Source organism: Paraburkholderia sp. J67, assembly GCF_905220265.1.
Taxonomy (GTDB): domain Bacteria; phylum Pseudomonadota; class Gammaproteobacteria; order Burkholderiales; family Burkholderiaceae; genus Paraburkholderia.
This window is the reverse complement of record NZ_CAJMZK010000012.1, coordinates 113,340-198,807: the sequence shown is the minus strand read 5'-3', so window position 1 is coordinate 198,807 and position 85,468 is coordinate 113,340. Positions and strand designations below refer to the sequence as shown.

Genomic DNA, 85,468 nt, shown 5'->3' with positions numbered 1-85,468 from the left:
CAGGCGACGCGCGGCGGCGCCGGTGGCGGGATTGAAGATGGCCTGGGTGCGGTCGCCGGTACCGCGCTCGGCCTTACCGCCAATGAAGTGGACTACATCTACGGTATCGGTATACGCCTGCATTTCATCTCCTCGCCAGATTGGTTGATGAAAGTCAGTGTAAGAAGACATTCGTCCTCTGCAAAGACTCCATCGTTGAATTGATTGTTTTCTATTGAAAACAATCAGAAGCCGATATCGTGAAATATTCAGTGAACACGGTGCTATCATCCCCACACATTCAGGACTGGCCGACTGGAACGGATTTCCTGTTTGAACAACCGGTGTGCATCTCTCTGGATGCCTATACTTTGGGTGAGTTTGATGATGGCGCGCATTAGTGAAGCTGACGCCGCGAGGCGCGTCGGGATGAACAGGACGGCTAGGCATCATCTCTGGAGTGGTCAAGGTTTCGATCGCACGCCATGCAGTTGTGTCGTGCGGTCATTACGTGTTGCCGGTATCGCAAGAAGTGCGCCACCGAGCGGCGAGATTTTCCTCATTCCGTAGAACATGACTGGATATTCTAGGAGTCCTATGCGAGTTCCCAAACTTGGAGTCGTCCAGCATTCCATAACGATTCCACTGGCGCTCGATGTTTGTGTTTTCGGCACCAGGGCGAACACGAGGCGGTGCTTGAGGCAATGCAATGGAGACTGGATCGCCAGCTTGACGCCATGACGATACGGCGCCGGACAGTCGAGCAAGTGTTGGGATAGAAGGGCTCAACCGACTTCCAGACCCGCGATTTGAGCCACGTCGCGGCCGAAATGAGTTTGCACGTGCTGACAGACAGCCTCAAGCGAGTCATCGGGATCCTCGGACTCAAAATGTGGGTCCGTTCCACTGCTGACCATAGCCGCCTCATTCAAGCCACTTCGCCAGCCTCCGTTTCAGCCATCCTCGCTCACAAACTTTGGCCCCTCCCATCCTTGCGTCAGGGGGCGCGTCATCCCGGACAGCGAACGCTTGCGCCTCCCGACGGTCCGCCCGTTGCGCCGTGTCCGCGGTATGCCCTTTCCACCCGAATTCCGCCGAACGTCAGTGCGGTCACCCGATGGGTGAAGTCGCCATTTGCAATAAATCCGCTTATCGAGTTCATCAGAGAACACCAATGTCGAATCATCGTCGCGGGCGGCGGCGGTGCCGGTCTCCTCAAGAACTGAACGCAATATTCGGTATACATCCTGTTTAACGATGCCGCATGAGTAGCGACATAACTTGCACCTTTCCGCTGTCGTTCTCCTTACATTTCAGCGCAGTCAAAGCTCGGATTCAGTGGCCAGCGAATCATCGTTTCCATACATCGGAAAATCCGACCTTTCCGCTCGACTATCCTAGGTACTAGATTGCAAATCCATGCTTAATGAATCGTTTTCGTTAAGCACGGGTAAACACCTATAAAGCAGATCAATCCCTTGTCACACAAGGCGGTCACGCCCTTCACGTCCGCCGTGATGCGTCACGTCGATTAAGTGCATATTGCATTTAACAATCGTCAAATTTACCGTACCGTCTTGCCTCACAGTTCGGAGTACATTATCTGCATCCGGTAGGTATATCGTCATGCCCAATGCTGGATACGATACGTCTCATCCTAGACGTCGATGTATCCACAGGAATACAAGGAGCGAAGAGGATGCCTTACGGTTTAGAGTTTGAAGAGGTGCGATTCGAGACAGACCACGAGGGGAAGCGGCTGAAGGCGACAATTCCCTATCCGATGTATTCGGCGCTCGTCGAATTCTGGATTGGCGTGCGTCGGGCTCACGCCGCGAAGCTCGAAAAACAGGTGAAGCCAGGACAAATCAAAGGCTCGATGCAGTCTGCTTTTATAGCATCAGACAATTCGCATTCCATTGGCGAAACGCCCGGGAAGTCTTTCATTTCCTCACCGCACTTCCCGAACGATCCGCAGTGGCAAAGCCTGCTCGCGCAGATGCCTGTCGCAGACGCGGCCGACACAAGTGAGCTGGGCGACTCGCACGAAAGGAACGGCCCGCGGGCACCCAGCAATACACAGCCTGGCGCCCTAGACGAACGCCCTACGAACACGGCGTCCAGCGCTAAGGGTGCGCTCTTCTATCGCGAGTTCATGGCGAAGCCACCAGGCGATGTCGCAAAAATGATCAAGGAAGGCGTCTACTTCCTGCGCGCGTGGCGCGAGTATCGCCAGCTCACGCTTGAGGATGCGGCTGAACTGTTCGGCCGCACGGCCGCGACAATCTACACGCACGAGTCCGGCCGCTGGCCACCATCCCAGGCGACGCTCGAGAAATTTGCTCACGCCTACGACGTCCCCATCCTCCAGCTCGTGCCGCTGCCCGGAAGTGATACCTCGCCATTCGCAGCGAAGAGCAACCGCGCCGCAGAAGCAAATTCGAAACACGAGGTCGAATCTCCCAGCTTGCCGGCGCCGAATGCCACCAGAAAGTCGACATCGGAAACCAAATGCGGCACCGGTACAACCTCGAAATTCTGGAAAGAGCCGGTTTCCCCAGCCGATACCGCATACCCCGATGCAGTCCTCGCTCATCTGAAGGCAGGCAAATCGCCTGTACTTGCATGGCGCCTTTATCGCGGCCTGTCGCTGTCGGCGCTCGCCGAGCAGTACGGCGGCCAGGTTTCCAACCTGAAAGCAATGGAGGCTGCAATCTATCTGCGGCCACCAACGATTGCAAAGCTGTGTCCGATCTTCCATTGCAAGCCTGCGCAGCTCCTCCGCCCTGTCGGCCTGAACGACGAAGCTTCAGTCGCGCTCGTGGTCGAGCAGCCGCCCTCCGCCACGCCGTTAGCTGCCTCAACAGTCGTTGAAGATTCAACGATACCGCTCTCGCCGATGGAAGCTGCATTCGTGCGGGCAGGATCTGCCGACCCACATACCCGAGATCGGTCGCGTGTGACATCGACCGAGCGGCTCGCACGGATGCAGCGCGAGCTATCCCGCCTATAGGGCATTCCCCAGGCGATCCGTAAGTATGTGATGCGGTGGATTTTTACGGATGCTATGCCCCAGATTACCGATGCAATCTAGCTAATGGGTGTACACGGTCATGATCAAATTTGATACAACTACGGCGCGGGGCTGCTATGGTGCAGACTCGTCTATAACCCGAGGTTTCCATGGCCCAGAAGAAAAGTGTCGAAAGTTCAGATTTGAACGCGCCGCCGCTCGACATCGACGAGGACGATGCGCACCGCGTCAAGATCAGCATTACCGTGCCCCCGCAGATGCTCGAGCGTATGGACAAATATCGCAAGCGCCGGGGCGGTCTGACGCGCTCGACCCTCTTCGCCATGGCTACCGACTGGTTCATGGACGAGCACCCGATCAAGAACGGCTGACCGCCGGGCAATCCGCTCAACCGCAGCAAACTTTCAATGATGGGTTCGCGGCTTCGCCGTGGGCCGGCGCTCGCCCTTTGTCGCGTGTCGATAAGGGAGACGCATGATGTGCACGAGAAAAAGAAAGAAACCTGTCCCTGCCGAAAAATTCGATATTCATTTGCCTCCTGGACTTGCCGCGCGCGTCCAGCGCTTCGCTGACGAGCGCGGCGTCGATCCGCAAGCAGTCCTTGTCGAAAGCTTGCGACTCTATATTGAGGCGCCTGCGGGTTCATCCGTCGATTTGAATGCGATCGAGGCCAGCCTGCGAAAGTATCGGCACTGATGGCGGCGAGCATGAGCAAACCGACATTCAAGGAACTGAAAGCCCAGCTCGACGCGCTCAATCAGCGCATCGAAACGCAGCGCGCACGCGAACTCGCCGAAGCGATCGTGACCTGCAAAGAGATCATCGAGCTGTTTGGGCTCACGGCGTTCGACCTCGGTCTGATCCGCACACAACAGATCCCGGCACGACGCGCGGCTCCTCCAACATTTCGTGCGCATGTTCCGGCCTCGCCCTCACCAGCCAGATTTCGCAATCCGGCAACCGGCGAAACATGGAGCGGCCGGGGTCGCGCTCCGGACTGGATCGCCGTCGCTGAGGATCGCGACGACTACCTGATCGCGTAACACTTCGCACAACCAAGGAGAACATCATGAGCAACTTCGTTCGTCCGGAAGTCACTACCGATCTGCGCGGCACCATGAACGGTGTCGGCGACATGCTTGGCTCGGTGTTCGAAGGTCGTGGTTTCGCGTTGCTCGTGTTCGACTTCGGCCCCGACCGCATGATGAATTACATATCGAATGCGAAACGCGCGGACATGCTGACCGCCATGCGCGAATTCATCGCGTCACATGAAGGCCGCGTGCATGAAGCGCCGAAGGACCTGCAGTGACTTCGCCGTTCGGGCGCAGCGCCGATGCCATTGCGCAAGACCGCGCAGTGATCCGAGCGTGCGAACGTTCGGCATCCATGATTGCCCGGTTCTGCCCTGTCGATGCCGTGGAGCGCTATGTTGCGGCCTGCACGCGCGCGGAGTGCATGGTGCGAATGAGCGAAATGTTCGTCAACTTCATCAGTGCATTCGCGGCGCCGTCGATTGTGCTGGGGTTTTGCACGGCAATCGGCGCGATCCCGGCTTCAATGTTCATTGTGTTATGGGCATGGTTCGGGTTTGACCAGTGCATGACACATATCGTCGCGGTACACGCTACGCTCGTGAGTATTGCGTGCAAGGAGCTGGCCGATACGGCGAGCGTCGAAGTCGAATTCATCCCATCACGCGAGGGTGACTTAACGTGAAACTCGCCTACCCGACGCGATGCCTCCTGCGAGCTGATGGAACTACGCTCGATCTAGGCTCGCCGAAATCGCACGATGAGATCCGTACGCTCATCGGTTGCGATTGTGAGCTCACCGATTCGGTGATGCTTTCTGACCGTGTGCACGTCATGATCATCGACGATCACGGCCAGCAAAAAGAGTTGCCGGTGAATGTGGCGGCAACGAATCTGTATTTATCACGCTGCGCGCCGGGCACGCGCTGGGTGATCCGGGGGAATGCAGTGATTGTTCCTGATGCAGATTTCGCGCCGCCCGCGCTCAAACGCTTCTATGAGGAATTTGACGATGGCAACCAGCACCGCACGTCTTGAACGTGCACTCGAAAGTGCAATGCAGATTGTGACGGATCTCACGCGCCTGATCGCCGAAGCGCGCGATGCAGACAAGCCAGCCACAACGAAACCGACGTCGGAAGTAGCAATCGAAGTGCCGCAAAAGCGCGCGCGTTTGACGGGATCGACCGCACTGGAAATTGGTGCGCTCGTGGTCGAAGGCAAGCTGAAAAACCTGCCGAAAGATCGTGGTGGCATTCTCAAGCGCGCGACGACGGAAGGATGGCCTTTTGAGTTGCGCAGTGGGCGCGGCGGCCAGACCAAGGTATTCAGGATTCCAGCTAAATACGTTGTTTGATCGGGCAAGGAGAACAGCGTGACGAAAGAGCCAGATGATCGGGCCAAGGAAAAAATCGAAGCGCGGATCCTCGTCGCGAAGATGACGATGCGCATGATCGAGGTGGCGAAGGATCGGGGCGAACTGGAAGGCAGACGTGATGCCTACCGTGACGTCAATACGATGCTAGGCAGCGCGCTTGCGAGTGCTGAGGACGAACTTGCGCGCGCGCCGACGAGTGATCTGGTGATGGGCGAAATCATGGCGCTGAAGCGTGTGGCCGCGCACTTCGAGGCAGCGCCCGTATTCTACGAGCATCGGCTCGATGAACAGCGTGCCACCGAAACCGCGCTGATCGACCACACGCTCGCCCATTTACGCGAACTGGTTGCTGCCAATCTCGCGTCTGCGGACACCGAACAGGATTCAGCGACGTGAGTTTATTGCGACGGCGCTCTCCCCGATCCGCCGCCGTGTGTTTGAGGCCCGCTCCGTGCGGGCCTTTTTTTGCCCCGCAACTGACGATCGAACCTGCGATCCCTGGTCGCGACTTCTGTGCTGCGAATTGAGCGAACATGGTTCTGACGGCAGAAAGACCTGCCGAACGAACGAAGCGAGGTACGCATGAAAGAGTACGAAATTACCGTCTTTGTCCCGGGCGGCTCCGACTATTTCCGCACAGTCTGGATGGCTGACCGCGAAAAGGCCGAAGGCATCGCCAGCGAGCTAGGTGAGCTTTATGGAACAGAGGCGATCGAGCTGGTCGAGCGCACCCTCACCCGCACCGGCTACACCTACGAAACGTTGATCAAGGCAGAGGTCTGGCATGAGTAACGACGCGACGATAAATGACGACCTTGAACCGCGTGCAGAACTCCAGGCTTTCGAGCTCTGGACACGCGCCGGGACGTTTTTTATGACGGCCTGGTTTGAGAGCGAAGCCGATGCGCAACTGATGGCCGACACGCTGGACATGATGCTCGAACCGGGACCGGTCGGCATTGTACGCCCCGAATGAATTACCCCCATAAAGAGGACTAAACCATGAACACAAACACGATTGAATGGATCGCCGACGAATCCGGCTTCATTTTTGAGCCGACACGCGCCAAGCGAGAAACCGAAGCCCGCGAGCTGCTGGGAGAATATGTCGAAGCAATCAGCGCCGGGCTTGAAGAACAGCGCGAAGCACAACGCGAGCGCATCGTGCGCCTGCTAATTTCCCGGCAACGTTTCGAGACAGGTGCACAGGAAGAAGCGAGCGCGGCGCACCAGTATGGGTTCCTCGACAAGCTGACCGAGAGCGTCCGCGCTTATATCGGCCAACCCGCCGAAGGCGAGCGCACCGCCCTGATCAGGCAGTACCGCAGCTTTGTGCGACGTCTTGTGCTGCCGCATCACTACAGCGGTGTCGCGCGGCAGCGCTCCATATCAACGGTCGTCACCGAGTAACGGGCCAATACGGTCCTTCTCGCGTTGCAGGCGACGGCGTATGCGTCCTATCGCCATGCACGCCTCTTCCATCGAGCGCGGCTCCTTGTGCAGATAGAAGTGGACTTCGGACGTTAGCGCCAGAAGCTCATAGATGGCATGTCGCCCGCACTGCACCTCGAGCGCGAGGCGCCGCGTGGTCTCATCCCGGTTCTCTTTCCACATACGCCGCAGCTCCGCGTAGCTTGGCGTAAAGAACGGCGGCAGGCCGTACCGGCTGATCTCCTCCCGCCTGCGCCGCTCCTTTGTCCAATCGACATCTGCCGCTGGCGCATCCATGATCGGATCGGCGCCGCGATTGCGGTCGCGCTTTGTATGCTCGATCGCGTAAGAGCGCGGATCGGTGTAATAGAACCAGTCCGAGCGCGCCTCAGATTCCGTCATCCACGCCGGCGTCTGGTCAAAGCGGTTCGCTTTGTCGTCCCAGAACGCCCACTTGTACTCCCAGACCGACTCCATCCCCTTTCCCCCACGCAACTGTATATTTATACAGTATCAGAAAACTTGTTGCGCTGTAAGATAACTTCATCCACCGCGGCGCAAAGCATCTGGGGGCTCTGGTGACTATGAAAATTGTCAGCTAACGTTTGATTCGCAGACTTAGAGAAAAAATGGATCCAAAAAATCTTGTCCGGGGAGCGCTTGCCTACAATCGCATGAGCAGTCGACCAGACGCATCGAGCGATCTTTGGCAAAGGGATTTTTATGTTCATCAGCAGCTGAACAAGGCTCTCGTACTGGCCCGCAGGGCTTACAACCCACGTCAGTTCTTCGAGTTCAAACGATGGCTTGATCGTTTGTTGGCGCTTCAAGCACCTCACTTTCGCAAGTTGGGAACGGGACTGACGTCACTCGGAGTTGTGCCGAAAGAGATCGAGGCGCAACGCCTTGAAGTAGAGCTTCAGCTCGCTGTAGAGCAACTCACGAATAACAAATCTCGCCTTGAGGATTTTGTGCGTGACGCAGCGAAGATCTATACTGCAATAAGCACTAGGGACTTCGCCGAAGCTTCGAAAGCGTTAGCTGTTACGGTCAAACGGGAAGGCTACTCGTATTGGTCGATAGAAACCGAGTTGGCATTGACACAATTGCAAAGTGGCGTGGAGCCACTTAAGGCACGAATTGCAGAACTAGCGGTAGAAGCGCCTGCATGGAATCGGTTCTTCTTCTACATGTTTGGGCTGCGTAACGAGCCTGCTCAAGCGTCGAGCAGATTCAAAGCAATTGTACGAAAAAAACTCGACGACTCATCAATGTCCGAGAGTCTAAAGCCATATGCACGCTTCAGACTCTTCGGCCTTCTCGAGCTAGAGGAGATCCATCTCGCATCGATTCTGAGCTGCGAAGGAATGTCGACTCTGATCGACCTGCTTTTTACGATAGCTAGAGTTGTGCGTCTTATCGCCGACAACAGCCACGCTTTCGCTGATGCAACGTCGGAGGCGGCGCGCTTGGCTTGGGCTGAGGTCTCTCCTCTACTCGAATTGATTGCGGCTGGCAAGGACGATTTCAGCTCCCCTCGCGAATCGTTGCTCGAAACAGGCGCTAGCCAGTTGCTGGAAAATGCGAAAGCTTCCATTGAAAAAGCACTCGAAGCGACCAGTGACAAAAAACGGGACCATCTTCAAGAGTTGACCATCGACGGGGTCGCATCGCTTTTGTCCACTCGCTCCGACGGACAGAAAGCCGAGGAGCTGATAAAAGCCAGCTTGAACCTCAGTTGGCTTCCCGATTTTGTCATGGCTGGGGATATCGCGGATGTTCCAGCGCTCCCGCGTCTCGTCGCGGCGGAGGACACCAGTGGTGAACTACCGATATTCTCAATAAAGAGTGCGCTTCGCGAAGTAGTCTGTGGCGACCATAGCGAGACTCTGAAGCAGGTGTTCGCCGCGCTCTCGGCCCTCCGCCTTGGAGATCCTACACCAGTGAAGAATGCGCTAGCCGTGCAGGCACAATCTCAAAGCTTCTGTCCTTCTGCACTCGACCTTTTCAGCGTACGGCTTGCCCAGCAGCAACTAGAGAACGGCGATCTAGATGAATTCCTACAAACTTGCGCACGTGCTGGGATGGAGAACGACCGACTGATTAATCTCCTTCCCTTGGGAGATATCTTTCAAGGCGTCAAATGGAGTCGATTGAAACCGCTGAGCAAATCTCTGAATCTTTCGATTTGCCTAAATCTCTATCTCCGATCTGTTGACGACAGAAAGATTAGAACCTACAAGCGATATGCCGTGGAGGAGCTTGCCAAGACGCTGAACCTTCACACGGTTACTTCTATTCCTACGACGTTAGTCCGAGCCGGGGAAGCCGTCGGTGACGTCGAATACTTCGGTTACAACGTGTGCGACATCGCCACCTTAGAGTTGCTCCCAGGAATGGGAGACTCACGCCGAGTGCTACGTACCAGAAGCGACCTCCTCCGCGAACTAGCGAAACTGCACTCAACGATGGAGCTTAATTATCGACTCGAGGCTAACGAAATTGACCAAGGATTGCAGGTTAATGACGGTCTAACAGTCCTTGAGGACAGCAAAGTCTACGTCGACGAGCAGGCGATCCTCAATCACGTAAACCTCGAACTTGAAGCTGACTTTCAACGCTACAAGAAGCTCGTTGAGAGCGGTGTTGGAGTATCTGAGTCTATCGAGGATCTGCTCGAAAGCTTCAATTCGCCAACCGCGAAGACGTTTAGAATACCCAAGAATGATGCAGACGATCTTCTAGCAGAATTGGTAGGTTCTATTCTTCAACGATTTCTTTTCGATCCTGCATCGGGACTCGATATTATTATCGGCCGACGCATTCGTCATGGCACGATCGCCGGGGAACTCCGCGGCGCCCTCGAGGGAGCCGAACTTATCGGTCAGCGCTCAAGGCCTGGCGCTGCCTACGACCCGTCATCGTTCGTTGAAAAAAGTTTGCAAAGACTAGACGGAAAGAGAAGAAAAATCGGAATTGCCGCATTTTCGCGATTCTCTGAGTCCATCGATCAGCTCGTGTCGCTGCTTCGAGATGAGTACTTCCACGTCAGTTCCAAGAGCAAAACGAAAGGAATATTTTATGTCAATGTGACTCCAGTCATGTTGGCATTAGCGCGATCGTTGGCTCAGACATGTACCTCGATACAAGAGTTCTCAAAGGAATGTGTTCAAATCTTCTGGTATCTCCTTTCCGTGCGGCTGGATGCCCTACGTCCGAAGATAGAAGGTGAGACCAAGAAGACACTTCAATCGATCTTCGCAAAGCTAGCCGAGGAAGTGCGCGCACTGGGACTGGATAATTCGCTATCCATACGAGTCCAACAGGCATCCGAGGAATTGCAGCATCGCGCATCCACGATTGCGACGTGGATCCGCGTACCCAAGTCGTCTACGGAATCTGCGCAATACCCGATGTCTCAGGTAGTCGATGTCGCAGCAGCGGTAGTCTGCGGTCAAAGGCCTGGTTTCCGACCAAAAGTTACTTCCGATGTTCCTCCTAACTATGAGCTAAACGCTCATGGATTTTCGTTAGTTGCTGATGCACTGTATATTGCAATCGATAACGTTGGACAGCACTCTGGAAAGAAAGTAGACAATCAAATAAAAATTCAAATTCAGGCAAAACCTGATGATGGACTGCTTTCATTCGATATAGTGAGCGAAGTATCCCCATCCGCTAGAACAGCCGAAAAAGAAGCCCGATTATCAAAAATTCGTGGTGAGATTCAGAAAAAACGATATGCAGAGAATGCGCGGCGCGACCGGAACTCCGGTCTATCAAAGCTCGCGGCCGTCGTTATGCAATCTGAAAAAACCAGTTCGAGCCTAGTTTTTGGCTTCGAGGGCGACAATCTATTCAGCTTGAAGTTCGACCTCGTTCTCATCACGATCCGGGAAAGCTCCAATTCGAAGACAGACAATCTGAGCACTTTGCCTTCGCTCGAACTCACTGGAGAAAGTTGATCATGAGTTTGACAATACTCATAGTAGAGGATAGTGAAGCAAAACTCAGCAGCATACAAGCGCTCCTTGAACGTGAGATTCCCGGCGTCAGCATTCGTACGGCATGCTCAGTACGATCGGCGATTGACGATCTCGTAAATTTCACGCCGGATGTAATTATTGCTGACATGTCACTTCCAACGTTCGATATTGAGGTTGGCGAACGCGGCGGGACGCCCCGACCTTTTGGAGGCATTGAGGTATTCGAGACACTAGAGCGGAACGAAGTGGTGATACCCGTAATCGTAGTTACTTCCTATCCGCTCATTACGGACGGACACGAAAGCCTAGGTCTCAAAGACCTTTCGAAACGCTTGGCCTCAGATTTCCCCGAGACATTCGAGGGAACAGTCTATTTTGATTCAGCATATTCGGACTGGGAGACTGAGATAACACAACTTATAAATAAAGTAAGGACGAAATTTCATGGCGCTTAACGTACTGCTTCTTGAGGATGATCCAGCCAAGAAAACAAGGTTGCTCACACTCTTGCGCAAACGAAAAGACCTATTCGACCAAGTGGATACCGCTATCTGCACGTCAGAAGCCCGACGGCGCATGGCAGATCGTTCCTATGATCTATTTATCGTCGATATAGTCGTACCGGAAGAGCTTGGAGAAGAAAAAAGCGAGAAACATAGCATAGCCCTTCTCGAAGAGCTGGATGACGAACATGGAGACTTAAATCGTCCTCTTTTCGTCTTGCCGATGAGCGCATCGGGTGAGCTCACAAACGAAGCCCATGCATTCTTTGTCGGTCGACCGTGGGGAATTCTCCCATACACTGAGACGACCGACGAATGTCTGTCTACGGTGGAACGAGTGGCGCAGTTCGTTCTTAAAGAAAAAGCGCACAATGCCGACATCGGAGATGTTGACGTTTTTTTGATCACAGCTCTAGACGAGCCGGAGTTCTCGGCCGTAGAAAGCGTCGACTTTAAGTGGGAACCGCTTGAGCCTCTAGACCGATCGCAATTAATACGATATGGGAAAATTTCTTCTGGTGGTGAACAGTTTCGAATAGCAGCTGCCTTTTGTTCAAGAATGGGGCCTGTTGCCGCCTCGATCCTGACAACGAAGGCATTACTCATGCTCCGGCCAAAACTTATCGTCATGGCTGGAATCTGCGCCGGAATTCCTGGGAAAGCAGATATCGGAGATGTCGTTGCCACCGACATATCGTGGGACTGGCAAAGCGGCAAATATATTGATAAGCACGGTACGGAGGCCTTTCAGATCGCGCCGCACCAAATTGGTATCGACGACGTCTGCCAGAACGCACTGATCAAACTCAAGCGAGACCAAGAGTTCTGGGCATCGCTTGCGCCGCTCACTGCAGGTGTCAAGCGAACTAACGCACCAAAACTCGTTATTGGACCAATGGCGACAGGATCGTCAGTGCTCGCTGACGCGCGAGTCGCAGACCGCATCAAGCAGAATCAACATAAGAACGTGGTCGGCCTAGACATGGAGACTTACGCCGTCTATGCGGCCGCCCGCGCCAGCGATAGTGAAACAAAGGTCGTTTCTTTGAAGGCCGTTTGCGACAAAGGAGATAAGAAGAAAAACGATGAATATCAACCCTATGCTGCACAGGTTTCAGCCCGGACTGTAGCTAGGTTTTTGGAGCAAAACCTAGCGGTTCTAATCCGCAAACGATGAGAAAATTGGAGCCGATTACTTTAACCAATGGCTAAGGAGAACGGCTCCTCCAAATATGGCCCCACCACAACCGAAAGTGACATAAACAAGGTTGAAACAATTCGAATAACTAAGATCGCCAGACACGAACTTCATCAGCCCAGTCCGTCGCTGACGGAGGGCATCATCCCGAGCGAACATGTCAAGCGGATGCGGAGCACCATTCACAACAGGTAACGCGTGAAAATGGTCGAGAAATTTCAGCGCTCCCTCTGCATTTTTTATAAGAGTCCGAATCCGACAATCGAGTTTCCAGAACACATAACTCATCAATGTAATAACTGCACCAATTGCCTCGAGGCCGATTCTTCCAAAATCCTCCTTTGCAAGAACGATTGCCCCACCTACAAGGGCGGTGATCAATGTTACGTAGAACTGGAACGTCTGCATTCTTTGCCCCGCATGCAATGCAAAGTATGACCATGCTTGAGCACGAAAGGTCTTTTCTTGTTCTTCTGTGAGATCCGAGAAATCCGGCATGGAAAATCCAACGTGAATATATTACTAAAGAGCGCTCTAATCATCCGAGGCGCCACTCGACACGTGTTGCTCTGTCTCAAGCAATCGATTATATAGGAGAGCAAGTCTGCCCGAGTTGTGTCTTTCGACACGCGGTAGGCGTCATGCATTCTCAAACCAAGCCACGCGTATAAGTCGTGCGGCCATCGCCGAAATGCGCAGTCAACACCTCGCGCTTGCCGTGGTCGAGATCCTTTGCGGGGATGGCGTAGTGCACCCAGGTCCCCTCGTAGATGAGTTGATCGAACGGAATCGACGAAGCGCGCGAGATCACGTTGCAGATCTGGAGCGGCGTGCCACTCGCCGGGCTGATGAAATCAGCGGCGAGACCGAGCGCGTGCGCGCTGTTTGCCACGCCGCCGACGGCCTTGTTGAGCGCCGCGGATCGGAATGCGGACGAGATCAGGATTGGCTTGCCGCCAAGCAAAGCGCGCACGTTCTCGAGCGCTGCTGCGAGACGCCGCAGGTTTGCGAGTTCGGTTGCGTCAGGCGTATTCGCCAGCCCGAGACGGGAGGCCGTTTGCGACGCGGTGAATTCTTCCAATGAAAAATGCGCAGATAGCATTTCCATGATCACACCTTCGGGGGAGTGGGGATTGTGGGAGTCGGCGTGCGGCTCGCGATGGACTGATCGACGAACCAGAATGTGATCGCACCGGAGAAGATCGCGATATCGTCGGGCGTCCACATCACGCCCGCCACATCGTCGAGCGTGGCGTGCTGCGTGACCGCGGCCCAGACGGTCAGCACCTTGTAGAGCGTGTAGAGCGCGAGCAACCAGAGCGTGACGAGTGGGCGCACGAGCAGGTTCGCGCCGTCCACGAAAGGGATGCCGGAGAGCTTTGCCTGCGCCTGCTGTGCAATCACCGCCGCCTTGCTTTGCGCGATGGCGGCGACTGCCTGTGCCTGGGCCTCGGTGAACTGCGAGCGCGTCTGCGCGATATCGAGCTGGTTTTGCAGTTCGGCCTTGCGCTTTTCGAGCTCGATCTTTGCGAGTTCAAGCTCATTCGATGGATCGTTCCGATGCTTCCACGCTTCGATCAGCTCGGGCAGGATGCGCGCTGCCGCGCCACCCAGCCCTCCCAGCAAAGCCATGATGGTCGCGAGCATATTGCCTCCCTGCTAGTCACCTGACGTGTCGGGTCGTTCAGGCCAGACCACGTTGAATGGAAACCCCTCCTGCTGCGTCACGTCGCGCAGCGCCTGCCGGTAGGTACGCCACGCATCAACGTTCTTCGTGAGCGTGGCGGGCGCATCGGGCGGCGACGTTGTGCGATGGTCGGTGTTGCTCAGCGCCTCGTTACGCAGGCCGCGAATATAGGCAGCGCGCAGCGCCGCCTCATTCGCCCGGAAACGGGCATGAACCTCGTCATCGGTTGGCTGTGCATGGGCTTTGGATTTCCACGCAAGAATGAATGGATCGCCTTTCTGCGCACCGGTCTCTTCGTCAATCATGTGTGCCACGACAAAGTCCACGCCATGGACAAGTCCCGGATACATATCCTTGACCGTGAGTGCCATCAGATCGTGCGTGTATCCTGCAATGTCGATCTCCATCGCCACTCCTAGCTGTTCCGCAGGTACACGCCCCGCGGCCAGATGCGATTGATATCCGAGGACGTCGTGACGCGCAGGCCGATCATGACCCAGGGATTGCCGAAGTCCGAGGCTGGATTCCCCGTTTCGACATTGGCGATTTCTGCGAGGCCCGAGTTGTAGTTGCAGTTCGCGCCATTCGGCGCACGATTATTCGCGTTGTTGTTGGCGTTGTTGATGTGATCCCATACCCAGCCACGCCCGCCCGAGTGGATGTTTCCATCACTCGCGAAATAAGTCGGTTGCCCTCCATTGCTCAGGAACAGCAGGTAGTCGGCGTTGACATCGTATTGAATACGCCAGCGATAATCCTGGTCCCGGGCGCGCGCAAAATCGACGTAGCCGCCCCCATCCCAGCGCGCGAGCTTGACATAGCCTTGCCCGACTCGCGCGCTGTAGCCGTTGTAGTCGCTATCCCAGAACTCGACTTCGTTTCGTATGCGCCCGTTGAATCGCAGTGAGCCGTCATCCTCAATTCTCATGACGATGGAGTTGTACGCGTTATTGACGAACTCAATGCCGGTTGCGTTGGTGTCTGGCCCGCGGATGTACATCGCGGTACCGTCACCGTAGCGCTTGATCGCGATCTCGCCGCGCCCGGCCTCACCATCGGTTCCCATCGTCAGGCGGCCAGTCATCGTGTCGCCTGCCTTCGCGACCTTCGTGTTAGCAAGTTCGTTTGCGGCCGATACCTGCTGTTTCACGTCACCGAGAAAATCATCGAGCGGCCCGATGGTGATCCAGCCATCGTTGGCATTCGTGCGGCGCCTGAGCGTGTTGCTCGTCGTGTCGCCCCACATCATGCCGGGATAGGTTTCGGTCGGCTCCGTGGGGCCGGCGTTGTCGCCGATCAGTGCGAGGATGATCGCGTTGATCTGCGTGCGCATCTCCAGCCCGGACGGATGCGCGGGGACCTGATAGCTGTCGACCTGTGTCATCGCTATTTCCTCGGTGAGTGATCGACCGCCGCGCGTTGCGCGGTGAGTTGCGGCACGGCGCGCATCATCTGCGCGTAACCGACGCCGCTCAATGCCTCGTGTTCGTATCCATAGCCGCGTGCAATCCAGTCGCAGGTTTTCGCGATGGGATTGCCGGCGGCGTCGTGGAAATCAATATGAAACCCGTGTGCGCCCTGATCCGAGATCGACCACATATCGCCGCTCGACAGTCCTTGCGCGATGATGTTGATGGCGGGCGTCTCCTTGAACGGCACAATGAATTCGATATCGACGCCGCCCAGCTCCACTGGCACGTTGTTCATCGACTCGATGCGGTCAGGCACGTCGACGGACACCGACAGCTCATAGATGCCAATGCCCCAGGTGTTGTCCGGCACATGGATCGTCATGGCGAAGCGCGCGGCGCGGAATGTGAGGTCGGCGACTACGAGCCGTGTCCAGGGCGACCAGTCATCATCGTTCGCCGTTGCCGGATCGACGTTCGTCATCTGCACGAGCACCTGACCACCGCCTTCATCGACCTTTTCGCCGTCCACATCGAGCCGCGCATCCCAGTCTGGCCAGCGATCAACCGAATCAAAGAGCCCGTACACGGCGCCTTCGATCGTGGACTGACAGCGCACCGTATAAACCTTGCCCATGTCGATTGCCGGCTCGGGCGCGAAGTAATACGCGGCCTCTGTGGCCACCGCAAAACCATCCTCATCCTGCGAGACGTACAGAACACCGGTGCGCACGTCCATGTTGATCTTCAGACCCTCGAAGTCAGGATGCTGGAGCAGATGCGCGACCACGTTGTAATCGCGAAGCGGCCCGGTCGTGCTGATGATGTAGGCGGCGTTATCCGAGAAGCGCCCAGAGGAATTGACGAACTTCGCGAGATAGGCGCCCTTCATGAGCGGCGAGAATCCATTCGACTGGGCGCCCGCGAATCGCATGATCTCGCTGCATTCTTCCCACGTCACAAGCGTGGTCATGCGCGACGAGTACCGCACGATGACCTGACCGCCGACAATCACGTCGAGATTTTCCGCGGGGCGCCAGCGCAGGTTGGCCGCATCGTTGTACACGTCGAGCTGGAACTCCTGCACGTCCTCCGGCGGCCTGTTCAGCGCAACGATCTCGACGGTGATTGATGCAACCGGCGAACGATAACCCAGCGAGTTGATCGCCCAGACATTGAAATGCCAGGTTCCCTCTCGCGTCGGCTGGATGTCGATGCTCGACATGAAGCTTTCGGTGTAGAGGGGCGAATCCTGCTCGTAGGTGTACGAGATATCAAAGCGCACGGCACCGATCGGCGCGAGCCATGAGAACGTCGCGCGCGCGCCCACGACCACGGGCGAAATCTGGTAAAGGCTTTCCGTGACGCGCAGCTCGGTGCAGGCAGCGATCGAGAACGGATCGAGGACGCCGGTCTGGATCGGTTCGAGTTTCAGGCCGTATTCGATCGCGTCGAACTTGTCCTTGCGATAGGCGACGCCCTGGATCTCATAGTGCCCTTCTTCGTCCTCAACCACGCCCAGACACCGCCACTGCTCATTCTCCGCGTTTGACGCCGAAATCGACCAGATGCACAGGCGGTTCGGCGCCATACGCAGCGCCCCGGTCAGAAACACCGTGTCACTCGTCGTGCCGGGATTCGTGATGCCGACACGCTGGAGCGAGCCGTCAGGGAGCATCACGCCCACCGTGTAGGTCACACCCGGTGAAAACGTGAAGGGCTCATCCAGCTGCAGCCAGTTCGGTGTCCCGTCGAGCACGCGCCCGCCAGTGCGATAGCCGGCACGAATCGGATCTGCGGTCGTGAAGATATCGCCGGGCCGCGTGAAGGCGGCGTTGATGCCCGTCCTGAAGTTGACCGTCTCGGAGAGCATCTGCTCGGTGAGCAACATCCAGCGGCCGATACGATGCGCCTGGCCACGCGACGTGCAGCCGATCGCCTGCACCTGCGTTTCGCGCACGCCGAACAGATCAATCGAGTCGCGATCTTCGACATACTCGATTTCCTGCTCGTAGCGGTTCTTCGGGTTGTTCCATGTCACGAGCGCAACGGTGTGGCGCTGGTTGAGCGGCGTGCCGACATAGTTGAACTTGCCATCGATCACGTTCGCCGGTGTGTACGCCATCACCGGATCGGCCGGCATGTCGGCGGCAATTGTGAGTTGCCCGCCCGACCAAAACAGCAGCCCGTTGAAGATCGCTGCGATGTTCTGCATCAGCGTGATCGCATCTTCACGCGTCTGGATGTACACGTTGCAGGTATAGCGCGGCTCATAGGCGCCGAACCCATCGGGCACGAGGCCATCGCAATACTGCGCGATCGTGTACAGCGTCCACTTGTCGACCATCTCCGGCGTGACGTAGTCGCCCAACCCAAAGCGCGCCGTCGTGGCAAGGTCATACAGCACCCACGCAGGATTGTCGGACCATGAAATCTTGAAGGTGCCGTCCCAGACGCCCACGTACGCCCGCGTGTCGGGGTCGTAGTTCACCGGTACCGCGATGCGCCGCATACGCACGTCGAACGCAAGCTTTGGGATCTGCTTGAACGTGCTGGCATCGACCTGTACACCCACGACCGCGGAATACGGGTACATGAGATTCGAGTCGATGACCTCCGTGTAGGTCTCCCACTGGAAGGTATCGACGAGGTACACCGTGGATGAATCTGGCGTGAGCCGGCGCACGCGGATATCGTAGGTGCCGCCCGTGGCGCCAAAGCGCGCGAGGTTGATCAGGTACGAGCGCTGGTAACGGCTCGTCGTCTTGCCCGTCACCGTATCGACGATCAGTTCCTGAAACCCGCCGTTATCACGCTGGATATCGATCGCGAGCTGGACGCTCGTGCCGGTCACGTCTCCCGTTGACACATCGGTTGACGAAAGCGACGGAAAGCCCAGGGTGACGCGGATCGCGTTGATATTCGGGTTCGTGACGCTGCGCACGACCGGGCCGCCTTGCGTCACCGTCACGCCGACGGTGGTTTCCGCCTCGGTTGCCGAGAAGCCCGAAATCGGTGCCTGATACGCGGCGCCGTTGCGCCACTCGATGACCGCGCCGACGAAATTCCAGGTACCGTCGGCATTCTGGAGCGGCGTGTCGTCGACGTAGATGCCTTGAGCATCACCGACGATGCCATCGATCTCGCCTTCGCAGACCAGGTTGATGACGCGAGCATACTGCGTTGAGCGCAGGGAGTCGGCTTCCTCCTGCGGCGAGCGCGAGGTCGAGCCACCGCCGCCTTTGCCGCCGCTCCCACCCGCACCCGTGATCGCTGCAGCAGTCGTAACCAACGAACGGCGCACCGGCACGAGATCGCGCGAACCCATGTCAGTTCACCACGATCTCGTTGTTCGTCGAAAAGCCCACGCTGATCACCGACGAACCGACGATCATGCGGCCATAGCCCAGCGGCACCGGCCCACCCTGGCCCAGCGTGTTCACGGCACCGTCGAACGCGAGCGACGGCTCGTTATCCGCCTGCTCGGGCGTCGCGGTCGCAGCCGGCCGCGGCGAGAGCAGTTCTGCCAGGCCCGAGAGCGCGATGCTCGCGCCGATAGCCATGATCGCGGTACTGGCGAACGGCGCAAAGAAGCCCACGACCGCGATGGCGATGCCCGCGAGGATCTTGCCGATCGCACCCGCGCCCTGCACCAACGGCACAACCTTCAGCACGCCGCGCGACTGCGGATAGTGCCAGTCATCGAGGTCGTAGTCCTGGTGATCACCGCGCACACGGAACGCGCGCGTGGCGTGGTCGCGGAAATACGCGCGCAGGCCGGGCAACTGCGTCATGAGCGCGTGCAGGGCTTCGCGCGGCGAGCGCACATCCAGACTCCACTCGACACCGAAGCGGCGGCGCAATTCGCCGTAGAACCGGATGGTCAGCATCAGGAGCCCTCCTGCTGAATCAAGGTGCGGTGGCGGAGAATCGCGGTCGCGCGGCGCTGGTAGTGCTCCTGCAGCGCTTCCCGGCGCGATAGCTGGTCGATGAGGTGATGCAGGATCACGCCGTTGCCCACGTGCACGGCCATGTGGTTGTCCCGGCGCGCGCCCATGCGCATCAGCACCAGGTCGTGCGGCTGAAGCAGCGCGAGCGCCGCGGCGGTGAGCATCCCGCGGTGGATCTCGACGAAACCTTCGCGGCCAAAGTTCTCGCGGTAGAGATCGGGGCCATCAGCGCACTCCCACCAGCCGAAACGCCGCGGGTAATCGTTGAGTGCGATGCCGAGTTCCTGCGCGTAGTAGTCGCGCACGAGGCCATAGCAGTCGTGCACGCCGTGGACGAACGCGCGGCCGACGAGCGGCGCAGTGAACGGCTGTGGCTCAGTGACGGTGTAAGAGCCGACCGGCGTGTTGACGATGATCCACGGCAGGCCGTGCTTCGCGATGCCGGCGCGGTCAGCATCGGTCGGCTGCGGCGACCGATAGACGTGCGAATGCGCATAGGCGACGATCTCGCCGCTGTCCTCGGCACGCGCGGCGTCGGCGGGATCCATCACGAACTGGTCAACGTCGTGCGCGAGGTTGCGGCACGGCTCATAGCGCAAGGCCCCATCGGCGGCGCGCACGATTACGCCGCAGCACTCGCGCGGCGCTTCTGCGTCCGCGTGCAACTGGATCATCGGCAGGACCGTGGTGAGGTCGACTGGCACGTTCATGGCGCCCCTTCAACGGTACGCCGACGCGCCGGGGAAGGCGCCGAACGGCAGCCAGCCCGCCGAGCCGAAACGCAGCTTGCAGGATTCGAGACGTTTGCCGCACACGTCCGCGCTCGCGTCGCCTGTGGGGTTGTCGTTGGCATCGGCCACCGGCCCGCCTGCGTAGCCGCACCCGTCGCCGCGATAGCGCCACGGGCATGAATTGCGGATCACCTGACGACGGGGCAGTTGCACGCCCTCCACGTCGAACGCGACGGCCAGCTCCAGCTCGACGAACTCGCCGTCCTCCCGGGTTTTCTGGTTAACGAAATAGATGTCGTCGGGAAAGTATTCGTTGGGGTCGGCAGTCGGATTGCCGGCGGGGAAATTCACTGCGTCGAGATAGCGCGCAAGCGTGCGCTTACGGATCACACGCGCGCCGACCATGTCGGAATACAGACGGCACATCGCGCTGATGACGCCCGTCACATTCGAGACGGAGAGTTGCGGGCGCGGGAGCGTGCCCGAGCCTTTCCATTCAAAGCCCGTCGCCTTCACGGGATAGCGCTGGTACATCTGCGCCTGCCACGTGAGGTCGGTATCGAGCCGGTTGGTGCCGGCGTGGAAATAGACGACCGGCGCGTTAAAGCGCGAGAGATCCAGCACGTAAAGCTCAATCACCGCACCCGGCGAGAGTTCCTGAGCCGCGCCCCGGATATTCATGCGTGCACCTCCTGGAAGGTGGCACGCACGTCGATCAGACGCGAGCCGTCGGCCAGCATTTCGCCGTAGGACCACGACCACTCGGGGCAGATGACGTTGAGGGTTCTGCCTGTGCGCGGCGGCGACCAGTTGAAAACATCCACGCCGTTGCGCTCAGTGAGGAAATCGAGCACCTCGTCCGCGACCGGTTGCAACCGGTTGTAGAGGTTGATATCCCACACCTGATCCTGCGTGTTGATGCCGTCCGCGCGGCGCTGGGCGTAGCCGTCGCCAAACTGCGCGACCACAACGCGTGGCTCGACGCTCGCCTCCGCGGTGGAAACGCACCAATAAAAAATCGCGCCCGAGGCGCGATTGTTTGACTGTGCGATGCGCTCCCGCCACACCACGGCGGGCACGTCCCTCATGGAATGGCTCATGATCAGGTTCCCGCGAGCAGGCCGCCGGTGCGCTTCTCGGTGGCGATCACCTGACGGGCGATCATTGCCATGCGCTTCGCAAGCTCAATTGCATTGGCTGTATCGCCCGTGCCATCGACTTCGCCCGAGGCGGTGTTGACGGTGATATAGACGTTCATTGGCCGGTCGCTGCTCCCGTCGCCGCTGTCGCGCACGACCTGACCTGCCACGTTCGGCCGGAAATATTCAGCGGCGAGCGGCGTTTCGTTGACGCGATAGAGACGACCGGGCAGCACGGGGCCGCCGGCCATGCGCTGGCCGCTATAGCCAAGCGTTGAGGTCGCGGTAGCACTCGCCGCGCTGAAGCCGAGCAGCCCCGACCAGCCGCCCCCGCCGATGCCCTTGAACAGCGGTTCGATGAAGTTCTTGTAGACCAGCATCTTGGCGATATCGCGCAGGATCGACGCCGTCATCTCGCCGAAGGACTTGGACGAGTTATCCGCGCCCGAGATGAAATCGACGAACGAATCGGTGGCGGACTTGCCAAAGCCGAGCATGGCGTCCTTGAGCGACTCGAGTTGCTGCTTGTACGGGTCGGCACGATCCAGCGTTTCCTGCAGCTTCTGCGTGTAGTACGCCTGCGCCTGCGCAAGCTGCTGGGTCGAAAGAAAGCCGGCGTCGGTGGCTTCGACAAGCTGCTCCATCGTGCGCGCGTACTCGCGCGTCGGATCAAGCGCATCGAGCGTCGTATCCGCCAGGGAGCGCAGGCTCTCGATCCGGTCAATATGCGCCTGGTCGGCAAGCCGTTCCGTCTCCGCGCGCCGCGCTTCGGCCGCGGCCAGCTCCTCGTTGGCGGTCTTGACCTCGATTAACTGCTCCTTGTACTGGAGCAGCGCCACCTGCTGTTCATTGGTGAAGCTGAGGAATTTCGGATCGGTCAGCAGGTCGAGCAGTTCGTTGCCGTTGTTCTGCGCGCGGCGCAACTCTTCCTGCAGGGACTGGAGATAGCGCTGATATTCATCGACACCGGTCTTGGCGGCCTTCGCGCTCTTCGCGGTTTTCTCTGCGGCGTCGTTGAAGTTGAGTGTGCCCTTAGCTGCGCCGCCCGCCGCGCTTTCGACGCGCGACAGCCCGTCGATCAGTTCGTTATAGCGACTTCGCGCGTTGGCCTTCATCTTCTCGATACCGGCGTCAAGCTCCGCGAGGCTCTCTTTAGGCTTGCTGACGATATCGGACGCGTACTGTGAGAAATCCTTGAAATTCAGGGTGCCGAGCGCCTTCGCCGCACGTGCCCAGTCCTTGAACACCTCGATCTGGATCCTGAGCCGGCCTGTCAGACTCATGATGTCGGCGGCCGTGAGAATGGCCTGCTCGGCAATGAACGCGAACACCGAGCTCAGTCCCTTGCCTTCGCGGATGCCGTTCAGGAACTCACCGACGAGCGCTTCAAGCGCTGGCAGCAGCGCGATGGCGAGCTGGTTACGCACGCCCTGGCCGATTGTCTGGATGCGCGTCATCTGATCGTTGAAATCCGACATCGCCTGCGTGACGTTGCCCGAGATCACGACACCAAAATCCTCGGCCTCCTTCGTCGCCTGCGCGATGCCGTCCGCGCCCTGATTCAAAAGCGGAATCAGCGTCTGCATGTTGCGACCGAAGAGCGCCGAAACGACGGCCCCCTTGTCGGCCCCGTTCTCGAATCCCGAAATCGCCTGCGCGATATCCTTGAACGCGTCGGCCGGGTCCTTCGATTTGAGATCCGTGACGTTCAGCCCGATCGCCCGGATCGCCTGCGCGGCCGTCGAGGCGGGGTTGGCTGCATCGATCAGCGCCTTGTTGAGATTGCGAAAGCTCGTGGTTAGCTCGTCAGACGAGACGTTATTGAGGCTCGCCGCGTACTGCAGACCCGAGAGCGCTTCGGATGTGGTGCCGATACGCTCGGCGAGCTTGCCGAGCGCATCGCCCTGGTCGATGGCGGACTGGATCGACGACGCGAAACTGCGCGCGAGGTTCGTGGCCATCGCCGCGCCGATCGTCAGGCCGATCGCACCCGCGGCTTTCTTCACGGAATTAAGCGACGACGTGATCACGTCGTTCGCCTTCTTCATGTCCGCGCGCAGGTGCGCCACGTCCGCCGCGAGTTCGAATATCAGCGAGCCAGCGGATGCCATCGCTACACTCCCCACGCGGCGATTTCATCCTCGACGGTCAGCAGCTCAGCGTCGTCACCCGGCGCGTCGCCCCAACCGAACAGGAGGTTCTGCCACATATAGAACTCGGCGGTATCCATGCGCGCTTCGACCTCACCGGCCGTCATGTGCAGATGCGAGGCCACTGCAAAAACGGCGCGCGTTACCGGCTCGGTCAGGCTTTTTTTGCATCGCGAGGGCGATAACCACTCAGCAGCACCGCGGCATCCACGAGTGCATGAAGATCGGGCAGCGCGTGGGACGGTAGGCCGTGAATCGCAGACAGGGTGAAGCGCTCACCATTCGGGCCGTGCGCCATCTCGCACACGAGCTCATAGCCAAACTTCTCGGGGTCGTTCTGCTCAATCGACGCCGTGAGTTCACGCCAGCGGCGAACGTTGACGGCACGCAGGGTGACTTCGCCGAAGGAATCGGACCGGATGACCGACTCCTTCGGCTTCACCACGAAAATGGGTTCACGCGAAATGGGCTCACGCGGCGCGTTGCCCGCCGGGACTCGATCATTCACTTTTGCACCTCCGTGAACGTCAGGTCTGCCGTGGCGGTGATCGTGTCGTCACTGTCGAGCGTGGCTGTCACCGTGACCGTTTCGGCCGTGTCGTCGGTGACATTGCTCGCGAGGCCTTCGGTGCCCGTGTTGCCTGAGGCCACGCCAAACGTCGCCGATCCGGTCGTCGTGAGCGTGACGGCGGCATTGACGGCATCGTCCGCGGCGTTCTTTGCCGTCACCGTGATCCTGTCGGCCGTCACGCCATCGGCGGGCGCGTTGTCGGTGTCGACGGAGATCGACAGCGTGGCAGGCGTGCTGTCGGCAGGGGGTTCGCCAAACGTGACGTCGACAGTCGTCCCGATTTCGTCGTCCGAGTCCAGCGTCGCCGTAAGCGTCACCGTTTCGGCCACGGTGTTCCTGATCGTGACCGGCACACCTTCGCCGCCCGCATCGCCGCGAACCGGCGTCACGACTGCCGTTTCCGAACTGGCCGCAATCGTGATGGGGGCACTCTGCGCGGCGGCGCCCGAATGCGTCAGTGCCTTGAACGTGACGGAATTTTCGGAAACGCCATCGGCGACGGCATCATCGGCCACGACTGCCGACGTAATGCCCGTGATCGCATCGGTCACGACGACTTCGCTGGCGCTTACCGGGTCTTCGGCCACACCGTCAATCGTCGGCGTGAGCACCGGCGTGAACGAGCCGCCTTTCTCGTACTCGTGCGCAGCCGGCGACACCGTGACACGATCGGCGGGCGTGCCGTCGCCCCAATCGACATCAATGTAATCGGCGGGACCATTCGTCTCCGTATAGGCGAGCGACACCTCGAGCGGTGCGTCGCCAGTGCCCGGCGTCACGTTCGCCGTCACCGAATACACGAGGCGCTGCACGGTAACGATGTTCTGACATCTGAACGGCGCGGTCTCGGCGCCTTCGATCGTCGCGACGATCGTGGGCTGATACTGGCCCGCTTTCTCATAGGTGTGGCTGACCTGCTTCGAGCTGGTTTCGGTTAGCTCCGTGTCGTCTTTCCAGTCGATCACGAACTTCGAGGCCGTCCCGCCCGCTTCGTTGAGCGTCAGCAGCACCTCGAGCGGCACGTCGCCGATGGACGGCGTGGCGGTCGGGATCAGCACGTAGTTCGGCGTCACCTCACCGGGCGGCTGCGTGAGAATCGGCGCGCCTGCAATCTTGAGCGTGGCCGAGCCCTGCACCGCCTGATCGACGCCGCCGCTCTCGTTGATCGACTGTACGACCACGGGCAGCGTGCGCACCGCCTTATTGCGGTAGATGATCTCGAACCAGCGGACTTCCTTATCCTTGTCGGCAGCGAGCAGCGCGTGATAATCCGCGTCGGTCGGATCAATAAAGAAGTCGAAGGTCAGCGTGCCCGGATCGCTGAAGCCCGCAAGTGACGTCTTCTCGTCGTCGCACAGCGTGGTCGTGTCGATCTCGGCGGCGGTGTTCTCGTTGATCTGGTAAGAAACGACACACATATCCGCGTAGGCGTGGAGAATCCACGCCGCGCCCGCAGCGCTGAAATCGCCTGACTCAGCGGACGTGTCCGAATTCGCCAGTTCGGCAGATTTCGTGTTCACGTCGATGTTCTGGATCACCCACGATGCACCGTCAATCGACGCGAAGCCGGTGCCGATGAACAGGACCGCCGCGCCGCTGCGCAGCTTCGAGACATCATCGAACACGGCGACGGCTGGCTGGGACTTGGACAGACTCGTGAGAAGGCCATTCGCAGCCGCCGCCGCGGTCAGGTCCTCCAGATACATGCGCGTTTTCTGCGCACTGATGGCCTTCTTCATGGTCGATGCTCCTGCGCCGGTTGAAGGGAAAGCAAAAAACCCGCATGCCGTTTCGGGCAATGCGGGTTCGCGGGGTGCAAACAAATCGCTACGTGGTCTGCTCTTCGCCGGGTTGATACCACGTCGATAGCACGAGGCTCACGCGGTGAATGCGCGTGTCCTGCTCATACAAATCCTGCCGGTTCTCGATCATGGGGTCGCCGTCGCACCCGTCAACGAGCGCCGCAATGCGGTTCATGATCTCGACCGCGTCGCGTCGCACACGCGTGTACACGTCGATGCGATAGTTCATCTGCGACGCCTTTGCGTCACCCCGAAGCGTAAGGCTCGGTGTGCCGGAAATCAGCGAATAGACGACATACGGCTCGCGCCTTTCCATCGGCGCAAGCATCAGGAATACCGAGCCGGGCAGCGCCTGGTTGATCAGCGCGAAGAGCTCGTTTTCTGTCATGACGTGCTCCCGCTTGCCCGATACGTCACTCCGTTCTGCGCGCACCATTTGCTCATGCGCTGCATGAGCGTCTTGTTGAAGCGGTCGATCGACTCGTGCCGCCGCGTATTCGCCGCTGGCAGTAGAAACGGCTGGGCGGCCATCTTCGACGTACCGAACTCGAGGAACCGTCCATAGAACGCGTCGTCGCCGTAGGGCTTCGTGACATTGCCCTTGATCGTCTTGCCTCTCGTGCGCGCCCGGCGCAGCTTCACGTCGACGCGCGCTGCATACCGCGTGCGACGCGTGCGGCCGCGGGCAATCGCTTTTTCGAGCGTCCCCGTATAGCGAACGGAGGCACCGAACAGCTGGCGCACATTGGCCTTCGCCTGATCACTGATCGGCTTCGCACCCGCCATGAGCGCGTCGTACAGCATCTTCGTCGCGACCTGATCGGGCAGCGTCTTCAGGAAGGCTTCGATCTGCTTCCAGCCCTGCACCTCGATATCAATCATGGCGGCCCCGGTTTCTCACTTGCTCATGCAAAGGCCATCAACACTTGGCGGCGCACCTCATTGGCCGCCGGCAGCGAATAGCAGCGGCGCACGTGCGCCGCGAGCGCCTCGCCGGTTTCCCTGACGAAGACGCGATCCCGCGCACAGCGCTCCATATGCGATCGCATCTCCGCTGCGCTCCCGGCGTACAGCACATAGTCGCGATCCCGCGTGTTCAGATACGGATGCACGCGCGAGGTGATGATCGGCATGCCCTTGCACCCCGCTTCTAGCGTCTTGATGTTCGACTTGCAGCGATTGAACGCCGTATCAACGAGCGGTGCGAGCGCGACGGCGTGACCGTCGTAGACGCCCATGTAATCCGTCGCTGGACGCTCCTGCGTGACCGGCACGCGGGGCATCAACTTGAGGATCCGTGCCCATTCAGGATGCGTGCGGTTCACACCGGCGAGCGTCACGCCGCCGGCTTCGAACACGGCGCGATAAGCCACGATGTCGTCGTGATGGCTGGCGCCTGCCGCGTAGACGAATGGTGTGCGCGCGTTGGCAGCCGCTGCGCTCGCACTCCCTGCATTTCGTGTGAACTGGCCCGAATCGAACGGCAGCGCATTCGGCACAATGACGATCTCGCGGTTGATCATGCGCACCTCGTCGGCCAGCGCCTCGTTCGTCACCATCACCACGTCAGCAAGCGCGAGGCTCGCCACGGTGCGCCGCGTGATGCCGTCGCGCGCGTAATGGCCCGAAAGGTAATGCGTGCGCTCCAGCATCCAGAGATCATCCACATCAGCGACGATCCGCACGCCCTGCTCACGCAGCCGGATAAGACCGGAGATGCCGCAGACGGGATGGCGGTTGAACACGAACACCGGCACACGCGGCGTCACATCGAGCATCGAGAATGGCAGCACGAGCCGGTGATAGGCGCACGAGGTCCCGTCTGCACCATCGATCACGAGCGAACGCGTCGCGGCCCCTGGCTTACGCGAAGGGGTAATAGATTCGTCCGCCCTGGTGCTCTTCAGCGGCGACGGGACCATTTCGTTCGATGCCTTCCCGCTTTTCAGCGGGCGTGTAGTTGGGAATGGGATTGCGGCCATACACGTCCTCACTGAAGAAGAACGACGGCGCGCGCAGCAGCGACGGAAAGCCTGGGCCCGCGCCCGCGAGGCCCGAGCGCTTGGCGCGATCCTTGTAGGCGGCGTCTTCCCAGCCATAACCGGCGTAGGACGCGTTGAAGTAACCGACCGTATCGACGAACCGCCGGGTGAAAAAGTGGAAAGCGCCAATGCACGCATCCCAGTAGACGATCTCGCCCTCGATCGCGAGCGGCCGGCTCTTGAATGACTCGGGCAAGCCGAGCGTGTCGAGGCCAGCTTGCGCGACATGCTCGGCGAAGTAATCTTCGAAGCCGCCGAACAGCACGCGCACATCGTCATCGAGCAGAAAGAAGAACTCGCATCCCGCGTCATAGAGATGGCGGATGCAGCGATTGCGCGACCACGCCGGGCCGCGCCGCTCGCGATCGTTGTGCACATAGATCAGTGTGTCGGGCGCGCAGAAGCGCAGCCCATCGTCGATCGCGCGCGTGGGCGTGGTGCAAACCGCAAGGCCGGTTCTCATCGAAGGTGGTCGATACTGTTGACGGGGTCAATTTCGCCCCATCGGTATAGGTGGAACAGATAGAGGCCGTGGGCGACACCGAGCCGCCCACCGCTCTCACGTACGCGGGCACAGAAGCGCTTGTCGAAGTAGATCGTGTACGGCTCGAAGGGCACGCGCTCCCAGACGGTGCGATGGAAGATCAGGCACATGCCCGCCAGCGGCCCCGGCACTTCGGCGACCGAGGTGCCGTGATCGCGCCAGCGCTGCCGAGCGATTTCACGGTGATAGCCGATATCGCCGTTCTCGCTCAGCTCGCCACCGTGGAGCTGGAGCGGCGAGCGGATACGGTTGGTCATGGCACCGATCACATCGAAGCGTCCGGCATTGCACGCGATAATCTGGCCGATCTGCGCGCCCCAGTCAGGTGTCAGAAAGAGCGTGTCGCCATCGCGCACACACACCCAGGCATCGGCGGGCAGCAGCGCGACCGACTCATTGATGCCGCCACCGATATCGCCGGTCTTCCACGGCGTCAGGTAAAACACGCTCATGGCTGGCCGCCATCGGTGATCACGCCGCTGCCGCACATGAGCTGCAGTTCGGCACGGCCCGCGTAACCGGGCAACACGGCATCGATCGCATAGGTGGTCCGGCCGTGCAGCACGCGCATCGCGGCGGTCACGTCGTCCCGCCAGCGAATGCGGATGCGCGTGGTGAGGCCAGAACGGAATTCAAGCGACGCAAGATATTCGCGGCCCGATAGCGGTTCGATCGATGCCCACACCTTTGCCACGTCTTTCCAGCGCTCGACGACTGCCTCGCCGTCTTCGTGCGAGACGTGCATGATGGGCGATTGCAGGCGCACGCGATGGCGCAGCGGCCCCGCGCGCATCCCTCTCGTGGTGGTGGCCATTATTCAAGCGCCGGATCGCGAAGTGGATAGAGGATGTTCACCACGGGGCGCGGAATGTATCCATGCTCCCATTGCGATGACTCGACGCCATCGGGGTCGCGAATCATGATCCCGACATACAACAGCGTGGCGAGCCGCACATTCTCAGGCACCTCGCCTTCTGGATATGGATCGCGCTTCAGGTAATCCATGATCGAAGCGGACGCACCCGCGATCGCCAGTTTGAGATCCATTTCGAGATCAGCCGTATCGGCGCGAAGCCAGTTCCTGGCCTCCTCGATCGTCACAAGCATCAGCGGAGCGCTCACGCCGCTTCTCCTTCGCGCACGCGCGCATCCTTGCCGTCCCGGCCGCGCTTGGCGATCAGCGTCCAGACCCCGCCGCCAGCGTCTGGCTTTTCGGACGTCGGCGCGTTGCAGTGCCAGAGCGAGCCGGCCCACGTCACCGTATCGCCTGGTTCATAGAGCCGTTCAGGCACGTAGATGCCGCGATAGATCAGCACCGGGAACGCAAAGCCCGCGCGCTCGACCGCGCCACCCGAGCGTGTTACTGCGACAACGAAGCCACGCTCGCCGTCGCGCTCGATGGCAAGCGCCGCAATGCCTTCGACGATGCAGGACCAGCCATGCCGGTCGTCGGTGTTGGCGTGCGCGCGCCAGAGGCCGCCAAGATGACTGGCGAAGGTGCCGCGGGGGTAGCTGCGTGCGAAGTCGATGCCGGGCAGAACCTCGATATCGGCAGCATCACGACCGTCAACGCCGTCCCGCCCATCGCGCCCAGCAGCGCCGTCACGGCCATCAAGCCCGCGGTCACCATCCTTTCCATTGAAGCCGTCCTTCCCGTCGCGGCCATCCTTGCCATCAACACCATCTCGACCCGGTAAGCCATCGTTGCCGTCGTGACCGTCTTTACCATCCCTTCCCGGCGCGCCATCTGCACCCGGCAACCCATCGGCACCGTCCGCACCTCGCGCGCCATCGACGCCGTTTCTTCCCGACGCGCCGTCGGCACCACGTTCGCCATCGCGACCGTCGCGGCCAGCCTGGCCATCTTTGCCGGCCGGCCCGTCGACTCCACGTTCTCCGTCTTTGCCATCCCGACCTGGTGAACCGTCGCGCCCGTCATTGCCATCCTTGCCGTTGAGACCGTCCGCGCCGCGCTCGCCGTCCTTCCCATCCCGCCCCGGCACGCCATCTGCACCGGGCGCGCCATCACGACCGTCGACTCCATCCTTGCCGTTCACGCCATCCGCGCCGCGCTCGCCGTCTTTCCCGTCCCGCCCCGGCGCGCCATCTGCACCGGGCGCGCCATCACGGCCGTCGACGCCATCCTTTCCGTTGAGGCCATCTGCGCCGCGCTCACCGTCCTCGCCGTCGCGCCCCGGTGCCCCATCGGCACCGGGCAAGCCGTCACGACCATCGACGCCATCCTTACCGTTAAGGCCATCCGCGCCGCGTTCGCCGTCTCTCCCATCTCGCCCTGGCACGCCATCGGCCCCAAGCGCACCATCCCGCCCGTCAACGCCGTCTTTGCCATTCACGCCATCTGCGCCGCGCACACCATCCTTGCCATCGCGCCCGGGTTCTCCGTCAGCACCCGGTGCGCCGTCCTGGCCATCGACACCATCCTTGCCATTTACACCGTCCGCGCCGCGCTCACCATCTTTCCCGTCGCGCCCCGGTGACCCGTCTCTGCCATCTGCGCCGTCCTTGCCGTTGAGGCCATCCGCACCGCGCTCGCCGTCCTTACCGTCCCGCCCCGGCGCCCCATCGGCACCGGGCGCGCCGTCGCGCCCATCGACGCCATCCTTGCCATTCAGACCATCCGCGCCACGTTCGCCGTCGTTACCGTCCTGCCCTGGCGCACCATCGGCACCCGGTGCCCCATCGCGTCCGTCACGACCGTCGACTCCATTCCTGCCGTCCACAGGCCGGTGCGCCTCAAGCGCGTCGAGCCGGACAACGAACGGCGCAGTGGCCAGCGCAACGTGCTCCCTGATCAACCTTGCGACCGTACGCATCAGCGCTGCGATTTCGCGCCGGTCTAGCATGGCGATTACGCGCCTTCGAGCGCGGCCATCGCCGCGTCGCCGAATTCGTCAAACGCGTTCTGGATCTCATCGGCCGGCACAGAATCTGGATCGGAGGCGGCAGGTGCTGGCGCGGGTGTGGGATCGGCAGGCGTAAACGGCTGGTTGCGGTCACGCTCGTCGAGCGCAGCGAGCGAATAGTTCTGCTGTTGCAGGTATGGTGTCTGGCCACCTTTCACCGGCTTCGCATTGAGGCGTCTGCGCGCCTCATTCGGCGAGTAGATGCCACCGCCGACGCCTTCGGCCAGCGTCTTGATCATCGTGGCCGAATCCATCCGCAGCAGATTGTCGAGATCAAGCTCGGTGCGGTAGTGTCCGGGTAGCGAGAGCCCCTGGTCGAGACACGTCTCCAGCGATTCGATCAGCGACTGCAGGCAGTTCGAGTAATAGAACTGCGTAAGCGCTTCGACGTTCTGGTAGGTCGGCGGCGAACCGAGGCCGATCATGTACGGCGGCACGTGAAAGACGGAGCACACAATCTCGGCGTTGAGCTTGGCCTGCTCGATCAGTTGCGAATCGGCAGCGGTCATCGCGAGGGCTTCGTACTTCAGGCCATCACCCAGCACCGCCAGCCGCCCGCGATTGGGGCCGCTGAAGTTTTCCTCCCATTTGTCCTTCAGGCGCTGCGCAGTCGCGTCGCTGATGGCACCCGGCGCAATCAGAATCCCACCAGGCTGCGCGCCATTCTCGAAGAAACCCGCCGAGTTGTTCTCAATCGCGAGGCCCTGCCGCGCGGCCAGAGCGCAGGCAAAGAGCGGCGACGTGCCGACCAGCGGATGAAACAGGCAGTTCATGCGATCGTGAATGATCTCGCTCGCCGGCACGACGATCTGGTCGCCGTCCGGAATTCCCGCGAGGTTGTCACAATCGAGCTGGTAATACACACCGCCGTCGTCGGAGACAAGCGGCCGGCATCGCAGCGGATCGAGTACATATAGCGCCACCACGACGCCGCGCTCGTCGCGCTCCTTGAGTACATAGGTATTGCCGCGTGTGAGCTTCGACATGATCCAGTTTTCGACGAACTGGATATGCGTCTGGTAGCGGTTCGGTTTGCGCAGCACAGGAGAAAACGCAGCAGACTGCGTTTGCGTCCAGATTTCCTCGTCGTCCTCACGCATGAGGCGCACGCCAAGCTTGCCGATATCGGCGCTGATGAGCGTGATGCACGCGTAGACGGCGTGATACGCGAGGATCGTTTCCGGTGCCAGTTCCCGGTTCTTTTGCCAGGCGCCGCTGAATGGCTCGCGAATCCACAGCGGAATCCAGCCGCCACCGCCCGGCGTGTTGACGGGCGAAAGATTCTGCGCCGTCGAGCGGCGCGGTGCCGCGCGCGTGATCTGGAGCCCGAGAAGCCGCATTTCAGTCACCGTCAGCGCGCATGTCGCGACGGCGATAACGGCCCCGTCGCGCTGTGCCCGCGCCGGTCGCCCGCGCCGTATTTTCGTCAGCGCGAATGGCACGCGCTGGCGCGATATCGACTTTCTTCGACGCGATGAAAAGACGAACGTGCTTCTCAGGCATGTCGAGCTCGGCACCGACCGGATAGGTCTTGCCGCCATAGCGAAAGGCGTGCGTCGTGATCACTCTCATCTTGCGCTCCTACGAAAAAGGGCGGACCGCGTAAAGGTCCGCCCTTGTGGCGCCGTGACTGCTTATGTGCGATCAGGTCGTGCTGCCAGCGTCGGCATCGTCCGCGTAGTTCGCGCCCGTGATGTAGGCCACAGCCTCTGGGCGGCGACGACGCCAGTTGATGAAGCGCTCGGCGCGCAGCGCGATCATGTTCTGTTGCCAGAGCGAGACGAGCGACGTGCCGTCGCCACTCGGCGCGCTGTCGAGCTGAAGCGACGCTTCGCGCGACGCATCCAGCGTCACGGTGCCATCGTCGGCAAGCAGGATTTCGGACGCCTTCGCCAGAATGATCAGCTTGCCGTCGCCGCCGGCCGGGATGTTCGTGGACGTGATGACCGGCAGGCCAAAGAATGTGCCGCCGTTCATGTCGAGTCCCGGGAATTCCGGCTGGCCTAGCGCGTTCTGCATCATGCCGATCGAGAGTGCGCTGACCGGGTCCATGATCCAGACGGCCCCCGCCAGCGAGAGATTGACCGCGGTGAAGAGCGCGAACAGCGTGCGAATGTCAGCCTTGAGCGCTGACGAGCTCGTACCCGACGCCTGGATCACCGTGGCTCCATTCGTGATCGATGCAGGCGAGACGCCCGGCACTTCATCCTTGTCCGGGTCCACGAAGTCGTGATCGAGAAATTGCGCAATGGTCTCGATCAGGTCGCGCCGCACGATATCTTCGGCGGACGGATTGGAGAAGCGCACGAGTTCTTCGGTCAGCACGACGATGCCCGCAGCCTTCGCAAAGCCGAGCGTGATGGCTTCGAAGCCCAGCGCGCTCACCGGCTTGGGCTGGCCTTCTCCGACCCATTGCGCGGTGCTGGCCGTAGTCTGCGCCGGCATCTTGACGTTGAACGGCACGCGGCGAAAACCGGGAATGCGCCCGATGATCGTGGCCGGCCGCAGCAGCTCGATGAATTCGCCGGTCAGATTCTGGTAGTCCACCAGCGGCGCGGCCCACGTCGGGTCAGTCGTCGTGCCGGCCGCGACGGCTTCACGCAGCACCGCCTCGACCTCCGGCGTGCTGTCGCTCCAGCCCCGCGCAATCTCGACGGCCTGGAGGAGATTGCCCTTCGCGCGCGCCAGCGCGATGGCGTAGCGCACGAACGCCGTGCCCTTTGGCAAATTGCGCTGCACGCTGATCACGCGACCGGCGCCCACGGCGCGCGCACTGCTGGCCGCGCGCGGATCCGTACCCACCACGGGTGCGGCGGCGCGAACCTGATGCGCTTCGACGGTCTGAAGGCGGCGGATATGCGCGTCGATCGCGGCGATGTCCTGCTCGATCGTGTCGAATTCCTCCTGCTGTGCAGCGTCGAGTGTCGAGCCATCTTCGGCGGAAAGCTCGATGATCTCGTTCATGCGCGCGGCGGCCGTGGCGCGGCGCTGCTCGTAGGCCGAAATCTGTTCTGCAATAGTCGGCTTCATCGTGAAACCTCACGTTTGATATCGCGAATCACAAAGGGAGTTGCGCGAGCGCGCGCGGGAGGATCCAGCCGGACGACATGGCCGCCGCCAATGCCGAGCGCGGCGCGGGCGGATGTGTCGAAACTGCGGATGGTAGTGATCGTTGCGTCGGAGTTCGCGGGGATCGTGACGAGCGACAGCTCCAGCCATTCCCACGCGAGGTAACGGATGCCACCGTTGTCCATCCACGAATACTCAAGCGGACGGAAGCCGATCGAGACGGCGCGCACCAGGCGCGCCTTCACGCTTTGCCACGCCTCATCGAGCCGCTCCTTCAGCGAACCCGGTTCGTCGATGTTCGCTAGCTGCGCGCGGAACGGAATGCCCTCTTCGGTGAGCTCGGCGAATTCAACTGTCCCAACCGGCGAATCGTGTCGGTGCTGCCAGAGCAGCGGCATGGGAATGGCGAACTTCGCGCCAAGTGGCTCGACGATATCGTCGTAACGGTCGGGCGTCGGCGTGGAGGCCATGCCCTCAATCACGCGGGCGTCATCGTCCGCGCTGCGGATCGTCAGCAGCGAGTAGGCACGTTCCATGATCAGCGTTCCTAGAAGAAAAACATCTGGTATTCAGGTTCGCGCTCTTCCACGTCGCTCAGGGCCAGGCCCACGGCCATGGTGAGTGCCACCAGCCCGTCGATGCGTCCGGTGGCCTTGCGCTTGTTGAATACCCGGTTGTTCTTGGGGTCGGTCTCGGTGACCGCGCTCGATACGTTCCAGCGCAGGCACGGATTGAATGCGACGCGCAGCTTGCCGTCGAAGATCAGCTGCTCGACGAGTTCGATGGAGCGGCACATCCAGAGCCCCGACTCGCTCGCACGGTGGAACCCCTGGCCGTGTGGCACGAGGCGCACTTCAAGGCCTGCCGCTTCGAGATCCCGCTCGAAGTACTTGATCCGGTACGGGTCGAACGCGAGCCCATCGATCGTCATCGCCGCGTTGATCTGCGCGAGGCGGTCAACGACCGCGCCGTAATCGACGGCCCGGCCGGGCGGCGCGTGCACAAACTGCGCGCCGGCCCAGGCCAGATATGGCACACGGTCGATGCGGGCGCGATCGGCCATCGTGTCGCCGGGCGTCCAGAATTCGACAAAGGCGTCCACCGAATCGTCATCGTTGCGCACTGCCACAGCGAGCGCGGTCAGGTCACGCGTGCCCGATAGATCGAGGCCGCCGAAGGCGCGCTTGCCCTCCATGGACGCAATGAGCGCTGCGCGTGCCTCAGTGGCCCTGCGCTCAAGCGCGCTCGCGTTTGCATCTTCTAGTTCAATGTCACCCGATTCGACCGGTCGCCCCACCTCGCAACCGCGCCAGAGCACGCCATCAATCCACGGATCCTCGGCGTCGACCCACTGGCAGAAATTCAGACGGCGCACCGTCGATTCGAGCGACGGCATTCCGCGCGCCTGGTGTACCTGCTCGCGCAGGTAGTCAGGTTTGATCGTGGATCCGATCGACGGATTGGCCTTGACCCAGCAGTCTTCGCTCTTGAACGGATCATCGTCCTCGTCGAGCGAGCAGATGAAGGCGAAGTAGGCGTCGTCGGCAATCGCGCCGCCCGCGACACGCACGCCATATTCGTGCTGCTCGTAGCAGACCGACGTGCGGTCGAAACCTGAGTTCGTGATCATGAAAATCAGCGGCTGGCGACGCCCCTTCTTGCCGGCGCGCATGATGTTGATGACTGTGCCGTTCTTGTGCTCGTGCACCTCGTCGATGAGGCCACAGTGCGGGCGGGGCCCGCTCTGCCCGCTTTCGTCGCTGGCAATCGGACGGAAAAACGAACCAGTCCGGCGAAAGCCGAGATTCCACACTCGGTCCTCGCGGCCCTGCATGCTCACCGCGCGCACGAGCGCAGGCGACTGCTGCACCATCGCCACCGCGTCGCGAAACAACACCATCGCCTGCTCCCGGCGCGTCGCTGCGGCGTAGACCTCAGCGCGCGACTCGCCATCCGCAACCAGCATGTACAGACCGACGCCCGCCGCGAGCGGCGACTTCCCGCAGCCCTTGCCGCCTTCGACGTACGCCTCGCGGAAGCGGCGCGTGCCATCGGCGCGCAGCCAGCCAAAAAGCGAACCGACAATGAACTGCTGCCAGTCGAGAAGCTGGAATGCCTCCCCTTCGAACTCGCCGCCGTTCAGGCGCAGCACATCGGGAAAGAAATCGATCGCGCGCATGGCGGCGTCGAGACTCCACACAAGGTCGCGCGCGGCAGCCGTCAAAAGATCATTGAGGTGTCGCTTGCAGGCGTTGCGCACATCAGGCCCCGCCACCACCGTTCCGGCCACGACCGCGCGCGCGTACTGCGTGACCGGATCAGAAGTACTTCCGCGCGCGGCTTTCGTCGTCGTCCTGCGAACCATTCGGGCCAGCCTCGATGCGCGCACGCGCAGCGGGTGTCATGCCGAACTCGGAAGCAAACTTGACCACATCGAGCATCGCCCGGTTCGCGGTGCCCACGAGCGGATTCTGGATGGCGTTGCCGTTCGTGGTCTTGATCATCAGGCCGCTAGACAGAAGGTCGCGCTCCGCCATCTTCGACAGCGCCTGCTCGGCTTGCACCCATCGCTCGTACGCCTTGCAATAGGCCGCGAGCGCCGCGCGGTCGATGCGGGTGAGCAGGCCGAGCGCGAACAGCTCGTCAGCCATGCGTCGCCACTCGGTCTTTGCGATTTCGCCGAGATGCGCGGGCGCCGTTGGCCTTGCCCGCTGCGGCCGGGCTTCCCGCCGGTTTGCCTCGCGTGCCCGGTACGTCCCCTGAACCAGTTTCAGCTCCGTCGGCAGTCGTTTGCGTCCCATTGCTTACCTCGATGCCAGCGGCCTCAGCGGCCTGCGCGAATGTCAGCCCGTCGCGCTCGCGGACGGCGTTCTGCCGCGTCGCGGTCTGCCAGCGCAGGACCGCCACGTCGCAGTAGCCAGGATTCAGTTCAATGGCGTGGCACGCGCGCCCCACCGACTCGGCGGCAATGATCGTCGTGCCGGAACCCGAGAACGGTTCATAGACGGCCTGCCCCGGCGACGTGTGGTTCTCGATCGGCCGGCGCATTGCCTCGACGGGTTTCTGCGTCGAGTGGCCAGATTCGCTCCGGCGATGGTCGATCTGCCAAAGCGTCGACTGCGACCGATCACCGGTCCAGCTGGCCGTCTTGCCCTCGCGCACGGCGTACCAGCACGGCTCGTGCTGCCAGTGGTAATGACCACGCGAGATAACAAATGTCTGCTTCGCCCAGATGATCTGGGCGCGAATGTCGAAGCGGCAGGCGTGCAGGGATTCGGCGACGACATCGGCATAGATGCCCGCGTGCCACACGTAGGCGACGTCGCCCGGGAAATGCGCCCAGGCCTCGCGCCAGTCCGCTTTCGTGTCGTTCAGCACCCGGCCGGTGGCACGCGAGCCATGCTGGCCCCGCGACTCGCCCTCAACCATGACGACCCGGTTGCGCCAGTCCGCGTCGTAATCGACGCCATACGGCGGATCGGTGATCATCAGGGACGGCCGCACCCCGCCTAGCGCAGTCGCCGCAATCCCTGCGTCCGTCGAATCGCCGCAGACCAGCCGGTGGGCGCCCAGCACCCAGACGTCGCCGGGCGCGGTGACGGCCTGCGCCGGCACGGGTGGGACCTCGTCTTCGTCATCCCGCCCGCGGCTACCCTTGAGCAGCCGGTCCATGTCTGATTCGGAAAAGCCGGCAAGCCCGATCGCAAAACCGTCGAGCGTCAGCGCTTCGAGCTCGCTCACGAGCAGCGCGTCGTCCCAGCCTGCGTTCTCGGCGAGCTTGTTGTCGGCCAGAACATACGCGCGGATCTCCTGCGCCGACCAGCCGCGTGCGACGATCACCGGCACCCGCTCGTAACCCAGCCGCCTTGCGGCTTCGACGCGGCCGTGACCGGCGATTATCGTGTCGTCCTCTGCCACGAGAACCGGGATTGTGAACCCCCACTTCCGCATCGAATCCTGCAACTGCACCAGCTGCGCCTCGCTGTGCGTGCGCGCGTTGCGCGCGTACGCGGTCAGCGCCGCGACCGGTCGCTGCTCAATCGCGTCAGCCCACATGCGACCTCCGGTGATGCGGCGTGGACGCCCGCCGCGCGTAGATTGACGGCGGACGCCCCCCGCTTCGGATTTCCGCTTTTAGCGAAAAAAGGTTTGGCCGGGGTGACCGCTCGATCGAGAAAATTTGTTCGCACGCCCCCCGGGGGCCCCTCCCTCCCGTCCCGCGGGCGTGGCGCCGCGTCAACGTGCCCACGGATGCCCTGGATCGGTCGGCATCCCGTTCACGTCGCAGCCGCGTGGCCGCGCGCCGTTCTCGGCGGCGGTCTTGCGCGCGTGGCAGTCGTGGCAAAGGGCTTGCAGGTTCGCCGGAGCGTCAGTGCCGCCGTCCTCGAGCCGCGTAATGTGATCGACCTCGACCGCCTCGGTGACAAATCCCTGCCGCATGCACTCGGCGCACAGGGGGTGCAACCGAAGCTGACGCGCACGGATCCGCCGCCACTTCCTGCCTGTGGCGCGGGGTGTCGGTGCGGTCGTCATAGGATGGGCGCATCAATCGAAGTGCCCGGCGTGCGGGCAAAACAAAAGGCCCGGTCAGTTTCCTGAGCGGGCCTTACGTTTTCGCTGGACGCAACTACGCCAGCGCTTCGATTTAACACCAAAATGAACCAAGGAGCAAGATCAAGGATGCTGGCGCGCAATCGCTTGTTCTATGCCTACCTGGATGGCGTGTAAAACGAGTCTGTAAAATTCCGGTTTGCTAGTTACCATGGCAGGTTGTGCGGCCTTGACGGCGGCGTCCCACTCGGGGCTGGATTTCAGGTCGATCAGATTCGGTCGATTGATCAGTATCCACGTCTGAAAAACTCGACACTCGACAGGGAAATTACCGTTAAACGCTGCGAGCGCACGAACGCCATCCAACAGCAACATGACGGTCATCTCCGGGTTGAAAGTGTGAAACCCAAAGGGATCGCGATCAGCATGCTTGATGAAATTTTCAGTTTCATTGAGCATCTCGATAAAGTCTTGCCGATAGTTCGCCTTGACCCGCGCTATAACCTCATCCCGGATCATTTTGTGCCCGGTCTTGTGTTTCTCATGCAGTTTCCACAGCACTTTGAATGCTGCGGCAGCCAAGCCATGAATCGGCACTGGATCAAAATCATGAAACCATAGCCAGATAGCGGTCTTAAGCTGCCTCTCTGCGGCGTCGACTTTTGAGATCACGAAGCCGCCCTCTACGGGGCCTCGATACATTTTTTCGTGTTTCATGACTCACCTGATCGTTCGGCTTAATACAACATTGTTCTGGATACGGATAAATCTCGCCTTCTGAGGCAAACGATTTTCGACGACATTGCGCCTTACGAGTGCCGAGAAAGCGCTGCCTCCTGGCCATCCCAATTCGCTATGCTCACGAAGTCATACTAACGATTGTCGGCCTCGCTTCTAAAGCTCGCAAAGTAACTTTACTAGTCGGCGTAGCTCCGGGCGTTCCGCCTTCATACGTGGAATGAAGGCACAGTAGGGATAACCTAGGCGAATCGAATGCGTTGATACAGAAATGAGACGACCTGCTTCGAGATCGCCTCGCGCAAGAAGCCTCTGCCCCAACGCAATACCGAATCCGGAACGGGCCATCGCAACCGCCAGACTTGAAAGTCCGACACGCCTTCCCTTTGAAGGGTCAAGATGACGATCGCTTCCAGTTCCCATGAACCAGTCATTCCACGTTGGATGAGACGCGTAGGTTGGCCCCCAATTGGTGTGGATAAACATGCTTTCATGCAATTCAGATAGATTTAACGCTGCGTTCCCATGCCGATTCCAAAATTCGGGAGCGCAAATCGGAATCACTTCATCCTGTATCAATGGAATCTTGTGGATCGAAGGATAGTGATAGTCGCCATAGCTAACTCTCAGATCGACGCTTTGACGGAGAAGATCAACAGGATCTTCCTCAACTCGGATATCAATCGCGATTTGCGGATGGATTTGCAAAAGCTCGTTAACTTTCGGGACGAGCCAATACTCGGCGATCGATGACGGTACGCTGACTACTAACTGTGCCTGCAGTTCGCCTTCGAGTATTCGCTCAGTCATGCTGGCAATCTCCTGCAGCGCTCTGGATGTCTGAGGAAAAATTGCGCGCCCCGCGTCCGTCATGGATATGCGATTGCCGTTACGCACGAACAATTGCTTGCCAAAATAGGCTTCAAGGTTGCGAATCTGTTGGCTGACTGCGGCCGAAGACACACCCAGTTCATCGGCCGCTAACACAAAGCTTCCTGTTCTGGCTGCTACCTCGAACGCCTTTACCGCGTTAAGCGGCGGGAGTTCACGCACGACACCTCCTTCGATAGAATTTCTTAGCGACCAGCAAGATTTTGTCGCCTTGAAAGCAATTTTTTGTTTCGATAGGTTACGTCCAGCGAGACATTTTGCGCTAGCTCAATATTTTGGGCACCTCAGTCAACTCAAAGTCTGACTGGGATTAGCTCAAACAATTTAATCAGTCAAGTAGCGGGAGCCACAATGCACGTACAAATCAAACAGGCGAAATTGGCAGCACTGGCGCTGACCGCAGCCGTCGGTCTGTTCTCCAATCTTGCCTGTGCAAAAGACTGGAAAACGGCCACGATTGCACTCGAAGGGGGGTACGAACCGTGGAACATGACCCGGTCGGACGGCACGCTCTTCGGCTTTGAACCCGAACTCGCTGCGGATCTGTGTGCGCGCGCCCAGATCAAGTGCAAATTGATTGCCCAAGACTGGGACGGCATGATGGCAGCGCTCAAGGTCGGAAAATTCGACGTCATCATGGACGGGCTTGCGATCACTGATGACCGCAAAAGGGAAATTCTCTTCTCCGTACCCTACGCAAATACTCCTGCGGTCTTTGCAGCAACAAGAAGCGGCTCTCTCCATAACCTCCCGGGAACTGGCAGCTCGATCACCTTGACTGGCAATCCTGCTGCCGATAAAGCGCAGCTCGAACCTTTGCGTCGCGCACTGAAAGGGAAAGTAATCGGCATCGTCTCGGGCATTTCCTTCACCAAATTCATCTATAGCAATTTTGGTGATGTCGCCACGATCCGCGAGTACAAAACTGCCGCCGAACACGATCTCGATCTGGAGAATGGACGCATCGACGTCGTGTTCGATGATGCAACATACTTCTCTTCTGTATTCGCCAAATCTGAGAACAAGGATCTCACTTTCTCTGGACCGATGATGAAGGGCCAAGTTTTCGGGCCAGGCGAGGCACTGGGCTTCCGTCTGTCTGATCCCGATTTGAAGGCGAAATTCGATGGGGCGATCAAGTCCGCGCTCGCTGACGGAACGGTCAAACGCCTGAGCGAAAAGTGGTTCAAGACTAACGTCGCGCCGTGACGAAGTCCTGGCGGCATGCGGGCTTTCCCCAATCTCACAGTGAATGGATTTACTTGCACCGTGGCATGCCGTTACTGAAACGTTAAGTGATGGAACATTGAAAAATGGCGATGTTTAAGTTGTTGGGGTTTAGCTCCGAAGGTTGGGCAGGAGCGCTGCTAGCAGCGACGTTAATGACCGTCTTGGTCACGTTCGCCGCGCTTGCCATTGGAGCCTTCGTCGGCTCGACCGTTACCTGGGCGAAGCTTTCACGCAATCTGTTTGCGCGCGCGATCGGTGACGCTTATACGACTGTGTTCCGAGGCGTTCCCGAGTTACTCATCCTTTATCTTATTTACTTCGGTGGTTCGTCTGCCGCCACACAAATCGCAAGCTATCTCGGCGCCGACGAATTTTACGGAATGCCGCCGTTTCTCTCTGGCGCGATCGCCGTTGGGGTTATTTCAGCGTCGTATCAAACCGAAGTGTATCGCGGAGCCTACCTTGCTGTCGCGCGAGGAGAGATCGAGGCGGCAATGTCGCTGGGTATGTCGCGCATGCACCTCTTTTTCAGAATCGTCGCACCACAGATCCTGCGATTCGCACTCCCTGGGCTTGGAAACGTGTGGCAAATGACGCTCAAAGATTCTGCGTTGATCTCGATCACTGGTCTCGCTGAACTGATGCGAGCGAGCCAAATCGCTGCTGGCTCGACACACCAGTATTTCCTCTTCTTTATAACCGGCGGTGTCTTGTACCTCGCTTTAACCGGACTCTCGACTAGCGCTTTCACTCGGCTTGAGACCCATCTGGGACGAAGCGCCCGGCGACCTGCGTGAGGACATGACATGGACTTTGAATTTTTTTGCGATACCTTGTCTCAACTGTTGGGGGCGCTCCCTGTCACGATTGAACTATTTGTCGCATCGGTTTCGCTCGGAGCTGTATTGGCCCTGTGCTTGACATGGATGCGCCTTTCAGGGATATCCTATTTAGAAAAATTTTCCAAGGGATATGTGTTCGTTTTCCGTGGAACGCCGCTCCTTATTCAGCTATTTCTTATTTACTACGGGATTGGTCAATTCAGCGTCGTTCGTGAAAGTTTGCTTTGGCCGGTTCTCCGGGATCCCTTTGCATGCGCTGTATTGACTCTTGCGTTATGCACCGCAGGCTACTCTGCAGAGATCTTCCGTGGCGGCGTATTGGCTATTCCATCCAGCCAGATGGAAGCAGCTCGTGCACTTGGAATGTCGAGATGGCTTCTGTTTCGTCGTGTAATTCTGCCGGTCGCATTAAGACAATTATTGCCGGCATACTCGACGGAAATCATCCTCATGATGAAATCTACCTCGCTTGCGAGCCTCGTTACCGTTATGGAGATGACTGGGGTGGCTCAGCGGATCATTGCCAGCACCTACCGAACGACAGAAGTTTTCCTTTGCGCCGCTGCGATTTATCTGGTTCTTAATTTTTTCATCGTGCGCGCGCTATCTGCTTTCGAATATTGTCTTACACCGTATCGCCGTCCGATGCGTCAGAGAACTTCTCCCAAAGAGTCCGCCGTATGAATATAAATGACATCCCCGCAAATATGAAAACCACGTCGGAAATCGAGATTAGAAATCTCTACAAACGATATGGCAGCAACGAAGTGTTGAAGGGGGTCTCGATTGCGGCCCGTGAGGGAGAAGTAATATCGATCCTCGGATCGAGCGGGTCGGGCAAGAGCACTCTGCTGCGCTGCATCAACCTGCTTGAAATGCCAGACGAGGGTGACGTCTACATTTCTGGAGAGAAGTTGAGCCTTCGTACGAACGTACGTGGTCAGCGAGAAGCGAGTGATAGAGGGCAAGTACAGCGTATCCGCTCTCAGCTTGGCATGGTATTTCAAAGCTTCAATCTCTTCTCACACTTGACGATTCTCGAGAATCTGATTGAGGGGCCAGTTCGCGTCCAGAAACGCGATCGCAGAGAATGCGTCGACGAAGCCATGGCTCTTCTCGAAAAGGTAGGCATCGCAGATAAGGCCAAGCACTATCCTGCGCATCTTTCCGGGGGACAGCAACAGCGCGCGGCAATCGCGCGAGCGCTCGCGATGAAGCCGCGCGCGATGCTGTTTGATGAGCCCACGTCAGCACTCGATCCTGAGCGTGTTGGCGAGGTGTTGAAGGTAATGCGTCAGATAGCCGAAGACGGATGCACGATGTTGATCGTTACACACGAAATGAATTTCGCCAGTAGCGTCTCAAATCGCGTCGTCTTTATGCATCAAGGTGTTATCGAAAGCGAAGGATCGCCGGACGAACTGTTCCGGCAAAAAAAATCTGAACGTTTTTCGAAATTCATCTCGAATCACGTCACAGCATAGATCGCATGTGTATCAGGGTTCAAATTATGTCGACCAGTATCGCTGTGAACGAGAACGATAATGTAGTAATTTCTGATGTACCTTTGACGTGGCACTCTATTGTGGATGTGGCGAACGGAGCCTTTCTGTCGCTCGAAGAAAAGGCTTGGGACCGAGTGCGCAACGCGCGCAAAATTATCGAACAGATCGTTCATCGTAAGGAGCGTGCATATGGAATCACAACGGGGCTAGGTGCACTGTGCGACACACTTTTAACGCCATCCGAACTCACCACTCTGTCGACAAACGCATTGAAAAGCCATGCGTGCGGTGTTGGCGCGCCTCTTGCCCCGGAGTTGGTGCGCGCGATACTCGTCGCTCAGATAAACAATTTCGCTCATGGACATTCTGGGGTATCGCCTGAAGTAGTTAGCCGTCTCATCGAGTTCCTCAATTCGCGGATCACGCCAGTGATGCCAGCCGATGGGTCAGTTGGATATCTGACCCACATGGCTCATGCGGCATTGCCGGTGATCGGTCTAGGCGATGTTATGTTCGAAGGCGTTCGCATTTCTGGAGAAGAATTGCAGGCTCGATTCGGACTCGATCCCGTTTGCCTTGCCGCCAAGGACGGACTCTCACTCATCAACGGAACACCCTGTAGCGTCGGCATGATGTGTGTCGCACTCGAGCGAGCAGAGCGCCTTCTGAAGTGGGCAGACATCATAGCCGCAATGAGTTTTGAAGCGCTGCGAGGGCAATTGGATGCGTTTTCGCCAGAGGCGCTCGCCGCGAAGCCGTTTCCTGGAATCCAGAAAGTCGGGCAAAACCTACGACGAATGCTTCAGGATAGCGTGAACCTGTCTAACAGCAAAGGAGTTCGGACGCAAGACGCGTTGAGTATCCGTTCAATTCCGCAGATTCACGGCGCAAGCCGCGATCAGTTTGCTCACGTCGAATACCAGGTCAACCTTGAACTCGCGTCCGCCACAGATAATCCACTCGTATTTGGGCATGCAAACGACTACCGCGTGATTTCACAGGCGAACCCTCACGGGCAAAACATGGCCATGGCGGCCGACACGCTGTCAGTTGCGGTAGCAGAACTGGCCGGCGTGGCAGAGCGTCGTGTGGATCGTCTTGTCAATCCCCTTACCAGTGGCTTACCGCCTTTCCTGCTTAAGCAGAGCGGAGTCAACTCCGGCTTGATGATCGTTCAGTATGTTGCCGCATCGCTTGTTTCGGAGAACAAGGTGCTAGCAATCCCGCGAGTGATAGACAACTACGTGACCTCCGGTCTTCAGGAGGACCATCTGAGCATGTCCACTCCGGCGGCGCTTCGAGTGGGCAAAATCCTAGACAACGCGGAAACTGTTCTTGCGATTGAATATCTCGTCGCATCGCAAGCGCTATCGTTCTTCAGTCCAGCGGAGATTGGCACAGGGTCTCGTATCGCGCTTGAAATTTTGCGTGAAGATATACGCCCATATACTGAAGATAGGGTGGTATCGATCGACATAGAAAAGACACTCGCGATTATTCGCAAGCCAGCAAACCTTACACAGATCGAAACGACATTGAGACAAACGCTCTAAAGCATACTTTCTTGCCGGAAATTTTCTATTGAGATTTACTAAGCACTACGAAGACAACAATATACTTTAACAAAGTATTTCTTTCGGAGTCTAAAGAAAAATCCTTGTTGAAGAAGAAAATCTTTGCAAATAACATGATCATCGACTGTCGATCCAGTGGCAATAATCGTCAAGCCACGATTCGCGTCAGTAGCCTTGTCGACGTTATGTAGCTCTATTCCGCAATACGTCAAAGGGGGCGTCGACTCGATACCACCTTGTCAACCTAAACTACTAAGACCATGGAAAATATCATCGATTTGAACCGTTATCCCCTGAATCGCGAGGGAAGTAAGGAGTGGGATGCGCTCGTCGCGTGGGCATCCGATGAGCTCAAGCGAGATGGCATGTTCAATCTCGAAGGGTTTATTCGTCCTGAAGCATTGAAGCAGGCGGTCAACGAGATTTTGCCGGTTGTAAAGGATAATTCTCACACTCATAAACGCGTACATAATATTTACTTCCGCCCGGAAATCCCGGAGCTTCCGCGAGATCATCCGGCACTTCGCACGGTTGAAACCATCAATCACACGGTGTGTGCGGACCAGATTGCCGAGAGTTTGATCACTTCCGTTTACGAATACGAACCGCTTGTGACATTCATCGCCGCCACGATGCATAAGCAAAAGCTCTACGTGATGGAGGACCCTCTCGCGAAGATTAACATTCTTGCTTATCGCGAGGGCGAAGCGCTCAACTGGCACTTTGATCGTTCCGAGTTCACAACCACGTTACTCCTGCAAGAGCCAAAGCAAGGCGGCGAGTTCGAGTATCGCAACAATCTTCGATCCGACTCTGACCCGAACTATGACGGTGTTGCAGCTTTGCTCGAAGGCCGCGATGCCAACGTGCAAAAGATGAGCCTCAAATCGGGAACGCTCAACGTCTTTCGCGGAAAGAACACCGCGCATCGTGTGTCGCGGGTCGTTGGCGAAAAGGACCGCATGGTCGCTGTCTTCTCATACTACGAGCGACCGGGCGTGGTGTTCCGCGAGGAAGAGCGTGTGGGCTTCTATGGTCGAGCGCATTGATCGCTTCAGATGGTGCATAAGGACCTGAAGGTCATCTAGCAGCACTCCCGCTGAAATTTTCGAGCACTGAATTTAAGACGTTCGGTGGGTAGTGCTGCGCGTGAAGGAAACAATCTCGTCGTCGAATTTACCGAAAAATAACGTTTTCCATTGTGGAGATTAAAATGAAAAAGATAATTATGACGGGGCTGGGTCTTGCTCTTTGTGCATCAGCGGCACACGCAGAAAATTCTGTAACGTTATATGGAATTGTCGACGAAGGGATTGATTTCACAACAAACACCAACGGTCAACAGAACTACGAGATGCAGAGCGGGTATGCGTCCGGAAGTCGTTGGGGTATCAAAGGCCAAGAAGATCTCGGTAATGGTGTGGCTGCAATCTTCAACTTGGAAAACGGATTTGACGTCAACTCTGGCGCTTCAACAATCGGTGGGCGCATGTTTGGTCGTCAAGCTTTCGTTGGGCTGCAAAGCGACAAATTTGGTAGCGTAACGTTCGGGCGGCAGTATGATTCCGTAGTCGACTACCTCGCGCCACTCACAGCCAACGGATGGTATTCGGGATACCTTTTTTCTCACCCATACGATAACGATAATACGGACAACACATTTCGCGTAAACAATGCAATCAAATACGCTAGCCCGTCGATAGCTGGACTGACTTTCGGTGGCGTATATGGATTCAGCAATGTCGCTGGCGGATTCGCGAATAATCGACTTTTAAGTATCGGTGCAGCGTTTTCGAGTGGAGCATTTTCTGCCGCCGCCGCGTACATGGATATCAATAACGTAGGCGCGAATACCGGAGGCGCCGTCGCTACGAATGATGCAAGTTTCTATGCGGACCACCAGCGCGTTTATGGGGCGGGGCTCTCCTACGTACTAGGCTCGACGACGTTTGGGTTCGTCTACACCGATAGCTTGTTGGAGAACCCGTCAGGAAATGCGTATGTCGGGGGCACCTTCAATGTCGCAGGGAATAGCTCGCTTCGATTCGACAATTTTGAAGTCAATGTCAAGCACGACTTTTCCCCCTCATTTTTTGTGCAAGCTATGTACACCTATACGCTAGGACGGTATTCGACCGGCACTGGCACGTCGCATCCAAAGTGGCACCAAGCTGGAGTGACCTTTGACTACCTCTTATCCAAACGGACGGACGTCTACCTTCAAGGTACGTTCCAGCAAGTTGCGGACGGTGAGACTGGAACGTTCCTTGACGATGCGTTCATCACCGGAGCTGACGGGTCATCTTCAAGTAGTCGCCAGATCGTCGTTCGAGCGGCAATCCGACATAGCTTTTGAAATAGAAGAAATCGCACATTCGGGGAATATTTTCTCGTCGTAGCGAGTGCGCCTCGCGCTGAGCCCTCGAACCGAACTGTAACGAGTTGCTTATTTTCATAGAGATGTGACCGTTCCCCACATCCTTTGCTACCGCTATTTCTATTGTCAATTGAGGTTGTATCGTGAATATTCCGAAGCATGTTGATCCCCGCCTCGATCCCTCCCGCACGATCCGCGCTCCGCGCGGCAGTGAGAAGGCCTGCAAGACCTGGCTGGCGGAAGCCGCGTACCGCATGCTCCAGAACAATCTGGATCCGGAAGTGGCCGAGCATCCGCACGCGCTGGTCGTCTACGGCGGCATCGGCCGCGCCGCGCGCAACTGGGAATGCTTCGACCAGATTCTGGCGTCGCTGAAGGATCTGAACGAGGATGAAACGCTGCTGATCCAGTCGGGCAAGCCGGTGGGCGTGTTCCGCACGCATGCCGACGCGCCGCGCGTGCTGCTGGCGAATTCGAATCTCGTGCCGCACTGGGCGACGTGGGAACACTTCCACGAACTCGACCGCAAGGGCCTCATGATGTACGGCCAGATGACGGCGGGCAGCTGGATCTACATCGGCTCGCAAGGCATTGTTCAGGGCACCTACGAAACGTTCTTCTCGGTCGCCAACCAGCATTTCAACGGCGACCCCAATGGCCGCTGGATTCTCACGGGCGGCCTGGGCGGGATGGGCGGCGCACAGCCGCTGGCCGCGACGATGGCGGGCTTCTCGATGATCGCGGTGGAATGCGACGAGACGCGTATCGACTTCCGTCTGAAGACGCGCTACGTCGATCGCAAGGCGAAGACGCTGGATGAAGCGCTGGCCATCGTCGAAGAAGCGAAGCAGACGGGCAAGCCGGTGTCGGTGGGTCTGCGTGGCAACGCGGCGGACGTGTTCGCCGAGTGCGTGGCGCGTGGCATCACGCCGGACTGCGTGACCGACCAGACCAGCGCGCACGATCCGATCAACGGCTATCTGCCGCAAGGCTGGAGCGTCGAACAATGGCGCGAAGCGCAGAAGGTGGCGCCTGAGAGCATCGTCAAGGTCGCGAAGCAGTCGATGGCGCATCAGGTCAAGGCGATGCTGACGCTGCAGGAACGCGGCGCGGCAACGCTCGATTACGGCAACAACATCCGCCAGATGGCGCTGGAAATGGGCGTGGAAAACGCCTTCGATTTCCCGGGCTTCGTGCCGGCGTATATCCGCCCGCTGTTCTGCGAAGGCAAGGGTCCGTTCCGTTGGGTGGCGCTCTCGGGCGATCCGGAAGACATCTACAAGACCGACGCCAAGGTCAAGGAACTGATTCCCGACGATCCGCATCTGCATAACTGGCTCGACATGGCGCGCGAACGCATCGCGTTCCAGGGCCTGCCCGCACGGATTTGCTGGGTCGGTGTGAAGGATCGCTATCGTCTGGGCCAGGCGTTCAACGAAATGGTCAAGAACGGCGAACTCAAGGCGCCGATCGTGATCGGCCGCGACCACCTGGACACGGGTTCCGTCGCCAGCCCGAACCGCGAAACGGAATCGATGAAGGACGGCTCGGACGCCGTCAGCGACTGGCCGCTGCTCAACGCACTGCTGAACACGGCGGGCGGCGCATCGTGGGTCTCGCTGCACCACGGCGGTGGCGTGGGCATGGGCTTCTCGCAGCACTCGGGCGTCGTGATCGTCGCCGATGGCACGCAGGCCGCGCATGAGCGTCTGGGCCGCGTGCTCCACAACGATCCGGCCACGGGTGTGATGCGTCACGCCGATGCAGGCTACGAACTCGCGCAGCAGACCGCGCGTGAAGCGGGCCTCAAGCTGCCGATGCTGGGCCGATGAGCGAGGCGCGCACGACGTATCGGCCGCGGCTGCGCGGCGCGGATTTGGTGGCGCCGCTGGGGAAGTACGGCGGCGACGCTACGCGCGAGATCACGACGGAATCCGCGCATGTGTCGGCCATCCGCTGTTCGCGTCGTGAGTGCCAGCCAAACCATTTTCGAACGCGATCAACGCGCATGAATATCTTAAATTCCGACTTTTGTCAGCGCGCTCTGTTCGCCACGCATGCATGGCTGCCGGATGGCTGGCCCTTCCCGTTGGCAGCCGAGCTGACTGGATCGTGCTCGACACGATGCACGTGAGTCTCAACGGACAAGACCCATGGACATGGTTGTCCGGCATCGTGTGCTGCGAGCACGGTGGTACACCGGTTCGCGACGTCTATGTAGGGGGGGCCGCGTCGTGCAAGCTCGACGACATCGCGACGAATTTTCACTATACGCGTCCTACCGCGTTGCCCGCGCGCAACTTCGAGTGCTAGACCGGGATAGCTAGCTTGGCCTCCTCGTCGCGCCGAGATGCTTTCGTAGTGCTATGCGCTCCCCCACCGATCATCCTCTTCTACAAAGGAGCTTCACCATGAGCAAGGCAATTCATCCATCCCTTAAACATCCTATCCAACGCGGCACATATGGCTTCAACGGCGGCACGTTGCGTTGTCTTTGCGATAGCGATCCCGTCGAGATTCGGATCGGCGCACAGGTCTCATTCAATCACGCGTGCGGATGCACGAAATGCTGGAAACCCGACGGAGCACTGTTCGCGGTCGTCGGTGTCGTGCCCCGTGATAAGGTGAGTGTAGCGGCGCGCTCTGAGAAGCTGAAAGTGGTGGACGACAGCGCTCTGATCCAACGCCATGCGTGTAAGGTTTGCGGCACTCATATGTACGGGCGTATCGAAAACTCGTCCCATGCATTCTATGGATTGGACTTCATTCACACCGAACTATCGAATGAATCTGGTTGGGACGGTCCGGGATTCGCGGCATTTGTTTCGTCGATCATTGAAAGCGGCACCTCACCCTCCGAAATGGATGCAATCCGCGATAGCCTCCGAGAGAAAGGACTCGAACCATACGACTGCCTGAGTCCTGCGCTGATGGACCTGCTTGCAACTCACGCCGCAAAGGCCAAAGGTACGTACAGCGAGGCCTGAACAGTATGGACCGCGTCGAACAGCATGCTATCCACGATGGGAATCAGGAAGTTTGGAAGCACCTATCATCCACGCTTGGTTGCGAGATGAAATTCGGGATATTTCTACCGAAATCTGCCCTAGCTGGAAAGAAGTGTCCCGTGCTTTACTGGTTGTCGGGACTCACATGCAACGAGCAAAACTTTATTACCAAGGCTGGCGCGCAGCGTTACGCTGCGGAGCATAGTGTAATTCTCGTCGCGCCGGACACAAGCCCTCGCGGTGGTAACGTTGCAGACGATGAAGCTTATGACCTCGGTAAGGGGGCAGGCTTCTACGTAAACGCGACTCAACAACCTTGGGCGAACCACTATCGTATGTATGACTACGTCGTCGATGAGCTACCGAGGCTGGTCGAGGACGGCTTTCCAGCTAGCGATGCGAGGTCAATCAGCGGACATTCGATGGGCGGCCACGGTGCGCTGATGATTGCTCTCCGCAATCCAGGTCGATATCGGAGTGTTTCGGCGTTTTCGCCGATCGTCGCGCCAAGCGAGGCGCAATGGGGTGAGAAAGCCTTCTCGACTTACATCGGTGACAACCGAGAACTGTGGAAGCAATACGACACGGTCGAGCTTGTGAAACTGGGTGCCGAGCGGATACCTCTCTTGATCGATCAAGGAGAAGCTGACGAATATCTCTTAACCCAGTTGAAGCCTCAATTGTTGAAAGTCGCCTGCGCATCGTCTGGGCATCCCCTCCAACTGCACATGCGTGCCGGATACGACCACAGCTATTATTTCGTCGCAAGCTTCATCGGCGAACATATAGCGTACCACGCTAGAAATTTGCAGTAGTACGTCTGCGTAGTTACCGGTGCAAATATGCAATAGGTTCACTTCGCTACACTCAGCAAGTTTCCAAAGTTAGCGTAGCTCCCGTCGTCGAATTCAACAGGGCATATAGCCCTTGCGAATTCGACGAGCTTCTGTTGATTTTAGCTCTGTTCATCAAGGTGGCCTCCAAGACACCTGGCCTTTGTAATGGCGTTGCCGGACCGAGAATTTATCACTGGAAGGGTGACTCGGCCGCGACATGAATTCGAAAAACAGTATTAGCGAAATGTGAACCGGTGCCTGCCTGGAGTTGTAGGTAAATCTAGATATGCTTTGTCAGAAGCGACCTGTCTGACTCGAAAGATCCCAGACCTGCCCAGTCAATCCGTGTCGATGGAAGATTTCGATCGCATCATCAATCGACCATTTTTGCCAATCCGTATCGGCGTGACGTGAATACCATTCACGTGCGAAGTTCCAGATCTGCTCAATCGGCCGCACGTCGCCTTTCGGAATGCCTCTAGTGCTGCACCAAACGTCTACCTGCGCTTCGTCGCGGAACAATAGCTGAACCGAGCACGTGTAGACGACATTGTCCCAAGCATTCTTCATTGGTATCGGAAAATGGACGACGTAGTCCGTATCCAGCAATTTCCCGTCTTCAATGCGAATGACGACATTGTCTTCGATCGCTCCCAAACGCGTCTCGATAGTGGCGGAGCCTCCAGCTAGTTGAACCAAGCCCAAGGAACACCAGGCGCAGTTTCCCCACCACTTTTTATTTCCAGACTTCACAACGCAGGTTGTCGGCGCTGCGGAAAACGGATGGGCAATCCATACTTCATCGGAATCGGGGTGAAGCACCACGCCATGATAGTCAGCCAGTTCGCGCAAGGCACGTTTCGCTTGTGCATCATCACATCCGAAACGTTCGGCAATCTGATTGACTGTTGGTGGGCGCTGATCGTGGATAAAGCACGAGATGATCGCTTCGTGCAAAGAAGAGTTTTCCATGATATTACATTCGCTAAACTGAGAAGAGGCATTCGAAGATAGTCATCTTCGCTGATTGTCATTGCTCGACCGGACAACCTATTACGGGTGCATCCGCGTGCCCTTGGTGATCTTGTCAACGATCTTCTTTTCTTCGCGCAGCGCAATCCCAACAACTTTTGCACTGTCCGGGCCGTGTTCGGCAAACACGGCGCGATTTTCAGCATCGTGACCAGTCGAAAACATTTCTTCGATGTAGAGGCCATGAGGAACGCTGCGTTCCAGTGCGCGGCGATGGACTGCCTTCAGCGTTTCCTGGTCACCAGAGAGGACGATAACTGGCTGAATGCACAGACGGTGATAGGTGTTGTCGGCCGCGTCGCGATAGGCTTCGCCCATAATCTCCGGCGATGCTCCAGTAACGCCGCTCATCAGAAACGCTGTGACGTTGAGCTTTTGCCATGTGGCCAAGTCGTCACGCACAACAATCGCAATCTTCGTGTCAAACATCAATACCTCTGTTTTGCCGAAATACCGTTTCGTATGAGTCTGCATGGCATGCGGCCAAACTAGCCGCCACTGCGGCGAGCTTCTCGTTCCAGTCTGAACTCTTCACCAATCGTGACCGTTGCGTCCTTCGGACCAAATGGCTCGTCGCATGCCGGACAGACCAGCTTCAGTCCGGTCTCGTGTCCACACTGCCGATGCGTGATGACCAATGCAGGCTCATCTTCCGACTCGAAGTTTCCCCATTTCTCTCCCCATGATTTGAGGCTTAAAAGCAGGGGGTAAAAATCCAGGCCCTTGGTGGTCAACCGATATTCAAATCGTGGAGGGCGTTCGCTATATGCGCGACGGGCTATAACTCCGTCCGACTCAAGCCGCTTTAGCCGAGTCGAAAGCAGATGCGACGACATGCCTGTCTGCGTCTGGAATTCCTCGAAGCGCTTCACGCCGAGAAATAGTTCTCGAAGAATTAGAAGTGTCCAGCGGTCCCCAACCACAGCCAGCGACCGCGCTATGGGACATATGGTGTCGCCGACGTCTGACCAAGCCATATTGACTCACTTCAAAATTTAAACCTACTATACAGCACGGCATAGAAAACACCAAGGAGACAGACATGACATCGACTATTGAGAGCAACCCACTAGAAGCCCCTCGCTATCTCGACGACTTCAAAATTGGGGATCAGATCGAAACTGAGGAGTTCCCAGTCACTCGGGACATGATTGTGACTTTTGCGCAGCAATATGATCCTCAGCCTATGCATCTTGATGAGGCCGCTGCCCGCAGCACAGTGTTTGGGGAACTGGTCGGCAGTGGTTGGCAGACGCTAGCAGTGACCATGCGGCTGCTTGTAGACGCACAGCTACTTGGTGGCACGCCTATCGTGGGAACCGAATTCAAGGAGATGCGATTTCATGCGCCCATGCGACCCGGCGACGTTTTGCGGGCGCACGCCGAAGTGGTCGACATTTGCCCGTCAAAGAGCAGGCCTGATCTCGGATTCTTGGATGTCCGGGTGACAACGAAGAACTCTGCCGACGCGACACTGATCACTCAAAGCTGGAGGTTGGTGTTGCCTCGTCAATGCAGTGTCTGATTGCGAGCGCCTGCCGACTGCGGCGGGGTGATCGTTCGCGTGCTCATCCCCCCGCCTCACGACTACTCGGAATCATGTAGCTTGAGTCGAGCAGGCCGCGCGCAATCATTATTGGAGCAAGAATTTTTTTCGCGCGCTCGTAGTCGGCGTTCTGCGTCAGTGGCCAGCGCGGATTTGTCCAAATATCAGCACCCGCATGGAAATTCCGAACGGCAGTGTTCACGGCAATCCGCAACCGTAAGTCGAGGCCTGCGACAAGTGGGTCAATCGCGCGCGAGTGGCCTTCGATGATCCACCGCTCGACTTCTTCGTTGATGTCGCCGAGGTCCATCCATTGCCGTGAGCTTCTATACGCCTGCCCGAACACAGAATCGGACGGATAGCCGCGCACGGGTTCGTAGCCGAGTTGCCACTCGTGCCAGTCCAGCAGGATCTCATCAATCCGGTCCATCGAAATTCTCCCGGTTCTCCGCAGCGACAACGGCGCGCGCGAACTCGATCGCCGCTCGGTGCGCGCGCAGGTATCCCGGCGTCGGATGCTCGCCGCGATCCATGCCGAAGCGATACGTGCGGCCGATCCACGACCGCACGTCAGACGGCAGCGCGCGCCAATGGGCCTTGCAGCCCCACAGGTTATCGCCAACGACGGCCGTGCAAAGCGGCCAGCGGCACCGATGCGTCATTCCTGACTCCCATCGAGATGCAACATGAAGCGACGCAGTTCGTCGAGATCGACACGCCCTGTCATTTCCCGAAAAGCTTGGATGAACCTGCGCTTGACCGCTAGCGCACGAGTGCCGGTAAAGCCGAACACCAGCACCATGAGCGCCTCTTCATCCATATGATAGAAAAGGGTTTTACGCGGCGCGCCATTGCCAGCTTCAATCTCGTCGAACATCGCCCCGAACTTCAGATCGCGACCAGCCGCAGATTCGTGCAGCCGCCGAATGTCACGGATTACGTTCTTGTGTTGCTTTGAAAAGGCGATCGCTACTGCGCGTGAATCGGCATGAGCAATCGCATCGCGAACTGTGAGCAAGGAATCCGCTACATCGGGCGATTCGGTCATGTCGTTTGCTCCAGTGAAGGATTGGCGCGCGACGCGCCGACAAGCGCAGTACGGGCGATGCGTGCAATGTGCGGCATCGATTTTGGATCGGTGCTCGTCGCGGCGATCTCGGCGATGATGTGCAGCGCTTCGCGCAGCCGCTCATTGTCGTGCTGAAGATGCAACCGCATGGCAAGCGCGTGACGCGTGAGGTGTTGCGTGTTCATTCGATGGCTTCGGTTAGGTTGATCATCAGCGACGCGAAATTCGCGTGAGCTGGCCACAGTGCTGACACTTCGTTCGCGCTCGCGCTCGGCGAGCCTTCGCATCTCGTCCTGATAGCGCTCATGCACCGCATGCCAGCGGTTTTCCTCGTAGGCCAGTTGCAGCAGTTCCCACGTAGGCGAGAGCTTTTCGTGACACGTTGCACACGTCACCTCGGCGGCACGCTCGTCGACGAGATAGCCGTGCCGGTGAAAACATCTCCCGCCAGTGACGGGCGTGAGGATGCGCTCGGTACCAAGGTCGCGCCGGGCTTTCACTGGCAGTGCGCGCACATGCGCCCCTGTGTCGTTGTCGTTCATGGCGTAAGCAGTTCGAACGGGTCAAACGCATCGTCGAGCGCAAGTGCGATCTGCCGCGCCTGGAGCGGTTCGACGATGACGTGCGCACGCGGGTTGCTAGCATCGATGCCGTGTAACGCCACGCGCTGCCGGAACTGGCGATCGTTGCGCACGACACCGCGTTGAACCAATGCGCGCTCCCTGCCTCTCGGCGTCTCGATCGATTCATAGCGGTCCTGCAGGCAATCGAGAATCACAGACTCGTCGAGATCGGGACGCTCGGTCGCGTACCAGATGCGCAGCGCGATACGGCAGGGGCCAGCCAGACGCATACGCGCCTTGGGTGGAATCTGGCGCAAAGCATCCGCCTCGTATGCGAGCGCTTTGTCCGACTTGATCGACATGGGTCGCGTCACGATCTCACCCGAGCGCTTGTCACGCACCTTGCGCGGCACGATCTCGCGAGAATTCGCCTTGCTTGCCGGTTCGCCATAGATCACAAATTCGATGCGCATCATGACCTCACTCGTCATCGCTACCCGGCTCGCGATTCACGCGGCCATGTGTCCTGCCGTAGATCTCGATCGCTTCCTTCGCGAACGCGATCTGGTGCGGCGTAATGGGCTCTCCGTCCGCTGCGCGCTGCAGGATGCGATGCGCCCACCGGATGCCGCCGCCCGCGGGCGCACCGTGTTCGCGAAGCAATCCTTTCGCAATGTCGCGAATGTTCGCGAGCTGCGCGCGTGCTTCGTCGGGCGGCGTGCGCCGCTCATCGGTAAGCGCGAGTGTGTTCTGCCGGTACATCGCCGGCACAGGCGCGCAGAGTTCGATGAACTCAGGCAGGTTCGGCGCACGCTTCGTGTGGAACAACGCGGCGACACCACGGCGCAAACCCTCGTCGGTAACGTTCGCGATGCCAAGGCCCTGTTTCCACGTCGCCTTCATCTCGTCGGCATCGACGTTGCCCCACATCGCTCGAAACGATCCGCCGTAGATCGTCTCCATTTTCGAGAAAAGTTTCTCGATCCAGCCGTCAGGAATTTCGCGGCTCATGGGCGATCTCCGTCATGTCGAGGTCAATCACGTTCGGATCGGCTGGCGCGGCCGTGGTGCGCTTGTCGCGGCCCGTGAGTTTGTCGATCGTGCGCTGTTCGCGCTCCCTGCGTTCCTCGAACGCGCGTGTCGGTGTCTGCGGTTGCGGCGGATTCGCAGCCGCTTCGATAAACCGGTCGATGTGCGCGCCGTCGCGCAGGATCAACTCGATGCCGTTGTACTTCGTGCCGCGTTCGTTGACGCCCATGTTGTGCGGCGTGAAGCTGCACCCGCGGATTGCATGGCAAAGGTCGCGCGGTGAGTACCCGAGCGCGAGCGCGGCACGAATCACCTTCCGGCGCTTCTCGTCGAGCAGCGAGCGCGGCGACTTCATGATCTTTTGCCAGTAGCCGAAAATTTCGTCGACAACGCCGCGGTCGATCTTCGTCGCTTGCGGCGAACTCGACAAGGGCGCGTTAGCGCCCAAAGGATTTATCTGTTCCTGTTCCTGTTCCTGTTCCTGTTCCTGTTCCTGTTCCTGTTCCTGTTCGGCGCGCGCGCGCAACTTCCCCATAGCCTTCCGGGAAGCCTCCCCGAAGGCTTGCTGGAAGGCTTCCTCGTAGGGCTTTCCAAGCCCGTAAACGAAGGCTCTCAGCGTTTCGCGCGCCCTCCATTTCAGGTCACATTCGGGAATGTTTTCCCACTCGCCAAGCCAGGACAGTACGACATTTGGAGACTGCGGTTTGTTGTATTCCACGGCCTTCGGAACCCACACAATTCGGGCCTCCCAATCGACCTCACAAAGTCCTTCCCGCAAGACTTCCCCTAAAGCCTTGTCGAAAGCCTCCAGGGTCCATCCGAGCGACTCAGCCATCGCCGCGCGACCGCTCTGGAAGATGCCCGGAATCGGGCCGGTGTGCGGACCAGTGAGCAGATACACCCATAGACCCTGACCGCAGGCCGGGATGCGTGAGAGCCTGCGGAATTTCTCGTCGCCCCACATCCGCATGTAGATCGTGCGGTAACGTCCGCGGGCGCGGCGATCGCTTGTGATCGGCATCACATCCCCCAATCATTCGCGTACGCACAGCACAGCGCGCACGGTCATGAGGTTGCGCGCGCACATACCCTGGTCTCCATCGGTCTCACCGCGCGAGTCGAGACCCACCAAGACAGGCAGCGGCGCCACGGTCGCAACCATGCGGAAGCGACGTGTGCACTCTTCGACCGCGCACACCGCTGCGCGGGTGTCCTGGTTGACGCAAGTCATGGTCACGTGGGCATCGTCTTTCATCGCTTCCTCCACTCAATCATTCCTGCGCGTCGTCGATGCTGCGGTCGAACTCTTCCCTCTGCCTCTGCAGTTTCCGCATGATCACGCGGTCAAAACTCGGAGGCCACAGTTCGCCCTGGCGTGCATCGCCGTTTGCGATCAGCTTTTCTTCGGCGCACTCCTTCGCGCGATCATTGATCGCGTCGCGTCGGTCGGCGCGCGTGGGCAGATCGAGAATGGCCTTCGTCCGCGCAGGTCCAAGACGCAGCGCGTGGAGCTTGTAGCCGTCTTTCAGCGAAATGTGATTCATCATCGCCGCCTCGAGAATGCGTGCGTCACGGATCGACCATGCGCGCTCGAATTCAGTCTGCGAGACGCCGCACGCCGATGCGAGACCCAGCCGTTCCTGCTTGCGATGAAGCCGTGAGGGCCATCCGTCGTCAAAGGCACTCAGGCAGGCGGGACGCGTCATGACATACCGCCCGAGCTTCACGCCGGTGATGGCCCGCTCATACACTTCGTTCATGTGGTCGCCCAGGTGTCGCGCGACGAACAACACGGGATGTGTCCCATGCTTCGCCTGGTCAAATTTCACGCACGGGCACGGCACGCCGAGCCGGCGGGCCTCGTGCCAACGCGAGCGCCCGTCGATGATCAGCCCATCAAGCAGCACAATCGGCTGCTCGATGATGCCGCGCGTCGCGAACCCATAACCGCGCTGCACGCACCCGACAAGCGGGTGCGCTTCGAGCGCACGAAGTTCGTCTCCCGTGAGCCAAAACGCGTCAATGTCCACCGCACAAATCCTCAAAGTGATTCGAGATCCGGTTAAAACCAGTTCACGTTTCCTTATCAATCGGATTGTGATATTTTCGCTGCGTCCACTTTGTAAGGGCCTTAATGGCCCCACAAAGCCTCATTACGCTGGAGCGGCTAACTCCAGCGTATTTTTTTGAGACGAACGCGCGCAAAAAGCTCACGCCTGGCCTGAAAGGCACCTGCGAAAACTCAGTCTGGAATTTTTGAAATCGGCTAAGAGGCGGCTCTCCCTTCCCCGGCCGCGGCGTTCGCTCTCAGGCGTCGGCGCTCTCTCGATTGAGATCCTGGATCTCGAACTGCTCTCGTAGCAACGTCCAGCCTCCGTAGTCCGGACATAGCCCATCGACCGTCACACGACCGGACACCGCCGCCGAGATGAACGGCGCAAACTCGGGCGGCACGGGCATGTGGCGGGTTTGCCACTGCTGGATCCGCGCTGCGGAGCACGGGCGATACACGCTGATCCGGCGCGCAAGCTCCGTCCGCGATCCGCAGAGAATGATCGCGCGACGCAATTCAGCGTGGCCGGCTTGCACATCGTCGTTGGTTGCACGAGTCGGTTTTTTCGGCATGGTGACAGTCTCCTTACTCCATGTTCGGGACTGGCGAACGATTTATCATCCTAGACCGCGTTTGCCATCAGTACAACACGCGGAAAGCCAATACCCGAGCCGACTCCGGCGCTTTCGCCTGTCAGACAAGGCCCTGGCGGGAATGGAATTTATTTCGATGTGTTGGTAGATAGCATCCACCTTTCCTAGTGATTTCCCTGGGTCGAAATGCACCGCTGGGACACTGCGGGGAATCTGCGGGGACACCACGGGGAATCCAGACGCAAAATCAGAATGCCGCTTTCCATTGCCAGATAAGCGTTTCACTGCGGTATGCGAAAAAATGTTGTTCCCTCGATTATCCCAACGTTATTGAAAACGTAATTTTCGGTGTCCCAGAAAATCCGCTTGCGCGAATAAAAATCGCGCGTCTATCCTCAATTCCAACGCAACGTTTGGCAATTGAGAAATCGGAAAGAAAATGGACATTCCATTGAACATTTCGAATTCAGTCGGGATCACCGTTGAGCACGACCACGATGAGCACGGCTTCGAGCGCGTGACGATCTCGGGCGTGGATTGCGACGTTGTAGCGAGCCATGTGCTCGACGTGAAGAACGCCGCGCCGATCGACGCGTGCCCGGAGATAAGCGGCCCCCGTCGCGATCTCGGGTCAGGCTGCTGGCGCGCGACGGTGTGTGCGCGCGGGGGATCCCGACCATGAACGCGACTGTCGTCGAGTTCGAACGGCTCCAGTCGCTCGCCCTGCCCCTGCGCATCGAGAACCTCCTTCGTGGCGATGGTGTCTGGTTCATTTACGAGCTCTGTGAACGCAGCGAGAGCGACCTTCGCCGCATGCGCGGCATGGGTAGCACTTCGATCCAGAGCATCCGGGACGCGCTCTCGAAGCGCGGCCTCACGCTCGCAGATTGAAGGTGTAGCGATGAACGAATTCGACTTTGCGCACCGGCGTCCGATGAGCTATCGCGCTGCACTGCGCGCCCTGCCGCCCACCCTGCATCGGCGCTGGTGGGCGATGCGCTGGCAGTTCGAACGGCCGCGTGTCGAGATTTCCCGGCTCTACGCAGCACCGTTTCAGGTCTGATCAAGGTCTTCACCCGTACCGGCCGGGGCGAAGCCCCGTTGCTCAGTGGGTTCAACAGCGCAGGCGTCTGGAGGGCGCGACGCGCGACGAATACGAGGTGAAGAAAAATGAAAGTCAATCTGCACAAGGTGGTGCGCTCCACGCTGAACGCCGAACACGGCGCTGCGTGCGCGGGCGTTCGCCGTCGCATCGCCTGGCGACGCCGCGTGGTTTTCGTAATGGGGCTGATCGGCGCCTCGTGGGCGATGGGTGACGTAGTCCATATCGAGGCCGCTCACGAAGGCGCACGAATGGGTCTCGATGGCTTGATTGCATACCTGATCGAAAAGGTGTGCGCCGTCGACTAGCAGGCGCTGGCATTCATCCCGCCAGCACACCGGAGAAACGCGATGAATGCCGTAACGATGGACTCGTTGCCCGCAATCAGCGACGCGCGATTGCCCGAAAGCTATACAAACGCTGTGAACGCGCTCGAACAGGCGACTGCTATCGATGAGTGTCAGCCGTGGGCGGACAAGGCGATGGCGCTCGCGTCGTATGCCCGCCAGTCTCGCGACGATCGCCTCCATCGCATGGCTATGCGTATCCAGGCTCGCGCGACGCGGCGATGCGGCGAGTTGTTGCATCAGTTTCCGCCTGCAGCAGGCCGCCCACCGAAGGTTGAAATTAATAAGGCCGCCCGGACGAATATCTCGCGGGAGCAGGTCGCCGCCGATGTCGGCATGTCGAAGCATCATCGCGTCACTGCGCTACGAGTCGCTTCGGTGCCGAAGGCCGAGTTTGAGCGCCAAGTCGAAAGCACGAAGCCACCCACCGTAACCGCGCTCGCAGATCAGGGCAGGAAGACGCCGATCGAGGAACTGTGCGACGGCCAGTTGATGGAGAAGTATCACGAGCTGCGCGCAATGGGTGATGGCTGCTATCCGCATGCCGACGAAATCCTGCGCTTCATCGATGCCCGCAACGCTGGACGTGCTGCGGCCGGGAGAGCCTAATGGGATCGCGCGAACAATGGCTAGAAGAAAGGCGCACGGGTGTCGGTGGTAGCGACGCCGCCGCCGCGCTCGGGCAAAGCCCGCACATGACGGCGCAGGAGCTCTATCACATCAAGCTCGGAACGCCCCTCGCGCCACGCGATGGTGATGGCGAACGCACCGAATTTGGCAGGCTGATGGAGAACGTGATCGCAGTGCAATACGCGAAGCGCTTCGACGTCAGGCTTCGCCGCCGCAATTCGATCATCCGTCACCCCAGATTCCCGTGGATGCTCGCCAATGTCGATCGGCTGATCGAGGGCCGTAAGTGCGGCGTTGAAATCAAGAATGTCGACGCCGTCGCATATCGCTTTAACGACGAATGGGGCGAGCCGGGTTCGGATCAGGTGCCCACGCCGTACCTGTTGCAGACCGCGCACTACATGGCAGTGCTCGACTACCCCGAGTGGGATCTTGCCGCGTGCATCGGCGGAAATCGCCTGGAGGTCTATCACATCGTCCGCGATCCCGAGCTGGAAGAAATGTTAATCGAGGGCGAACGCGAGTTCTGGCAGCACGTCGAGCAGCGTGAACCACCCGCCCTCGACTATCGGCACGCTAACGCGATTCCGTTCCTCAAGCGGCTTTACAGCGGCACCAACGGCGAAACGGTGAGCCTTCCCGCCGAAGCCGAGGCACTGCACTACGCCCGCCTGGATTTCGACGAGCAGGCAAAGCTCATGGACAAAGGGGCTGAGGCTGCTCGCGCGCGGCTGATGCAGATGATGGGTAACGCGAGCGTGGGCCTGTTGCCGAATGGCGGTGGCTACACGCGAAAGCTTGTCGAACGCAAAGCCTATGAGGTGGAGGCGTCGAAGTACATCGACTTCCGGTTCTCGCCACGCAAAGGAGCATGACCCATGAATGATCTTGTCGAATCCCCGTTTGCCGGGCGGGCCGTTACCACCAGCGAGACGGCCGGCGCGCGGCAGAATCAGGCGCGCGAGCTTGCCGATCTTCAGGTCGCGTACACGATGGCACGGCATTTCCCGCGTGACGTCGTGAAGGCGATGGACGCGATTCTGCTCGCATTCACGAGTCCGCGCCTCGCCGAGCGCGCGCAGTATCAATTCGCGCGCGGTGGTACGGACATTCGCGGCCCGAGCATCCAGGCGATGGAAGCGATCGCCACGGCGTGGGGAAATATCGACATGACGTGGCGCGTGATTTCCCGTGGCGTCGATGCCCGCGGCGTCGGCTATTCGGAAATCGAAGCCCGTGCGATCGACACGCAGACCGGCGCGCGTAAGTCCATCGCCTTTCCCGTCTCTCACTGGCGAGATACGCGTCAGGGCGGCTACGAGCTGAAGGACGAGCGTGATGTCTACGAGCTCTGCGCGAACATGGCACAGCGCCGGCTGCGCAAATGTCTGGAAGCCGTGATTCCCGCGGATGTGGTCGACTCGGCCATGGATCAGTCCGACGCAACCCTCAAGGCGAAAGCTGACACCTCAGCCGAAGCGATGGCAAAGATGCTAGAGGCATTCGCCCCTTTCGGGATCACGAAGGAGCATATCGAGAAGCGCATCCAGCGCCGTCTCGATGCGATCACGGCAGCACAGGTGGTTTCGCTCAAGCGCATCTATGCCAGCCTGCGCGACGGCATGAGCGACGCGTCTGAATGGTTCGACGTCAACGGTCGCGACGCCACTGAAGGCGCCACACAGCCCGTTGAAGGCGATGCGCACGCTGGTTCTGGTACCGCGGCGGTCAAGTCACGAATGAAGGCCGGTTCGAAGAAAAAGGAGAAGCCGCCGCGCGCTGAGGATACAGATGGCACTCGCGTCGTGAGCTATGCCGAAGTGGCAGATGCCCTGAACGACGCCACCAGCATTGAGGCTGTTGATGAAGCGGCCGACCTCATCAAGCACGTTCAGGATGAGCACCAACGCGATGAGCTGGAAGCGCTCTATCGTGCGCGCGCGGGGGAGTTCGAAGAATGAGTGCTCCGACCATCAGACACGAATGGGACCGTTTTGAGTCGCGAGTAATCACCCGCGATGCGCCAGCGATCCAGCACAGCGAAATGCGCATCGCGTTCTATTCGGGCTTCAAGGCGATGCTCGACCTGAATGTCGTCATAGGACAGATGCAGGAAGACGAGGGTATCGCCGCGCTCAGGGCGCTCGCAAGCGAAGCTCGCCAGTTCGGCAAGACGTCGGGCGACTCTGCACGAGAGGACATCGACCATGATTCTTGAACTGGAAAACGTCGTCGCGAAAATCACGAGCGTAAAACCCATCAGCGAGAAGCATGGGAAGCAGCGCGTCCCTGCGCACATGATCACTTTCGAGATCGAGCACGAGAACACGATCCTGATCCCGTTCGATTCGCAACTGCGTTCGGCGTTCTACCAGAAACCAGCCCGATCCTCTGTCGATGCGAAGAGTGGTCAGAAAGAACTGGACGTAACGCGAAGCAGCGATGGCCTGACCGAGCTGCGTTTTCCGTGGTGGTCGCAGTGGATCGAGATACCCGGTGAACTGGTCGGCTATTTGGTCCGGCTCCATACAGGCAACACCGAACGCTCGCACATCGTTCTCGACGAAGCGAAGCTGGGGCCATTTTTCGCAATGCCGAAGGAGTTTGGAATGAGTTTGCTGAAACTCAGGGCGATCGTGCATCCGACGGCTCACGAGAAAGGCCGCATCGACGAACTGCTTCAGCAGGAAGTGCCGATCACGATCGCACCACCTGTCGATAGTCAGGGCACGCTCAACGCTTGAAACACCCAACTGAACGGTAACGCACTGGAGGTTATCCATGAAGCTCACATCCGGCTTTCTCCTGTCGCTCACTCGTCAAGACGTCTTCGACGTAATCGCATGGCGGCTGCTGTTCCAGAATGCCCGTGCGCTCGGCCCCGATCGCATCAAGAATATGTACCGCGCACCGGACGGCAAGCGCTGTGCGATCGGCTGGATCATCCCCGATGATCTGTATTCGCCTGAGTTTGAATCGACAGGAGTGCGCGACATTGCAACAACACTTGCTGAGACGGAACACGGCAAGGAGTTCGCAGCATTCGTCGGCGCGCACGTCGCGATGCTTTGCGACCTCCAGGGCTTGCACGATGCCTACCCGCCCGGCGAGTGGCCAGTCCGGCTGTGCCTCATCGCACAGAAGTACGAGTTGGCTGAGACAGCCGTCGACCGCATGTGCGGGCCACGGCCGAGCCACAACCCGCCGGCAGTAATCGCGCCGCGCGGTCCGATCCCCTACGGCTGCCTGCTTGACCTGGGCATGGCCGCGAGGATCAAACGGGTTCCGCCCGCAATTAACCACTCCGTCGAATCCGTCCACGATCTGGAGTTGATGGCATGAACTATCCGACCATCGAAGAACTCGTCAGCCTGGATGCACAGGCGCTGTTCGATCGTATTGCACGCCACATGCTTACGCAGCGCGCTCGCAGCACCGTCGATGGGACGCGCGATTGCCTCTATCGGGATCTCCACGGCCGCGCTTGTGCGGTCGGTGCAATCATTCCTGGTGCGGTCTATCGCGAGTCAATGGAGCATAAAGGCATCACGGCGCTCATGCTGCTGCTATCACTCGACGAGTTCAACACCCCGCAACATCGCGCCTTTTCGCGCTTCCTCACGCAGCACGCACCGATGCTCATGGACTTCATGCGCATCCACGATCAGGCGTTGCCAGAATTGTGGCCCGATGATCTTCGGATGCTCGCGAGGCTGCATACACTCGATGCGTCGGTCGTCGCTCGCTTCACACCGCACACCCATCGAGGCGATTGGACATGGCATGAGACGCCCGAAACGCTCACGGCATACGAGGCCGATCATGTCCTCGCGTAGCCGCAAGGCGCGAGCGAAATTTACGCTGGCTCCCGTCGAGCAGACGCACGAAGATCGCACGCTGGTCAATGCCTGGGTGCCCGATTATGGGAAACAGTGTGAGAACTGTGGCGAAACGCCGGTCGTCACCGGCGTTGCCGGCGGGCGTGTGGTCTATCACGGTTCGCTTTGCGGCGCATGTTCGTGGGGCGACTCTGCGTGCAGCGATCCGGCGAACTGGTAACGGTGGGCCCAATGCCGCGGGACCTTTACCGAACGCACTGCGTCGCCTGCGGTTCGCGCTTCGGCGACACAAACGTGTACAGCGAGGCCGGATGGCTCGAAACCCAGATAAGCGGCCTGTGCGAGCTCTGCTTCGACACAGTTGCTGATCTATTCTCGAAGGACGCCGATGATGCAGACGAGTCAGGGACTGAACGGCCCGGTGGTGGAGCTTGATCTCGCAGGGGAGCGTCCCCTCGTGAAAATCAATGGCGAGTCCGTACTGGGAGTATCTCGAGCAACATTGGAAATTGAGGCTTTTGAGACGCCTGTTTTGATTGTGCGAATTACTTGCTTTACCGTGGAAGGTGGAACGCTGCCCCACGGTGTTCGGCACACAAATCGCAGGGAGGAACCGTGAGAGAAGACCACATCGAACATGATTCAGCGAATGCGCCGGTGCTAAAACGCTCAATCATCTCCGCGCGCGCATGGGACCGCTATACGTTCCAGACTGCGCGCGGCCAACCGGCCACGCTCGCGATAGTAGATCTTGACGGCAACGTTCTTGATAGCGGCCCCGATGTTGCTCGGGAAATATGGGACATCGCGATACTGGCTTATCGCCAGTATTTACGCGGCGAAGGCTATTTGAGAACCATTTCCTCGCCCAGTGGACTGTTTCAAGAAGCGCACAACTAAAGCGAGATCCGTCCTGCGCGCTATCGAACAGTCGGGACTCTTCTCGGCGACCGCGACGGTTTGCGCGCCGTCTCAATCGCCCCTACCGTTAGTTCGTTGCCATCGATGAGTTCGCCTGTATTGCGATCGATGTCCAACTCTCGGACGACCCCTGCTTTCGACTTGACACGAAGTCGTATAATTTTTTTGTCGTCCCCGTGAATGCCATGCATGTAGACGTCAATGCGCTCGAACGTTTCCGCGACAAGCTTTCGAGCTTTGACACGACTATCATAGTTCAGATGTTCGACACCGTCACATATTGACTGCCAGTCTTCCGCTGTCGATCTGACTGAGGCGTGCAGCGAACCGGACTCATGTTCGAGTTTCGCAATAGTTCGCTTTTCTGCGTCAATCTTGCCCTCGAGTTCATGCGCGGCTTTGACGAAAGTTGCGGGCGCTGTGTCACTAGCGCTCAATAGGGCTTCCGTTACTCGTCCCAGTTGCGTCTTAAGCTTTGCAACGCGTTTGCGAGCAAGCGCAAGCTCGCCTTCGACCGGTGAAAACTCCCGCTCAACAAACAAATCGTCAAGTTTGTACTGGTCTGAGCAATAGCGTAAGAGTGCACGCTCAATCGGCACTACGCTACACGAAGCGTGCTCGCACTTCGGCAGCCGCTGAACGCCCGAGCAGAGTATGCGACGCTGCGCTTTGTAGCCTCTCCCGTCTGACCTTATACCTTCGCGCATGTTCTGTGCACTCATACTGGCACCACAATAGCCACAATACGTCACTCGAAGGCCAGTAATGACACTTGGGAGCTCGCCCTTCGCTGGCCGTCGCCCGCGCTGATCTGCCTGATACTGGAGATCGGCAAACTCTACTTCAGTGAGCAACGGCGGGTAGTATCCCTGTAGTTCGATTGTTTCGCCGTCTAGCGTTATGGTCCGCACTCCAATGAGGGTCCGCTGCCGCAGCAGTTGATTAACGCGGCTCTCATTGCTCAAACCCGGTGGCACGCAGCCGCCCTCAGTTGAAACCCGTTCGAGTGCTCGCATTGCCCCGTAACCTCCACGGTAGTACGCAAGAACCTTCCGCACCGCCTTGGCTACCTCTGGGATTAACTCGAAACCTCGCACTTTGTCATAGCTTATCCAGCTCGGATCTGCCCCAGGTGCGACCTTCCCCCTGTATCGCCCATCAAGCCAAGCGGCGGCTTTGATTCTGATCGCCTCCTTGACGCGAGCAGCCTTAGTGCTGCTTTCTTCGTGGGCCCGCAAGGCAGCCCCGAGAGCCATAAACAGAATGCCCGGATTCTTTTTTACTGTTTCGCGGTTATATTCGACGCTGCTTTCGCCCGTTGTCACCACCGTGATGCCCGACATCACGATACTCGTGAGTAGGTTCTGGGCAATGATTGGTTCCGCGCGCGAAAGGCGGTCAAGCGACTCGACAATCAGCACCGAGCCCGCTGGTACGCGTCCGTCTTCGACTGCTCTCAGAAACGTCCCTAGCGCACCCTTTTTCACATTTCGCTGGTGGTAAGCGGAGAGTCCCTTGTCATGCAGGGTAAGCGACGTATCAAGAACGAAGCCGCGCGCTTGCGCCCACCTCGCAGCCGACTCGGCCTGACGCGCGATACTACTGCCCTGGGCTTGCTTCGGATCGCTGAATCGAAGATAGCTGTACACACGCGGGGCCTCTTTCATAAACTGTCCTCTGCATCGAAAACGCCGTGGTTTTCATTATAAATCGCATTATTTAGAGGAAGCTCAGTGCCTGCATGGCGGCGCGGTTCGTGGGTGTTTTGTTTCGCGTCAGCTTCACAATATATCCGGTTCGCCGTGCATTGAGCGTGACACCTGCGCGACGTCACACAGATGTCACGCGCACGAGAAGAAAGATGTCACAGCAACGACATTTTTTGCGTCTTCGAATCGCCATCGAAGCGGCTTCGAAACCGTCACAAATGTGTAGTCGTCTAGACGTCGCGACACCTTCACTCAACCGTCACAGACGCTTCCTAGAATGGCATCGACTTAACCAGTGACTCGCGGCGCTACGCCCGAATCATGTGACGAATCGAATGGACGCCACGATGGACGCGATACGTATCGAACGCCTCTCGAAGACTTTTAACGGGGGCACATCCGCCGCGGGCCGCAAGGCGCTCGACGAAATCAATCTGCGCGTGGGCAGTGGCGAAATGGTCGCGCTGATCGGCGCATCGGGCTCGGGAAAGTCCACGCTGCTGCGCCATATCGCGGGCTTCGTGGCCTCCGACCCACAACCTTCGCAGATCGAAATATTGGGTCGCCCTATCCAGCAGAACGGCCGCATCGTGCGCGAGGTGCGCCGCATTCGCCGCGATATCGGCTTCGTCTTTCAGCAGTTCAATCTCGTCAATCGCCTCACGGTCGAAACGAATGTATTGATTGGCGCGCTCGCGCGTTTGCCGCTGTGGCGTCGTCTGACCGGCTGCTTTCCGCGCGGCGAGCGTGAACTTTCTGCGGCGGCGCTCGCGGAAGTGGGCATTGGCGACAAGGCCGGCGAACGCGCCGCGAATCTTTCGGGCGGCCAGCAGCAGCGCGCCGCGCTCGCCCGTGCGCTGGTGCAGCACGCGCGCCTGATTCTCGCCGACGAACCCATCGCCTCACTCGACCCCGAGTCGTCGCGCCGCGTGATGGACATGCTGCGCATGCTCAATCGCAATCACGGACTCACCGTGGTCGTGTCGCTGCATCAGGTCGATATCGCCATGCGCTATTGCCCACGCACGGTCGCGCTGCGCGATGGCCGCGTGGTCTACGACGGCCCGTCTGCCGCACTCACACCGGCGCTTTTGCAACAGCTTTACGGCAGCGCCGCGCGCGAACTGCTCGAACCCGACGCTGCCCCTGCTGTGACGCAACGCTTCGACGTCCAGCCTGCAACCCCTGCAATCGTCTGAAACGCGCACTCAACCCAGCGCTTCCGCAAACGTTTCCTCTTCCCCTAGAACCGGACCGCCTCTCACATGAAACTGCTCCGTTCCATGCTTTCCTGGTGCGCCGCCAGCGCCGTTGCGTTCGCCTCGCTCGGCGCCTCGGCCGCTCACGCGGACGACCTGAACTTCGGCATCATCTCGACCGATTCGTCGGCCGTGCTCAAGCAACGCTGGCAGCCCTTCATCGACGATCTGAATCGTCAAACCGGCCTGCACGTCAACACGTTCTTCGCGACCGATTACTCGGGCATTATCGAGGCGATGCGCTTCAACAAGGTGCAGATCGGCTATTTCGGCAACGCTTCGGCGATGGAAGCCGTGGATCGCTCGAACGGCGAGATCTTCGCCAAGGTGCTCTACGCCAACGGCGACGCGGGCTACAAATCGGTGCTCATCACCAATGTCAACAGTCCCGTGAAGACCATCGACGACGTCTTCAAGAATCCTAAGGATCTCACGCTGGGTTGGGGCGATCCAAACTCGACTTCGGGCACGCTGATTCCGGGCTACTATCTGTTCGCGCAGCGCGGTCTCGCCGTGAACGCCACGACCTTCAAGACGGTGCTGCCGTCGAGCCACGAGGCCAATCTGCTCGCCGTGGTCAACAACAAGGTCGATATCGCGACGAACAACACCATCGAGCTTTCCTCGCTGGAAAAGAAGCATCCGGATCGTTTCGCGCAGGTGCGCGTGTTGTGGACCTCGCCGTTGATTCCGTCCGACCCGCTCGTGTGGCGCAAGGACCTGCCTGAAGCCACCAAGCAGAAGTTGCGCGACTTCTTCTATCACTACGCCAAGACCGATCCGCGCGAGAAAGCCGTGATGGCCGCCATTACCGGCTATGCCGGCTTCGCGCCCGCGACCGATGCGCAGTTGCAGCCGATCCGCCAGGTGGCGCTGTTCCAGCAGAAGCAGAAGATCACCTCGGACACGCATCTCTCCGACGATGACCGCAAGAGCCAGATCGCAGCCATCGACGCGAAACTCGCCGCGCTCAACGCCGCCGCGAAGCCGTGATGAGCACGATGGATTTCGAGGCCTCTTCCGCGAAGCCGTCGCAAACCGCAGCCGCAGCGGCCGCCGCCGCTGCGGTGAAAAAGCGTAGCTGGTCGTCGCTCGCACTCTGGGCGATCGTGTTCGTGCTGCTCGGCACGGCGTGGCAGGGCGCGGACATGCGCCCGCTCGACCTGCTCGCCGATTCGTCGAACATGGGCACGTTTGCGCGCGGCTTTTTTCCGCCCGACTTCACCGAATGGCGCACCTATGCCCACGAGATGTGGGTGACGGTGGCCGTCGCGCTGTGGGGCACGGCGCTGGCGATTGTCTGCGCGGTGCCGTTCGGGCTGATGTCCGCGCACAATCTCGCGCCGCGCTGGGTGCTGCATCCGGTGCGCCGTCTGATGGATGCGTGTCGCGCCATCAACGAGATGGTGTTCGCGATGCTGTTCATCGTCGCGGTGGGGCTCGGGCCGTTCGCGGGCGTGCTGGCGTTGTGGGTCCATACGACCGGCGTGCTCGCCAAGCTGTTCGCGGAGGCGGTCGAAGCCGTCGATCCGCGCCCTGCGGAAGGCGTGCGCGCCACCGGCGCCTCGCCGCTCGACGAGATCATTTACGGCGTGTTGCCCCAGGTCATGCCGCTGTGGATCTCCTACGCGCTTTATCGCTTCGAGTCGAACGTGCGCTCCGCGATGGTGGTGGGCATGGTGGGCGCGGGCGGTATCGGCGTCGTGCTGTATGAGGAAATCCGCTCGTTCGACTATGCGCAGACCTGTGCGGTGCTGATCATGGTCGTTGCCGTCGTCATCGCGATCGACCTCATTTCCGCGCGGCTGCGAGCCCGCGTGACCTGACGCTGCGCCTAGACGTTACGCCCCTTTTTTGCGTCAATCCCTCTACGCGCGAGCCGAAATCGACCCGGCTCGCGCCTTTTGTTTTGAGGCGATTTGTGGCAATTTGTGGCGATCAAGCGTATTCGGTGGAATAATCGCTGACTTGCGGCGGCAGCGGTCCGCCCTTCCTCCATCGGTTTAGCGCACGCAATACGCAATGGCAAGCTTCGTCGTCCTGCTGGTTCTGCTCTCGGCACTCATGCACGCGAGCTGGAATGCCTTCCTCCATCTCTCGGGCGACCGCGTCTGGCTGCTCGGCATGTTTTCGATTCCCTATGTGCTGGTGAGCGCCGTGGCCGTGTGCGTGCTGCCGCTGCCCGCGTCCGGGGCCTGGCCGTATATCGTCGCCTCGGCGGTGCTGGAGTTCGCCTACTGCTTCACGCTGATCCGCGCCTATCGCAGCGGCGACTTCGGCCAGATCTATCCGATCGCGCGCGGCCTCTCGCCGCTACTGATCTTCGTGGGGGCGCTCGTATTCGCGCACGAGGAGCTGCACGCGCTCGCGGCCACGGGCGTCATGCTCGTGTCGGTCGGCATCATGTCGCTGGCGTTCCGGCGCGGCATGCGCTTTTCGGGCGAAAGCGTGCCCTGGGCGCTGCTCACGGGCCTGTTCATCGCGGTCTATTCGCTCGTCGACGGACTCGGCGCACGCATCGCGGGCAATCCTCTCAGCTACATCATGTGGGTGTATCTGCTCTGGAACGTGCCGCAATTCATCGCCGTCTGCGCGCTGCGCGGCGGCGTGGGGCAGATGTTCGTCTCGAAGTCCAACGCAGCGCGCGGCATGTTCGCGGGCGTGCTCGCACTGACCGCCTATTGCTTCGTGATCGAGGCGTTCCGCTATCTGCCGATCGCGATGGTGTCGGCGCTGCGCGAGTTGTCGTCGATCTTCGCCGTGCTGATCGGCTGGCTGTTCATGAAGGAACAACTCACCGCGCGCCGCATGGTCGCGTGCGCGCTCGTGACCTGCGGGGCGGTGCTGATCCGGCTTTGAGGCCGGGGGGCCGAATCGCTTGCGTCAGGCGAACGCGGGCAAGGTCGCGTCGATGGCCTCGCCGAGCATGTTGAACGCCGGTGCGATCTCCTCGTCGGGCACGCAGGCATAGCCGATCAATAACCCCGACGCCGCGCGTTCGCGCTCCGAGTAATACCCCGACAAGGGCCGCACGACGATGTTGCGCGCAAGCGCGGCTTCGGCCACAGCGCGGTCGTCGCTGCCCTCGGGGAGCTGCATGACCACATGCAGACCCGCATCGCCGCCCATCGCGGGCAACGCGTCGCCATAGCGGCGACCGGCGGCGTCGAGCAGCGCCTGGCGGCGTTGGCCGTACAGCGCGCGCATCTTGCGGATGTGCGAAGTGAAATGCCCTTCCGCGATGAATTCCGCCAGCACGGCCTGCTGCAAGAGCTGGCCTTCGCGATAAAGCTCGGCGCTTGCGGTCGCGAAACTTTCGGCGAGCGGTTCGGGCGCGACCAGATAGCCCACGCGCAGCCCCGGAAACAGCGTCTTGCCGAAGCTCCCCACATAGATCACCTGCCCCGCCGTATCGAGACCCTGCAGCGAAGCGAGCGGCCGGCTGCCGTAGCGGAATTCGCTGTCGTAGTCGTCTTCGATGATCCAGCACTGATTCTGGCGCGCGTACTCGAGCAGCGTGCGGCGGCGCGCGAGACTCATCACCATGCCGAGCGGGTATTGATGCGAAGGCGTGACGAGGATGAGCTTCGGCGGCGGCGCGGCGAAGTCGGCCGCGGACGGGTTGATGCCTTCGCTGTCCACCGCGATCGGACGCGGCTTGAGGCCCGAGACATGCAGCACGCTGCGCACACCCCAGTAGCAAGGGTCTTCAGTCCAGATGGTGTCGCCCGGATCGGAGAGCAGACGCACGGCCAGGTCGACCGACTGGTGGATGCCGGTCGTGATGATGATTTGCTCGGGCGAGCAGCGCACCGAGCGCGAGGTGCGCAGATAGTCGGCCAGCACGTGGCGCAGCAGCGCGAGGCCGCCGCCCGGCGCATAGGTCAGCAGGTCGGGGCGCAGCGTGCGCCAGTATTTGTTGTGCAGGCGGGTCCAGATGCGCGCCGGAAAGCGCGAGACGTCTGGCACGCCGGGCATGAATGCGCCGCCCTGACGCTTCGAGACGCCCGCGCCCGCGAGCAGACGCGCGCCGCGCGCGGAGAGTGCGCGAGCGGCCGGACGGTGCGGCTGCGGGGGATTTTGGGGCGCGTTCGGTAGCTCGATCACACCTTCGCGCAGGTCAGCGGCAACGATCGGCGGCGGTTCGACGACGGCCAACTCGGTCGTGGCCCGTACGTTTTGGCCGTTAGTTGCGATCGATGGGAATTGGCCCACATTGGAACCTGATCCAGACGACATTTTCTCCAATCCGACGGAGCCAATTTCCGCCACACCGACGATTTCATCCGGCGATGTATCGGCCACGAAGGTGCCGCGCCCCGTCGCCGAAATCACGTAGCCTTCGAGCACCAATTGCTCGTACACCTGCGTCACGGTATTGCGCGCAATCCCCAATTCCGCCGCCAGAAGCCGTGAGGACGGCACCTTGGCGCCTGCGGGCAGCTCGCGCGAGTGGATCGCCTGCTGCAGCAGCTTGTGCAGTTGCCGGTACACGGGCTGGCCGCTGCCGCGCTCCAGCCGCTGGGCCAGCCAATCGGACAGGACACTTGCTCGCATGAAATTGGCTCCTAAAGATTGCACTGAATGGCTCTGAATTTTAGAGCCAAACGTGAGTATAGTCGCGGCATGGACTGCTTGCCGGTCCACCAACCAACCTCAGAATCGAAAGCATCAAGGAGATGAACGTGAGCAAGAACGCCGACCTGCAGAACCGCAAGAACGCCATTACCCCGCGTGGCGTGGGCGTGATGTGCGACTTCTACGCCGAGCGCGCTGAAAACGCAGAACTGTGGGACGTCGAAGGCCGCCGCTTCATCGACTTCGCAGCCGGTATCGCCGTGTGCAACACGGGCCACCGCCATCCGAAGATCGTCGCCGCCATCAAGGCGCAGCTCGACCACTTCACGCACACCGCCTACCAGATCGTCCCCTACGAGTCGTACGTCTCGCTGGCCGAGAAGGTCGCCGCGCGTGCACCGGGCAGCTTCGCGAAGAAGGCTGCGTTCTTCACGACCGGCGCTGAAGCCGTCGAAAACGCCGTCAAGATCGCTCGTGCCTCGACCGGCCGTCCGGGCGTGATCGCCTTCGCAGGCGGCTTCCACGGCCGCACGATGATGGGCATGGCGCTGACCGGCAAGGTCGCTCCGTACAAGCTGAACTTCGGCCCGTTCCCGGCTGACGTCTACCACGCTCCGTACCCCAACTCGGTCCACGGCATCAGCACGGCTGACTCGCTCAAGCACATCGAGATGCTGTTCAAGGCCGACATCGATCCGAAGCGCGTTGCCGCGATCATCTTCGAACCGGTTCAGGGCGAAGGCGGCTTCTACCAGGCACCGGCGGACTTCGTGCGCGGCCTGCGCCAGATCTGCGACACGCACGGCATCCTGCTGATCGCCGACGAAGTCCAGACCGGCTTCGCACGCACCGGCAAGCTGTTCGCGATGGAACACTACGACGTCGCACCGGACCTGATGACGATCGCCAAGAGCCTCGCCGGCGGCATGCCGCTGTCGGGCGTGGTCGGCCGCGCGGAAGTCATGGACTCGGCAGCGCCTGGCGGCCTCGGCGGCACGTACGCCGGTAACCCGCTGGCCGTCGCTTCGGCGCACGCGGTCATCGAGATCATCGAAGAAGAGAAGCTGTGCGAGCGCGCCACGAAGCTCGGCGACAAGATCAAGGCCAAGCTCAACGCGATGAAGGCCGAAGTGCCGCAGATCGCCGACGTGCGCGGTCCGGGCGCGATGAACGCCGTCGAGTTCTGCAAGCCGGGCACGACGGACGCCGACGCCGACTTCACGAAGCGCGTGCAAACCGCCGCGCTGAACCGCGGTCTGCTGCTGCTGGTCTGCGGCGTGTACTCGAACGTCGTGCGCTTCCTGTTCCCGCTGACGATCCAGGACAACGTGTTCGACGAAGCGCTCGCGATCCTCGAAGAGTCGATCAAGGAAGCCGTGGGCGTGCCGGCGTAAGCCTCGCACCACCGCTTAAGCTTTAGTCCCGAAACGGCACACCGGCGCTTGGCCGCTGTGCCGTTCGTCGTTGTGTCGTCGTTGTGCATGGCGCGACGACGTACCGAAACTGCATTCGAAATCGAATTGAATCGAAGCCTGTCCGGAGTTCACAGATGAACCTGAAAGACGCATCGCTGCTCAAGAACACCGCCTATATCAACGGCGAATGGCAAGGCGCCGAAGACGGCGCGACGCTCGACGTCGTCAACCCCGCCACCGGCGCACTGATCGGCACCGTGCCGCGCATGGGCGCAGCCGAAACGCGCCGCGCGATTTCCGCCGCGAACGCCGCCTGGCCCGCATGGCGCGCGAAGACCGCGAAGGAGCGCAGCGTCATCCTGCGCAAGTGGTACGAGCTGATGCTCGAAAACGCCGACGACCTCGCGCTGATCCTCACGACCGAACAAGGCAAGCCGCTCGCCGAAGCCAAGGGCGAAATCGGCTACGCCGCCTCGTTCCTCGAATGGTTCGCGGAAGAAGGCAAGCGCGTCTACGGCGACACGATCCCCACGCCCGCCAACGACAAGCGCATCGTCGTGACCAAGGAAGCGATCGGCGTGTGCGCCGCGATCACGCCGTGGAACTTCCCCGCCGCGATGATCACGCGCAAGGTCGGCCCGGCGCTCGCCGCAGGCTGCCCGATCGTGCTCAAGCCCGCTGAAGCCACGCCGTTCTCGGCGCTCGCGCTGGCCGTGCTGGCCGAACGCGCAGGCGTGCCGGCAGGCGTGTTCAGCGTCGTCACTGGCGACCCGAAGGCCATCGGCGGCGAACTGACCAGCAACCCGATCGTGCGCAAGCTGTCGTTCACGGGCTCGACGCCGGTGGGCCGCCTGCTGATGAGCCAGTGCGCCGCGACCGTCAAGAAGGTCTCGCTCGAACTGGGCGGCAACGCGCCGTTCATCGTGTTCGAAGATGCCGATATCGACGCCGCCGTCGCTGGCGCGATCGCCTCGAAGTACCGCAACAGCGGCCAGACCTGCGTCTGCACGAACCGCTTCTACGTGCACGACGCCGTGTACGACACGTTCGCCGCGAAGCTGCGCGACGCGGTGGAAAAGCTCAAGGTGGGTCTGGGCACCGAAGCCGGCGTGACGCAAGGCCCGCTCATCAACGAAGCGGCCGTGCTCAAGGTGGAGTCGCACATCGAAGACGCGCTCGCCAAGGGCGCCCAGGTGCTGACGGGCGGCAAGCGCCACGCGCTCGGCCACGGCTTCTTCGAGCCGACCATCCTCGCCAACGTCACGCCCGCGATGAAGGTCGCGCGCGACGAAACCTTCGGCCCGCTCGCCCCGCTGTTCCGCTTCTCGTCGGATGAAGAAGTGATCAAGATGGCGAACGACACCGAGTTCGGTCTGGCCGCCTACTTCTACAGCCGCGACATCGGCCGTGTGTGGCGTGTGGCGGAAGCGCTCGAATACGGCATGGTGGGCATCAACACCGGCCTGATCTCGAACGAAGTCGCACCGTTCGGCGGCGTGAAGCAGTCGGGCCTGGGCCGCGAAGGCTCGCACTACGGCATCGACGATTACGTCGTCATCAAGTATCTGTGCATGGCGGGCATGTAAGCCGCTAGCTGGAGATGAGCGCCGTTTGAGGCGCTCTTATGAACTGCTGGTTGACCGGCGCGTAGCGAATTGATCGCTACGCGCCGGTTTGTTTTTGTGCGCCAGCTTTGCTTAGTGCGCAGCGCCGACGGGCGTCACCTGCGTGGCGTACGCGGAGACGAAGACGGCGTGGATCGTGTCGCCGACCTTGAGCGTCTTGAGGTCGATATCCGGCGTGGCGTTGACGGTCACGGTCTGATACGCGCCGCGCAGCGTGACCTCACGCTTTTTCGCGTTGATGTGCTGCACGGTGGCCTGCACTTCGACCTGACGCGCGGCATCGTAACCCGACGAAGCCGGCACATACACGCTGGTATCGACGCGCTTGCGAATGCCCTTGTCCTTGCCCGTGACCTTTTCTGCGGTCACGAGCAGCGCATTCTTGTAGAGCACGTCGACGGTGTCGCCGACGTTGAGCTGGTCGAAGTTGCCGACCTGCTGGCTCAGCGCGACATCCATCTCGTTGCCATGCGAACCTACCAGGCTGACCACGCGCGAGCCGCGATCGATGCCGACGATTTTGGCCTGAATGTGAACGGGCTCGGCGTTGGCGATGACCGATTGCGCCTGGCTGGCAAGCGCAGACTGGGCCGGCGGTACCGACGCGGCCTGCTCGTTCTGGGCGAATGCAACCTGCGATGCGCCCAGGCCCATCATCAGTGCTGCAATCAAAGCGGATGCTTGTTTCATGCGCGCTCTCCTCCTCATGATGAATCGATTCGTTCAATCAATTGGGTCGGCTCGAGGCCGAAGTGGAAGCGATTCTACGCGGGCACCAGGAATGCGGGCGGCTAGTTGCGCGGAGGTTGATCGGCGCGCAAAACCATGAAAAAAAACCGCGAGTCCCAAAAAGACCCGCGGTTTCTCAAAGCAACACAACAACAACTACACCTGACAGCGCAGATCAAACACGCTCAATCGCGATGGCAATCCCTTGACCCACGCCGATACACATCGTGCAGAGCGCATAACGGCCGCCGGTGCGATGCAGTTGATACATCGCGGTGGTCACGAGACGCGCGCCGCTCATGCCCAGCGGGTGGCCCAGCGCGATCGCGCCGCCATTCGGATTGACGCGGGGATCGTCGTCCGCGACGCCCAGCATGCGCAGCACCGCGAGGCCTTGCGAAGCAAATGCCTCGTTGAGTTCGATCACGTCGAACTGGTCGATGGTCATGCCCAGACGCGCCAGCAGCTTCTGCGTCGCCGGGCCCGGGCCGATACCCATCACACGCGGCGCGACACCGGCCGTCGCCATGCCGATCACACGCGCACGCGGCGTCAGGCCGAAGCGCTTCGCGTTCTCTTCGTTGGCGAGCAGCAGCGCGCAAGCGCCATCGTTCACACCCGACGCATTGCCTGCGGTGACGGAGCCATCCGCGCCGACCACGCCCTTGAGCCTGGCCAGCGCTTCGAGCGACGTCTCACGCGGATGCTCGTCACGCGACACCACCAGCGGATCGCCCTTCTTCTGCGCGATCGAAACCGAAACGATTTCCTGTGCCAGCGTGCCATCAGCGAGTGCGCGCGCGGCCTTCTGCTGGCTGCGCACCGCGAACGCGTCCTGATCGGCGCGGCTCACGTTGAAATCGACTGCGACGTTCTCAGCCGTTTCCGGCATCGAATCGACACCATATTGCTGCTTCATCAGCTTGTTGACGAAACGCCAGCCGATCGTCGTGTCATAGATCGCGGCGTCGCGTGCGAACGCCGTGTTCGCCTTGCCCATCACGAACGGCGCGCGGCTCATGCTTTCCACGCCGCCAGCAATCATCAGACCGGTTTCGCCCGACTTCAATGCGCGCGCTGCGATACCCACGGCATCCATACCCGAGCCGCACAGACGGTTGACCGTCGAGCCCGGCACAGCCTGCGGCAGACCCGCCAGCAGCAGCGACATGCGCGCGACGTTGCGGTTATCTTCGCCGGCCTGATTCGCGCAACCGTAGATCACGTCGTCGATCGCGCTCCAGTCCACGTCCTTGTTGCGCTCCATCAGCGCCTTCAGGGGCACCGCGCCCAGGTCGTCAGCGCGAACCTGGGCAAGGGCGCCCGCGTAGCGGCCGATCGGCGTGCGAATCGCGTCGCAAATGAATGCTTCCGTCATAAGAGTCTCCTGTCGATTGCGCGCGCCGCGTGAGCGTCAGACGCAATCCCATGCAAAGCCGGTTGGAATCGACGAACTGCGCGGGCGAAGAATGAGGTATCGAACGCGCACGTCCTCGTGCGTATTGTTCGAATTACGAACACATGGTCGATAATCGAACATTTGGCGCCCATGATAGGCGTCGCCCCGCGCGAGTGTCAAGCAGGGGTATCCGCAGGTCGCGATAGCGCCCCATCAGGAAAACAAGCGGTGGAAATGACGACGCGCTGAAAGATGACGTCTGATTTTGTCATCGTATCGCCGCGTAGCAATGAGCGCAGTGACGAAAGCGATTTCGCTCAACTACAAAATCGAGATCAGTTGCGCAAATGAAAAGGCCACCCGAAGGTGGCCCTGGAAGTCGGTAAGCCGAGTGGGTCGATCGCCCAGCGCACTGCTAAAGGTCATCGGTCAGTACTCTCGACTCGAGAAGAAGACTATTCGAGCCTGACGGCGATGTAAACCAAATAGGGTTGATGATCCGCAAGACTACGGTGCGGCGTCCGTTCAGGTCACGGCAATCATTTCGGGAGCCTCTGAAAAAGGCCCCCCGCCCCACGCGTACTTATCGCGACATCATATTCATGCTGACGTTATGCATGACCCACATCGTGCCGAAGATCAGGAACGCTGCGGCGAGCACCGTATAAGCAAGCGACAGCACGTTCCAGCCCTGCCCCGACGAGGTGTTCAGGTGCAGGAAAAACACCAGATGCACGATCACCTGCACGAACGCGAGCACGGCGAGCACGGCCATGCCGGTACCCGGCCCGAACGACCCATGCAGGACGAGGCCGAACGCGCCAGCGGTCAGCAGCACGGAGAGGATAAAGCCCACGGCATAGCTGCCGAGGGAGCCATGAGCTTCGCTATGAGAATGAGCCATTTAGAGCGCGCTCCCGAGATAGACAAAAGTAAACACGCAGATCCACACCACGTCCAGGAAGTGCCAGAAGAGGCTCAGGCACGTAAGACGGCGCACTTCGCGCTCGTCCAGTTGCGGACGACGCAGCACCTGCATCATCAGCACGACCATCCAGACGAGGCCGAAGAACACGTGCAGTCCGTGCGTGCTGACCAGCACGAAGAACGACGAGAGGAACGCGCTGCGCTGCGGGCCCGCGCCATCGGCGATCAGGTGCGAGAACTCGCGCAGTTCGAGCACGAGGAACAGCACGCCCAGGATGAACGTCACGCCGAGCCAGCCGAGCACCACGCCGCTCTTGCGCTGCTGCGCGCCGAGCATCGCGAACCCGTAGGTGATGCTCGACAGCAGCAGCACGGCGGTTTCGATCGCCACGCCGCCGATATCGAACAGATCCTTGCCCGTCGGACCGCCGGCATATTGATGCGCCAGCACGCCGAAGGTCGCGAACAGCGAGGCGAACAGGATGCAGTCCGTCATCAGATACACCCAGAAGCCGAACACCGAGTTCGACGGCGGGTGATCGTGATGATCCAGGTCGGCAAGCGTCGCCGTATGGGTTTTCTGTAGCATGGCTTAGGCCTCCAGTTCCGCCAGTTCGCGCTCGACGGCGACCGTCGCGCGATGGCGCTTCTCTTCGATTTCGCGCACCTTCGCGGCCGGAATGTAATAGCCGTCGTCGTCGCTGAAGCTGCGCGCGGCGATCGTCACGACGATGGCGGCAAGCGCCAGCACGGCGAGCCACACGATGTGCCACACGCCCGCAAAGCCCAGCGCCAGCGCGAACATGCCGACGAAGAAGCCCGCCGAGGTGTTCGACGGCATATGAATGTCGCTGTACTTCGCCGCGAGCCCCAGACCGCGGCCCGTTTCCTTCATGTGCGTGAAGGCGTCGATGTCATGCACCTGCGGAATGAGCGCGAAGTTGTAGACCGGCGGCGGCGACGACGTCGCCCATTCGAGCGTGCGGCCGTCCCACGGATCGCCCGTCACGTCCTGGCATTCCGCCTTGTTGCGGTTGACGAACGCCATCACCCATTGCAGCACCTGGAACACGATGCCCACGGCGATGATCGCCGCGCCGATAGCGGCCACGATGAAGTACGGCTGCCATGCGGGGTTGTCGTAGTGGTTCAGACGGCGCGTCGCGCCCATGAAGCCGAGCACGTAGAGCGGCACGAACGCCACATAGAAGCCCACGAACCAGCACCAGAACGAAGCCTTGCCGAGCTTTTCATTGGGCTTGAGGCCGAACACCTTCGGGAACCAGTAGTGCAGGCCCGCGAGGTAGCCGAACACCACGCCGCCGATGATGGCGTTGTGGAAGTGCGCGATCAGGAACAGCGAGTTATGCAGCACGAAGTCCGCGCCCGGAATCGCCATCATCACGCCGGTCATGCCGCCGATCGAGAACGTGACCATGAAGCCGATGGTCCAGAGCACCGGCGCTGTGAATTCGACGCGCCCGCGGTACATCGTGAACAGCCAGTTGAAGATCTTCACGCCCGTGGGGATCGCGATGATCATGGTCATGATGCCGAAGAACGAGTTGACGTCGGCGCCCGAGCCCATCGTGAAGAAGTGGTGCAGCCACACGAGGAACGAGAGCACCATGATCGAGCAGGTCGCGTAGACCATGGTCTTGTAGCCGAACAACGGCTTCTTCGAGAACGTCGCCATGACTTCCGAATAGATGCCGAACGCAGGCAGCACGAGGATGTACACCTCGGGGTGGCCCCACGCCCAGATCAGGTTCAGATACAGCATGACGTTGCCGCCGCCGTCGTTGGTGAAGAAGTGCGTGCCCACATAACGGTCGAAGCCCAGCAGCGCGAGCGCGATCGTGAGGATCGGGAACGTAGCCATGATGAGCACGTTCGAGCACAGCGCCGTCCACGTGAACACCGGCATCTTCATCAGGCTCATGCCCGGCGCGCGCATCTTCAGAATGGTGACGAAGAAGTTGATGCCGGTAATGAGCGTGCCCACACCCGAAAGCTGGAGGGACCAGATGTAGTAATCCACCCCCACGCCCGGACTGAACTGCAGCTCGGAGAGCGGCGGATAGGCGAGCCAGCCCGTCTGCGCGAACTCGCCCACCACCAGCGACAGATTGATGAGGATCGCGCTGATCGCCGTCATCCAGAACGAGAGCGAGTTCAGGAACGGGAACGCCACGTCGCGCGCGCCGATCTGCAACGGCACGACGAGGTTGAACAAGCCGACCATGAGCGCCATCGCCATGAAGAAGATCATGATGACGCCGTGCGCCGAGAAGATCTGGTCATAGTGATGCGGCGGCAGATAGCCCGGCGCGTCGAATGCAATGGCCTGCTGGATGCGCATCATGACGGCGTCGGCAAAACCGCGCACCAGCATGAGCACCGCCACGACGATGTACATCACGCCAATGCGCTTGTGATCCACGCTCGTGAGCCACTCGGACCAGATGTACTTCCATTTTCCCGACACGGTCACGAGACCGAGCACGGCAACCACGATCAGCGCCATGAACGCCGCGGCACCCATGATGATGGGCTGGTCGAACGGGATCGCCTCTAAGGTGAGTTTTCCGAACATGACTGCTTACCCCTTGGTCACGCACGACGGGTCATTGAAGTCCGTCACGTGGCCGTTGTTGTACTTCGCGATGATGTTGCTGAAGAGCTTCGGGTCGACGGTCGAGAAGTACTGCACCGGCGCCTTCTCGGTCGGCTGCGCGACGCCCGCGTAGGCGTCCATCGACAGACCGTCGCGCGAGGCCTTGACCTTCTGCACCCACGCGTCGAAATCCTGCTGGCTGGTGGCGAGCGTGCGGAACTTCATGTCCGAGAAGCCCTTGCCGCTGTAGTTGGCCGAAATGCCTTCGTAGTTGCCCGCTTCGTCGGCGATCAGGTGCAGACGGGTCTGCATGCCCGCCATCGCGTACACCTGGGTACCCAGTTGCGGAATGAAGAACGAGTTCATCACCGAATCCGACGTGATGCGGAAATTGACGGGCGTACCCACCGGCACCGCGAGCTGGTTCACCGTGGCGATGCCGAGGTCCGGGTAGATGAACAGCCACTTCCAGTCGAGCGCGACGACTTCGACATTGATGGGTTTGACGTTCGACTCGAGCGGCCTGTAGGGGTCGAGCTCGTGCGTGGTCTTCCAGGTGAGGACGGCGAGGAACAGGATGATGATGGCCGGAATGGTCCAGACCACCACTTCGATCGCGGTGGAGTGCGCCCACTTGGGCGCGTAAGTGGCGTTGCTGTTAGACGCACGGTAGCGCCAGGCGAAGTACAGCGTGAGCAGGATGACCGGCACCACCACGAGCAGCATGGCCCACGTGGCCGTGGCGATGAGGGACTTTTCGGCCATCCCCACGCTGCCCTTGGGGTCGAGCACCGTCAGGTTGCCGCTACATCCCGCGAGCGTGGCGACGAGCCCGCCGCCGAGGGGGATTAACCACCTTTTGAAGGCTTTTCTCTTCATGTTTGCCTGCTTTTCCGTTTAACCACTTTGAACGCATTTACGCATCCGCATCGCGAAAACAGCCATGCAAAATGCACCCGTACCGTTTTTAGCGGGATTCTACGGAAACGACTTAATCGGAAATTTGATCCAGGCTAAGGTTTGTGGCGGACGATAAAGCGTAAAGACGCAGGCGCGACGCAACGACACACTTATCTTTCCATCACCTTACACACTAGCTCACAGCCCAGTGCGGCAAGCCGCCGCGGGTGAGCGTGCGCCCCGGTCAGGCTAAAAAATATTGGGGCAACATCAAGTTAGAGACGCACCCGGTATGTGAATAATTGGACTGCGGCATAAGCGCCTTCGCCGATTATTAACTTGCATCCATTTGAACAGGATGATATTGGCAAGCGGGATTAAATCGGCGCGTCATTTTCCAGATCGACGCGCCAATTTTTCGATTAATAATGCAATTGAGACAAATCAAATAACATCGTCAAATCGACCTGCCGCGACCCTTGCTTTTTCCGGCAGCTGCATCGCCATATCCAGCGGCCCGGTTGGCGAAACAAAGCGCTTGCGCTATCGTGGTGGGTTACTTTCGCGCCGCCTCCAGCCCTTGATCCGACGCCACGACGCCATGAACCCCGCTACCCGCGCCACGCCCGCCCCCATCGACGAGCAAACGGAGATCCCCGAAAAACCGGGCGACTCCTACGTGCAGTCGTTCGCCCGCGGGCTTTCCGTGATCCGCGCGTTCAACGCCGAGCACCCCGAGCAGACGCTCACCGACGTCGCCGCGGCCACAGGCCTCACGCGCGCCGGAGCGCGCCGCATCCTGCTCACGCTGCAAACGCTCGGTTACGTGGAAGCCGACGGACGCCTGTTCCGCCTCACGCCCAAGATTCTCGACCTCGGCTTCGCCTATCTGACGTCGATGCCGTTCTGGAATCTGGCCGAGCCGGTCATGGAAGAACTCTCCGCCGAGGTCCACGAAAGCTGCTCGGCGGCCGTGCTCGACCGTACCGAGATCGTCTATGTGCTGCGCGTGCCCACGCACAAGATCATGACGATCAACCTGTCGATCGGCAGCCGCCTGCCCGCCTATTGCACGTCGATGGGGCGCGTGCTGCTCGCCGCGCTCGACGAGGACACGCTGGAAGCCACGCTCGGCGCGTCGCCGCTCTATGCGCACACGCCGCGCACGGTCACCGACAAGGACGAGCTCAAGAAGATCATCGCCCAGGTGCGCCAACAGGGCTGGGCCATCGTCGATCAGGAACTGGAAGGCGGGCTGATCTCGATCTCCGCGCCCATCCGCAATCGCCAGGGCCGCGTGATCGCGGCGATGAACATCAGCGGCAACGCGCAGCGCACCTCCGCGAAGCAGATGGTCAAGACCTTCCTGGAGCCGCTGCAACTGGCCGCACAGCGTGTTTCGGGGATGGTGTCGCGGCGCACTTGAGGGACCACGGCCGCCCCGAAGTGATGCCCGTCATCAGGTTGGCCCCA

The 85,468-nt window shown here is 59.8% G+C and carries 100 protein-coding genes and 2 pseudogenes; 48 read left to right on the top strand and 54 right to left on the bottom strand.

What is annotated here, in order from left to right:
* The 14 genes and pseudogenes from U5782_RS22535 to U5782_RS22475 form a co-directional block, all read left to right on the top strand.
* Positions 1-204 (top strand): hypothetical protein (locus U5782_RS22535; RefSeq protein WP_322046099.1); only part of this gene is annotated, 204 nt, incomplete at its 5' end.
* A gap of 455 nt (positions 205-659) precedes the next feature.
* Positions 660-884: pseudogene (locus U5782_RS41665) on the top strand (IS5/IS1182 family transposase); the annotation flags it as partial.
* A 794-nt stretch (positions 885-1,678) separates the two neighbouring features.
* Positions 1,679-2,992 carry a helix-turn-helix transcriptional regulator gene (locus tag U5782_RS22530; RefSeq protein ID WP_322046098.1) on the top strand — a complete coding sequence of 438 codons (1,314 nt, stop codon included), beginning with the start codon at positions 1,679-1,681 and terminating at the stop codon, positions 2,990-2,992.
* Positions 2,993-3,162: 170 nt separating this feature from the next.
* The gene (locus tag U5782_RS22525; protein ID WP_322046097.1) at positions 3,163-3,384 is read left to right on the top strand and encodes a ribbon-helix-helix domain-containing protein; all 222 of its coding nucleotides are present in this window, start codon (positions 3,163-3,165) and stop codon (positions 3,382-3,384) included.
* A gap of 103 nt (positions 3,385-3,487) precedes the next feature.
* A complete protein-coding gene (locus U5782_RS22520; protein ID WP_322046096.1) occupies positions 3,488-3,709 on the top strand; it encodes a hypothetical protein in 222 nt (73 codons plus the stop codon).
* 11 nt (positions 3,710-3,720) lie between these two features.
* Positions 3,721-4,056: an H-NS histone family protein gene (locus U5782_RS22515; protein WP_322046095.1), complete on the top strand. Its 336-nt coding sequence runs from the start codon at positions 3,721-3,723 to the stop codon at positions 4,054-4,056.
* A gap of 26 nt (positions 4,057-4,082) precedes the next feature.
* On the top strand, positions 4,083-4,325 hold the full coding sequence (locus U5782_RS22510) for a hypothetical protein (RefSeq protein ID WP_322046094.1): 243 nt from the start codon (positions 4,083-4,085) through the stop codon (positions 4,323-4,325).
* On the top strand, positions 4,322-4,732 hold the full coding sequence (locus U5782_RS22505; RefSeq protein WP_322046093.1) for a hypothetical protein: 411 nt from the start codon (positions 4,322-4,324) through the stop codon (positions 4,730-4,732). The genes U5782_RS22510 and U5782_RS22505 overlap by 4 nt, the downstream gene beginning before the upstream one ends.
* Entirely contained in the window at positions 4,729-5,085 is a 357-nt protein-coding gene (locus U5782_RS22500; protein WP_322046092.1) for a hypothetical protein, read from the top strand. The genes U5782_RS22505 and U5782_RS22500 overlap by 4 nt, the downstream gene beginning before the upstream one ends.
* Positions 5,060-5,404 (top strand): hypothetical protein, encoded by a 345-nt coding sequence (locus U5782_RS22495; RefSeq protein ID WP_322046091.1) that lies wholly within the window; start codon positions 5,060-5,062, stop codon positions 5,402-5,404. Before U5782_RS22500 ends, U5782_RS22495 begins: the two co-directional genes overlap by 26 nt.
* An 18-nt stretch (positions 5,405-5,422) precedes the next feature.
* Positions 5,423-5,821: a hypothetical protein gene (locus tag U5782_RS22490; protein ID WP_322046090.1), complete on the top strand. Its 399-nt coding sequence runs from the start codon at positions 5,423-5,425 to the stop codon at positions 5,819-5,821.
* Positions 5,822-6,007: 186 nt separating this feature from the next.
* Positions 6,008-6,217, top strand: coding sequence for a hypothetical protein (locus U5782_RS22485; RefSeq protein ID WP_322046089.1), 210 nt, complete (start codon positions 6,008-6,010; stop codon positions 6,215-6,217).
* Positions 6,210-6,401 (top strand): hypothetical protein, encoded by a 192-nt coding sequence (locus tag U5782_RS22480; RefSeq protein WP_322046088.1) that lies wholly within the window; start codon positions 6,210-6,212, stop codon positions 6,399-6,401. Before U5782_RS22485 ends, U5782_RS22480 begins: the two co-directional genes overlap by 8 nt.
* A 26-nt stretch (positions 6,402-6,427) precedes the next feature.
* Positions 6,428-6,835, top strand: coding sequence for a hypothetical protein (locus U5782_RS22475; RefSeq protein ID WP_322046087.1), 408 nt, complete (start codon positions 6,428-6,430; stop codon positions 6,833-6,835).
* Here U5782_RS22475 and U5782_RS22470 read toward each other — a convergent pair.
* A complete protein-coding gene (locus U5782_RS22470; protein WP_322046086.1) occupies positions 6,815-7,333 on the bottom strand; it encodes a hypothetical protein in 519 nt (172 codons plus the stop codon). The genes U5782_RS22475 and U5782_RS22470 overlap by 21 nt on opposite strands.
* Positions 7,334-7,485: 152 nt before the next feature.
* Here U5782_RS22470 and U5782_RS22465 point away from each other — a divergent pair, with 152 nt between their 5' ends.
* The 3 genes from U5782_RS22465 to U5782_RS22455 are packed head-to-tail and all read left to right on the top strand — an operon-like array spanning position 7,486 to position 12,522.
* Positions 7,486-10,821, top strand: coding sequence for a hypothetical protein (locus U5782_RS22465; RefSeq protein ID WP_322046085.1), 3,336 nt, complete (start codon positions 7,486-7,488; stop codon positions 10,819-10,821).
* Positions 10,822-10,823: 2 nt separating this feature from the next.
* Complete coding sequence (locus U5782_RS22460) at positions 10,824-11,297, top strand: response regulator (RefSeq protein WP_322046084.1); 474 nt, start codon at positions 10,824-10,826, stop codon at positions 11,295-11,297.
* Positions 11,287-12,522: a hypothetical protein gene (locus U5782_RS22455; protein WP_322046083.1), complete on the top strand. Its 1,236-nt coding sequence runs from the start codon at positions 11,287-11,289 to the stop codon at positions 12,520-12,522. The genes U5782_RS22460 and U5782_RS22455 overlap by 11 nt, the downstream gene beginning before the upstream one ends.
* A 15-nt stretch (positions 12,523-12,537) precedes the next feature.
* Here U5782_RS22455 and U5782_RS22450 read toward each other — a convergent pair whose 3' ends face one another.
* The 32 genes from U5782_RS22450 to U5782_RS22295 form a co-directional block, all read right to left on the bottom strand.
* Positions 12,538-13,041, bottom strand: coding sequence for a hypothetical protein (locus U5782_RS22450; protein WP_322046082.1), 504 nt, complete (start codon positions 13,039-13,041; stop codon positions 12,538-12,540).
* A 151-nt stretch (positions 13,042-13,192) separates the two neighbouring features.
* Positions 13,193-13,651: a D-Ala-D-Ala carboxypeptidase family metallohydrolase gene (locus U5782_RS22445; RefSeq protein WP_322046081.1), complete on the bottom strand. Its 459-nt coding sequence runs from the start codon at positions 13,649-13,651 to the stop codon at positions 13,193-13,195.
* Between the two features lie 2 nt (positions 13,652-13,653).
* Positions 13,654-14,175: a hypothetical protein gene (locus tag U5782_RS22440; RefSeq protein ID WP_322046080.1), complete on the bottom strand. Its 522-nt coding sequence runs from the start codon at positions 14,173-14,175 to the stop codon at positions 13,654-13,656.
* Positions 14,176-14,202: 27 nt separating this feature from the next.
* A complete protein-coding gene (locus U5782_RS22435; protein ID WP_322046079.1) occupies positions 14,203-14,637 on the bottom strand; it encodes a tail fiber assembly protein in 435 nt (144 codons plus the stop codon).
* An 8-nt stretch (positions 14,638-14,645) separates the two neighbouring features.
* A complete protein-coding gene (locus U5782_RS22430; RefSeq protein ID WP_322046078.1) occupies positions 14,646-15,563 on the bottom strand; it encodes a hypothetical protein in 918 nt (305 codons plus the stop codon).
* A gap of 53 nt (positions 15,564-15,616) precedes the next feature.
* Positions 15,617-18,967, bottom strand: a complete 3,351-nt coding sequence (locus U5782_RS22425) for a host specificity protein J (RefSeq protein ID WP_322046077.1) — start codon at positions 18,965-18,967, stop codon at positions 15,617-15,619.
* 1 nt (position 18,968) lies between these two features.
* Entirely contained in the window at positions 18,969-19,529 is a 561-nt protein-coding gene (locus U5782_RS22420; RefSeq protein WP_322046076.1) for a tail assembly protein, read from the bottom strand.
* Positions 19,529-20,299, bottom strand: coding sequence for a C40 family peptidase (locus tag U5782_RS22415; RefSeq protein ID WP_322046075.1), 771 nt, complete (start codon positions 20,297-20,299; stop codon positions 19,529-19,531). The genes U5782_RS22420 and U5782_RS22415 overlap by 1 nt, the downstream gene beginning before the upstream one ends.
* A gap of 9 nt (positions 20,300-20,308) precedes the next feature.
* Positions 20,309-21,001 carry a phage minor tail protein L gene (locus U5782_RS22410; protein ID WP_322046074.1) on the bottom strand — a complete coding sequence of 231 codons (693 nt, stop codon included), beginning with the start codon at positions 20,999-21,001 and terminating at the stop codon, positions 20,309-20,311.
* Positions 20,998-21,420 carry a phage tail protein gene (locus U5782_RS22405; protein WP_322046073.1) on the bottom strand — a complete coding sequence of 141 codons (423 nt, stop codon included), beginning with the start codon at positions 21,418-21,420 and terminating at the stop codon, positions 20,998-21,000. Before U5782_RS22405 ends, U5782_RS22410 begins: the two co-directional genes overlap by 4 nt.
* Before the next feature lie 2 nt (positions 21,421-21,422).
* Positions 21,423-23,570, bottom strand: coding sequence for a hypothetical protein (locus U5782_RS22400; protein ID WP_322046072.1), 2,148 nt, complete (start codon positions 23,568-23,570; stop codon positions 21,423-21,425).
* Between the two features lie 2 nt (positions 23,571-23,572).
* A complete protein-coding gene (locus U5782_RS22395) occupies positions 23,573-23,716 on the bottom strand; it encodes a hypothetical protein (RefSeq protein ID WP_322046071.1) in 144 nt (47 codons plus the stop codon).
* 47 nt (positions 23,717-23,763) lie between these two features.
* Complete coding sequence (locus U5782_RS22390; protein WP_322046070.1) at positions 23,764-24,054, bottom strand: hypothetical protein; 291 nt, start codon at positions 24,052-24,054, stop codon at positions 23,764-23,766.
* A gap of 59 nt (positions 24,055-24,113) precedes the next feature.
* A complete protein-coding gene (locus U5782_RS22385) occupies positions 24,114-25,919 on the bottom strand; it encodes an Ig-like domain-containing protein (protein ID WP_322046069.1) in 1,806 nt (601 codons plus the stop codon).
* Positions 25,920-26,007: 88 nt separating this feature from the next.
* A complete protein-coding gene (locus U5782_RS22380) occupies positions 26,008-26,370 on the bottom strand; it encodes a DUF3168 domain-containing protein (RefSeq protein WP_322046068.1) in 363 nt (120 codons plus the stop codon).
* Entirely contained in the window at positions 26,367-26,864 is a 498-nt protein-coding gene (locus U5782_RS22375) for an HK97-gp10 family putative phage morphogenesis protein (protein WP_322046067.1), read from the bottom strand. The genes U5782_RS22380 and U5782_RS22375 overlap by 4 nt, the downstream gene beginning before the upstream one ends.
* A gap of 23 nt (positions 26,865-26,887) precedes the next feature.
* Entirely contained in the window at positions 26,888-27,820 is a 933-nt protein-coding gene (locus U5782_RS22370) for a glycosyltransferase family 1 protein (RefSeq protein ID WP_322046066.1), read from the bottom strand.
* A gap of 25 nt (positions 27,821-27,845) precedes the next feature.
* Complete coding sequence (locus U5782_RS22365) at positions 27,846-28,487, bottom strand: hypothetical protein (protein ID WP_322046065.1); 642 nt, start codon at positions 28,485-28,487, stop codon at positions 27,846-27,848.
* Positions 28,484-29,020, bottom strand: a complete 537-nt coding sequence (locus U5782_RS22360; RefSeq protein ID WP_322046064.1) for a hypothetical protein — start codon at positions 29,018-29,020, stop codon at positions 28,484-28,486. Before U5782_RS22360 ends, U5782_RS22365 begins: the two co-directional genes overlap by 4 nt.
* Positions 29,017-29,382: a phage head closure protein gene (locus U5782_RS22355; protein ID WP_322046063.1), complete on the bottom strand. Its 366-nt coding sequence runs from the start codon at positions 29,380-29,382 to the stop codon at positions 29,017-29,019. The genes U5782_RS22360 and U5782_RS22355 overlap by 4 nt, the downstream gene beginning before the upstream one ends.
* Positions 29,382-29,690, bottom strand: coding sequence for a head-tail connector protein (locus U5782_RS22350; RefSeq protein WP_322046062.1), 309 nt, complete (start codon positions 29,688-29,690; stop codon positions 29,382-29,384). Before U5782_RS22350 ends, U5782_RS22355 begins: the two co-directional genes overlap by 1 nt.
* On the bottom strand, positions 29,687-31,432 hold the full coding sequence (locus U5782_RS22345; protein WP_322046061.1) for a hypothetical protein: 1,746 nt from the start codon (positions 31,430-31,432) through the stop codon (positions 29,687-29,689). The genes U5782_RS22350 and U5782_RS22345 overlap by 4 nt, the downstream gene beginning before the upstream one ends.
* A 5-nt stretch (positions 31,433-31,437) precedes the next feature.
* Positions 31,438-32,832 (bottom strand): phage portal protein, encoded by a 1,395-nt coding sequence (locus U5782_RS22340; protein ID WP_322046060.1) that lies wholly within the window; start codon positions 32,830-32,832, stop codon positions 31,438-31,440.
* A 1-nt stretch (position 32,833) separates the two neighbouring features.
* Positions 32,834-33,064, bottom strand: a complete 231-nt coding sequence (locus tag U5782_RS22335) for a hypothetical protein (protein WP_322046059.1) — start codon at positions 33,062-33,064, stop codon at positions 32,834-32,836.
* A 72-nt stretch (positions 33,065-33,136) separates the two neighbouring features.
* Positions 33,137-34,522, bottom strand: a complete 1,386-nt coding sequence (locus tag U5782_RS22330; protein ID WP_322046058.1) for a phage major capsid protein — start codon at positions 34,520-34,522, stop codon at positions 33,137-33,139.
* Positions 34,519-35,097, bottom strand: coding sequence for an HK97 family phage prohead protease (locus tag U5782_RS22325; protein ID WP_322046057.1), 579 nt, complete (start codon positions 35,095-35,097; stop codon positions 34,519-34,521). The genes U5782_RS22330 and U5782_RS22325 overlap by 4 nt, the downstream gene beginning before the upstream one ends.
* Before the next feature lie 11 nt (positions 35,098-35,108).
* Positions 35,109-36,926, bottom strand: coding sequence for a terminase large subunit (locus U5782_RS22320; protein ID WP_322046056.1), 1,818 nt, complete (start codon positions 36,924-36,926; stop codon positions 35,109-35,111).
* Positions 36,880-37,212 carry a phage terminase small subunit P27 family gene (locus U5782_RS22315; RefSeq protein WP_322046055.1) on the bottom strand — a complete coding sequence of 111 codons (333 nt, stop codon included), beginning with the start codon at positions 37,210-37,212 and terminating at the stop codon, positions 36,880-36,882. The genes U5782_RS22320 and U5782_RS22315 overlap by 47 nt, the downstream gene beginning before the upstream one ends.
* The gene (locus U5782_RS22310) at positions 37,205-38,617 is read right to left on the bottom strand and encodes a site-specific DNA-methyltransferase (protein WP_322046054.1); all 1,413 of its coding nucleotides are present in this window, start codon (positions 38,615-38,617) and stop codon (positions 37,205-37,207) included. Before U5782_RS22310 ends, U5782_RS22315 begins: the two co-directional genes overlap by 8 nt.
* A gap of 180 nt (positions 38,618-38,797) precedes the next feature.
* A complete protein-coding gene (locus U5782_RS22305; RefSeq protein WP_322046053.1) occupies positions 38,798-39,001 on the bottom strand; it encodes an HNH endonuclease signature motif containing protein in 204 nt (67 codons plus the stop codon).
* Positions 39,002-39,235: 234 nt separating this feature from the next.
* The gene (locus U5782_RS22300; protein ID WP_322046052.1) at positions 39,236-39,829 is read right to left on the bottom strand and encodes a hypothetical protein; all 594 of its coding nucleotides are present in this window, start codon (positions 39,827-39,829) and stop codon (positions 39,236-39,238) included.
* Positions 39,830-40,006: 177 nt separating this feature from the next.
* The gene (locus tag U5782_RS22295; protein ID WP_322046051.1) at positions 40,007-40,903 is read right to left on the bottom strand and encodes a LysR substrate-binding domain-containing protein; all 897 of its coding nucleotides are present in this window, start codon (positions 40,901-40,903) and stop codon (positions 40,007-40,009) included.
* A gap of 189 nt (positions 40,904-41,092) precedes the next feature.
* On the opposite strand from U5782_RS22295, the gene U5782_RS22290 reads away from it, so the two are divergent.
* From U5782_RS22290 to fghA, 11 genes and pseudogenes are all read left to right on the top strand, one after another.
* Positions 41,093-41,950: a transporter substrate-binding domain-containing protein gene (locus U5782_RS22290; RefSeq protein WP_322046050.1), complete on the top strand. Its 858-nt coding sequence runs from the start codon at positions 41,093-41,095 to the stop codon at positions 41,948-41,950.
* Between the two features lie 104 nt (positions 41,951-42,054).
* Positions 42,055-42,768 (top strand): ABC transporter permease subunit, encoded by a 714-nt coding sequence (locus U5782_RS22285; protein WP_322046049.1) that lies wholly within the window; start codon positions 42,055-42,057, stop codon positions 42,766-42,768.
* Between the two features lie 9 nt (positions 42,769-42,777).
* Positions 42,778-43,497, top strand: coding sequence for an ABC transporter permease (locus tag U5782_RS22280; RefSeq protein WP_322046048.1), 720 nt, complete (start codon positions 42,778-42,780; stop codon positions 43,495-43,497).
* Between the two features lie 23 nt (positions 43,498-43,520).
* Positions 43,521-44,297 carry an ABC transporter ATP-binding protein gene (locus U5782_RS22275; protein ID WP_415914379.1) on the top strand — a complete coding sequence of 259 codons (777 nt, stop codon included), beginning with the start codon at positions 43,521-43,523 and terminating at the stop codon, positions 44,295-44,297.
* A gap of 26 nt (positions 44,298-44,323) precedes the next feature.
* A complete protein-coding gene (locus tag U5782_RS22270; RefSeq protein ID WP_322046046.1) occupies positions 44,324-45,871 on the top strand; it encodes a histidine ammonia-lyase in 1,548 nt (515 codons plus the stop codon).
* Between the two features lie 281 nt (positions 45,872-46,152).
* Complete coding sequence (locus U5782_RS22265) at positions 46,153-46,941, top strand: 2OG-Fe(II) oxygenase (protein ID WP_322046045.1); 789 nt, start codon at positions 46,153-46,155, stop codon at positions 46,939-46,941.
* 164 nt (positions 46,942-47,105) lie between these two features.
* On the top strand, positions 47,106-48,248 hold the full coding sequence (locus tag U5782_RS22260; protein ID WP_322046044.1) for a porin: 1,143 nt from the start codon (positions 47,106-47,108) through the stop codon (positions 48,246-48,248).
* Between the two features lie 164 nt (positions 48,249-48,412).
* Complete coding sequence (gene hutU, locus U5782_RS22255) at positions 48,413-50,101, top strand: urocanate hydratase (RefSeq protein ID WP_322046043.1); 1,689 nt, start codon at positions 48,413-48,415, stop codon at positions 50,099-50,101.
* A gap of 247 nt (positions 50,102-50,348) precedes the next feature.
* Positions 50,349-50,596, top strand: a pseudogene (locus U5782_RS22250) (formimidoylglutamate deiminase); the annotation flags it as partial.
* An 84-nt stretch (positions 50,597-50,680) separates the two neighbouring features.
* On the top strand, positions 50,681-51,256 hold the full coding sequence (gfa, locus tag U5782_RS22245) for an S-(hydroxymethyl)glutathione synthase (RefSeq protein ID WP_322046042.1): 576 nt from the start codon (positions 50,681-50,683) through the stop codon (positions 51,254-51,256).
* Between the two features lie 5 nt (positions 51,257-51,261).
* A complete protein-coding gene (gene fghA / locus U5782_RS22240) occupies positions 51,262-52,092 on the top strand; it encodes an S-formylglutathione hydrolase (RefSeq protein ID WP_322046041.1) in 831 nt (276 codons plus the stop codon).
* Positions 52,093-52,407: 315 nt separating this feature from the next.
* On the opposite strand, the gene U5782_RS22235 is transcribed toward fghA, so the two are convergent.
* The 3 genes from U5782_RS22235 to U5782_RS22225 all read right to left on the bottom strand — a co-directional run bounded on the left by U5782_RS22235 (position 52,408) and on the right by U5782_RS22225 (position 54,122).
* Positions 52,408-53,085: an alkylmercury lyase family protein gene (locus U5782_RS22235; RefSeq protein WP_322046040.1), complete on the bottom strand. Its 678-nt coding sequence runs from the start codon at positions 53,083-53,085 to the stop codon at positions 52,408-52,410.
* 81 nt (positions 53,086-53,166) lie between these two features.
* On the bottom strand, positions 53,167-53,574 hold the full coding sequence (locus tag U5782_RS22230) for a DUF2000 family protein (protein WP_322046106.1): 408 nt from the start codon (positions 53,572-53,574) through the stop codon (positions 53,167-53,169).
* 59 nt (positions 53,575-53,633) lie between these two features.
* Positions 53,634-54,122: a helix-turn-helix domain-containing protein gene (locus U5782_RS22225; protein WP_322046039.1), complete on the bottom strand. Its 489-nt coding sequence runs from the start codon at positions 54,120-54,122 to the stop codon at positions 53,634-53,636.
* Between the two features lie 65 nt (positions 54,123-54,187).
* On the opposite strand from U5782_RS22225, the gene U5782_RS22220 reads away from it, so the two are divergent.
* A complete protein-coding gene (locus tag U5782_RS22220) occupies positions 54,188-54,670 on the top strand; it encodes a MaoC family dehydratase (RefSeq protein ID WP_322046038.1) in 483 nt (160 codons plus the stop codon).
* Between the two features lie 43 nt (positions 54,671-54,713).
* Here U5782_RS22220 and U5782_RS22215 read toward each other — a convergent pair whose 3' ends face one another.
* From U5782_RS22215 to U5782_RS22170, 10 genes are all read right to left on the bottom strand, one after another.
* Positions 54,714-55,121: a hypothetical protein gene (locus tag U5782_RS22215; RefSeq protein ID WP_322046037.1), complete on the bottom strand. Its 408-nt coding sequence runs from the start codon at positions 55,119-55,121 to the stop codon at positions 54,714-54,716.
* Positions 55,108-55,353 (bottom strand): hypothetical protein, encoded by a 246-nt coding sequence (locus tag U5782_RS22210; RefSeq protein ID WP_322046036.1) that lies wholly within the window; start codon positions 55,351-55,353, stop codon positions 55,108-55,110. Before U5782_RS22210 ends, U5782_RS22215 begins: the two co-directional genes overlap by 14 nt.
* Complete coding sequence (locus U5782_RS22205) at positions 55,350-55,739, bottom strand: Rha family transcriptional regulator (RefSeq protein ID WP_322046035.1); 390 nt, start codon at positions 55,737-55,739, stop codon at positions 55,350-55,352. Before U5782_RS22205 ends, U5782_RS22210 begins: the two co-directional genes overlap by 4 nt.
* Entirely contained in the window at positions 55,736-56,302 is a 567-nt protein-coding gene (locus tag U5782_RS22200) for a hypothetical protein (RefSeq protein ID WP_322046034.1), read from the bottom strand. The genes U5782_RS22205 and U5782_RS22200 overlap by 4 nt, the downstream gene beginning before the upstream one ends.
* On the bottom strand, positions 56,299-56,799 hold the full coding sequence (locus tag U5782_RS22195) for a hypothetical protein (protein ID WP_322046033.1): 501 nt from the start codon (positions 56,797-56,799) through the stop codon (positions 56,299-56,301). Before U5782_RS22195 ends, U5782_RS22200 begins: the two co-directional genes overlap by 4 nt.
* 4 nt (positions 56,800-56,803) lie before the next feature.
* Positions 56,804-57,334 carry a hypothetical protein gene (locus U5782_RS22190; RefSeq protein WP_322046032.1) on the bottom strand — a complete coding sequence of 177 codons (531 nt, stop codon included), beginning with the start codon at positions 57,332-57,334 and terminating at the stop codon, positions 56,804-56,806.
* Positions 57,315-58,373: a hypothetical protein gene (locus U5782_RS22185; protein ID WP_322046031.1), complete on the bottom strand. Its 1,059-nt coding sequence runs from the start codon at positions 58,371-58,373 to the stop codon at positions 57,315-57,317. The genes U5782_RS22190 and U5782_RS22185 overlap by 20 nt, the downstream gene beginning before the upstream one ends.
* A gap of 12 nt (positions 58,374-58,385) precedes the next feature.
* Entirely contained in the window at positions 58,386-58,607 is a 222-nt protein-coding gene (locus U5782_RS22180) for a hypothetical protein (protein WP_322046030.1), read from the bottom strand.
* A 16-nt stretch (positions 58,608-58,623) separates the two neighbouring features.
* Positions 58,624-59,382 carry a hypothetical protein gene (locus U5782_RS22175; RefSeq protein WP_322046029.1) on the bottom strand — a complete coding sequence of 253 codons (759 nt, stop codon included), beginning with the start codon at positions 59,380-59,382 and terminating at the stop codon, positions 58,624-58,626.
* Positions 59,383-59,659: 277 nt separating this feature from the next.
* Entirely contained in the window at positions 59,660-59,977 is a 318-nt protein-coding gene (locus U5782_RS22170) for a YdaS family helix-turn-helix protein (RefSeq protein ID WP_322046028.1), read from the bottom strand.
* 699 nt (positions 59,978-60,676) lie between these two features.
* On the opposite strand from U5782_RS22170, the gene U5782_RS22165 reads away from it, so the two are divergent.
* The 12 genes from U5782_RS22165 to U5782_RS22110 all read left to right on the top strand — a co-directional run bounded on the left by U5782_RS22165 (position 60,677) and on the right by U5782_RS22110 (position 66,816).
* Complete coding sequence (locus tag U5782_RS22165) at positions 60,677-60,889, top strand: DNA-directed RNA polymerase subunit alpha C-terminal domain-containing protein (protein ID WP_321941674.1); 213 nt, start codon at positions 60,677-60,679, stop codon at positions 60,887-60,889.
* Positions 60,890-60,899: 10 nt separating this feature from the next.
* Positions 60,900-61,061, top strand: coding sequence for a hypothetical protein (locus U5782_RS22160; protein ID WP_322046027.1), 162 nt, complete (start codon positions 60,900-60,902; stop codon positions 61,059-61,061).
* A gap of 107 nt (positions 61,062-61,168) precedes the next feature.
* Positions 61,169-61,408, top strand: a complete 240-nt coding sequence (locus tag U5782_RS22155; RefSeq protein WP_322046026.1) for a hypothetical protein — start codon at positions 61,169-61,171, stop codon at positions 61,406-61,408.
* Between the two features lie 42 nt (positions 61,409-61,450).
* The gene (locus U5782_RS22150; RefSeq protein WP_322046025.1) at positions 61,451-62,056 is read left to right on the top strand and encodes a hypothetical protein; all 606 of its coding nucleotides are present in this window, start codon (positions 61,451-61,453) and stop codon (positions 62,054-62,056) included.
* The gene (locus U5782_RS22145; RefSeq protein WP_322046024.1) at positions 62,056-62,952 is read left to right on the top strand and encodes a lambda-exonuclease family protein; all 897 of its coding nucleotides are present in this window, start codon (positions 62,056-62,058) and stop codon (positions 62,950-62,952) included. The genes U5782_RS22150 and U5782_RS22145 overlap by 1 nt, the downstream gene beginning before the upstream one ends.
* 3 nt (positions 62,953-62,955) lie before the next feature.
* Positions 62,956-64,038 (top strand): hypothetical protein, encoded by a 1,083-nt coding sequence (locus U5782_RS22140; protein ID WP_322046023.1) that lies wholly within the window; start codon positions 62,956-62,958, stop codon positions 64,036-64,038.
* Complete coding sequence (locus U5782_RS22135) at positions 64,035-64,295, top strand: hypothetical protein (protein ID WP_322046022.1); 261 nt, start codon at positions 64,035-64,037, stop codon at positions 64,293-64,295. The genes U5782_RS22140 and U5782_RS22135 overlap by 4 nt, the downstream gene beginning before the upstream one ends.
* A complete protein-coding gene (locus tag U5782_RS22130; RefSeq protein ID WP_321941682.1) occupies positions 64,285-64,821 on the top strand; it encodes a hypothetical protein in 537 nt (178 codons plus the stop codon). Before U5782_RS22135 ends, U5782_RS22130 begins: the two co-directional genes overlap by 11 nt.
* 37 nt (positions 64,822-64,858) lie before the next feature.
* The gene (locus U5782_RS22125; RefSeq protein WP_322046021.1) at positions 64,859-65,419 is read left to right on the top strand and encodes a hypothetical protein; all 561 of its coding nucleotides are present in this window, start codon (positions 64,859-64,861) and stop codon (positions 65,417-65,419) included.
* Positions 65,416-65,913, top strand: a complete 498-nt coding sequence (locus tag U5782_RS22120; protein ID WP_322046020.1) for a hypothetical protein — start codon at positions 65,416-65,418, stop codon at positions 65,911-65,913. Before U5782_RS22125 ends, U5782_RS22120 begins: the two co-directional genes overlap by 4 nt.
* A complete protein-coding gene (locus U5782_RS22115) occupies positions 65,900-66,136 on the top strand; it encodes a hypothetical protein (RefSeq protein ID WP_322046019.1) in 237 nt (78 codons plus the stop codon). Before U5782_RS22120 ends, U5782_RS22115 begins: the two co-directional genes overlap by 14 nt.
* A gap of 395 nt (positions 66,137-66,531) precedes the next feature.
* Positions 66,532-66,816 (top strand): hypothetical protein, encoded by a 285-nt coding sequence (locus U5782_RS22110; protein WP_321941685.1) that lies wholly within the window; start codon positions 66,532-66,534, stop codon positions 66,814-66,816.
* Between the two features lie 20 nt (positions 66,817-66,836).
* On the opposite strand, the gene U5782_RS22105 is transcribed toward U5782_RS22110, so the two are convergent.
* On the bottom strand, positions 66,837-68,504 hold the full coding sequence (locus U5782_RS22105; protein WP_322046018.1) for a recombinase family protein: 1,668 nt from the start codon (positions 68,502-68,504) through the stop codon (positions 66,837-66,839).
* Between the two features lie 377 nt (positions 68,505-68,881).
* Between U5782_RS22105 and phnC the strand changes: the two genes are divergently transcribed.
* The 4 genes from phnC (at position 68,882) to U5782_RS22085 (ending at position 72,664) form a co-directional block, all read left to right on the top strand.
* A complete protein-coding gene (phnC, locus tag U5782_RS22100; RefSeq protein ID WP_322046017.1) occupies positions 68,882-69,745 on the top strand; it encodes a phosphonate ABC transporter ATP-binding protein in 864 nt (287 codons plus the stop codon).
* A gap of 66 nt (positions 69,746-69,811) precedes the next feature.
* A complete protein-coding gene (phnD, locus tag U5782_RS22095) occupies positions 69,812-70,798 on the top strand; it encodes a phosphonate ABC transporter substrate-binding protein (protein WP_322046016.1) in 987 nt (328 codons plus the stop codon).
* Entirely contained in the window at positions 70,798-71,631 is an 834-nt protein-coding gene (phnE, locus tag U5782_RS22090) for a phosphonate ABC transporter, permease protein PhnE (RefSeq protein WP_322046015.1), read from the top strand. The genes phnD and phnE overlap by 1 nt, the downstream gene beginning before the upstream one ends.
* Before the next feature lie 196 nt (positions 71,632-71,827).
* Positions 71,828-72,664 carry an EamA family transporter gene (locus U5782_RS22085; RefSeq protein WP_322046014.1) on the top strand — a complete coding sequence of 279 codons (837 nt, stop codon included), beginning with the start codon at positions 71,828-71,830 and terminating at the stop codon, positions 72,662-72,664.
* A 24-nt stretch (positions 72,665-72,688) separates the two neighbouring features.
* On the opposite strand, the gene U5782_RS22080 is transcribed toward U5782_RS22085, so the two are convergent.
* Positions 72,689-74,362, bottom strand: a complete 1,674-nt coding sequence (locus tag U5782_RS22080) for a PLP-dependent aminotransferase family protein (protein ID WP_322046013.1) — start codon at positions 74,360-74,362, stop codon at positions 72,689-72,691.
* A 122-nt stretch (positions 74,363-74,484) separates the two neighbouring features.
* On the opposite strand from U5782_RS22080, the gene gabT reads away from it, so the two are divergent.
* A complete protein-coding gene (gene gabT, locus U5782_RS22075) occupies positions 74,485-75,777 on the top strand; it encodes a 4-aminobutyrate--2-oxoglutarate transaminase (RefSeq protein WP_322046012.1) in 1,293 nt (430 codons plus the stop codon).
* 155 nt (positions 75,778-75,932) lie between these two features.
* Entirely contained in the window at positions 75,933-77,384 is a 1,452-nt protein-coding gene (gene gabD, locus U5782_RS22070) for an NADP-dependent succinate-semialdehyde dehydrogenase (protein WP_322046011.1), read from the top strand.
* Between the two features lie 111 nt (positions 77,385-77,495).
* Here the strand turns inward: gabD and U5782_RS22065 are convergent, their stop codons facing one another.
* The 6 genes from U5782_RS22065 to cyoA all read right to left on the bottom strand — a co-directional run bounded on the left by U5782_RS22065 (position 77,496) and on the right by cyoA (position 83,974).
* A complete protein-coding gene (locus U5782_RS22065) occupies positions 77,496-78,113 on the bottom strand; it encodes a hypothetical protein (protein WP_322046010.1) in 618 nt (205 codons plus the stop codon).
* Between the two features lie 214 nt (positions 78,114-78,327).
* A complete protein-coding gene (gene pcaF, locus U5782_RS22060; protein WP_322046009.1) occupies positions 78,328-79,530 on the bottom strand; it encodes a 3-oxoadipyl-CoA thiolase in 1,203 nt (400 codons plus the stop codon).
* A gap of 604 nt (positions 79,531-80,134) precedes the next feature.
* Positions 80,135-80,455, bottom strand: coding sequence for a cytochrome o ubiquinol oxidase subunit IV (gene cyoD / locus U5782_RS22055; protein ID WP_322046008.1), 321 nt, complete (start codon positions 80,453-80,455; stop codon positions 80,135-80,137).
* Positions 80,456-81,067 (bottom strand): cytochrome o ubiquinol oxidase subunit III, encoded by a 612-nt coding sequence (cyoC, locus tag U5782_RS22050; protein ID WP_322046007.1) that lies wholly within the window; start codon positions 81,065-81,067, stop codon positions 80,456-80,458.
* Between the two features lie 3 nt (positions 81,068-81,070).
* Positions 81,071-83,074, bottom strand: coding sequence for a cytochrome o ubiquinol oxidase subunit I (gene cyoB, locus U5782_RS22045; RefSeq protein WP_322046006.1), 2,004 nt, complete (start codon positions 83,072-83,074; stop codon positions 81,071-81,073).
* Between the two features lie 6 nt (positions 83,075-83,080).
* Entirely contained in the window at positions 83,081-83,974 is an 894-nt protein-coding gene (gene cyoA / locus U5782_RS22040) for a ubiquinol oxidase subunit II (RefSeq protein WP_322046005.1), read from the bottom strand.
* Positions 83,975-84,596: 622 nt separating this feature from the next.
* Here cyoA and U5782_RS22035 point away from each other — a divergent pair.
* Positions 84,597-85,421 carry an IclR family transcriptional regulator gene (locus U5782_RS22035; RefSeq protein ID WP_322046004.1) on the top strand — a complete coding sequence of 275 codons (825 nt, stop codon included), beginning with the start codon at positions 84,597-84,599 and terminating at the stop codon, positions 85,419-85,421.
* Positions 85,422-85,468: the final 47 nt, after the last annotated feature.

Bases quoted from the DNA above. Each gene is read 5' to 3' on its own strand.
- U5782_RS22530 (WP_322046098.1), top strand. From the start codon at position 1,679: ATGCCTTACGGTTTAGAGTTTGAAGAGGTGCGATTCGAGACAGACCAC.
- U5782_RS22525 (WP_322046097.1), top strand. From the start codon at position 3,163: ATGGCCCAGAAGAAAAGTGTCGAAAGTTCAGATTTGAACGCGCCGCCG.
- U5782_RS22520 (WP_322046096.1), top strand. From the start codon at position 3,488: ATGATGTGCACGAGAAAAAGAAAGAAACCTGTCCCTGCCGAAAAATTC.
- U5782_RS22515 (WP_322046095.1), top strand. From the start codon at position 3,721: ATGAGCAAACCGACATTCAAGGAACTGAAAGCCCAGCTCGACGCGCTC.
- U5782_RS22510 (WP_322046094.1), top strand. From the start codon at position 4,083: ATGAGCAACTTCGTTCGTCCGGAAGTCACTACCGATCTGCGCGGCACC.
- U5782_RS22495 (WP_322046091.1), top strand. From the start codon at position 5,060: ATGGCAACCAGCACCGCACGTCTTGAACGTGCACTCGAAAGTGCAATG.
- U5782_RS22485 (WP_322046089.1), top strand. From the start codon at position 6,008: ATGAAAGAGTACGAAATTACCGTCTTTGTCCCGGGCGGCTCCGACTAT.
- U5782_RS22480 (WP_322046088.1), top strand. From the start codon at position 6,210: ATGAGTAACGACGCGACGATAAATGACGACCTTGAACCGCGTGCAGAA.
- U5782_RS22475 (WP_322046087.1), top strand. From the start codon at position 6,428: ATGAACACAAACACGATTGAATGGATCGCCGACGAATCCGGCTTCATT.
- U5782_RS22470 (WP_322046086.1), bottom strand. From the start codon at position 7,333: ATGGAGTCGGTCTGGGAGTACAAGTGGGCGTTCTGGGACGACAAAGCG.
- U5782_RS22465 (WP_322046085.1), top strand. From the start codon at position 7,486: ATGGATCCAAAAAATCTTGTCCGGGGAGCGCTTGCCTACAATCGCATG.
- U5782_RS22460 (WP_322046084.1), top strand. From the start codon at position 10,824: ATGAGTTTGACAATACTCATAGTAGAGGATAGTGAAGCAAAACTCAGC.
- U5782_RS22455 (WP_322046083.1), top strand. From the start codon at position 11,287: ATGGCGCTTAACGTACTGCTTCTTGAGGATGATCCAGCCAAGAAAACA.
- U5782_RS22450 (WP_322046082.1), bottom strand. From the start codon at position 13,041: ATGCCGGATTTCTCGGATCTCACAGAAGAACAAGAAAAGACCTTTCGT.
- U5782_RS22445 (WP_322046081.1), bottom strand. From the start codon at position 13,651: ATGGAAATGCTATCTGCGCATTTTTCATTGGAAGAATTCACCGCGTCG.
- U5782_RS22440 (WP_322046080.1), bottom strand. From the start codon at position 14,175: ATGGCTTTGCTGGGAGGGCTGGGTGGCGCGGCAGCGCGCATCCTGCCC.
- U5782_RS22435 (WP_322046079.1), bottom strand. From the start codon at position 14,637: ATGGAGATCGACATTGCAGGATACACGCACGATCTGATGGCACTCACG.
- U5782_RS22430 (WP_322046078.1), bottom strand. From the start codon at position 15,563: ATGCGCACGCAGATCAACGCGATCATCCTCGCACTGATCGGCGACAAC.
- U5782_RS22425 (WP_322046077.1), bottom strand. From the start codon at position 18,967: ATGGGTTCGCGCGATCTCGTGCCGGTGCGCCGTTCGTTGGTTACGACT.
- U5782_RS22420 (WP_322046076.1), bottom strand. From the start codon at position 19,529: ATGCTGACCATCCGGTTCTACGGCGAATTGCGCCGCCGCTTCGGTGTC.
- U5782_RS22415 (WP_322046075.1), bottom strand. From the start codon at position 20,299: ATGAACGTGCCAGTCGACCTCACCACGGTCCTGCCGATGATCCAGTTG.
- U5782_RS22410 (WP_322046074.1), bottom strand. From the start codon at position 21,001: ATGAATATCCGGGGCGCGGCTCAGGAACTCTCGCCGGGTGCGGTGATT.
- U5782_RS22405 (WP_322046073.1), bottom strand. From the start codon at position 21,420: ATGAGCCATTCCATGAGGGACGTGCCCGCCGTGGTGTGGCGGGAGCGC.
- U5782_RS22400 (WP_322046072.1), bottom strand. From the start codon at position 23,570: ATGGCATCCGCTGGCTCGCTGATATTCGAACTCGCGGCGGACGTGGCG.
- U5782_RS22395 (WP_322046071.1), bottom strand. From the start codon at position 23,716: ATGACGGCCGGTGAGGTCGAAGCGCGCATGGATACCGCCGAGTTCTAT.
- U5782_RS22385 (WP_322046069.1), bottom strand. From the start codon at position 25,919: ATGAAGAAGGCCATCAGTGCGCAGAAAACGCGCATGTATCTGGAGGAC.
- U5782_RS22380 (WP_322046068.1), bottom strand. From the start codon at position 26,370: ATGACAGAAAACGAGCTCTTCGCGCTGATCAACCAGGCGCTGCCCGGC.
- U5782_RS22375 (WP_322046067.1), bottom strand. From the start codon at position 26,864: ATGATTGATATCGAGGTGCAGGGCTGGAAGCAGATCGAAGCCTTCCTG.
- U5782_RS22365 (WP_322046065.1), bottom strand. From the start codon at position 28,487: ATGAGAACCGGCCTTGCGGTTTGCACCACGCCCACGCGCGCGATCGAC.
- U5782_RS22360 (WP_322046064.1), bottom strand. From the start codon at position 29,020: ATGAGCGTGTTTTACCTGACGCCGTGGAAGACCGGCGATATCGGTGGC.
- U5782_RS22355 (WP_322046063.1), bottom strand. From the start codon at position 29,382: ATGGCCACCACCACGAGAGGGATGCGCGCGGGGCCGCTGCGCCATCGC.
- U5782_RS22345 (WP_322046061.1), bottom strand. From the start codon at position 31,432: ATGCTAGACCGGCGCGAAATCGCAGCGCTGATGCGTACGGTCGCAAGG.
- U5782_RS22340 (WP_322046060.1), bottom strand. From the start codon at position 32,832: ATGCGGCTTCTCGGGCTCCAGATCACGCGCGCGGCACCGCGCCGCTCG.
- U5782_RS22335 (WP_322046059.1), bottom strand. From the start codon at position 33,064: ATGAGAGTGATCACGACGCACGCCTTTCGCTATGGCGGCAAGACCTAT.
- U5782_RS22330 (WP_322046058.1), bottom strand. From the start codon at position 34,522: ATGAAGCCGACTATTGCAGAACAGATTTCGGCCTACGAGCAGCGCCGC.
- U5782_RS22325 (WP_322046057.1), bottom strand. From the start codon at position 35,097: ATGGAACGTGCCTACTCGCTGCTGACGATCCGCAGCGCGGACGATGAC.
- U5782_RS22320 (WP_322046056.1), bottom strand. From the start codon at position 36,926: ATGGTTCGCAGGACGACGACGAAAGCCGCGCGCGGAAGTACTTCTGAT.
- U5782_RS22315 (WP_322046055.1), bottom strand. From the start codon at position 37,212: ATGGCTGACGAGCTGTTCGCGCTCGGCCTGCTCACCCGCATCGACCGC.
- U5782_RS22310 (WP_322046054.1), bottom strand. From the start codon at position 38,617: ATGTGGGCTGACGCGATTGAGCAGCGACCGGTCGCGGCGCTGACCGCG.
- U5782_RS22305 (WP_322046053.1), bottom strand. From the start codon at position 39,001: ATGCGGCAGGGATTTGTCACCGAGGCGGTCGAGGTCGATCACATTACG.
- U5782_RS22300 (WP_322046052.1), bottom strand. From the start codon at position 39,829: ATGAAACACGAAAAAATGTATCGAGGCCCCGTAGAGGGCGGCTTCGTG.
- U5782_RS22290 (WP_322046050.1), top strand. From the start codon at position 41,093: ATGCACGTACAAATCAAACAGGCGAAATTGGCAGCACTGGCGCTGACC.
- U5782_RS22285 (WP_322046049.1), top strand. From the start codon at position 42,055: ATGGCGATGTTTAAGTTGTTGGGGTTTAGCTCCGAAGGTTGGGCAGGA.
- U5782_RS22280 (WP_322046048.1), top strand. From the start codon at position 42,778: ATGGACTTTGAATTTTTTTGCGATACCTTGTCTCAACTGTTGGGGGCG.
- U5782_RS22275 (WP_415914379.1), top strand. From the start codon at position 43,521: ATGAAAACCACGTCGGAAATCGAGATTAGAAATCTCTACAAACGATAT.
- U5782_RS22270 (WP_322046046.1), top strand. From the start codon at position 44,324: ATGTCGACCAGTATCGCTGTGAACGAGAACGATAATGTAGTAATTTCT.
- U5782_RS22265 (WP_322046045.1), top strand. From the start codon at position 46,153: ATGGAAAATATCATCGATTTGAACCGTTATCCCCTGAATCGCGAGGGA.
- U5782_RS22260 (WP_322046044.1), top strand. From the start codon at position 47,106: ATGAAAAAGATAATTATGACGGGGCTGGGTCTTGCTCTTTGTGCATCA.
- gfa (WP_322046042.1), top strand. From the start codon at position 50,681: ATGAGCAAGGCAATTCATCCATCCCTTAAACATCCTATCCAACGCGGC.
- fghA (WP_322046041.1), top strand. From the start codon at position 51,262: ATGGACCGCGTCGAACAGCATGCTATCCACGATGGGAATCAGGAAGTT.
- U5782_RS22235 (WP_322046040.1), bottom strand. From the start codon at position 53,085: ATGGAAAACTCTTCTTTGCACGAAGCGATCATCTCGTGCTTTATCCAC.
- U5782_RS22230 (WP_322046106.1), bottom strand. From the start codon at position 53,574: ATGTTTGACACGAAGATTGCGATTGTTGTGCGTGACGACTTGGCCACA.
- U5782_RS22225 (WP_322046039.1), bottom strand. From the start codon at position 54,122: ATGGCTTGGTCAGACGTCGGCGACACCATATGTCCCATAGCGCGGTCG.
- U5782_RS22220 (WP_322046038.1), top strand. From the start codon at position 54,188: ATGACATCGACTATTGAGAGCAACCCACTAGAAGCCCCTCGCTATCTC.
- U5782_RS22215 (WP_322046037.1), bottom strand. From the start codon at position 55,121: ATGGACCGGATTGATGAGATCCTGCTGGACTGGCACGAGTGGCAACTC.
- U5782_RS22210 (WP_322046036.1), bottom strand. From the start codon at position 55,353: ATGACGCATCGGTGCCGCTGGCCGCTTTGCACGGCCGTCGTTGGCGAT.
- U5782_RS22205 (WP_322046035.1), bottom strand. From the start codon at position 55,739: ATGACCGAATCGCCCGATGTAGCGGATTCCTTGCTCACAGTTCGCGAT.
- U5782_RS22200 (WP_322046034.1), bottom strand. From the start codon at position 56,302: ATGAACGACAACGACACAGGGGCGCATGTGCGCGCACTGCCAGTGAAA.
- U5782_RS22195 (WP_322046033.1), bottom strand. From the start codon at position 56,799: ATGATGCGCATCGAATTTGTGATCTATGGCGAACCGGCAAGCAAGGCG.
- U5782_RS22190 (WP_322046032.1), bottom strand. From the start codon at position 57,334: ATGAGCCGCGAAATTCCTGACGGCTGGATCGAGAAACTTTTCTCGAAA.
- U5782_RS22185 (WP_322046031.1), bottom strand. From the start codon at position 58,373: ATGCCGATCACAAGCGATCGCCGCGCCCGCGGACGTTACCGCACGATC.
- U5782_RS22180 (WP_322046030.1), bottom strand. From the start codon at position 58,607: ATGAAAGACGATGCCCACGTGACCATGACTTGCGTCAACCAGGACACC.
- U5782_RS22170 (WP_322046028.1), bottom strand. From the start codon at position 59,977: ATGCCGAAAAAACCGACTCGTGCAACCAACGACGATGTGCAAGCCGGC.
- U5782_RS22165 (WP_321941674.1), top strand. From the start codon at position 60,677: ATGAACGCGACTGTCGTCGAGTTCGAACGGCTCCAGTCGCTCGCCCTG.
- U5782_RS22160 (WP_322046027.1), top strand. From the start codon at position 60,900: ATGAACGAATTCGACTTTGCGCACCGGCGTCCGATGAGCTATCGCGCT.
- U5782_RS22155 (WP_322046026.1), top strand. From the start codon at position 61,169: ATGAAAGTCAATCTGCACAAGGTGGTGCGCTCCACGCTGAACGCCGAA.
- U5782_RS22150 (WP_322046025.1), top strand. From the start codon at position 61,451: ATGAATGCCGTAACGATGGACTCGTTGCCCGCAATCAGCGACGCGCGA.
- U5782_RS22145 (WP_322046024.1), top strand. From the start codon at position 62,056: ATGGGATCGCGCGAACAATGGCTAGAAGAAAGGCGCACGGGTGTCGGT.
- U5782_RS22140 (WP_322046023.1), top strand. From the start codon at position 62,956: ATGAATGATCTTGTCGAATCCCCGTTTGCCGGGCGGGCCGTTACCACC.
- U5782_RS22135 (WP_322046022.1), top strand. From the start codon at position 64,035: ATGAGTGCTCCGACCATCAGACACGAATGGGACCGTTTTGAGTCGCGA.
- U5782_RS22130 (WP_321941682.1), top strand. From the start codon at position 64,285: ATGATTCTTGAACTGGAAAACGTCGTCGCGAAAATCACGAGCGTAAAA.
- U5782_RS22125 (WP_322046021.1), top strand. From the start codon at position 64,859: ATGAAGCTCACATCCGGCTTTCTCCTGTCGCTCACTCGTCAAGACGTC.
- U5782_RS22120 (WP_322046020.1), top strand. From the start codon at position 65,416: ATGAACTATCCGACCATCGAAGAACTCGTCAGCCTGGATGCACAGGCG.
- U5782_RS22115 (WP_322046019.1), top strand. From the start codon at position 65,900: ATGTCCTCGCGTAGCCGCAAGGCGCGAGCGAAATTTACGCTGGCTCCC.
- U5782_RS22105 (WP_322046018.1), bottom strand. From the start codon at position 68,504: ATGAAAGAGGCCCCGCGTGTGTACAGCTATCTTCGATTCAGCGATCCG.
- phnC (WP_322046017.1), top strand. From the start codon at position 68,882: ATGGACGCCACGATGGACGCGATACGTATCGAACGCCTCTCGAAGACT.
- phnD (WP_322046016.1), top strand. From the start codon at position 69,812: ATGAAACTGCTCCGTTCCATGCTTTCCTGGTGCGCCGCCAGCGCCGTT.
- phnE (WP_322046015.1), top strand. From the start codon at position 70,798: ATGAGCACGATGGATTTCGAGGCCTCTTCCGCGAAGCCGTCGCAAACC.
- U5782_RS22085 (WP_322046014.1), top strand. From the start codon at position 71,828: ATGGCAAGCTTCGTCGTCCTGCTGGTTCTGCTCTCGGCACTCATGCAC.
- U5782_RS22080 (WP_322046013.1), bottom strand. From the start codon at position 74,362: ATGCGAGCAAGTGTCCTGTCCGATTGGCTGGCCCAGCGGCTGGAGCGC.
- gabT (WP_322046012.1), top strand. From the start codon at position 74,485: ATGAACGTGAGCAAGAACGCCGACCTGCAGAACCGCAAGAACGCCATT.
- gabD (WP_322046011.1), top strand. From the start codon at position 75,933: ATGAACCTGAAAGACGCATCGCTGCTCAAGAACACCGCCTATATCAAC.
- U5782_RS22065 (WP_322046010.1), bottom strand. From the start codon at position 78,113: ATGAAACAAGCATCCGCTTTGATTGCAGCACTGATGATGGGCCTGGGC.
- pcaF (WP_322046009.1), bottom strand. From the start codon at position 79,530: ATGACGGAAGCATTCATTTGCGACGCGATTCGCACGCCGATCGGCCGC.
- cyoD (WP_322046008.1), bottom strand. From the start codon at position 80,455: ATGGCTCATTCTCATAGCGAAGCTCATGGCTCCCTCGGCAGCTATGCC.
- cyoC (WP_322046007.1), bottom strand. From the start codon at position 81,067: ATGCTACAGAAAACCCATACGGCGACGCTTGCCGACCTGGATCATCAC.
- cyoB (WP_322046006.1), bottom strand. From the start codon at position 83,074: ATGTTCGGAAAACTCACCTTAGAGGCGATCCCGTTCGACCAGCCCATC.
- cyoA (WP_322046005.1), bottom strand. From the start codon at position 83,974: ATGAAGAGAAAAGCCTTCAAAAGGTGGTTAATCCCCCTCGGCGGCGGG.
- U5782_RS22035 (WP_322046004.1), top strand. From the start codon at position 84,597: ATGAACCCCGCTACCCGCGCCACGCCCGCCCCCATCGACGAGCAAACG.